Source organism: Micromonospora pallida, assembly GCF_900090325.1.
GTDB classification, from domain to species: Bacteria; Actinomycetota; Actinomycetes; order Mycobacteriales; family Micromonosporaceae; genus Micromonospora; species Micromonospora pallida.
This window is the reverse complement of record NZ_FMHW01000002.1, coordinates 1,843,276-1,956,605: the sequence shown is the minus strand read 5'-3', so window position 1 is coordinate 1,956,605 and position 113,330 is coordinate 1,843,276. Positions and strand designations below refer to the sequence as shown.

Annotated in this window: 113 protein-coding genes, 1 tRNA gene, 2 pseudogenes and 2 riboswitches; of the genes and pseudogenes, 49 read left to right on the top strand and 67 right to left on the bottom strand. The window is 73.0% G+C overall.

The window, feature by feature from the left end; all coding sequences use genetic code 11:
• The first annotated feature begins 167 nt into the window (after nt 1–167).
• From GA0074692_RS08540 to GA0074692_RS08525, 4 genes are all read left to right on the top strand, one after another.
• Nucleotides 168–899: a histidine phosphatase family protein gene (locus tag GA0074692_RS08540; protein WP_091641403.1), complete on the top strand. Its 732-nt coding sequence runs from the start codon at nt 168–170 to the stop codon at nt 897–899.
• The gene (locus GA0074692_RS08535; RefSeq protein ID WP_091641401.1) at nt 883–1,752 is read left to right on the top strand and encodes an NAD(P)H-hydrate dehydratase; all 870 of its coding nucleotides are present in this window, start codon (nt 883–885) and stop codon (nt 1,750–1,752) included. Before GA0074692_RS08540 ends, GA0074692_RS08535 begins: the two co-directional genes overlap by 17 nt.
• 144 nt (nt 1,753–1,896) lie before the next feature.
• Nucleotides 1,897–3,369, top strand: a complete 1,473-nt coding sequence (locus GA0074692_RS08530) for a S8 family peptidase (RefSeq protein WP_091641398.1) — start codon at nt 1,897–1,899, stop codon at nt 3,367–3,369.
• A 121-nt stretch (nt 3,370–3,490) separates the two neighbouring features.
• On the top strand, nt 3,491–3,991 hold the full coding sequence (locus GA0074692_RS08525) for a hemerythrin domain-containing protein (RefSeq protein WP_091641395.1): 501 nt from the start codon (nt 3,491–3,493) through the stop codon (nt 3,989–3,991).
• A gap of 6 nt (nt 3,992–3,997) precedes the next feature.
• On the opposite strand, the gene GA0074692_RS08520 is transcribed toward GA0074692_RS08525, so the two are convergent.
• A complete protein-coding gene (locus tag GA0074692_RS08520; RefSeq protein WP_091652987.1) occupies nt 3,998–4,873 on the bottom strand; it encodes a metallophosphoesterase family protein in 876 nt (291 codons plus the stop codon).
• A 152-nt stretch (nt 4,874–5,025) separates the two neighbouring features.
• Nucleotides 5,026–5,115: riboswitch (ZMP/ZTP riboswitch) on the top strand.
• A gap of 17 nt (nt 5,116–5,132) precedes the next feature.
• On the opposite strand from GA0074692_RS08520, the gene GA0074692_RS08515 reads away from it, so the two are divergent.
• A complete protein-coding gene (locus tag GA0074692_RS08515; protein WP_091641392.1) occupies nt 5,133–6,575 on the top strand; it encodes a glycine hydroxymethyltransferase in 1,443 nt (480 codons plus the stop codon).
• 48 nt (nt 6,576–6,623) lie between these two features.
• Here the strand turns inward: GA0074692_RS08515 and GA0074692_RS08510 are convergent, their stop codons facing one another.
• Nucleotides 6,624–6,878, bottom strand: coding sequence for a hypothetical protein (locus tag GA0074692_RS08510; RefSeq protein ID WP_091641389.1), 255 nt, complete (start codon nt 6,876–6,878; stop codon nt 6,624–6,626).
• Between the two features lie 36 nt (nt 6,879–6,914).
• On the bottom strand, nt 6,915–8,039 hold the full coding sequence (locus tag GA0074692_RS08505) for an alpha-hydroxy acid oxidase (RefSeq protein WP_091641384.1): 1,125 nt from the start codon (nt 8,037–8,039) through the stop codon (nt 6,915–6,917).
• Between the two features lie 181 nt (nt 8,040–8,220).
• On the opposite strand from GA0074692_RS08505, the gene GA0074692_RS08500 reads away from it, so the two are divergent.
• The gene (locus tag GA0074692_RS08500) at nt 8,221–8,994 is read left to right on the top strand and encodes a TIGR03089 family protein (RefSeq protein WP_342672832.1); all 774 of its coding nucleotides are present in this window, start codon (nt 8,221–8,223) and stop codon (nt 8,992–8,994) included.
• Nucleotides 8,995–9,037: 43 nt separating this feature from the next.
• On the opposite strand, the gene GA0074692_RS08495 is transcribed toward GA0074692_RS08500, so the two are convergent.
• Entirely contained in the window at nt 9,038–9,817 is a 780-nt protein-coding gene (locus tag GA0074692_RS08495; RefSeq protein ID WP_091641380.1) for an endonuclease/exonuclease/phosphatase family protein, read from the bottom strand.
• 177 nt (nt 9,818–9,994) lie between these two features.
• On the opposite strand from GA0074692_RS08495, the gene GA0074692_RS08490 reads away from it, so the two are divergent.
• Entirely contained in the window at nt 9,995–10,768 is a 774-nt protein-coding gene (locus GA0074692_RS08490; protein ID WP_091641375.1) for a sulfite exporter TauE/SafE family protein, read from the top strand.
• Between the two features lie 48 nt (nt 10,769–10,816).
• Entirely contained in the window at nt 10,817–11,599 is a 783-nt protein-coding gene (locus GA0074692_RS08485) for a GNAT family N-acetyltransferase (RefSeq protein WP_245730235.1), read from the top strand.
• Here the strand turns inward: GA0074692_RS08485 and GA0074692_RS08480 are convergent.
• Both GA0074692_RS08480 and GA0074692_RS08475 read right to left on the bottom strand, forming a co-directional pair.
• Complete coding sequence (locus GA0074692_RS08480) at nt 11,582–12,088, bottom strand: peptide deformylase (protein ID WP_091641372.1); 507 nt, start codon at nt 12,086–12,088, stop codon at nt 11,582–11,584. The genes GA0074692_RS08485 and GA0074692_RS08480 overlap by 18 nt on opposite strands.
• Before the next feature lie 9 nt (nt 12,089–12,097).
• Nucleotides 12,098–12,889: a TetR/AcrR family transcriptional regulator gene (locus GA0074692_RS08475; RefSeq protein WP_091641369.1), complete on the bottom strand. Its 792-nt coding sequence runs from the start codon at nt 12,887–12,889 to the stop codon at nt 12,098–12,100.
• A 130-nt stretch (nt 12,890–13,019) separates the two neighbouring features.
• On the opposite strand from GA0074692_RS08475, the gene pip reads away from it, so the two are divergent.
• The gene (gene pip, locus GA0074692_RS08470; RefSeq protein WP_091641367.1) at nt 13,020–13,976 is read left to right on the top strand and encodes a prolyl aminopeptidase; all 957 of its coding nucleotides are present in this window, start codon (nt 13,020–13,022) and stop codon (nt 13,974–13,976) included.
• Between the two features lie 139 nt (nt 13,977–14,115).
• On the opposite strand, the gene GA0074692_RS08465 is transcribed toward pip, so the two are convergent.
• A complete protein-coding gene (locus GA0074692_RS08465; protein ID WP_176738355.1) occupies nt 14,116–15,330 on the bottom strand; it encodes a chorismate-binding protein in 1,215 nt (404 codons plus the stop codon).
• Nucleotides 15,331–15,429: 99 nt separating this feature from the next.
• On the opposite strand from GA0074692_RS08465, the gene GA0074692_RS08460 reads away from it, so the two are divergent.
• Nucleotides 15,430–15,630 carry a DUF5999 family protein gene (locus GA0074692_RS08460; RefSeq protein ID WP_091641361.1) on the top strand — a complete coding sequence of 67 codons (201 nt, stop codon included), beginning with the start codon at nt 15,430–15,432 and terminating at the stop codon, nt 15,628–15,630.
• A 162-nt stretch (nt 15,631–15,792) separates the two neighbouring features.
• Here the strand turns inward: GA0074692_RS08460 and gcvP are convergent, their stop codons facing one another.
• From gcvP to GA0074692_RS08375, 17 genes and pseudogenes are all read right to left on the bottom strand, one after another.
• Nucleotides 15,793–18,615 (bottom strand): aminomethyl-transferring glycine dehydrogenase, encoded by a 2,823-nt coding sequence (gcvP, locus tag GA0074692_RS08455; protein WP_091641358.1) that lies wholly within the window; start codon nt 18,613–18,615, stop codon nt 15,793–15,795.
• Nucleotides 18,616–18,688: 73 nt separating this feature from the next.
• Nucleotides 18,689–18,789, bottom strand: a riboswitch (glycine riboswitch).
• A gap of 83 nt (nt 18,790–18,872) precedes the next feature.
• Nucleotides 18,873–19,721, bottom strand: a complete 849-nt coding sequence (locus tag GA0074692_RS08450; RefSeq protein ID WP_091641355.1) for an NAD-dependent protein deacetylase — start codon at nt 19,719–19,721, stop codon at nt 18,873–18,875.
• Nucleotides 19,722–19,865: 144 nt separating this feature from the next.
• On the bottom strand, nt 19,866–20,570 hold the full coding sequence (locus GA0074692_RS08445; protein ID WP_091641352.1) for a DivIVA domain-containing protein: 705 nt from the start codon (nt 20,568–20,570) through the stop codon (nt 19,866–19,868).
• Nucleotides 20,567–21,742, bottom strand: a complete 1,176-nt coding sequence (locus GA0074692_RS08440) for a globin domain-containing protein (protein ID WP_091641349.1) — start codon at nt 21,740–21,742, stop codon at nt 20,567–20,569. The genes GA0074692_RS08445 and GA0074692_RS08440 overlap by 4 nt, the downstream gene beginning before the upstream one ends.
• 2 nt (nt 21,743–21,744) lie before the next feature.
• A complete protein-coding gene (locus tag GA0074692_RS08435; protein ID WP_091641345.1) occupies nt 21,745–22,140 on the bottom strand; it encodes a group I truncated hemoglobin in 396 nt (131 codons plus the stop codon).
• A 192-nt stretch (nt 22,141–22,332) separates the two neighbouring features.
• Nucleotides 22,333–22,917: a MerR family transcriptional regulator gene (locus tag GA0074692_RS08430; protein ID WP_091641342.1), complete on the bottom strand. Its 585-nt coding sequence runs from the start codon at nt 22,915–22,917 to the stop codon at nt 22,333–22,335.
• Nucleotides 22,918–23,119: 202 nt separating this feature from the next.
• A complete protein-coding gene (locus GA0074692_RS08425; RefSeq protein ID WP_091641338.1) occupies nt 23,120–23,584 on the bottom strand; it encodes a bifunctional nuclease family protein in 465 nt (154 codons plus the stop codon).
• 172 nt (nt 23,585–23,756) lie between these two features.
• Nucleotides 23,757–24,464, bottom strand: coding sequence for a transcriptional regulator FtsR (gene ftsR / locus GA0074692_RS08420; protein ID WP_176738680.1), 708 nt, complete (start codon nt 24,462–24,464; stop codon nt 23,757–23,759).
• Between the two features lie 50 nt (nt 24,465–24,514).
• Nucleotides 24,515–24,967 (bottom strand): oxoglutarate dehydrogenase inhibitor Odhl, encoded by a 453-nt coding sequence (odhI, locus tag GA0074692_RS08415; RefSeq protein WP_088983909.1) that lies wholly within the window; start codon nt 24,965–24,967, stop codon nt 24,515–24,517.
• A 216-nt stretch (nt 24,968–25,183) separates the two neighbouring features.
• On the bottom strand, nt 25,184–25,564 hold the full coding sequence (gene gcvH / locus GA0074692_RS08410; protein ID WP_091641329.1) for a glycine cleavage system protein GcvH: 381 nt from the start codon (nt 25,562–25,564) through the stop codon (nt 25,184–25,186).
• A gap of 68 nt (nt 25,565–25,632) precedes the next feature.
• The gene (locus GA0074692_RS08405; RefSeq protein ID WP_091652974.1) at nt 25,633–26,652 is read right to left on the bottom strand and encodes a DUF881 domain-containing protein; all 1,020 of its coding nucleotides are present in this window, start codon (nt 26,650–26,652) and stop codon (nt 25,633–25,635) included.
• 10 nt (nt 26,653–26,662) lie between these two features.
• Nucleotides 26,663–26,995 (bottom strand): small basic family protein, encoded by a 333-nt coding sequence (locus GA0074692_RS08400; RefSeq protein ID WP_088983906.1) that lies wholly within the window; start codon nt 26,993–26,995, stop codon nt 26,663–26,665.
• Nucleotides 26,992–27,935 (bottom strand): annotated as a pseudogene (locus GA0074692_RS08395) (DUF881 domain-containing protein). Before GA0074692_RS08395 ends, GA0074692_RS08400 begins: the two are co-directional and overlap by 4 nt.
• A complete protein-coding gene (gene clsA / locus GA0074692_RS08390; RefSeq protein WP_091652971.1) occupies nt 27,932–28,525 on the bottom strand; it encodes a cardiolipin synthase ClsA in 594 nt (197 codons plus the stop codon). The pseudogene GA0074692_RS08395 and the gene clsA overlap by 4 nt, the downstream one beginning before the upstream one ends.
• A 383-nt stretch (nt 28,526–28,908) precedes the next feature.
• A complete protein-coding gene (locus GA0074692_RS08385) occupies nt 28,909–29,382 on the bottom strand; it encodes a MarR family transcriptional regulator (protein WP_091641326.1) in 474 nt (157 codons plus the stop codon).
• A gap of 47 nt (nt 29,383–29,429) precedes the next feature.
• Entirely contained in the window at nt 29,430–30,614 is a 1,185-nt protein-coding gene (locus tag GA0074692_RS08380; RefSeq protein ID WP_091641323.1) for a PP2C family protein-serine/threonine phosphatase, read from the bottom strand.
• Nucleotides 30,615–30,689: 75 nt separating this feature from the next.
• Complete coding sequence (locus GA0074692_RS08375; protein WP_091641319.1) at nt 30,690–31,436, bottom strand: SAM-dependent methyltransferase; 747 nt, start codon at nt 31,434–31,436, stop codon at nt 30,690–30,692.
• A gap of 180 nt (nt 31,437–31,616) precedes the next feature.
• On the opposite strand from GA0074692_RS08375, the gene GA0074692_RS08370 reads away from it, so the two are divergent.
• The 3 genes from GA0074692_RS08370 to GA0074692_RS08360 all read left to right on the top strand — a co-directional run bounded on the left by GA0074692_RS08370 (nt 31,617) and on the right by GA0074692_RS08360 (nt 33,251).
• The gene (locus tag GA0074692_RS08370) at nt 31,617–32,498 is read left to right on the top strand and encodes a universal stress protein (protein WP_091641316.1); all 882 of its coding nucleotides are present in this window, start codon (nt 31,617–31,619) and stop codon (nt 32,496–32,498) included.
• Nucleotides 32,499–32,580: 82 nt separating this feature from the next.
• Entirely contained in the window at nt 32,581–32,790 is a 210-nt protein-coding gene (locus GA0074692_RS08365) for a phosphatidylethanolamine-binding protein (RefSeq protein ID WP_091641310.1), read from the top strand.
• Nucleotides 32,787–33,251: a hypothetical protein gene (locus GA0074692_RS08360; protein ID WP_091641306.1), complete on the top strand. Its 465-nt coding sequence runs from the start codon at nt 32,787–32,789 to the stop codon at nt 33,249–33,251. Before GA0074692_RS08365 ends, GA0074692_RS08360 begins: the two co-directional genes overlap by 4 nt.
• Here the strand turns inward: GA0074692_RS08360 and GA0074692_RS08355 are convergent.
• A complete protein-coding gene (locus GA0074692_RS08355; RefSeq protein ID WP_091641301.1) occupies nt 33,248–33,451 on the bottom strand; it encodes a hypothetical protein in 204 nt (67 codons plus the stop codon). The two genes, GA0074692_RS08360 and GA0074692_RS08355, sit on opposite strands and share 4 nt — an antisense overlap.
• Nucleotides 33,452–33,714: 263 nt before the next feature.
• Between GA0074692_RS08355 and GA0074692_RS08350 the strand changes: the two genes are divergently transcribed.
• Entirely contained in the window at nt 33,715–34,371 is a 657-nt protein-coding gene (locus tag GA0074692_RS08350) for a hypothetical protein (protein ID WP_091641298.1), read from the top strand.
• A 13-nt stretch (nt 34,372–34,384) separates the two neighbouring features.
• On the opposite strand, the gene GA0074692_RS08345 is transcribed toward GA0074692_RS08350, so the two are convergent.
• The 9 genes and pseudogenes from GA0074692_RS08345 to fdh all read right to left on the bottom strand — a co-directional run.
• Entirely contained in the window at nt 34,385–34,570 is a 186-nt protein-coding gene (locus GA0074692_RS08345; RefSeq protein WP_091641294.1) for a hypothetical protein, read from the bottom strand.
• Between the two features lie 51 nt (nt 34,571–34,621).
• Nucleotides 34,622–35,995: a hemolysin family protein gene (locus GA0074692_RS08340; RefSeq protein ID WP_176738353.1), complete on the bottom strand. Its 1,374-nt coding sequence runs from the start codon at nt 35,993–35,995 to the stop codon at nt 34,622–34,624.
• Between the two features lie 19 nt (nt 35,996–36,014).
• Nucleotides 36,015–36,212 (bottom strand): hypothetical protein, encoded by a 198-nt coding sequence (locus GA0074692_RS08335; RefSeq protein ID WP_091641291.1) that lies wholly within the window; start codon nt 36,210–36,212, stop codon nt 36,015–36,017.
• 63 nt (nt 36,213–36,275) lie between these two features.
• Nucleotides 36,276–38,036 (bottom strand): selenocysteine-specific translation elongation factor, encoded by a 1,761-nt coding sequence (selB, locus tag GA0074692_RS08330; RefSeq protein WP_091641287.1) that lies wholly within the window; start codon nt 38,034–38,036, stop codon nt 36,276–36,278.
• Nucleotide 38,037: 1 nt separating this feature from the next.
• Entirely contained in the window at nt 38,038–39,330 is a 1,293-nt protein-coding gene (selA, locus tag GA0074692_RS08325; RefSeq protein WP_091641283.1) for an L-seryl-tRNA(Sec) selenium transferase, read from the bottom strand.
• Between the two features lie 25 nt (nt 39,331–39,355).
• A tRNA-Sec gene (locus tag GA0074692_RS08320) sits at nt 39,356–39,451 on the bottom strand.
• 63 nt (nt 39,452–39,514) lie between these two features.
• Complete coding sequence (nrfD, locus tag GA0074692_RS08315; RefSeq protein ID WP_425413381.1) at nt 39,515–40,456, bottom strand: NrfD/PsrC family molybdoenzyme membrane anchor subunit; 942 nt, start codon at nt 40,454–40,456, stop codon at nt 39,515–39,517.
• Nucleotides 40,457–40,674: 218 nt separating this feature from the next.
• Nucleotides 40,675–41,586 carry a 4Fe-4S dicluster domain-containing protein gene (locus GA0074692_RS08310; RefSeq protein WP_218106757.1) on the bottom strand — a complete coding sequence of 304 codons (912 nt, stop codon included), beginning with the start codon at nt 41,584–41,586 and terminating at the stop codon, nt 40,675–40,677.
• A 17-nt stretch (nt 41,587–41,603) separates the two neighbouring features.
• Nucleotides 41,604–44,858: pseudogene (fdh, locus tag GA0074692_RS08305) on the bottom strand (formate dehydrogenase); the annotation flags it as partial.
• 258 nt (nt 44,859–45,116) lie between these two features.
• On the opposite strand from fdh, the gene GA0074692_RS08295 reads away from it, so the two are divergent.
• On the top strand, nt 45,117–45,458 hold the full coding sequence (locus GA0074692_RS08295) for a hypothetical protein (protein ID WP_091641274.1): 342 nt from the start codon (nt 45,117–45,119) through the stop codon (nt 45,456–45,458).
• Nucleotides 45,455–46,114: a nucleotidyl transferase AbiEii/AbiGii toxin family protein gene (locus GA0074692_RS08290; protein WP_245730233.1), complete on the top strand. Its 660-nt coding sequence runs from the start codon at nt 45,455–45,457 to the stop codon at nt 46,112–46,114. Before GA0074692_RS08295 ends, GA0074692_RS08290 begins: the two co-directional genes overlap by 4 nt.
• Nucleotides 46,115–46,184: 70 nt before the next feature.
• On the opposite strand, the gene GA0074692_RS08285 is transcribed toward GA0074692_RS08290, so the two are convergent.
• From GA0074692_RS08285 to GA0074692_RS08275, 3 genes are all read right to left on the bottom strand, one after another.
• Nucleotides 46,185–47,081, bottom strand: a complete 897-nt coding sequence (locus tag GA0074692_RS08285; RefSeq protein WP_091652952.1) for an SDR family oxidoreductase — start codon at nt 47,079–47,081, stop codon at nt 46,185–46,187.
• 136 nt (nt 47,082–47,217) lie between these two features.
• Nucleotides 47,218–47,649, bottom strand: a complete 432-nt coding sequence (locus GA0074692_RS08280; protein ID WP_141725198.1) for an HflX-like GTP-binding protein — start codon at nt 47,647–47,649, stop codon at nt 47,218–47,220.
• A gap of 50 nt (nt 47,650–47,699) precedes the next feature.
• Complete coding sequence (locus tag GA0074692_RS08275; protein WP_091641261.1) at nt 47,700–48,848, bottom strand: geranylgeranyl reductase family protein; 1,149 nt, start codon at nt 48,846–48,848, stop codon at nt 47,700–47,702.
• A gap of 134 nt (nt 48,849–48,982) precedes the next feature.
• On the opposite strand from GA0074692_RS08275, the gene GA0074692_RS08270 reads away from it, so the two are divergent.
• Both GA0074692_RS08270 and GA0074692_RS08265 read left to right on the top strand, forming a co-directional pair.
• Nucleotides 48,983–49,219, top strand: a complete 237-nt coding sequence (locus tag GA0074692_RS08270; protein ID WP_091641251.1) for a hypothetical protein — start codon at nt 48,983–48,985, stop codon at nt 49,217–49,219.
• Nucleotides 49,220–49,327: 108 nt separating this feature from the next.
• Nucleotides 49,328–50,749, top strand: a complete 1,422-nt coding sequence (locus tag GA0074692_RS08265) for an MFS transporter (protein WP_245730232.1) — start codon at nt 49,328–49,330, stop codon at nt 50,747–50,749.
• Between the two features lie 79 nt (nt 50,750–50,828).
• Here the strand turns inward: GA0074692_RS08265 and GA0074692_RS08260 are convergent, their stop codons facing one another.
• Nucleotides 50,829–51,425: a hypothetical protein gene (locus tag GA0074692_RS08260; RefSeq protein WP_091641037.1), complete on the bottom strand. Its 597-nt coding sequence runs from the start codon at nt 51,423–51,425 to the stop codon at nt 50,829–50,831.
• A 918-nt stretch (nt 51,426–52,343) separates the two neighbouring features.
• Here GA0074692_RS08260 and GA0074692_RS08255 point away from each other — a divergent pair.
• A complete protein-coding gene (locus tag GA0074692_RS08255; RefSeq protein ID WP_091641247.1) occupies nt 52,344–53,972 on the top strand; it encodes an alkaline phosphatase D family protein in 1,629 nt (542 codons plus the stop codon).
• A gap of 68 nt (nt 53,973–54,040) precedes the next feature.
• On the opposite strand, the gene GA0074692_RS08250 is transcribed toward GA0074692_RS08255, so the two are convergent.
• From GA0074692_RS08250 to GA0074692_RS08215, 8 genes are all read right to left on the bottom strand, one after another.
• Nucleotides 54,041–54,781: a hypothetical protein gene (locus tag GA0074692_RS08250; protein WP_091641242.1), complete on the bottom strand. Its 741-nt coding sequence runs from the start codon at nt 54,779–54,781 to the stop codon at nt 54,041–54,043.
• A 269-nt stretch (nt 54,782–55,050) separates the two neighbouring features.
• Nucleotides 55,051–56,175: a DUF3626 domain-containing protein gene (locus GA0074692_RS08245; protein WP_245730231.1), complete on the bottom strand. Its 1,125-nt coding sequence runs from the start codon at nt 56,173–56,175 to the stop codon at nt 55,051–55,053.
• Between the two features lie 291 nt (nt 56,176–56,466).
• Nucleotides 56,467–57,096, bottom strand: coding sequence for an MBL fold metallo-hydrolase (locus GA0074692_RS08240; protein WP_091641236.1), 630 nt, complete (start codon nt 57,094–57,096; stop codon nt 56,467–56,469).
• Complete coding sequence (locus tag GA0074692_RS08235; RefSeq protein ID WP_091641233.1) at nt 57,096–58,181, bottom strand: S-(hydroxymethyl)mycothiol dehydrogenase; 1,086 nt, start codon at nt 58,179–58,181, stop codon at nt 57,096–57,098. Before GA0074692_RS08235 ends, GA0074692_RS08240 begins: the two co-directional genes overlap by 1 nt.
• A 162-nt stretch (nt 58,182–58,343) precedes the next feature.
• Entirely contained in the window at nt 58,344–59,177 is an 834-nt protein-coding gene (locus tag GA0074692_RS08230) for an alpha/beta fold hydrolase (protein ID WP_091641229.1), read from the bottom strand.
• On the bottom strand, nt 59,174–60,028 hold the full coding sequence (locus tag GA0074692_RS08225; protein ID WP_091641224.1) for an SDR family NAD(P)-dependent oxidoreductase: 855 nt from the start codon (nt 60,026–60,028) through the stop codon (nt 59,174–59,176). Before GA0074692_RS08225 ends, GA0074692_RS08230 begins: the two co-directional genes overlap by 4 nt.
• Nucleotides 60,021–61,508 carry a flavin-containing monooxygenase gene (locus GA0074692_RS08220; RefSeq protein ID WP_091641221.1) on the bottom strand — a complete coding sequence of 496 codons (1,488 nt, stop codon included), beginning with the start codon at nt 61,506–61,508 and terminating at the stop codon, nt 60,021–60,023. Before GA0074692_RS08220 ends, GA0074692_RS08225 begins: the two co-directional genes overlap by 8 nt.
• 115 nt (nt 61,509–61,623) lie before the next feature.
• Nucleotides 61,624–62,229: an MBL fold metallo-hydrolase gene (locus GA0074692_RS08215; protein ID WP_091641217.1), complete on the bottom strand. Its 606-nt coding sequence runs from the start codon at nt 62,227–62,229 to the stop codon at nt 61,624–61,626.
• A 111-nt stretch (nt 62,230–62,340) separates the two neighbouring features.
• Between GA0074692_RS08215 and GA0074692_RS08210 the strand changes: the two genes are divergently transcribed.
• On the top strand, nt 62,341–62,769 hold the full coding sequence (locus tag GA0074692_RS08210; protein WP_091641213.1) for an archease: 429 nt from the start codon (nt 62,341–62,343) through the stop codon (nt 62,767–62,769).
• Between the two features lie 58 nt (nt 62,770–62,827).
• Here the strand turns inward: GA0074692_RS08210 and GA0074692_RS08205 are convergent, their stop codons facing one another.
• A complete protein-coding gene (locus GA0074692_RS08205) occupies nt 62,828–64,246 on the bottom strand; it encodes an RtcB family protein (protein WP_091641211.1) in 1,419 nt (472 codons plus the stop codon).
• 27 nt (nt 64,247–64,273) lie between these two features.
• Nucleotides 64,274–67,201: an ATP-binding protein gene (locus tag GA0074692_RS08200; protein WP_091641206.1), complete on the bottom strand. Its 2,928-nt coding sequence runs from the start codon at nt 67,199–67,201 to the stop codon at nt 64,274–64,276.
• Nucleotides 67,202–67,564: 363 nt separating this feature from the next.
• Between GA0074692_RS08200 and GA0074692_RS08195 the strand changes: the two genes are divergently transcribed.
• From GA0074692_RS08195 to GA0074692_RS08170, 6 genes are all read left to right on the top strand, one after another.
• Nucleotides 67,565–68,323, top strand: a complete 759-nt coding sequence (locus GA0074692_RS08195) for a ferritin-like domain-containing protein (protein ID WP_091641202.1) — start codon at nt 67,565–67,567, stop codon at nt 68,321–68,323.
• Between the two features lie 304 nt (nt 68,324–68,627).
• Nucleotides 68,628–70,472 (top strand): RiPP maturation radical SAM C-methyltransferase, encoded by a 1,845-nt coding sequence (locus GA0074692_RS08190; RefSeq protein ID WP_091641197.1) that lies wholly within the window; start codon nt 68,628–68,630, stop codon nt 70,470–70,472.
• A 2-nt stretch (nt 70,473–70,474) separates the two neighbouring features.
• Complete coding sequence (locus tag GA0074692_RS08185; RefSeq protein WP_091641194.1) at nt 70,475–71,050, top strand: DUF5825 family protein; 576 nt, start codon at nt 70,475–70,477, stop codon at nt 71,048–71,050.
• Nucleotides 71,051–71,146: 96 nt separating this feature from the next.
• The gene (locus GA0074692_RS08180) at nt 71,147–72,346 is read left to right on the top strand and encodes a cytochrome P450 (RefSeq protein WP_091641191.1); all 1,200 of its coding nucleotides are present in this window, start codon (nt 71,147–71,149) and stop codon (nt 72,344–72,346) included.
• A gap of 35 nt (nt 72,347–72,381) precedes the next feature.
• Nucleotides 72,382–73,125 carry an MFS transporter gene (locus GA0074692_RS08175; RefSeq protein WP_141725197.1) on the top strand — a complete coding sequence of 248 codons (744 nt, stop codon included), beginning with the start codon at nt 72,382–72,384 and terminating at the stop codon, nt 73,123–73,125.
• The gene (locus GA0074692_RS08170; RefSeq protein WP_091641181.1) at nt 73,053–73,694 is read left to right on the top strand and encodes an MFS transporter; all 642 of its coding nucleotides are present in this window, start codon (nt 73,053–73,055) and stop codon (nt 73,692–73,694) included. The genes GA0074692_RS08175 and GA0074692_RS08170 overlap by 73 nt, the downstream gene beginning before the upstream one ends.
• 101 nt (nt 73,695–73,795) lie before the next feature.
• On the opposite strand, the gene GA0074692_RS08165 is transcribed toward GA0074692_RS08170, so the two are convergent.
• From GA0074692_RS08165 to GA0074692_RS08155, 3 genes are read right to left on the bottom strand one after another with little or no spacing between them, the layout of a single operon-like run.
• Complete coding sequence (locus GA0074692_RS08165; protein ID WP_091641177.1) at nt 73,796–75,082, bottom strand: aminotransferase family protein; 1,287 nt, start codon at nt 75,080–75,082, stop codon at nt 73,796–73,798.
• 56 nt (nt 75,083–75,138) lie between these two features.
• Nucleotides 75,139–76,125, bottom strand: a complete 987-nt coding sequence (locus tag GA0074692_RS36430; protein WP_091641174.1) for a transketolase C-terminal domain-containing protein — start codon at nt 76,123–76,125, stop codon at nt 75,139–75,141.
• Nucleotides 76,122–77,075 (bottom strand): thiamine pyrophosphate-dependent dehydrogenase E1 component subunit alpha, encoded by a 954-nt coding sequence (locus GA0074692_RS08155; protein WP_091641171.1) that lies wholly within the window; start codon nt 77,073–77,075, stop codon nt 76,122–76,124. The genes GA0074692_RS36430 and GA0074692_RS08155 overlap by 4 nt, the downstream gene beginning before the upstream one ends.
• Nucleotides 77,076–77,233: 158 nt before the next feature.
• Here GA0074692_RS08155 and GA0074692_RS08150 point away from each other — a divergent pair, with 158 nt between their 5' ends.
• From GA0074692_RS08150 to GA0074692_RS08140, 3 genes are all read left to right on the top strand, one after another.
• Nucleotides 77,234–78,418 (top strand): RNA-guided endonuclease InsQ/TnpB family protein, encoded by a 1,185-nt coding sequence (locus tag GA0074692_RS08150; RefSeq protein ID WP_218106594.1) that lies wholly within the window; start codon nt 77,234–77,236, stop codon nt 78,416–78,418.
• 413 nt (nt 78,419–78,831) lie between these two features.
• Nucleotides 78,832–79,446, top strand: coding sequence for an STAS domain-containing protein (locus tag GA0074692_RS08145; protein WP_091641167.1), 615 nt, complete (start codon nt 78,832–78,834; stop codon nt 79,444–79,446).
• A gap of 48 nt (nt 79,447–79,494) precedes the next feature.
• Entirely contained in the window at nt 79,495–79,794 is a 300-nt protein-coding gene (locus tag GA0074692_RS08140) for a BON domain-containing protein (protein WP_091641164.1), read from the top strand.
• Nucleotides 79,795–79,860: 66 nt separating this feature from the next.
• On the opposite strand, the gene GA0074692_RS08135 is transcribed toward GA0074692_RS08140, so the two are convergent.
• Entirely contained in the window at nt 79,861–81,138 is a 1,278-nt protein-coding gene (locus GA0074692_RS08135; RefSeq protein WP_091652942.1) for a D-alanyl-D-alanine carboxypeptidase family protein, read from the bottom strand.
• Between the two features lie 222 nt (nt 81,139–81,360).
• Between GA0074692_RS08135 and kynU the strand changes: the two genes are divergently transcribed.
• From kynU to GA0074692_RS08110, 5 genes are all read left to right on the top strand, one after another.
• Nucleotides 81,361–82,623, top strand: a complete 1,263-nt coding sequence (kynU, locus tag GA0074692_RS08130) for a kynureninase (protein ID WP_091641161.1) — start codon at nt 81,361–81,363, stop codon at nt 82,621–82,623.
• A gap of 250 nt (nt 82,624–82,873) precedes the next feature.
• The gene (gene lanKC / locus GA0074692_RS08125) at nt 82,874–85,522 is read left to right on the top strand and encodes a class III lanthionine synthetase LanKC (RefSeq protein WP_091641157.1); all 2,649 of its coding nucleotides are present in this window, start codon (nt 82,874–82,876) and stop codon (nt 85,520–85,522) included.
• The gene (locus GA0074692_RS08120) at nt 85,519–85,635 is read left to right on the top strand and encodes a SapB/AmfS family lanthipeptide (protein WP_091641152.1); all 117 of its coding nucleotides are present in this window, start codon (nt 85,519–85,521) and stop codon (nt 85,633–85,635) included. Before lanKC ends, GA0074692_RS08120 begins: the two co-directional genes overlap by 4 nt.
• Nucleotides 85,636–85,704: 69 nt before the next feature.
• Nucleotides 85,705–87,429, top strand: a complete 1,725-nt coding sequence (locus GA0074692_RS08115) for an ATP-binding cassette domain-containing protein (protein ID WP_091641149.1) — start codon at nt 85,705–85,707, stop codon at nt 87,427–87,429.
• Nucleotides 87,426–89,231: an ATP-binding cassette domain-containing protein gene (locus GA0074692_RS08110; RefSeq protein WP_218106593.1), complete on the top strand. Its 1,806-nt coding sequence runs from the start codon at nt 87,426–87,428 to the stop codon at nt 89,229–89,231. The genes GA0074692_RS08115 and GA0074692_RS08110 overlap by 4 nt, the downstream gene beginning before the upstream one ends.
• 128 nt (nt 89,232–89,359) lie before the next feature.
• Here the strand turns inward: GA0074692_RS08110 and GA0074692_RS35800 are convergent, their stop codons facing one another.
• Both GA0074692_RS35800 and GA0074692_RS08105 read right to left on the bottom strand, forming a co-directional pair.
• Nucleotides 89,360–89,593: a response regulator transcription factor gene (locus GA0074692_RS35800; protein WP_245730230.1), complete on the bottom strand. Its 234-nt coding sequence runs from the start codon at nt 89,591–89,593 to the stop codon at nt 89,360–89,362.
• Nucleotides 89,542–89,943, bottom strand: coding sequence for a response regulator transcription factor (locus GA0074692_RS08105; protein ID WP_245730229.1), 402 nt, complete (start codon nt 89,941–89,943; stop codon nt 89,542–89,544). Before GA0074692_RS08105 ends, GA0074692_RS35800 begins: the two co-directional genes overlap by 52 nt.
• A 391-nt stretch (nt 89,944–90,334) precedes the next feature.
• Here GA0074692_RS08105 and GA0074692_RS08100 point away from each other — a divergent pair, with 391 nt between their 5' ends.
• On the top strand, nt 90,335–91,504 hold the full coding sequence (locus tag GA0074692_RS08100; RefSeq protein ID WP_245730228.1) for a S8 family peptidase: 1,170 nt from the start codon (nt 90,335–90,337) through the stop codon (nt 91,502–91,504).
• A gap of 56 nt (nt 91,505–91,560) precedes the next feature.
• Here GA0074692_RS08100 and GA0074692_RS08095 read toward each other — a convergent pair whose 3' ends face one another.
• From GA0074692_RS08095 to GA0074692_RS08060, 8 genes are all read right to left on the bottom strand, one after another.
• Entirely contained in the window at nt 91,561–92,178 is a 618-nt protein-coding gene (locus GA0074692_RS08095) for a response regulator transcription factor (protein WP_091641141.1), read from the bottom strand.
• Nucleotides 92,179–92,374: 196 nt separating this feature from the next.
• Nucleotides 92,375–93,322, bottom strand: coding sequence for a hypothetical protein (locus tag GA0074692_RS08090; protein ID WP_091641138.1), 948 nt, complete (start codon nt 93,320–93,322; stop codon nt 92,375–92,377).
• A gap of 287 nt (nt 93,323–93,609) precedes the next feature.
• Nucleotides 93,610–94,344: a Clp protease N-terminal domain-containing protein gene (locus tag GA0074692_RS08085; protein ID WP_091641134.1), complete on the bottom strand. Its 735-nt coding sequence runs from the start codon at nt 94,342–94,344 to the stop codon at nt 93,610–93,612.
• A 75-nt stretch (nt 94,345–94,419) separates the two neighbouring features.
• Nucleotides 94,420–95,511, bottom strand: coding sequence for an ABC transporter ATP-binding protein (locus GA0074692_RS08080; protein WP_091641131.1), 1,092 nt, complete (start codon nt 95,509–95,511; stop codon nt 94,420–94,422).
• On the bottom strand, nt 95,493–96,311 hold the full coding sequence (locus tag GA0074692_RS08075) for an ABC transporter permease (RefSeq protein ID WP_091641127.1): 819 nt from the start codon (nt 96,309–96,311) through the stop codon (nt 95,493–95,495). The genes GA0074692_RS08080 and GA0074692_RS08075 overlap by 19 nt, the downstream gene beginning before the upstream one ends.
• 5 nt (nt 96,312–96,316) lie before the next feature.
• The gene (gene modA, locus GA0074692_RS08070) at nt 96,317–97,072 is read right to left on the bottom strand and encodes a molybdate ABC transporter substrate-binding protein (protein ID WP_091641124.1); all 756 of its coding nucleotides are present in this window, start codon (nt 97,070–97,072) and stop codon (nt 96,317–96,319) included.
• A complete protein-coding gene (locus GA0074692_RS08065; protein ID WP_091641122.1) occupies nt 97,069–97,485 on the bottom strand; it encodes a TOBE domain-containing protein in 417 nt (138 codons plus the stop codon). The genes modA and GA0074692_RS08065 overlap by 4 nt, the downstream gene beginning before the upstream one ends.
• Before the next feature lie 103 nt (nt 97,486–97,588).
• The gene (locus GA0074692_RS08060; protein ID WP_091641120.1) at nt 97,589–98,095 is read right to left on the bottom strand and encodes a hypothetical protein; all 507 of its coding nucleotides are present in this window, start codon (nt 98,093–98,095) and stop codon (nt 97,589–97,591) included.
• 253 nt (nt 98,096–98,348) lie between these two features.
• On the opposite strand from GA0074692_RS08060, the gene GA0074692_RS08055 reads away from it, so the two are divergent.
• From GA0074692_RS08055 to GA0074692_RS08020, 7 genes are all read left to right on the top strand, one after another.
• Nucleotides 98,349–99,008 carry a hypothetical protein gene (locus tag GA0074692_RS08055; RefSeq protein WP_141725195.1) on the top strand — a complete coding sequence of 220 codons (660 nt, stop codon included), beginning with the start codon at nt 98,349–98,351 and terminating at the stop codon, nt 99,006–99,008.
• A gap of 178 nt (nt 99,009–99,186) precedes the next feature.
• Complete coding sequence (locus GA0074692_RS08050; protein ID WP_245730227.1) at nt 99,187–99,804, top strand: class F sortase; 618 nt, start codon at nt 99,187–99,189, stop codon at nt 99,802–99,804.
• Nucleotides 99,805–99,949: 145 nt separating this feature from the next.
• Nucleotides 99,950–100,186, top strand: a complete 237-nt coding sequence (locus tag GA0074692_RS08045) for a hypothetical protein (RefSeq protein WP_091641107.1) — start codon at nt 99,950–99,952, stop codon at nt 100,184–100,186.
• Complete coding sequence (locus tag GA0074692_RS08040; RefSeq protein ID WP_091641103.1) at nt 100,179–100,760, top strand: RNA polymerase sigma factor; 582 nt, start codon at nt 100,179–100,181, stop codon at nt 100,758–100,760. The genes GA0074692_RS08045 and GA0074692_RS08040 overlap by 8 nt, the downstream gene beginning before the upstream one ends.
• A gap of 17 nt (nt 100,761–100,777) precedes the next feature.
• The gene (locus GA0074692_RS08035) at nt 100,778–101,119 is read left to right on the top strand and encodes a hypothetical protein (RefSeq protein WP_091641099.1); all 342 of its coding nucleotides are present in this window, start codon (nt 100,778–100,780) and stop codon (nt 101,117–101,119) included.
• A gap of 714 nt (nt 101,120–101,833) precedes the next feature.
• Nucleotides 101,834–102,289, top strand: coding sequence for a DUF4265 domain-containing protein (locus GA0074692_RS08025; RefSeq protein WP_218106592.1), 456 nt, complete (start codon nt 101,834–101,836; stop codon nt 102,287–102,289).
• Between the two features lie 130 nt (nt 102,290–102,419).
• Complete coding sequence (locus GA0074692_RS08020; RefSeq protein ID WP_091641089.1) at nt 102,420–103,235, top strand: nucleotidyltransferase domain-containing protein; 816 nt, start codon at nt 102,420–102,422, stop codon at nt 103,233–103,235.
• A gap of 50 nt (nt 103,236–103,285) precedes the next feature.
• Here GA0074692_RS08020 and GA0074692_RS08015 read toward each other — a convergent pair whose 3' ends face one another.
• Nucleotides 103,286–103,960: a cytidylate kinase family protein gene (locus GA0074692_RS08015; RefSeq protein ID WP_091641085.1), complete on the bottom strand. Its 675-nt coding sequence runs from the start codon at nt 103,958–103,960 to the stop codon at nt 103,286–103,288.
• A gap of 302 nt (nt 103,961–104,262) precedes the next feature.
• Here GA0074692_RS08015 and GA0074692_RS08010 point away from each other — a divergent pair, with 302 nt between their 5' ends.
• Both GA0074692_RS08010 and GA0074692_RS08005 read left to right on the top strand, forming a co-directional pair.
• Nucleotides 104,263–104,997, top strand: a complete 735-nt coding sequence (locus GA0074692_RS08010) for a phosphotransferase enzyme family protein (RefSeq protein ID WP_091641080.1) — start codon at nt 104,263–104,265, stop codon at nt 104,995–104,997.
• A gap of 63 nt (nt 104,998–105,060) precedes the next feature.
• On the top strand, nt 105,061–105,639 hold the full coding sequence (locus tag GA0074692_RS08005; protein ID WP_091652935.1) for a DinB family protein: 579 nt from the start codon (nt 105,061–105,063) through the stop codon (nt 105,637–105,639).
• A 203-nt stretch (nt 105,640–105,842) separates the two neighbouring features.
• Here GA0074692_RS08005 and GA0074692_RS08000 read toward each other — a convergent pair whose 3' ends face one another.
• The 3 genes from GA0074692_RS08000 to GA0074692_RS07990 all read right to left on the bottom strand — a co-directional run bounded on the left by GA0074692_RS08000 (nt 105,843) and on the right by GA0074692_RS07990 (nt 107,226).
• Entirely contained in the window at nt 105,843–106,031 is a 189-nt protein-coding gene (locus tag GA0074692_RS08000; RefSeq protein WP_091641077.1) for a dihydrofolate reductase family protein, read from the bottom strand.
• Between the two features lie 41 nt (nt 106,032–106,072).
• Nucleotides 106,073–106,558, bottom strand: coding sequence for an NUDIX domain-containing protein (locus tag GA0074692_RS07995; protein ID WP_091641072.1), 486 nt, complete (start codon nt 106,556–106,558; stop codon nt 106,073–106,075).
• Between the two features lie 143 nt (nt 106,559–106,701).
• A complete protein-coding gene (locus GA0074692_RS07990; protein WP_091652932.1) occupies nt 106,702–107,226 on the bottom strand; it encodes a DUF1877 family protein in 525 nt (174 codons plus the stop codon).
• Between the two features lie 289 nt (nt 107,227–107,515).
• Here GA0074692_RS07990 and GA0074692_RS07985 point away from each other — a divergent pair, with 289 nt between their 5' ends.
• The 5 genes from GA0074692_RS07985 (at nt 107,516) to GA0074692_RS07965 (ending at nt 111,712) form a co-directional block, all read left to right on the top strand.
• A complete protein-coding gene (locus GA0074692_RS07985) occupies nt 107,516–108,706 on the top strand; it encodes a helix-turn-helix domain-containing protein (protein ID WP_091641068.1) in 1,191 nt (396 codons plus the stop codon).
• An 83-nt stretch (nt 108,707–108,789) separates the two neighbouring features.
• Nucleotides 108,790–109,011 carry a hypothetical protein gene (locus GA0074692_RS07980; protein WP_091641064.1) on the top strand — a complete coding sequence of 74 codons (222 nt, stop codon included), beginning with the start codon at nt 108,790–108,792 and terminating at the stop codon, nt 109,009–109,011.
• A 46-nt stretch (nt 109,012–109,057) separates the two neighbouring features.
• On the top strand, nt 109,058–110,206 hold the full coding sequence (locus GA0074692_RS07975) for a helix-turn-helix domain-containing protein (RefSeq protein ID WP_091652929.1): 1,149 nt from the start codon (nt 109,058–109,060) through the stop codon (nt 110,204–110,206).
• On the top strand, nt 110,203–110,412 hold the full coding sequence (locus tag GA0074692_RS07970) for a hypothetical protein (protein WP_091641059.1): 210 nt from the start codon (nt 110,203–110,205) through the stop codon (nt 110,410–110,412). Before GA0074692_RS07975 ends, GA0074692_RS07970 begins: the two co-directional genes overlap by 4 nt.
• A 73-nt stretch (nt 110,413–110,485) precedes the next feature.
• Complete coding sequence (locus GA0074692_RS07965) at nt 110,486–111,712, top strand: DUF2786 domain-containing protein (protein ID WP_091652926.1); 1,227 nt, start codon at nt 110,486–110,488, stop codon at nt 111,710–111,712.
• 24 nt (nt 111,713–111,736) lie between these two features.
• Here GA0074692_RS07965 and GA0074692_RS07960 read toward each other — a convergent pair whose 3' ends face one another.
• A complete protein-coding gene (locus GA0074692_RS07960) occupies nt 111,737–113,326 on the bottom strand; it encodes an MDR family MFS transporter (protein ID WP_091641055.1) in 1,590 nt (529 codons plus the stop codon).
• Nucleotides 113,327–113,330: the final 4 nt, after the last annotated feature.

Genomic DNA, 113,330 nt, shown 5'->3' with positions numbered 1-113,330 from the left:
AAACGGCCGGCCCGCGCTTACCCGCCGGCCGGCCGTTCACGCGTCGGCCGGATCGGCGACGGGTCCGGCCCGGCCACGGGCTTCGATCCGGGGACGGCGGTGGGTCCGGGGCCGGCGGCGGGCTTCGGTCCGGTTACCGGAATGGACCGCCGGGTACGGATGCGCGCATGGCGGAACTGGACCGGTTGTGGATCATCCGGCACGGGGAGAGCACCGGCAACGTCGCGGCGGCCCGGGCCGAGGCAGCCGGGGTCGACCTGGTCGACATCACCGAACGGGACGCGGACGTGCCGCTCTCGGCCACCGGGCGCGAGCAGGCCGAGGCGACCGGGCGCTGGCTGGCCGCCCGACCCGGCCCCGAGCGCCCCGACGTCGTGGTGGTGTCGCCGTACCGGCGCGCCGCGCAGACCGCCGAACTGGCCCTGGCCGGACTGGACGTGCACCTGCACCGGGACGAGCGGCTGCGGGACCGGGAGCTGGGCGTGCTCGACCTGCTCACCTCGCACGGGGTGGTGAACCGGTTCCCCGACGAGGCCGCCCGTCGGGCCCGTCTGGGCAAGTTCTACTACCGGCCGCCCGGGGGCGAGTCCTGGGCGGACGTGGCGCTGCGGCTGCGCGCCCTCCTCGGTGACCTACGCCGTGACCACGCTGACCGGCGGGTGGCCCTGTTCGGCCACGAGGCACTGGTGTTCCTGCTGCGGTACCTCATCGAGCCGATCTCCGAACCGGAACTGGTCGAGCTGACCCGACGGCACCGGCTGGGCAACTGTTCGGTCACCGGATGGCGGCGCGGCCCGGACGGACGGCTCGAACTGGCCGTCTTCAACGACGTCACCCACCTCGCCGAGCAGGGTGCCGTACCGACCCGGGAGGAGGGCGTCGATGCCGAACCGGTCTGAGCCGGCGGTGATCACCCCGGCGCTGCTGCGGGACTGGGCGCTGCCCGTGCCGGTGGGCGGGAAGGAGACCCGGGGCACGGTCCTGGTGGTCGGCGGGTCCCGGGTGACCCCCGGGGCGGTGCTGCTGGCCGGGGTGGCGGCCCTGCGGGCCGGCGCCGGCGTGCTGCAACTGGCCGCCGCCGAGTCCACCGCGGCGGCGCTGAGCATCCAGGTCCCCGAGGCACTGGTGGTGGGACTGCCGGAGACCCCCGACGGCGCGGTCGCCGGGGCGGACGCGGAACGGCTGGACGAACTGGTCGCCGAGGCCGACGTGGTCGCCGTGGGCCCCGGGCTGCACGGCATCGACGAGACCCGGGCGCTGCTGCACCGGGTGCTGGCCGCGACGGGGGCACGGACCTGCCTGGTGCTCGACGCGTACGCCCTGGGCGCGCTCAGTCACGAGCCGGAGTTGCTCGCCGATGCCGCCCGGCCCGTGGTGCTCACCCCGAACCTCACCGAGGCCCGCCACCTGCTCGGCCGCGACCCCGGCGACGACCTCGACGCCGAGGCCGCCGGACTGGCCGACCGTTACCGGGCGGTGGTGTCGCTGTACGGACACATCGCCAGCCCGGACGGACGGCGGTGGCGGGAGGAGAGCGGCGACGCCGGGCTGGGCACCTCCGGCAGCGGTGACGTCCGGGCCGGGCTGCTGGCGGGGCTGATGTCCCGGGGCGCGGGACCGGAACAGGCCGCCTGCTGGGCGGCGTACGCGCACGCGGTCAGCGGGCAGCGGCTGGTGCCCCGGTACGGCCGGATCGGCTTCCTGGCCCGCGAGCTGCTCGGCGAGATACCCCAGGTGCTGGCCACCGTCTGACAGGTCGCCTCTGACCGAACGGATGTGTGTAACGCCACATCCGCTCCCTACGCTGGTCAACCGAGGGCGGGCACCCTGCCCGCCCCCGCCGGGGCGCGTCCCCACCCGGAGCGCGACCGGCGGGAACAGCCCCTGGGAGTGTGTGTGAAGTTCATCCGTCGCAAGACACTTGCCGCGGCCTCGACCGTGGCGCTCGGTGTCGGCCTCGCCGTCACCGGCGGGCTGGCTCCGGCGTCCGCAGCCGGTCCGGAGACGACGTTCCTGGTGCTCGCACCGCAGGGCGCGTCGACGGACCGGGCGGTGGCCCGCGCGACCGCCGCGCAGGGCACCGTGGTCGCCACGTACGACCAGATCGGTGTGCTGGTGGTCCGCTCGACCAACCCCGACTTCGCCACGCAGGTGGCCGGTGCCGGGGTCGAGTCGGTCGCCTCCACCGCCGGCCTGGGCACCGCGCTGGACGAGGGCGAGACGGTGGAGCTGACCGACCTCGCCGCGGCGTCCGCCACCGCCAACCCTGCCGGTGAGCCGCTCTTCGGCCAGCAGTGGGACATGCCGATGATCAACGTGCCGCAGGCGCACGCGGTCAACGCCGGCAGCCCGAACGTGGTCGTCGGGGTGCTGGACAGCGGCATCTCCAGCAGCCACCCCGACCTGGCCAGCCAGATCGCCAAGGACAAGAGCGCGAGCTGCCTCGGCGGCGTCGCGGACACCACCGAGGCGTCCTGGAACCCGACCACCTCCGACCACGGCACCCACGTGGCCGGGACCATCGCCGCCGCCGTCAACGGCGTCGGCGTCACCGGCGTCGCCCCGGGCGTCAAGGTGGCCGCCGTCAAGGTCGTCAACAACGACGGCTACATCTTCCCCGAGGCGGCGGTCTGCGGCTTCCTCTGGGCCGCCGAGCACGGCATGCAGCTGACCAACAACAGCTACTACATCGACCCGTGGGAGCTGAACTGCCGCAACGACGCCCGCCAGCGTCCGGTGTGGCAGGCCGTGCAGCGGGCCATCCGGTACTCGCAGAGCAAGGGCGTGCTGCACGTGGCGTCCGCCGGCAACTCCAACTACGACCTCCAGCACAAGAACATCGACGACGGCAGCCCGAACAACGGGACGCCGGAGGTGCGCGAGGTCAACAGCGCCTGTCTCGTCCTGCCGGGCGAGGCGCCGGGCGTGGTGACCGTCTCGGCGGTCGGCCCGACCGGGGCGAAGAGCTACTACTCCTCGTACGGCCTGGGTGTGGTCGACGTGACCGCGCCGGGTGGCGACACCCGGTTCCGCACCGAGGGCGCCCGCTCCACCACCACCGACGCGATCCTGTCCACCACGTTCAACGTGGTGACCCGGACCAACGGCTGGGGCTACAAGCAGGGCACCTCGATGTCGGGCCCGCACGCGACCGGAGTGGCCGCCCTGGCCGCGTCGGCGCACCCGGGGATGAACCCGGGTCAGCTCTCGGCGTTCCTGGAGCGGACCGCCGCGCCGGTGTCCTGCCCGGCCGGGGTCTACAACCCCGTGCCGCTGCTGGGCAGCGTCTACGACGCGACCTGCTCCGGCGGGGCCCGTAACGGCTTCTACGGCGCGGGCATGGTCGACGCGTACGCGGTCGTCCGCTAGTCGCCCCACGGTGTGGGCCCGGCACGGTTCGTGCCGGGCCCACACCCGTTCGGGTGAGGTTCGTTTTGCCTGGCCCGCCCCGGGTAGCAGGCGATCACCAGCCCACCCGAGGAGGTCAACGGTGTCCACTGATGCCATCGTGCTGCTGAAGGAAGACCACCAGGAGATCCGCCGCCTGTTCCGGGAGTTTCAGGACGCCCAGGAGGGGCCGCCGAAGCGGCGGCAGGAACTGGTGAACCGGATTCTGGAGCTGCTGACCGTACACACCTACCTCGAGAACGAGGTGATGTACCCGGAGATCCGCCGCCTCCTGCCCGACCTCGAGGACGACATCCTGGAGTCGTACGAGGAACACCACGTCGCCGACGTCCTCTGCGTCGAGTTGGCGGCCATGGACGCCGACGACGAACGCTTCGTCGCCAAGACGACCGTGCTGATCGAGAACGTGACGCACCACGTCGAGGAGGAGGAACAGGAGTGGTTCCCGAAGGTCCGCGAGGCGCTCGGCCGTAAGCAGTTGCAGGAGATCGGGGAGCGCATGCTGGCCCTGCGCCCGGACGCCCCGCGTACGCCGACCGCGCCGAAGGCGCTCAAGAAGGCGCTCGACGCGATGACCGCCTGAGCCCGGTCAGCGGAGCGGCTGGCTCGCCGGCCACTCCGGTACCTCGCCGGTCGGGGCGGGGAGGATCTGCCGCAGTCGCGGCGGATTCGGCCGGCGCTTCCACTCGCGGGGGTAGCCGACCGAGACCTCCTCGAACCGTACCCCGTCGTACACCGTGCTGCGGGGGACGTGCAGGTGGCCGTAGACGACCGCGGCGGCCCGGTAGCGCAGGTGCCAGTCGGCAGTCGCGGTCGTCCCGCACCACTGCGCGAAGATCGGGTACCGCAGGATCCGGGTCGGCTCCCGGACCAGCGGGTAGTGGTTGACCAGCACGGTCGGCATCTCGTCGAGCGCGTCGAGCCGGGCCTGGGTCTGCGCCAGCCGGGCCGCGCACCACGCCTGCCGGCTCGGGTACGGGTCGGGGTGGAGCATGTACTCGTCGGTGCAGACGATGCCGGTGCGGTGCGCCTCGGCCAGCGCCGCCTCCCGGTCCATCCCGTCGGGCAGGAACGTGTAGTCGTAACCGAGGAAGAGCGGCACGATCCGGACCGGGCCGCCCGGGCCGCGCCAGATCTCGTACGGGTCCTCCGGGGTGACCACGTCGAGCTTGCGACACAGGTCGACCACGTGCCGGTACCGCTCCTCGCCCCGCAGGGTGACCGGGTCGGTGGGCGGGGTCCAGAGTTCGTGGTTGCCCGGCACCCAGATCACCTTGGCGAACCGTTCGCGCAGTTGCCCGAGCGTCCGCTCGATGTGCGCGACCGTCTCGCCGACGTCCCCGGCGACAAGCAGCCAGTCCTGCGGCGACTCCGGCCGCAGTTCCTCGACGATCCGGCGGTTGTCCGCGTACCCGACGTGCAGATCACTGATCGCGACCAGGCTGCCGCCGTCCTCCCCCAGCATGGCCATGATCTTACGGACCCGGCCGCCGGGGTGGCGTCCCCGCACGGGGCGCACGGCGTTCCCGCAGCAAGGCCCGGCGGTGGTCGGCTCGCGGGCCGGTCCAGTGGCGGCGGAGGCACACCGGAGGCGGATGGGCCGACCCGGTAGGATCGCCGGTGGGCCGTGACTGGCGCGTGGGGATGGAGCACCATCGGGAAGCGGCCCCGTCATGAGGACGCACGCCGAGCGCCTGGGCCTTCCGCACCGTACTGGAGGTCGCATGCCGTCGTCGCCGAACGCCGAGTCCACCGCTTTCCGCAGCGCCCTTGAGGCGATCCGCGCCGTCGAGCCCCGGGTGGCCGACGCGATCGGCGCCGAACTGGCCGACCAGCGGGAGTCGCTGAAGCTCATCGCCAGTGAGAACTACGCCTCCCCGGCCACCCTGCTGGCGATGGGCAACTGGTTCAGCGACAAGTACGCCGAGGGCACCGTGGGCCGCCGGTTCTACGCCGGCTGCCAGAACGTCGACACGGTCGAGGCGCTCGCCGCCGAGCACGCCCGGGAGCTGTTCGGGGCCGCGCACGCGTACGCGCAGCCGCACTCGGGCATCGACGCCAACCTGGTCGCGTTCTGGGCGATCCTGGCCGACCGGGTCGAGGCGCCGGCGCTGAAGCGGGCACAGGCCCGGCACGTCAACGACCTGACCGAGGCCGACTGGTTCGCGCTCCGCCGCGAGCTGGGCAACCAGCGGATGCTCGGCATGTCGCTGGACGCCGGCGGGCACCTCACCCACGGGTTCCGGCCGAACATCTCCGGCAAGATGTTCGACCAGCGCAGCTACGGCACCGACCCGACCACCGGCCTGATCGACTACGACAAGGTCGCCGAGGCAGCCCGGGAGTTCAAGCCGCTGATCCTGGTCGGTGGCTACTCCGCGTACCCCCGGAAGGTCAACTTCCGCATCCTGCGGGAGATCGCCGACGAGGTGGGCGCCACCTTCATGGTGGACATGGCGCACTTCGCCGGGCTGGTCGCCGGCAAGGTCTTCACCGGCGACTTCGACCCGGTGCCGCACGCGCACATCGTCACCACCACCACCCACAAGTCGCTGCGGGGCCCGCGCGGCGGCATGGTGCTCTGCGGCCCGGAGCTGGCCGACCAGGTGGACCGGGGCTGCCCGATGGTGCTCGGCGGTCCGCTGCCGCACGTGATGGCCGCCAAGGCGGTCGCCCTGGCCGAGGCCCGCCGCCCGGACTTCGCCGACTACGCCCAGCGCATCGTCGCCAACGCGCAGGCCCTCGCCGAGGGGCTGCTGCGGCGCGGGGCCACCCTGGTCACCGGGGGCACCGACAACCACCTGGTGCTCATCGACGTGACCGGCTACGGGCTCACCGGCCGGCAGGCCGAGCAGGCCCTGCTGGACTCCGGCATCGTGACCAACCGCAACGCCGTGCCGCAGGACCCGAACGGGGCCTGGTACACCTCCGGCATCCGGATCGGCACGCCGGCGCTGACCACCCGGGGCCTCGGCACCGCCCAGATGGACGAGACCGCCGAGCTGATCCACACCGTGCTGAGCCAGACCCGCCCCGGGGCGAACGCCGACGGCACCCCGTCGAAGGCGAAGTACGTCCTCGAGCCGGCGCTCGCCGAGCGCGTCGCCAAGCAGGCCAGCGACCTGGTCGCCGGCTTCCCGCTCTACCCCACCGTCGACCTCGGCTGACGGCGGGCGGTGCCGGGCCGGTCGGGCCCGGCACCGCCCGGCCCGGACTCAGATCGTGATCGGCCGCTTGAGGTGGTAGCGGTGCACCTCCGTGGTGCCCTGGATGTTGTTGACGTCCTCGGCGGCGGAGACCAGTTCCCACCCTTCCCGGCCCACTCGGTTGAGGTGGGCGATGGCGGTGTCGCCGTAGGGGGTGACGTCCCGGCGGTTGCCGTCCGGGCCGTACCAGGTGAACGTGACCTCGAAGCTGCGTCCCTGCCCTTGGTAACGGCGGACCAGCAATGCGTACTCCCAGGCGACCATCGTGCCATTATCGCCGTCCACACCGGATCACCACCATCACCGGTCTCCGCCGGTAAGCACGCGCAGGTCGCGGGCCTCGGTCGGGTCGGCGCAGCCGGCCAGAGCCAGCGCGTCGCGCAGCTCCTCGGCGAGCATCGACAGGGCCCGTTCCGCGCCGGCCCGCCCGTCGACGGCGAGCGCCCAGAGCATCGGCCGGCCGACCAGCACGCCGGTCGCGCCGAGCGCCAGGGCGCGCAGCACGTCGGTGCCGCTGCGCACGCCGCTGTCGAGCAGCACCTCAGCACGCCCATCGACCGCCGCCAGCACCTCGGGCAGCATGGTGACGGTGGCGGGCGCGCCGTCGAACTGCCGGCCACCGTGGTTGGAGACCACCACCGCGTCCGCGCCGACCGAGACGGCGAGGGCCGCGTCGCGCGGGTCGAGGACCCCCTTGACCAGCAGCGGCAGCCGGGTCTCCGACCGCAGCCACGCCAAATCCGACCAGGTCAGGGCGGGAGCGAACGCCGCGCCGCTGTCCGCCGCCACCGCCGACACACCGGGAGTGCCCTGGTGGGCGAGGTCGTCCCGACCGCCGGGCAGGTTCGCGGCCACCACCCCGGCGGGCAGGCGGAACGCGTTGCGCAGGTCGCGCAGGCGACGGCCGAGCACCGGCACGTCCACGGTCACCATCAGCGCCGAGCAGCCCGCCTCCTCGGCGCGGGCCAGCAGGTCGACGACCAGGGCCCGGTCGCGCAGCCAGTACAACTGGAACCAGACGTCCGCGCCGGTCGCGGCGACCTCCTCGACCGGGCAGCTACCGAGCGTGCTGGCCACGTAGGGCACGCCCGCGCCCCGGGCCGCCGTGGCCAGGGCCCGCTCCCCGTCGGGGTGCACCAGCCGCTGGTACGCCATCGGCGCCACCGCCGCCGGCAGCGCGGCCGGCCGACCGGCGAGCATGGTGTCCAGTCGGGGCACGCCCGCGCCGCGCAGCACCCGGGGCAGCACGGCGACCCGGTCCAGGGCCGCGCGGTTGGCGGCGAGGGTGGTCTCCGCGCCGCTGCCGCCGGAGACGAAGTCCCACACGTCGGCGGGGAGGACGGCCCGGGCGGCCCCGGCGAAGTCGGCCAGGCACACCACCCGGTCGTCGGCAGGCCGTCCGGCGGTGCTCTCCGGGGTCGACATCGCACCTCCACAGTCGGCGGCCGGTGCGGTCCGCCACCCGACAGCGCCCCGGACGATGGCTCAGCAAACTTACCGCGCCGCTGGCAGTCGTCAATCGATCGGCTCGGCCTGGCCGCCGGTCACCCACGGCGGGGCGGATAGGGTGACAGCGGTCCGTGCCGCAACTGCTCCGGAGGGTCGCATGACCATGCCCACCGCCATCGACGTGCCCGACCTGCTCGCCGGGGCCACGGTCGACGGGGCCGACCAGCCGCTGCTGACGTACTACGACGACGCGACCGGCGAGCGGACCGCGCTCAGCGCGGTGCAACTGGGTGGCTGGGCCGCACGGACGGCCGGGCTGCTGCGTGCGGGGTGCGGGCTGGGTCCCGGAAGCCGGGCGGCCGTGCTGCTGCCGCCGCACTGGCAGACCGCCGCCGTGCTGCTCGGATGCTGGGCGGCCGGGGTGGCGGTGTCGTTCCGGGGACGGGCCACCGCGGGTCTGGCCGCGCTGGGGCCAGGCGTGGACGAGCCGCTGGACGCCAGTTTCGTCGCCCGGCACCGGGTCGACGACTGGCTGGACAACCCGCCCGAGGCCACCCACCGGTTCGTCCTCGGCCTCGGCCCGGCGGGGGCACCGACGGCGGAGCCGCCCACCGGGTACCTCGACTTCCTCACCGAGGCGCGCCGGTATCCCGACAGCCTTCCGCCGTACGCGGTGGTCCGGCAGTCGGACCCGGCGAGTGTCGACGGGACCAGCTACCGGCAGTGGGGGGAACTGGCGCGGGAGCTCGCCGATCTGCGTGGCCTGCGCCGTGGCGACCGGGTGCTGGTCGACGTGGCCGAGCACGACGAGCCGGTGACCTGGCTGCTCGCCCCGCTGGCGGTCGGCGCGTCCCTGGTGGTCTGCGCCAACCTCGACCCGGACCGGGTCGACGACCGGATCGCGGCCGAACAGGTCACCCGGCTCCTCTGAGCGTCCGGGCGCGACTGCGGCAGCCGCACGCCGCGTCGAGGGCTCAACCGAGGTCGACGACGAGCGGACGGTGGTCGGAGATGGTGGAGACCGGGGTGGTGACGGCGGTGACCGGCGGCAGCCGGTGTGCGTCGTACCGGTCGACGAGGATGTGGTCGAGCTGCACCCGGGGATGCACGGCCGGATAGGTGGGCTGCCGGCCGAGGGGCTGCCAGCCGGAGACGAGGCGGGCTGCGGTGGTGGGCAGGTTCAGGTCGCCGAGCAGGATCCGGGGCGCGGGGAGCGTGCGGAGCGCGCGGACGACCCGGCGTAGTTGGTGGGCGTTCCAGCCCGGGGCGAACGACAGGTGGGTGGCGGCGGCGGTCAGCGGGCCGTACGGGGTGTCCAGGACCGCGGCCAGGACGACGCGGGGTTCGTCGCGCAGGAAGAGCAGCCCACCGCCAGGGCCGGGTACGTAGACCGGGGAGCGCATCGGGGCGGGACGGAGTCGGGTGACCTGCCAGGTGTGCACGGGGTAGCGGCTGATCAGGCCGACGCCGTAGCAGGGTTCGCCGTGGCCGTCGTCGTCGTGGGTGAGTGGGCGGAACCGTTCGCCGGGGGTGCCGACGACGGCGGCGGCGAAGCGGTGTTCCGGGGCGCCGAGGGCGCGGGCGGCGATGGCGGTGAGGTCGAGGTTCCCGCTACGGCTCTGGTCGCGGTCGACTTCCTGAAGGGCGAGGATGTCGGCGTCGAGGGCGGTGACGGCGGCGGTGAGGCGGTCCGGGTCGACGAGGCCGTCGGCCGGGGATCGGCCATGCAGCAGGTTGAAGGTGGCCAGGCGCACCTTATGCACGATACGTGGTGATAGGAGGGTTGCCGGATGGTGAGGGTGCTGCTGTGTTCGATGGTGCTCTTCGTGGCGATCGGCGCGGCGGGATTGTGGCTGCGTCGCCGTCGTGGCCGGTGAGGCTGCCCACAGGAGGTCTCGTCGGGCGGGTAGGGGTGGGAAGAATGGCGGCCCGTGGATGCACTGTCGTTGACGTCCCTGCTCACTGCGGCTGCCCTGGCGGGCTGGGTGGATGCCGTGGTGGGTGGCGGTGGGCTGCTGTTGTTGCCGGCGCTGTTGGTGGCCGCCCCGGGGGTGCCGGTGGCGACGGCGTTGGGGACGAACAAGCTGGCGGCGATCGCGGGAACGTCGACGGCGGCGGTGACCTACGCGCGACACACGAAGATCGACTGGTCGGTGGCGGGTCCAGCGGCCGGGTTGGCGGTGGTCTGCGCCGGGGTGGGCGCGGCGCTGGCCGGGGCGGTGCCGGCGGGCGCGTACCGACCGGTGGTGCTGGCGGTGCTGATGGCGGTGGCGGTGTTCGTCGCGCTGCGGCCCCAGCTTGGGGTGGTGGCGTTGCCGGAGCGGCGCACCCCGAAGCGGGTGGTCGCGGCGGTGCTGGTGGCCGGTGGCGGGATCGCGTTGTACGACGGGTTGATCGGTCCGGGCACGGGGACCTTCCTGGTGGTGGCATTCACGCTGCTGGTGGGGGCGGACTTCGTGCACGGCTCGGCGATGGCCAAGATCGTCAACGCCGGCACGAACCTGGGCGCGCTGGTGGTCTTCGGGTTGGCCGGGCACGTCTGGTGGTGGCTGGGGCTGGCCATGGCGGTGTGCAACATCGCGGGCGCGGCCGTGGGCGCGCGGATGGCGTTGCGGCGCGGGGCCGGGTTCGTACGGATCGTGCTGCTGGTGGTGGTGCTGGCATTGGTCGCGAAGCTCGGTTACGACCAGTGGCTGGCCCGCTGACCTGACGGCGGGACGGTCCCGGCGTCGGTGGTGTGTGACCATCTGCGGGTGTGGGTGGAACGCGACCGGGCGGTGTTGGCGAAGCTGTTGCGCCGGGATCCACTGCGGCACGTCTACCAACTGGGTGACCTCGACGACTTCTTCTGGCCGTACACGACGTGGTTCCGGCGCGGTGACCAGGTGGTGCTGCTGTACGGGGCGACGAGTCCACCGACGCTGCTGGCGTTCGGCCGACCGGAACGGGTGGCCGAGTTGGGCGCGCTGCTGACGGAGCTGGCGCCGTCGTTGCCGGAGCGCGTGTACGCGCACCTCTCCCCCGGCCTGGTGGACGCGTTGGCGGGCCGGTACCGGGTGGACGGCGCGGTGGCACATCGCCGGCTCGCGTTGACCGACGTCGGGCGGTTGGCCGGGGTGCGGGCGGACGGCACCGTGCTGACCGAGACCGATCTACCGGAGCTGGTGGAGCTGTACGCGGCGGCGTATCCGGACAACTGGTTCGATCCCCGGATGCTGGAGACCGGTCAGTACGTGGGCGTCCGGGTGGCCGGTCAGCTGGCGGCGGTGGCCGGTGTGCACGTGTGGTCGCCGGTGTACCGGGTGGCGGCGCTGGGGAACGTCGCCACCCGGCCGGAGTTCCGGGGTCGGGGTTTCGGGTCGGCGGTGGTGGCCGCGCTCTGCACGCGGCTACGCGACAGTGTCGACCACGTGGCGCTGAACGTGCGGGCGGACAACGTGACGGCGTTACGGCTCTACGAACGGCTCGGGTTCACCCCGGTGGACGAGTACGGGGAGTTCCCGTTGACCGCGTGGGGGTCAGCGGCGGCGGGGTGAGTCGTACCGGCCGGCGCGGATCTCGCGGAGCGCCCGACGGCGGGTATCGCCGCGCAGGGTGTCGACGTAGAGGGTGCCGCCGAGGTGGTCGGTCTCGTGTTGCAGGGCGCGGGCGAGGAACCCGCTGCCGGTGATGGTGCGTGGTTCGCCGTGCTGGTCGAAGCCGTGGGCGGTGGCGTGCAGGGCACGGGGGGTCGGGAAGTACAGGCCGGGAATGGAGAGGCAGCCCTCGTCGTCGTCCTGGAGTTCGGTGGACAGCTCCAGGGTGGGGTTGACCAGGTGGCCGCGGTGGCCGTCGGCGTCGTAGACGAACACCCGGGCGCTGACGCCGATCTGGGGGGCGGCCACACCGGCCCGGCCGGGGGCACCGAGGAGGGTGTCCATCAGGTCGGTGACCAGGGCGCGTAGCTCGGCGTCGAAGCTGGTGACGGTTTCGCAGGGGGTTCGCAGGACGGGATCGCCGATGATCCGGATGGGGCGCATGGTCATGGCGGAAGGTTATCTGCCGGCTGCGGGGGGTGCGGCGTCCGGTCGGCCGGCGACGAGGACGGCGATGCCGTCGAGGATCCGGTCGAGACCGAAGGCGAACGCCTGGGTGGGGTCGGTGGTGCCGCCGTACTCCTCCCCGGCGGTGGTGCCGACCCGGGCGGCGGTCGGGTAGCGGCGCGGGTCGAGGGCCGTCTCCAGGTAGGGGGCGTGCGCGTACCACCACTGTTCGTCGGTCATGCCGGTACGGCCGGCGGCCTGGGCGGCCTCCACGGCCCCGCGTACGGCGCCGTGGACGTACCCGTTGACGAGGGTGACGACGGCGTCCATCTCGAGGTCGGTCAGGCCGATGCCCTCGACGGCGCGGAGTTCTGCCTCGTACTTGGCGATGGTGTGCGGGCCGAGCGGGGGGCGGGTGGTGGCGACCTGGAGCAGCCAGGGGTGCCGCAGGTAGCGGTTCCAGTTGGTGTGGGCGACGTGGGCGAGGCGGGCGCGCCAGTCACCGTCGGGCAGGACGGGCGGGTCGCTGGTCTCGCCGTAGACGGTGTCGACCATGACGTCGAGCAGCTCGCCCTTGCCGGGCACGTGGGTGTAGAGGCTCATGGTGCCGACGCCGAGGTGCTCGGCGACGCGGCGCATGGACAGGGCGGACAGCCCCTCGGTGTCGGCGAGGTCGATGGCGGCGTGGACGATCCGGTCGACGGTGAGGTCGGGTCGGCCGCGTCGGGTGGGTCGCTCGCGGGTGCGCCAGAGAAGGGCGAGGCTGCGGGCGGGGTCGCCGGTGCCGCTGTACTCGGTGGTCATCACCGGCCACCCTACGGTAGGGCGCTCGGTGGGCCGGTGCGGTGGGCGGGGCGGAAATCCGGTCGCGGGTACGGTTCGGATCGGTCAGCATGGCCGGTTCCGATCACACCAGGAGGCAGGAGGACAACCCATGTCGTATCCCGAGATGCGGGCACAGGCGGAGGGCATGCTGGACGTCGGCGACGGACACCGGGTGTTCTGGCAGGTCGGCGGGAACCCGGACGGAAAGCCGGTGGTGGTGGTGCACGGCGGTCCGGGGTCGGGGTGCGCGCCGGGCTGGGCCCGGCACCTCGACCCGGCGCGGTACCGGATCGTCTTTCTCGACCAGCGGGGGTGTGGGCGGAGCACGCCCAGCGCGGGTGACGTGTCGGTGGACCTGTCGACGAACACCACCGATCACCTGGTGGCCGACCTGGAGCGGCTGCGGGCGCACCTGGGGGTGTCGCGGTGGCTGGTGTTCGGGGCATCGTGGGGCAGCACGCTGGGGTTGGTGTACGCGCAGCGGCACCCGGACCGGGTGTCGGAGGTGGTGCTGTTCAGCGTGACGCTGGGTACCCGCCGGGACATCGACTGGATCACCCGGGACATGGGACGGGTGTTCCCGGAGGAGTGGGCGCGGTTCCGGGACGGGGTGCCGGCGGCGGACCGGGACGGGTGTCTGGCGGACGCGTACGCGCGCCTGCTGGCCGATTCGGACCCGGTGGTCCGGGAGCGAGCGGCGCGGGACTGGTGCGCGTGGGAGGACACGCATGTGGGCACCGTGCCGGGTCATCGGCCGGATCCCCGGTACGCCGATCCGGTGTTCCGGATGGTGTTCGCGCGGCTGGTCACCCACTACTGGCGGCACGGCTGTTTCCTGACCGAGGAGGAGGTGCTGCGGGGTGCGGACCGGCTGGCCGGTGTTCCGGGGGTGCTGGTGCATGGCCGGTTGGACATCAGCAGCCCGCTGGACGGGCCGTGGCGGTTGGCGCAGGCGTGGCCGGGGGCCCGGCTGGTGGTGGTGGAGACGGCCGGGCACGGCGCCTCCTCGGGGCCGGGGATGGCCGAGGCGGTGACCGCCGCGCTGGACGGGTTCGCCGCGACCTGAGCCCGCCGGTGGGGCCGGGTTGGCGCGGGTCGGGGTCTGGGCGGGGTTGCCCAGGGTGGCGCGGAGCGGGGCGGCAGGGGTTGGCCAGGGCCGCGCGGGGCGGACGTCAGGGGTTGGCCAGGGCCGCGCGGGGCGGACGTCAGGGGTTGGCCAGGGCCGCGCGGAGCGGGGCGGCCTTGGCGACGGCCTCGGCGACCTCGGCCTCCGGGTCGCTGTCCCAGGTGATCCCGCCCCCGGCCCACAGGTGCAGCCGGTGGGGATCGGCCGCGGCGGTGCGGATGGTCAGGCCCAGGTCGACGTGGCCGGGGCCGACCCAGCCGAGGGCGCCCATGCCCGCCCCCCGACCGACGGGTTCGCAGGCGGCGATCTGGGTGAGGGCGGCGAGTTTCGGGGCGCCGGTGACGGAGCCGCCGGGGCAGACGGCGCGGAGCAGGTCGGCGAGGCCGAGGCCGTCGGCGAGGGCGGCGGAAACGGTGGATTCGGCCTGCCACAGGTCGCACCAGCGGCGTACCGCGAACAACTCGTCGACCTGGACGCTGCCGGTGCGGGCCAGGCGAGCCAGGTCGTTGCGTTCCAGGTCGACGATCATCACGTGTTCGGCGCGTTCCTTCGCGGACTCGAGCAGCTCGCGGCGCCCCTGGGCGGTGGCGGGGCGGGTGCCCTTGATGGGGCGGGTGAGGACGCGGCCGGCGGTGACCTCGACCAGGGTCTCCGGGGAGGCGCAGCCGAGGGCCCAGCCGTCGCCGTGCAGGATTCCTCCGTAGCGGGCGCCGGGCAGGCCGGACAGGCGGGCCAGGGGCGGCAGGGGGTCACCGGTGTAGGGGGCGGCGGCGTGGCCCACGACGTTGACCTGGTAGACGTCGCCGCGGGCGATGGCGGCGCGGACGATGTCGACGGCGGCGGCGTGCTGGTCGGGGGTCCAACTGGGCGCCCACGCGCCGAGCCACCACGGGCCACGCGGTGGTGGCGGGCCGGTGGGCTGGTCGGTGTGGCCGTGGACGACCACGGCGACGTCGGGCAGCGCCGGGGCGGGGGTGGGTGGGCCGGGCGGCGCGCCGGCCATGAGGGCGCCGGCGGCGGCGGAGACGTACAGCGAGGCACCGCAGACACCGGTGGGGTCGTGCTCGGCGGGGCGGGTCAGGTCGGTCACGGGCAGTCCGTGGGCGGTGAGGAAGTCCTGGACGACGGCCGCGGGGTCGCCACCGTCGGTGGGGCGCCACTCGAGGCGGGCGCGCTCGACGAGGGCGTGCCGGCAGCGGGGTGGGGCGGCCGGCGGGGCGCCCACCCGATGCGGGAGCGTTATCACGCTGTCCGGACCATGGGGGATCATCTGTTCAGAGGATTTCCGGGGCACTTTGTCCACTGCTGCTCGATGTCGTGCGCTTCTGCTTGGTACTGTGCGTCACTGGTCATGTGAACCATGACACAGTGCCCCCAAGGTCCGGAGAACCCGATGTGTCAACATCAGCCCACCTGCCCCTCCGCTGAGGCGACCGACCGGGAAGCCGCCCGGATCATCGCCTGCTTCCGCGAGCAGGGCTGGAGCCTGCTCTGCAACGGTGTGATCGTCTTCGAGGACACCGGGGAGCTGCTCCCCGACGGCCGTACCATCGCTCCGCACCGCGGTCCCGCCCGCCACGCACTCGTCGCCTGACGGCCACGCCGCCCCGACCGTCCGACGGCCGCCCTGCTCCAGCCTAGACCTCGGCAATCCCGGGCCAGGCTTGTCCCAGGCGAGCAGGGCCGACGTCAGGGGGCCGCGAACGCGAACCGCGCCGGCCGGGGCGGCGTCACCACCGCCCCGGCGCGACCCGACTCACTCGGCGAACGCCTCCGGCGCCGGGCACGAACACACCAGGTTCCGGTCACCGTACGCGCCGTCGACCCGCCGCACCGGCGGCCAGTACTTCCCGGCCCGGTCCACCCCGACCGGGTACGCGGCCACCGACCTCGGGTACGGGTGCGGCCACTCGTCGGCCGACACCGTCGCCGCGGTGTGCGGGGCGTTCGACAGCGGGTTGTCCCCCGCCGGCCACTCCCCCGAGCCCACCCGGTCGATCTCCGCCCGAATGGCGATCATCGCGTCGCAGAACCGGTCCAGTTCGGCCAGGTCCTCGCTCTCGGTCGGCTCCACCATCAGCGTCCCGGCGACTGGGAACGACATCGTCGGCGCGTGGAACCCGTAGTCGATCAACCGCTTGGCCACGTCGTCCACGCTGACCCCGGTCGCCTTCGTCAGCGGCCGCAGGTCCAGGATGCACTCGTGCGCCACCAGGCCCTTGTTGCCGGCGTACAGCACCGGGTAGTGGGCGCGCAGCCGGGCCGCCACGTAGTTCGCGGCCAGCACCGCCACCCCGGTCGCCCGGGTCAGCCCCTCGGCGCCCATCATCCGCAGGTACGCCCACGGGATCGGCAGGATCCCCGCCGACCCGTACCGGGCCGCCGACACCGCCGGCCGGTCGGCGTCGTGCCCGCCGACCGGGTCACCGGGCAGGAACGGCGCCAGGTGCGCCCGCACCGCCACCGGCCCCACCCCCGGGCCGCCCCCGCCGTGCGGGATGCAGAACGTCTTGTGCAGGTTCAGGTGCGACACGTCCGCCCCGAACCGGCCCGGCTTGGCGTAGCCGACCAGGGCGTTGAGGTTCGCCCCGTCGACGTACACCTGACCGCCGGCGTCGTGGACCTTCGCGCAGAGCTGGGCGATGCCGGTCTCGTATACCCCGTGCGTCGACGGGTACGTCACCATGATCGCCGCGAGCGCGTCCCGGTGCTTGTCGATCTTCGCGTCGAGATCGACCAGGTCCACGTTGCCGTCGGCGTCACAGCCGACCACCACCACGCGCATCCCGGCCATCACCGCGCTCGCCGCGTTCGTGCCGTGCGCCGACGACGGGATCAGGCACACGTTCCGGTGCTCCTCGCCCCGGCTGCGGTGGTACGAGCGGATCGCCAGCAGCCCCGCCAGCTCCCCCTGCGAACCGGCGTTGGGCTGCACACTGACCGCGTCGTAGCCGGTGACCTCCGCCAGCCACCCCTCCAGCTGGGCGACCAGCTCGCGGTACCCGGCGGTCTGCACGGCCGGCGCGAACGGGTGCAGATGGGCGAACTCCGGCCAGGTCACCGGCTCCATCTCGGTGGTCGCGTTCAGCTTCATCGTGCACGACCCCAGCGGGATCATGCCCCGGTCCAGGGCGTAGTCGAAGTCGGCGAGACGGCGCAGGTAGCGCAGCATCGCCGTCTCCGAGTGGTGGCTGCGGAACACCTCGTGGGTGAGGATGTCGCCGGTCCGCGCCAGGGCGGCCGGCAGGGCCGCGTCCACCGCGCCGGTCACCGGCGTCACCCCGAACGCCGCCCACACCGCATCGAGGTGCGCGACGGTAGTCGTCTCGTCGCAGGAGATGCCCACCCGGTCGGCGTCGACCAGGCGCAGGTTCACCCCCCGCGTCTCGGCCTCGGCGACCACCTGAGCGGCCCGCCCCGGCACGTGCGCGCAGACCGTGTCGAAGAACGCCACGTCCGCGACGGTCACCCCGCCGGCGCGCAGCCCGGCCGCCAGCCGCGCCGCCATGTCGTGGGTACGCGCCGCGATCTTCCGCAGCCCGTCCGGGCCGTGGTAGACGGCGTACATGCCGGCCATCACTGCCAGCAGCACCTGCGCGGTGCAGATGTTGCTGGTCGCCTTCTCCCGGCGGATGTGCTGCTCACGGGTCTGCAACGCCAACCGGTACGCCCGGTTGCCGTCGGCGTCCTTCGACACCCCGACCAGTCGGCCCGGCAGCATCCGCTCCAGCCCCGCCCGGACCGCCAGGTAGCCGGCGTGCGGCCCACCGAAGCCCATCGGGACCCCGAACCGCTGGGTGGTGCCGGCGGCGATGTCCGCGCCGATCTCGCCCGGCGGACGCAGCAGCGTCAGGGCCAGCAGGTCCGCCGCCACCGTCACCAGGGCACCGGCGGTGTGCGCCGCCGCCACCACGTCGGCGTGGTCCCGTACCGCCCCGGATGCCCCCGGGTACTGCAGGTGCAGGCCGAAGAACTCCGCCGGCAGTTCGTCCCGCTCGACGTCGACCACCCGCACCTCGATGCCGAGCGGCTCGGCCCGGCCGGCGATCACCGCGATGGTCTGCGGCAGGGTGTCCGCGTCGACCACGTACACGTTGCTCTTGGTCTTCGTGGCCCGGCGGGCCAGGGTCATCGCCTCCGCCGCGGCGGTGCCCTCGTCGAGCATCGAGGCGTTCGCGGTGGCCAGGCCGGTCAGGTCGGTGACCATGGTCTGGAAGTTCAGCAGCGCCTCCAGCCGGCCCTGGCTGATCTCCGGCTGGTACGGGGTGTATGCCGTGTACCAGGACGGGTTCTCCAGCACGTTCCGGCGAATCACCGCCGGGGTGTGCGTGCCGTGGTAACCGAGCCCGATCATCGACACGGCGACGGTGTTGCCCGCGGCGAGGGCACGCAGCTCGGCGATCGCCTCCCGCTCGCTGGCCGGCGCCGGCAGGTCCAGCGTGCCGTGCCAGCGGATCACCTCGGGGATCGCCGCGTCCATCAGCTCCTCGACGGAGCCGTACCCCACGGTCTCCAACATCCGGCGCTCATCGTCCGGATCGGGGCCGATGTGGCGGTCGGCGAACTGCTCTACGGTCATGGGGTGCGCTCCCGGGGGCCAGGTCGACGGATCGGCCTCCCCCTCTGTCGCACCCGTACGGCGCTCCACAGTGCCTGCCCACGAGGTCCTTTTGCCTGAGAGGTTCCGGGGAGGATTTGCCCCTTCGGCGCCGCTTGGGACGGTGTCCCGCGCGGTCTCTCCCCCGTGGGTGGTACGGCAAGGTCCACGCTACCAGCGTCGGCGTCCTCCCGGCGGTGGCGTACCCCGCCGGGCGGATCACGACACCGAGCGACGAATCAGGACAGCACGTCGACCGGTACGGCCGCCACGCGCTCGACCAGGGTCGACAGGAACCGTCCCAGCGGCGCGTCGACGGTCAGCGCCGCGTACCCGTCGCCCCGGGTGGGCCCCTGGTTGACGATCAGCACCGGAACGTCCCGTTTCGCCGCACGCAGCACGAATCGACGCCCCGACATCACCGTCAACGACGATCCGAGCACCAGCAGCAGTCGGGCCCGCTCCACCAGGTCGAAGCAGCGGGCCACCCGGGGCGCGGGCACCGTCTCGCCGAAGAACACCACATCCGGTTTGAGCATGCCGGTGCCGCAGAATCCGCAGTCCACCATCCGGAACCCGGCCACCGCCTCGGCGGGGAGATCCACGTCACCGTCCGGGTTGACCGCGGTGACCGTCACGTCGAAGCCCGGGTTCGCCTCGCGCAGCCGCCGGTCCAGTTCCTCCCGCGAGGTGAGGTTGCCGCAGTCCAGGCAGACCACCTCGTCGAGCCGACCGTGCAGCTCCACCACGTGCGGGCTGCCCGCCGCGGTGTGCAACCCGTCGACGTTCTGGGTGATCACCGCGTCCACCAGGCCGGCGTGTTGCAAGTGGGCTACCGCCCGGTGCCCGTCGTTCGGCGCGGCCCGGGCCACCAGCCGCCACCCCAGATGGCTACGCGCCCAGTAGCGACGCCGTGCGGCGACGTCCCCGGTGAACGTCTGGTACGTCATCGGGGTGTGCCGGCGCGCCACACCACTGGGCCCCCGGTAGTCGGGGATACCCGACTCGGTGGACAGACCCGCGCCGCTGAGCACCACCACACCACCGGCGGCCACCAGTTCCGCCACCGCGTCGACCTGCTCCGTCACCCGTCCATGCTGCCTCAGCCAGCCCGTCGGCGACGACCCGGCAGGGCGCCGACAACCGGTGGGGGCGGCTGGCCCGACACCCCTGGCAGGTCCGACTGGCCGACGACCGGTGGGGGCGGTCCGTGCGGACCGGCCCCACCGGGGTCACCGCTGCGGCGGATACTGCCGCGGCAGGGCCGCAGTGGCCCCGTTGGCGGCCACCGCCGGTCCGGCACCGGCCGGGCCGGCCAGGCGGTCCATCGTTCGTGCCAGTTGGGCACAGCCGTCGTCGAGCTGACGGGCCGCCGACTGCATGTGCGAGATCATCATCTCGCCGTAGATGCGGAACGCCTCCCGGGTGGCCACCGAGTCGTCGAACTCCGACCCGGCCGAGCGGCGGTAGTCCTGCACCGCCCGCTCCGCCTCCTGCCGAGCCTCCTCCGCCGCCGCCTGCATGTAGCTCTCGTACTGCATGCGCGCGTACTCGGCGACCCGCCGGGCGTAGTCGTGCGCCTGGGCGATGATCTGCTCTGCCTCGCGCTGCGCGGCGGAGAGCAGGTTCACCTCCTTGGCCGCCGGCATCGCCGCCGCCGACCCGGCGCTCGGGATCACCCCGTGCCGGTGCAGCTCCACCCGGTCGTTGAGCCGCTCGTTCTCCTCGCGCAGGCGCGTGATCTGCGTGACCATCAGGTCCAGCTCGTCGGCGACCTGCATCCGGAACCGGTCCACGTCGTGGTGGTCGTAACCGCGGCGGGTGAACGACGCTGTCGAGAACTCCCACCGCCGCACCCGGTCCGCGGTCAACCGCACCTGCGGCCCACCCGCGGCCACCGTCACACCCTCGTACCTGCTGATCGGGGTCGTGCTCACCGGGTACCTCCGGAATCCTCCTGCGACGACGAGTCCATTGCCGTGCGCCACGCCGGGCCGTACCAGTGCTTGCCCAGCCCCTCGTGGTGCACCTGACCGGCGTGGTAGCCGGCCCGGGACAGCGTCTGCGCCGTATGTCCCACCATCTCGTCCGAACCACACACGTACACGTGCCGGGACCGCCAGTCACCGTCGGCCATCGCCCGGTCGACCGGGTGGACCAACTCCCCGGGCCGACGCGGATCCATCCCCAGCACGTACGTCACCGTCAACCACGGATGCGTCGCCGCCAGCTTGTCGATGGCGTCGCTGTCGTAGAACTCCATCCGTGACCGCGCTCCCACGTACAGGTCGACCCGCCGGTGGGAGCCCTCCGCGGCCACCTGCTCCACCAGCGCCTTCACCGGCGCCCAGCCGGTGCCGGAGGCGAGCAGCAGCAGGTCAGCTCCACCTGCCGGCCAGAGCGTCAACTGGTCCCCCACCGGGGCCGCCAGGTTGAGGTGGTCGCCCACCGCGCATCCGAACACCAGCCGCGAACTCACCGCCCCACCCGGAGCGGCCCGCACGTGCAACTCGATCGTGCCGTCCGGGCGGGGCGCGTTCGCCGGGGAGTAGTACCGCCATGCCCGCACCGCCGGGTGCGACACCCCGATCGACTGGCCCGGCGTGAACGGCAACAGGTACTGCGGACGCAGGGTCAGCACCGCCACATCGAAGCCCCGCCGCTCATGCCCGACGATCTCCCCGACCCACCACGGCGGGTTGACCTGCTCCGCCGCCTGCGCCGCCTCGATCATCACCTGGGACACCAGGCCGTAGGCGCCCGCCCAGTCCCGGGCCAGCTCCTCGGTCCACTGGTCGGCGAGGAAGTGCCGCAGCGTGGTCAGCAACGCGTCACCGACCGCCGGATAGTGCTCCGGGCGCACCGCGAACTTCCGGTGGTCGGCGCCGAGGTCCCGCAGGAACCCGGTCAGCCGGTCCACCTGGTCGACGTTCGACACGATGTGTCCCAGCGCGGTGACCAACCGGTCCCGCTGGCCGGCCATGTTCGTCGGGAACATCTGCCGGGTCTCGGGGTGGGACAGGAACAGCGCCGAGTAGAAGTAGAGCGGAACCTGGTCGCCGTGCGCGGCGACCAGGTTCCAACTCTGCTTGAGCCGTGCGACGTCCACGTTCAGACGCCCGAACGGGATCCGCTGGCCACCACCTGGTCCTGCACCTGACCCAACACCACCCGCACGTGCTCCTGCACGTCCACCGGCACGCCCAACTGCGTCAACACGGCCATCAGGTGCCCGCCGACCAGTTCGTAGTGCGCCTGCGGGATGCCCAACGGCTGGTGGGCCTCGGCGAGCCCCCGGCCGGTGTACTCGTTGGGGCCGCCGAGCACCACGGTCAGCATCAATGCCAGATGCCGCCGCTGCGCGACCATGTCGAGACCGGTGAAGTAGCCGGCCAGTTCCGGGTCGACGAGCACCCGGTCGTAAAAGAGTTCGACGGCGGCCTTCACGGCCGCCGCGCCACCGATGCGTTCATAGTGCGAGGGGATGGACTGCTCGGTAACCGTCACGGTCAATCCTTCCAAGAAGGGAGGGGTACCGCGCGACGAACGCGCGGGCCAACGGGCGGGTCACCCGGCATGACCGTTCGGGTCGCACCGGCTGACCGTCTGACGGACGATAGCGTGTCCGCCCGGACGACCTGCGCCCGGCCTGTCGGCTCCCGTGCGCCGTCCATCACGGACGGTCGCTCCCTCGGCTTCTCAGCCCGCCCGACGCCGGGCCCGCCGGGCCGCCAACTCGTCGCCCACCACGGGCGACGCCGGCTCCTCGACACCCGGCACCGCCGGCTCTGCCGGTAGGTGCGACAGCGACCCCTGAATCTCCTTGAACGCGCCGCCGATGGCGATGCCGAACACCCCCTGGCCGCCCTGCAACAGGTCGACCACCTCCTCCGGGGAACGGCACTCGTACACCGTCGTACCGTCGGAGATCAACGTGATGCCCGCCAGGTCACCGACCCCCCGCGACCGCAACGCCTCGATCGCCTTGCGAATGTTCTGAAGGGACACCCCGGCGTCCAGCAACCGCTTCACGACCTTCAACACCACCAGGTCGCGGAAGGAGTAGAGCCGCTGGGTCCCCGAACCCGAGGCGTCCCGGACGCTCGGCACCACCAACGCGGTGCGGGCCCAGTAGTCCAACTGCCGATAACTGATGCCCACCGCCGCGCACGCCGTCACGCCCCGGTAGCCCACCGAGTCGTCACCCTCCGTCGCCAGCGTCGGCGACACCTCACCGAGGCCCTGCGGCGCCGTACCCGGATCAGAATCTCGTGGCCCGTGCATCCCGACAACCTCCCCGCCCGTGCGGTGACACGTCGTTTGGGACGTGCACCCCTCGACACGGCAACCTTATAGCGGGGTTCAGGAGTTACCGGGCAGACAGCGTCGCGACACGCCGAACGATCACCCAAGTATCACGCACCGTGACGATCCACAATCCACGGGCGACCGTTCGGAGCCCGACGTGTCCGGCGCGACGACCGGGTCAGCCGGCGAAGTCCTCCGGGCGGACCTGATCGAGGAACTCCCGGAACTTCTCCACCTCGTCCTCCTGCTCGTCGGGAATCACGATCCCCGCCTCGCTGAGGACCTGCTCGGCACAACGAATCGGCGCACCGACCCGCAACGCCAACGCGATCGAATCGCTCGGCCGGGCGGACACCCGCAGCCCGTCCCCGATCAGCAGGTCGGCGTAGAAGACGTTCTCCTTCAACTCGGTGATCTCCACCGCCCGCAGCGGCGCCTTCAACGCCGCCAACACGTCCCGCAGCAGGTCGTGCGTCAACGGCCGGGCCGTCTTCACACCCTGCTGCTCGTAGGCGATCGCCGTCGCCTCGACCGCGCCGATCCAGATCGGCAGATAGCGGTCCCCCTCGACCTCCCTGAGCAGGACGATCGGCTGGTTGGTGGGCAATTCCACCCGAACTCCGACCACGCTCAGCTCGCGCACCGCCGCCTCCGTGTCGTTGTCACCTACGCCGCACCGCGCCCTTCCCTGCACGGTACACGGACCCCGAGACGACCGTCCCGCGCGCACCGCGCCCGCCGCACCCGCCCCGGCGAGGGATTACCCCAGGAAGCCTACGACACGCTCCCTGGAGCAGATCTCCACCGCCGTCCCCTCACCGACCCAGCGTCGACCGCAGCCCGACCCGGACCAACGCCGCGTGCAGCTGCTGCGACAGCGCCACCAGCTCCCGGGCGGTCTCCGCCGCCCGGGCCCGGGCCGCCGGGTCGTTCTGCCGCGCCAACGGCAGCAGCAACTGCGCGAACAACCCCGCCTCCCGGTCTGCCGCCGTCCGGAAGGCCCGCAGATGCCGGGGCTCCAGCCCGTACGCGGCCAGCCCCGCCACCGCCCGCGCGATGATCAGGGCGTCCCCGTCGTACCAGCCGGGCGGGCTCGACACCACCACCCCGAGCCGCTCGAGCTCGCCCAGGGTGGACTCCTCGATGCCGCTGCGGGCCACCAGGTCCGTGCGGCTCAGCCGTACGGAGGCCGACTCGACCGGATCCGGCTCGGTCGGCGCGCGACCGGGCACCTCACCGCCCGGCCCCACCGCGACCAACGTCGGCCGTGGCCGGCCCGCGCCGTCCGGCGAGGCGTCCCACTCGGCCAGCTGCTCACGGATCACCCGCAACGGCAGGTACTGATCCCGCTGGGCGGTCAGCACGAACCGCAGCCGGGCCACGTCGTCCCAGCTGTACTTCCGGTAACCCGCCGGTGTGCGCTGCGGTTCCACCAGGCCTTCGGCCTCGAGGAACCGCAGCTTCGAAATCGTGGTGTCCGGAAACTCCACCCGCAACTGGGCCAGCACCTCGCCGATGCTCATCAGCGGTTGGGACCGGGCCGCACCGGGCGGCATGGAGACCGCAGGCTCGTTCACCCCCGGCCGGCCTCCTCCTCCGGGCGCGGACCGGCGATGAACACGACCCGGAACTTACCGATCTGCACCTCGTCACCGTTGCTCAGCGTCGCCGCCTCCACCCGCTCCCGGTTGACGTACGTGCCGTTCAGGCTGCCCACGTCCCGCACCGTGAACGTGCCGCTGTCGCGGTGGAACTCGGCGTGCCGCCGCGACACGGTCACGTCGTCGAGGAAAATGTCACTGTCCGGGTGCCGGCCACTTGTCGTCACGTCGTGGTCCAGCAGGAACCGAGCACCGGCATTCGGTCCGCGACGGACCACCAGCAACGCCATACCCGGCGGCAGTGAACCGGACATCCGGCTCGGCACCACGTCGGTGTCCGGACCCTCGAGAACTTCGTCGAGCGAACCGAGATTGAGCGTCGACGTGACGTCGAGCGGGGGGAACTCGTCGTCTGGGCGCGTCATGGGACCACCTCACGGATCTGTTCGGTCGGCGTCGGGTAAATACCGGTCTTGGCCGCCGGGCTCAGGAACACCCGGCGGCTGGCTCCCCGGGCCCGGGAAGGCAATTCTCCACGACGCTCAACTATTTGGTTTCTCGGTCGACTGGGCGAGCCTAGCCAGCGCCGAAATGCAGGGCAACCGGACGCGCGGAGACACCGCGTGATCCGGTCGGAGGACTCAGCCCCCGATGACGTCGGCGTACCCGGCCGCGGTCAACAGACCCGCCACCACGCCCGGATCGTCCGGCCGGATCTCCAGCAGCCAACCCGCACCGTACGGGTCGGTGTTGATCACCTCGGGCGTGTCACCGAGCGCCTCGTTGCGCGCCGTCACCGTCCCGCTCACCGGCGCGTAGATCTCCGACACGCTCTTGGTCGACTCGATCTCGCCCAGCGGCTCACCGGCCGCCACCACCGCACCCTCGTCCGGCAACTGGACGTAGACGATGTCGCCCAACGCGTCCTGCGCGTAGTGGGTGATGCCGACCCGGACCGGGCCGCTACCGTCACCCGCCACCCACTCGTGCTCGGCGGTGTATCGCAGGTCCTCAGGAATCACCAGGCGCGTCCTTCGTCCTCGTACTGACCAATCGGCGCGCCGGGAGGCGACCCGGCGCCGCCCACCGGTCAGGAGACCGGACGGGCGTGTTCCAACGTGATCGGTTCGTGCAGCGCCGAAACCTCGGCGACCTCACGATCCTCGAAGCTCACGTTACCGCCGTCACCCTTGATCGATGCGGCCACCCCGCCGGGAATGTTCAAGGCGGTTCGCATCGTCGCCGGATCACCGATCACCGTGATCGAATACGGCCCGGTCATCCGCCGGCCGTCGACGACCAGGCCACCACCCTCGCCGTCCAGGAAATACGTCGAGGCGATAATCCGCACCGGCGACCCGACCGAGCCGGAAACCTGCATCGCCTCCGCGCCGGCGCCCCGCAGTTCCTGCACCGCGTCGAGGATCCGGCTCGCCGGGATCGGCTTGCCCCCGCCGGCGCTGATCCGGATCGTCAGCCCCGGTCCGGTCGCCGGCAGTGTGCCCGCCAGGATGCCCAGCTCGTCGGCGCGCCGCGCGGCCTCCTCCAGCGCCGCCTCGCGGCCCTGTGCGCCCGACGCCAACTGCCGCTGGCTGCCCTCCAGCTCGGCGATGTCCTGCCGCAGCCGGCTCTCCCGGGCGTCCAGGTCGGACAGGATCCGGACCAGGTCCTCCTGCCGGGTCGCCGACAGGGTCGGATCGGTCGACGTGGTCTTCAACTGCACCACCAGGGTGAACCCCAGCAACGCCAGCAACACCGCGATCATCACCGAGGCCGAACTCATCCGCTTCGCCGGCGTGGAGGTCGGCTCGCTGGCCGGCTCGGTGGTCGACTCGCTGGCCGACTCGACAGGCCGCGAGGTCGTCGGCGCGGTGATCCGCTCGGGACCAGCCACCGACGGCCGGCCCAGGTCGACCGTGACGTCGTCGCCGCCGGGCCCGTCGTCGTCGGAGCCGATGTCGTCCCGCCGCGGTGGGATGCGCAGCGGCGCGGTCTCGTCCGGGTCGGGGGAGTCGGGACGCGGGTCCGGCTCCTTCGCTGGCCCAGTGGGCCGGGACGGCCCGGTCGGTTCGGGCCAGCCGCTTCCGGTGCCCGTCTGCTCGTCGCTCATCGCCACCAACCTACGCCCGGAACAGGTGCCGGCGGATCGCCGCCACGTTCCCGAAGATCCGCACGCCCAGCACGACCACCACGCCCGTGGAGAGCTGCCCGCCCACCCCGAGCTGGTCACCGAGGTAGACGATCAGGCCGGCGACCAGCACGTTGGAGATGAACGACACGACGAACTGCTTGTCGTCGAAGATCCGGTCCAGTTTCGCCCGTACCCCGCCGAAGACCGCGTCCAGCGCCGCGACCACGGCGATCGGGAGGTACGGCTGCAGCCCGGCGGGAACCGTGGGGTCCAGATACACCCCGAGCACCACACCGGCGATCAACGCCAGCACCGCGATCATCGGTCACCTCCGGAAGGGCTGGGAGAGGACGTTCCCGGCCCGGACGGCCGAGGAACGCGGGAAGAGTCCGCCGACGGGGACGGGGACTCCGTCACCGGCGGCCTGGCGTACCGCAACTGCGAGTCGGTGGCCGCCTCCGGCAACGTCAGGTCCTCGGCGTCCCGCGACCCGAACGACAAACCGGTCTCGTCGGCGACCCGCCGCAGCAGCGCCGCGGCCGCGCTCGCCTCGAACCGGCGTCGCATCCCGTCCGGTCCGATCGCCGACACCTGGTACGGGCCGGTCACCGGCCGGAAGTCGACCAGGATCGCCTCACCGGCCGACCGGATCGTCGAGGTGGAGGTCAACCGCTGGTCGTTGACCGCGATCGCCTCCGCGCCCGCCGCCCACAACGCGTTCGCCACCAACTGAAGATCCCGGTAGAGCACCCGACCCGGACCGGGACCACCGGCGCCGGTGACCACGTCCTGGTTACCGGGGGCGTCGGCGAGCTGCACCACCACCCCGTCCCCCGGACCCGACCCAGTCCGGTCGTGGCCTCCAGGTCCCGCAGTCGGGCCGCCGCGCTACTGGACAGCGCCGCGTCCCGCTGCCGGGCAACCTCGTCCCGCAACTGCTCGGCGCGGAGGGTCAACCGATCGGTCTCCTCCTGCCGCTCCCGGATCTGGGTCACCAGTCCGGACCGGGCCTGGCTGCGGTCGGGTTCCTCCGCCACGGTCTGCCGGTACGCCACCGCGAACAGGAAGCCCAGCGCCACCAGCACCACCCCGGTGACCGCCCGGCCCGCGCGCGCCCGGGACGGTGACGGCGGGTTCGTCCGCCGTCGGGCCGCCGCGTCGGCGTAGCCCTGGTCGAGCGGGTTACGGAACAGCTCGGTGAGGAAGTCCGGCGTGAAGACCCGCTCGCCGCGACCGCCGCCGTCACGCGGGGTACCGGTCATCCCGCCGCCCCCTCGCGACGTTCGCGCACCAGCTGACCGGCCTGCACCACGTAGAACACCCCGGCCACCCAGTAGAGCACCAGCCCCCACCAGGCCAGCCCCCAGCCGATCGCCGCGGCGGCCGTCGCCACGGCCGGGGTGGTCGCCGCCAGCAGCAGGATCGGGAAGGCCGCCAGCAGCACGAACGTGGCCGTCTTGCCCACGTAGTGCACCGGCGGCGGCCCGTACCCGTACCGGCGCAGCACCACCAGGGCACCGAACAGCAGCAGCTCCCGGCCGAGCAGGGCGGCGGTGAACTGCCACGGCACCACCGCACGGGCGGTGAAGGCGAGCAGGGTGGCGAGGATGTAGAGACGGTCGGCGAACGGGTCGAGCAACTCCCCCAGCCGGCTCACCTGACGCAGTCGACGGGCCACCCACCCGTCGACCCAGTCGGTGGTGCCGCCGACGGCCAGCACCACGACCGCGGCGACGTCGGCCTCGACGACGAGGAACAGGTAGAGGAAGAGCGGCACGCCGAGCAGCCGGACGAAGCTGATCAGGTTGGGCAGGGTCCACACCCGCGAGCCCGCGTCCGTCGGCGGGTCGATGGACGGCTGGGCGTGTTCTGCCCCAGCCTGCCGACCCGACACCGGACCTCCCTCCGCGACACGGTCCGACGCCCGACCGGTGGTCGGGGCGCGGCGGAGGGACGTGGCGCGCTGCTCGGCCGGCGTTCGCCGGCACCCTCTGGCCCCGGGTGGGGCGTGACACGAACCCGGGCCCGTGGTCGTGGCGATCATGGACGTCGAGTTGCGGTGCCACTATATCCGGCCCCCGTCCGGTGTTCCTGGTGCCCGTCGCTCGCCGGGCGTGGCCGTGGGGCGCGGGTGTGGTCGGGCTCCCCGCGCCGCCGGGCGTGGCCGGGGGCACCGATAAGGTGGGACTCCCGGCGGTCACCGGGCCCTGGGACAAGCGGGTGTGAGAGGCCTGGTCAGGCCGTCCGGGCGGCGGAGTCGCGTTGCGCGGGAACCGGCTCGCCGAGCGCCGCGGCCTGCCCGAACGCCAGCAGCGCCAGCAGCAGCTCGTGCTGCGACCGGCTCGGCATCCGGTCCAGCACCACCTGCACCGCGCGGTGCCGCCGCTCCTTGATCTCCCGCAGCAGGTCCTCGGCCGCGGGGGTGGGCATCAGGTGGACCTCACGTCGGTCCCGGGGATCGGCCGCCCGGCGCACCAACCCGGTCGCCTCCAACCGGTCGCAGAGCCGACTCGCCGACGACGGTACGACGTCCAACAGCTCCGCCAACCGATTGACGTTGGTGCCCGGCCGTTCCGTGATGATCGACAGCACGCGGAGCTGGGTCGGCGGCACCGACACGCTGTGCCGGGAGGCGGCCGACTCCAGCACAGCGACGAGAGCCCCGGCCGCAGCCTCGACCGCCGCGGCCAGATCCGGAGGTCGCTCCACCCGATGTCCCCTGCGATTGTCCCGTCCGGGTCACCCCGCACGTACGGCTACTGCTCCGACCCGTCCCGGCGCGGGGTCCCCCGCCAGTCGAGGCACACGACCACCGCATCATCGCGCAGATCGGCGTCAGCGTGGTAGGCGTGCAGTTCGCGCATTACCGTACCAACCGCCTCGGCTGCCGGTTGCAGCCGTGTCGACCGCATCGCCCGAGCCATCACGCGTTGGCCGTACGGCTCCGAGCCGGTCGGGTCGGCCGCGTAGACCCCGTCGCTGACCGCGAACAGCCGGTCTCCCGGTTGCAGGTCGAACTCCTGCACGTCGTAGCGGGTGTCGGGGAACATGCCCAGGGGCAGTTGCTGTTCGAGGGGGATCCGCTCCACCGCCCCGGCCCGGGCCCGCAGCAGGTGCGGCGAGCCGGCGTCCACCGCCCGTACCCGCCCGGACGACACGTCCACCTCCAGCAGCAGCGTGGCCACGTGCCGGTTGCCCCGGTGCTGGTAGAAGATCGTGTCGGAGGCCAGCTCGGCCTGCTCCACGAGGCTGCCACCGGAGCGGCGGGCGTTGCGCATCGCGTTGACGGTGACCGAGGTCAGCAGGGCGGCCGACAGGCCGCTGCCCGTGCCGTTGAGCACCGTCACGGTCAGCCGGTCGGCATCGAGGGACCAGTCGAAGTGGTCCCCGCCGACGGAGTACGCCGGTTCGAGCTGCCCGGCCAGCAGGAACGCCGGGTGGCTGAGGCTGCATCCGGGCAGCAGGTCCCACTGCATCTCGGCGGCCAGGGTCAGCCGCTCCCGCCGCCGTGCCCGGCGGTACCGGTCGGTCTCCCGGTCGGCGGCGCGCAACGCCACCGCCAGGTCCCCGGCGACCTCCCCGGCCCAGCCGAGCAGTTCCGCGTCCGGTGGCGCGTCCCACTCCACCAGCAGCACCCCGAGTCGCTCACCCCACGCCGTCAGCGGCAGCCACAGTCGACAGTGCCCGTTCGCGGCGTCGTCGAGCACCGGCTCCTGACTGCGGAAACACCGCTGCGCGCCGCCCCGGTCGAGCAGCGGCCCGGCGTCGGGCAGCGTCGGGTCGAGCACCGGCCACAGGCCGGTGATCCGGTAGTCGGCGATGAAGACGTCCGTCCGCAGCGCGCCGGTCGACGTACGGATGACCCGGTCGGCGACCTCCACCAACCGGTCCGGTGGGGCCTGGCGTAACGCGCGCGACACCGATGGGGGCGCCTGCGGCATGGATTCCTCCGAGAAACTGTTGCCCTACGGCAAGCAAGCATACGGAGGGCGTCCCGGGCACCTCGCCCGCGGTCGTCACCCGGCCGGTTTGACCGCGACTGCCCCGTAGAACGCGTCGGGCACCACCTCGGGGGCGCCCTCGGGACGCCACCGCGCCACCGGCACGATGCCGTCGGCGGTCGGCTGCCACCGCCCGAGCAGCCCGGCGAACGACTCCGGCGCCCGCATCCGGAACGCCGGCCCCATCATCGCCAGGGCCTCCGGGTAGGCGGCGAGTTCCTCGGTGTCGAAGTCGATGGCGAGCCGGCTGCCCGGGGCGACCGCCGCGTACAGGTCGTCGAGGGTGCGGGCCAGGGTGGCGTCGTCGAGGAACGCGGCCAGCCCGAGGAAGACCAGCCCCACCGGCCGCTCGCCCCAGCCGGGCAGGAACCGCTGCCGCAGCGCCGGGTCGATGCCCGCCGGGTCGGTGGCGTCGCCGAAGCCGTAGCCCACCCGGTCGTGGCCGGCGAGCATCCGCTGGCCGATCTCGACGGCCACCGGGTCGACGTCGGTGTAGAGGACGGTGGCCTCCGGCACCGCCTCGTGGACGTTGCCCCGGGTCGGCACACCGGCCCCGAAGACCAGGAACGAGTCCACCCCGGCGTCGGCGATGTGCCGCACCGACCGGCCGAGGAAGGCCCGCAGCGACCGGAACACCGGCGCGCACGGCCCGTACGCCTGCTCGAAGGCGTGCGCGGCGGCCACGTCGACCGGGAAGTGGTCGCTCCCGCCGAGCCAGAAATCGATCATCCGGGCAGTACTCGGCACGCTCGGCTCGGCCATCGTTTCGTCCCCCTCCGCTGTGGTCGGCGACAGCGTACCGACCGGCGTCCTGGCCGGTATCGCCCCGGCGCGGCCCCCCGCTCGCGATACTGGGCCGGAGCCGGTGGGTCGGTCACGGCTCCCCCGCAGGCACCCTGGTCGGGCCGCTGCGGCAGGACGCTCGCGGAGGGAGAGGCGGTCGTGAACTCGGCGCACGACGCGGCGGTGGTGGTCGGGGTGGACGGCTCGCCGGCGGCACTGCGCGCCGTGCGACTGGCCGCCGTGGAGGCAGCCCGGCGCCACCGGCCGCTGCGCGTGGTGCACGCCTTCGTCTGGCCGCTGCTGCACATCAGCGGCGCGCCACCGGCCGGCGGGCCACCCGGCAGCGGGTTACGTCAGCAGGCCCGCCGGTTCGTCGACGAGGCCGTCGCACAGGCCCGGGCCGCCGTACCGGACCTGCCGGTCACCGGGGAGATCATCGACGGTGGCCCCGCCGCCGTGCTGCTCGGCGAGTCCGTCACCGCCACCATGGTCGTCCTCGGTGACCGGGGTCTGGGCGGGTTCACCTCGCTGCTGGTCGGGTCGGTGGCGATCCAGGTCGCCGGGTACGCCGACTGCCCCGTGCTGGTCGTCCGGGGCACCGAACGGACCACCGGGCCGGTGGTCGTCGGGGTGGACGGTTCCGAGCTGTCCCGGCTGGCCGTGACGGTCGCCGCCGAGCAGGCGGCGTGGCGGGACACCGGGCTGCTGGCGGTGCACGCCTACCGGCATCCGGCGTCCACCGGCCCCGGCGACATGCAGCCGCTGGTCCACGACGAGGCGGTCCTGCGGGGCGAGGAGGAGCGGCTGCTCGCCGAGTCCCTGGCCGGGCTGGGCGAGCGGTATCCGCATGTGCCGGTGACCCCGCAGGTGCTCCACGCCCGGCCCGGTCCGGCGCTGACCGACGCGTCCCGGCAGGCGCAGCTGCTGGTGGTGGGGGCACGGGGCCGCGGTGAGCTGAGCGGCCTGCTGCTCGGTTCGGTGAGTCAGTCGGTGCTGCATCACGCCGACTGCCCGGTGGTCGTGGTCCGGGCACCCGGCTGAACCGGCCGGGCGGCATGGCCGGGGGCGCGGCGGGTACACCGCGTACGCCAACGGCCACGACGACACGCAGGGAGGCGGGGGCATGCCGGGACCACGACCGGGCAGCAACGCGTACGACAAGGAACGGGCCCGACTGCGCAAGCTGGTCGAGGATTCCGGGCGGGCCGCCGACGACGAGGCCAACGAGGTCGCCAACCGGATCCTGCAGGAGGACCGGGGACAGCGGGGCGTGGTACGCGGCGAACGGACCTTCGGCCCGAAGGCCGAACGGGAGCCGGGTGACCCGAGATGACCGCCATGGTTGACGGGATGATCGCGGGCGCGGCCGGCACGGCCGCGCTCAACACGGTCAGCTACCTGGACATGGTGGTGCGGGGGCGGCCGGCCAGCAGCACCCCGGACGACACCGTCGACCGGCTGGCCGGGGTCGCGCACGTCGACCTCGGGGCGGACGGCCGGGCACCCAACCGCCGCGCCGGCCTGGGCGCGCTGCTCGGGTACGGGCTGGGCGTCGGCGCCGGCGCGGCGTTTGCGATGCTCGCCCGGCGACGTCGGATCGCGCCGACGGTGGCGGTGACGCTGCTCGGCGCGGGCGTGATGGCGCTGTCCGACGGGACGATGACTGCCCTGGGGGTGACCGACCCGCGCCGGTGGAGCCGCACGGACTGGCTGAGCGACCTGGTGCCGCACCTGGCGTACGGGGTGGCGGCCGCCGCCACCTGGTACCGGCTGCGGCCGCCCCGCCGGGGTTAGCGCCGGCGGTCGCTGTCGTCCTCGGCCACCGACTCACCGGACGGCCCGTACGGCGAGGTCTGCCCGCGTGGCACCGGGCGGCCCCGGTCGCCGGTGCGGGACCCGCCGAGCGGATGGCCGTTCGCACCGGGTCCCTTGGCGTCCTGCACCGCGTCGTTACGGGCGTTGCGCCGCAGCTCCGGCTGTTGTGGATTCGACACGGATGTCTCCTTCCGTCGGTGGTGCGCGGCGGGGTACGCCGCCGGCCACCGGTTACCCGGGCCCGGCGGGCCCATGCGGCCCGGCGCGACCAGCCGGCCCAGAACGGCCCGGCGAGTCCAGCCGGCCCAGGGCGGCCCGGCGCGACCAGCCGGCCCAGGGCGGCCCAGCGACACCAGCCGGCCCAGGGCGGCCCAGCGACACCAGCTGGCCCTGAACCCAGCCTGGCGGGGGTGATCGGCCGCGCTCCGGGTAGACCCCACCGGTGAGCGACGAACGCGCGGTGGCGCGAGCCCTGCTGCGCTGCCAGCCCCACACCTACGCCGAAGAGGCCGGGATCCGCCTGGCCGACCGGCCCGCCGCCCTGTACCAACTGCTGGTGCTGGCCACCCTGCTGAGTACCCGGATCCGCGCGCGGGTGGCGGTGGCCGCCGCCGGGGAACTGTTCGCCGCCGGGTGGCGGACCCCGCAGCGGATGGAGGCCGCCGCCTGGCAGGACCGGGTCGACGCGTTGGGACGCGGCCACTACCGCCGCTACGACGAGCGGACCGCCACGATGCTCGGCACCGGGGCCCGGCTGTGCCTGGACCGGTGGCGGGGGGACCTGCGGCGGCTGCACACCGCCGCGCACGGTGACCTGGCCGGGCTGCGGCGGCTGCTCACCGCGTTCCCGGGAATCGGCCCCACCGGCGCGGACATCTTCCTGCGCGAGGTGCAGACGGTGTGGCCGGACATCCGACCGTTCGCCGACCGACGGGCCCTGGCCGGCGCGGCCCGGCTGGGCCTGCCTCAGTCGGCGGCGGACCTTGCGGCGCTGGTCGGGCCGGCCGACGTCGGCCGGCTCACCTCGGCGCTGGTGCGGGTCGCCCTCGGCGAGGAGTCCGCCGCCGAGGTGACCCGGACGGCCACCGGCGGCCGCTGACTCGCCGCGCGGCTCACTTGGCCGCGGAGCCGCCAGGTCTGGTCAGGTGCCACACCAGCAGCGCGGCCGCCAGCGCCATGACGATCACCCCGTTCGAGACCCGACCCTCCGCGCCCGGGTCCCGCCCGGCGCTGCCGAAGTAGAGCACCACCAGGCCGGTCAGCACGGTGACGAACGTGCGTAGTCCTCGGTCCTTCACCCCATCGACATTAAGCCCCAAAATCCCGCAAAAGGGGTGTATCGGTGATGGTCACCCATCCGGGTGGCGGGTCGGCCCACGGGGTGACGCCGGCTTCCGCCGCGCCCGGCGGGTCACCGCCCGGGACGCGTCGGTGTCGCCCGGGCAGCCCGCCGCCACGTCCGCCGGCCGCACCCGCACCGCACGGATCGCCCGGTCGACCACCCGCACCACCTCCAGCGTCAGTCCCGGCAGGCACACCGTCTCCCCCGGCCCGCGTGGCACCTGCCCCAGACCAGCCAGGACCAGACCCGCCACCGTCGTGTACTGCCCGGACAGCGCCAGCCCCACCCGCACCCCCACGTCCGGCAGGTCATGCAGCGGGAAGTCGCCCGGCAGCAGCAGCGCCCCGTCCGGCTCCCGCACCACCGCCCGGACGTCCCGGTCCGTCTCGTCGTACAGCTCGCCGACGACCTCCTCCAGCAGGTCCTCCATGGTGACGATTCCGTCGACACCGCCCCGCTCGTCGACGACCAGCGCCAACCGCTCCCGCTCCACCCGCAGCCGCCGCATCGCCTCCGACACCGCCACCGAGCCGGGCAGCAGCAGCGCCGGTCGGGCCCGACCGGCCACCGTCGACGCGCCCGCCCCCACCAGGTCGCGGATGTGCACCACCCCGGCCACGTCGTCCAGGCCGCCGTCACCGGTCACCGGGGCCCGCGACCGGCCGGTCTCCGCCAGCCGGCGCATCCCCTCCGCCGGCGACAGGTGCCCCGGCAACGCCGTCACGTCCCGCCGGGCCACCAGCACCTCCCGCACGGTACGACCGGCGATGTCGAACGCGCCGGTGAGGATCTCCCGCTGCTGCGCCGACAGCCCCCGCTGGCCGGCCAGCAGTTCCCGCAGCTCCTCCTCGGTCACCTCCTCCCGTCCGGCCTGCGGGTTCCCGCCGGCGACCCGCACCAGCGCGTCGGTGGTCACGCTCAACAACCACACCGCCGGGCGCGCCACCCACGCCACCGCCGCCAACGGAGCCGCGCCACGCAACCCCCACCGCTCCGCCCGCTGCATCGCCAGCCGCTTCGGCGCCAGCTCGCCGACCACCAGCGTGACGAACGTCAACACCACGGTCACCACGATCACCGCCGCCGGCCCGGCCGCCTCCCCCAGAAACCCCAGGGGCCCCACCAGGGGACGCGCCAACGACACCGCCGTCGCCGCCGACGCCAGGAAACCCGCCAGGGTGATGCCCAACTGGACGGTCGCCAGGTACCGGTTGGGATCCCGGGCCAGCCGGACCAGCCGGGCTCCCCGGCCGCCGCTCTGCGCCAGTCGCCGTAGCTGGCCCTCCCGCAACGACACCAGCGCCATCTCGCTGCCCGCCAACGCGGCGTTGACCAGCACCAGCACCACCACCAGCGCCACCTGTCCCAGCAGACCCCCCACCCGCAACCTCCGCAGCCGGTCAGTCCCGCTCCAGGTCACCCAGCTCGATCGAGTGCGTCATCAACCAGCGGGCCAACGCCGGCATCCCGAACAGCCACACCGGTGCGGACTCCGTCGTCCCGTTCGTCGCGACGATCGCGAAGCGCAGGTCAGGAGCCTGGTACGCCTCGATCCGCCACCGGTGCAGCCGGTCCCGCCAGACCGCGGAAGGGTCCATGCGCCCACCGTAACCACCACGCCCGCCACCGGACCCGGCGAACCGGCCAACCGACCGGACGGATCAGCGCGACAGCACCGTCCGCGTGTCCCCCGGCAACCGGCGGGTCACCCCCCGGGCGTCCAGCAACTCCAGCAGCGGCACCGCCACCCGACGGGTGGTGTCCAACGCCTGCCGGGCCGCGCTGAGCGTGAACGGCTGCGGCAACCCGGCCAGCACCCGCGCCGCCTGCTCCACCGCCCCTGGCAGCAACACCACGGAGCCCGCCAACCGCAGCAGCGCCCCCGCCCGCACCGCCGCGCCGATCTCCCGGGGCCCCAACCCCAACTCCACGAGCCGGTCGGCCTCCGGCGCCCGGAACGGCCGCGACCGCAACTCCACCCCCAGCCGGTCCACCGCCCGCGCCACCCGCTCCGGCAGGGCCGACACCGGACCCGCCCCGACCCGGCCCGCGTGCACCCGCAGCGGAGCCCGCACCAGCGCCTCCACCAACGACCGCTCCGGCAACCCCAACCGGCGGCGTAGCACCTCCACCGGCACACCCGACTCCAGCGGATGCTCCGCCGCGTACCGGGACACCTCCGCGGCCAGCCGCGCGCCCAGCCGGGCCCAGTGCTCCGGGTCGGCCAGCCAGTCGCCGGCAACCGGCGCGACCGTCACCGGCGGCACCCCCATCCGGGCCAGGTCCCCGGCCCGCACCAGCCCCCGACGCCGTACCTCCCCCGCCGGATCGGCCCGACCGTCCAGAGCGACCAGCACCCCCGCCCGGGCCGCCGCCGCGCCCCGGCGGGCCAACGGCGGCGGCGCCACGTCCAGCACCGTCACCCCACCGGCCACCAGCCGCCGCCCCGGATCCCGCAGCACCGCCCGGTCCCCCACCAGCAGCGGCAACGGCCGGGCCAACCGCAGCCGGGCGGTGTCGGCGCCCAACGGCCGCACCCGCACCGGCACCGCCGCCGACCCGACGTGCAGCATCACCGACGCCGGCAGGTCCGCCACCGGCGCACCGGAGATCCGCACGTCCACCAGCTCGGTACGGCCGAACCGGTCCGGCGTCACCAGCGCGTCGCCCCGGGCCATCCGCTCCCGGGCCACCCCGCGCAGGTTCACCGCCACCCGCGACACCGCCGACACCTCGTCCCGGGCCACCCCCAGGCGGTGCAGACCCCGCACCCGCACCCGGCTGCCGTCGGCGGCCACCGCCAGCTCGTCGCCGACCCGCAGCCGTCCCGCCCGCAGCGTGCCGGTGACCACGGTGCCGCTGCCCCGCACGGTGAAACACCGGTCCACCCACAGCCGCACCGGCGCGTCGACCACCGGCGTCGGCAGCCGCGCCCCCAACCGGTCCAACGCCGCCCGCAGCTCCGGCAGGCCCGCCCCGGTCACCGCGCTGACCGGCACCACCTCCACCGCCCCCAACGACGTGCCGGCCACCTCCGCCCGGGCCCGCGCCGCCACCGGCCCCGGATCGGCCAGGTCCGCCCGGGTCACCGCCACCAGCCCGTACGCCACCCCGAGGGCGTCCAACGCGGCCAGGTGCTCCGCCGACTGCGGCATCCACCCCTCGTCCGCCGCCACCACCAGCAGCGCCGCCGGGACCGGCCCCACCCCGGCCAGCATGTTCGGCACGAACCGCTCGTGCCCCGGCACGTCCACGAACGCCACGGTCGTCCCCGACGGCAACGCCGTCCACGCGAAACCCAGGTCGATGGTCATGCCCCGGCGCCGCTCCTCGGCCCAGCGGTCCGGTTCCATCCCCGTCAACGCCCGCACCAGCGTCGACTTGCCGTGGTCGACATGCCCGGCGGTCGCCACCACCCACATGTCAGCCGGCCACCCGGGTCACCGCGTCCCGGAGCGTGTCGTCCGTCGCCTCCGGCACGCACCGCAGGTCCAGCAGCAGCCGCCCCCGTACCACCCGACCCAGCACCGGCGGGTCACCCACCCGCAGCGGCTCCGCGAACCGCTCCGGCAGCGCCACCGCCCACGACGGCAGCTCCACCCCCGGCGCACCGCCCCCGCCGACCACCGACCCGCACTCCTCCACCTCGGCCGGGCACCCGTCGGCCACCAGCCGGTCCCGCAGCCGGCCCGCCCGCGCCCGCAGCCGCGCCGGGTCCGCCCGCAGCGCCTGCCGGGTCGGGGTCGCCGGGTCCCGCAGCGTCGCCGCCAGCGCCGCCAACGTCAGCTTGTCCACCCGCAACGCCCGCGCCAGCGGATGCCGCCGCAGCCGCTCCACCACCTCGGCCGAGCCCAGCAACAACCCCGCCTGCGGGCCGCCGAGCAGCTTGTCCCCGCTGGCCGTGACCAGCGCCGCCCCCGCCCGCAACGCGCTCGCCGCGTCCGGCTCCGCCGGCAGCACCGGATCCGGTGCCAACAACCCCGACCCGATGTCCACCACCACCGGCACCCCCAAGGGCGCCAGATCCGCCACCGGCACCGACGCGGTGAATCCCGACACCACAAAGTTCGACGGGTGCACCTTCAACACGAAACCCGTCTGCGGGCCCACCGCCGCCGCGTAGTCCGCCACCGACGTCCGGTTGGTGGTGCCCACCTCCCGCAGCCGCGCCCCCGTGCTCACCAGCAGATCCGGCAACCGGAACCCATCGCCAATCTCTACCAGCTCACCCCGGCTGACCACGATCTCCCGGCCGGCCGCCAACGCCGTGGCGGCCAGGACCAGCGCCGCCGCCCCGTTGTTCACCACGTGCACCGCGCCGGCCGCCGGCACCGCCGCCGCCAACGTCTCCAGCGCGTCCCGGCCCCGCCGCGCCCGCCGGCCCGTCCGCAGGTCCAGCTCCACGTCCGTGTGCCCGGCCGCGGCCACCACCGCTTCGACCGCCGGGGCACCCAGCGCCGCCCGGCCCAGGTTCGTGTGCAGCACCACCCCGGTCGCGTTCACCACCTGCCGTGGCAGCCCGGCCGGCAACGACGCCACCGCCGCCGCCGGCACCTCCGCCGGGTCGATCTCCCCGGCCCGGGCCCGCCGCTGCGCACCGACCACCGCCGCCTTGACCCGCTCCCGGCCCCACACGTCGACCGCCGCGGCCACCCGGGGATCCGCCAGCACCACATCCGTACGCGGCACCCGACGCCGCGGATCAACCGCCCCCACACCCACCACCCGACCCGTGAGAAGCTGGCGGAGACGGACGGGAATCGAACCCGCCTGACCCGGATCCCGGGCCACACCGGTTTTGAAGACCGGGAGGGGCACCAGCCACCTGAACGCCTCCACCCGGCACTAAACCACAACGCCCGGCCGACCACGCGGCCGAGGCTCCGGTCGTGCGCGGCGCCTATCCGTCGGCCGTCCGCCGGTCCAGCCGCTCCCGCTGCGGCACCACCGTGTACTTCGGGTCCCGGGCCGACGCCACCCCACCGTGGAAGATCCCGAACCGGGTCGCCACCGACCCCGCCAGCAACGCCGCCCCCGCCACCGCCGACACCACCCGACTCCGCCGGCCCACCAGCGCACCCACCGCCCCGGCCGCCGTCAACAACCGAGCCGCCCGCAGCAACCGGCCCGCCCGACCCACCCGGTACGGCTCGCTCAGCAGCCCCAGCCGCGTCTCCACCCGGTGCACGGCGGCCAACTCCACCGCCGCACCCGCCACCGCCAGCCGCCGCGCCGGCCCCGCCTGCCGCACCGGGGCGGCCAGCAGGCCCACCCCCGCGCCGCTGGCCAGCGCGCTGCCCGCGAAGACCACCGGCAGCTCCGGGTACGCCTCGTGCCACGACGGCACCGCCGTGTCCGCCAACAGCACCCCGGTGTACGTCGCCAACGCCGGTGCGGTCACCGCCGCGACCCATCCGGCGCCCCGCCCCACCGGCGGCAACACCCGACGCGCCAGCCCCGGCACACCCCGCTCCGGCAGCCACGGCGCGGCCTCCGCCACCGCCGCCACCCCGGCCGCCGGCCCGAACACCGTCAGGATCCACGTCCCCACCGACATCGGCGAGGTCAGCTTCGCCACCCGCAGCATGTGGTGGAACCGCGCCGGCCGACCCAGGTCGTGGACCAGGAAGACCGCGCTCGCCCCCACCGCGCCCAACGCGGCCAGCCGGCCCGCCCGCCGCAACGCCGGCCGACCCGTCACCTGGCCGCCCACCGCCAGCAACGACGACCCCGCCGCCAACCCACCGGTGAACAGGTACGCCGGAATGTCCCACTTCCATACCGGCGGCTTCACGATCGGCCGACCGTAGTACGAGGTGAACTCCACCGGCGGCACCGCCAGCTCCTCACCACCCCGCCGTCCCCGACGCCCCGCCCTCGACGCCCGGTCGCCTCCTGCCCCGGCGCCTGCCCGCGCGCCGCCAGCGCCCTCCGCAGTCGCCAGCCGCTTCCCGGCGGCATCCTCGCCAGCCGCCAACCGCTGCCCGTCGCCGGTGTCCGCAGCCGCCAACCGCTCCCGGAACCGCCGGAACAGTTCTCCGACCGGCCGCCCGTCCCCGGTCACGACCGGCCACCGGCGAACGCCGCCACCACCGCCGCCGCCATCGCCAACGCCGCCACCCCCGCCCGTCGCCACATCCGGGGCAGGTCCCGCGTCGTCACCACCGGGTCCGGCGGCAGACCGTACACCTCCGGCTCGTCCAGCAACAGGAAGAACGCACCGTCCCCGCCCACCCCGTCGTCCGGGTCGTGCCCGTACAACCGGGCCTCCGGCACTCCCCGCTCGTGCAGCACCGCCACCCGCTCCGCCGCCCGCTCCCGCAGCTCCGCCAACGGCCCGTACTGGATCGACTCCGTCGGACACGCTTGCGCACACGCCGGCGTCGAGCCCGCGCCGATCCGGTCGTAACACAACGTGCACTTCCACGCCCGGCCGTCACCCTGACGCTGATCGATCACCCCGTACGGACACGCCGGGACGCAGTACCCGCAGCCGTTGCAGATGTCCTCCTGCACCACCACCGTCCCGAACTCCGTCCGGAACAACGACCCGGTCGGGCACACGTCCAGACAGGCCGCGTGGGTGCAGTGCTTACACACGTCCGACATCATCAGCCAGCGCAGATCCGACCGCCCGCTCACGTCACCGGTCCGCCCCGGCGGCTGCGACCCGGGCATCCCCAGGAACTGCGGACCCGCCGCCGGTCCCGGCCCGACCCGGCGCGGCTGCTCCACGAACGCCACGTGCCGCCACGAGTTCGCCGTCAACGCCCCGGTGTTGTCGTACGACATGCCCAGCAGGTCCAGGCCCGACCCGGGCACCCCGTTCCACTCCTTGCAGGCCACCTCGCACGCCTTACACCCGATACACACGCTGGTGTCGGTGAAGAACCCCATCCGGGGCGGAGCGTCCGACCAACCCGCGTCCGGCGCCGGATCCAGCGGCCCGAAGAGGCTGTTGGCGTCCACGATCACTCTCCCTGTCCGGGACCGGACGAGGCATCGGGCGCGCCCTGTCGACCACCCGCGCCCGGCGTCAACCCCGCCCGCCGCTGGTACTCCGCCAGCAGGTCCCGCAGCGCCGTGCCCCTCGGCCGGCGGCCCGCCCGCACGTCACACGTACCGACCTTGCTCTCCTGGATCAGCACGTTCGGGTCCAACGTGATCCCGAACAGGTCGTTCGCCGAATCACCCGTCACCAGGCCCTCCGTGCCGAAGTGGTACGGCAACCACACCTGGTGCACCACCCGGTCCGCCACCCGCAACGGGATCAACCGATCCGTCACCAGCACCCGCGCCTCGATCACCGCCCGCCCCGAGACCAGGTGCGCCCACCCCAGGTGGGTCAGCTCCCGCTCGGCCGCCAACTCCGGCGACACCTCCACGAACATCTCCGGCTGCAACTCCGCCAACGGCCGCACCGTCCGGCTCATCCCACCCGCCGTGTGGTGCTCCGTCAACCGGCTGACCGTGAACACGTACGGGAACACCTCGGCGTGGGCCTGCGGCGGGGACGGGTTCACCGAGTTCACCGGGTGCTCGTACACCTTCCGCGTCGGGTTCGTCTGCTGCCCGTACAACGGGTTCCGCACCGGCGACTCCGCCGGCTCGTAGTGCGTCGGCAACGGCCCGTCCAGCACCCCCGTCGGCGCGTACAACCAGCCCTTGCCGTCACCCTGCATCACGAACGCGTCGTCGCCGGCCAGGCCCGCCAGCCCGGTCGCCCCCTCCGGCGGCCGGTACGACGGCGGCTTCGTCCGCTCGAAGTCCGGCACGTCGTAACCCGTCCACTCCCCGGCGTCGGCGTCCCACCAGACGTACTTCTTCCGCTCACTCCACGGCCGGCCGTCCGGATCCGCCGACGCCCGGTTGTAGAGCGTCCGCCGGTTCGCCGGCCACGCCCAACCCCACTCGGCCGCCACCCAGTCCTGCTCGTGTCGCGACCGCCGCCGCGCCGCCTGGTTCACCCCGTCGGCGAACACCCCGCTGTAGATCCAGCACCCGATCGCCGTCGACCCGTCGTCGGCCGCCTCCACGAACGACGACAACAACCGACCCGACCCCACCTCGAAGCCGTTGATCTCCCGCAGCACCGCCTCCGCGCTCGGCTCCGCGTCCGGACCGTGCGTCGGGTAGTCCCAGGTCAGATCCAGCAGCGCCCGGTCCCGGGGCAGCGTCGAGCCGGCCAGCTTCTCCCGTAGCCGCCGCCCCAGGTGATAGAAGAACCACAACTCCGACCGGCAGTCGCCCGGCGGGTCCACCGCCTTCTCCCGCCACTGCAACAACCGCTGCGTCTGGGTGAAGGTGCCCTCCTTCTCCACGTGTGAGGCGGCCGGCAGGAAGAACACCTCCGTCCGGCACTCCTCCGGCACGATCTCGCCGGTCTCCACCTCCGGAGAGTTCCGCCAGAACGTCGCACTCTCGATCATGAACAGGTCGCGGACCACCAGCCAGTCCAGGTTCGCCATGCCCAACCGCTGTGCGCGGCCGTGCGCCGAGCCCACCGCCGGGTTCTGACCCAACAGGAAGTAACCCTTCACCTTCCCGTCGATCATGTTCAACACCTGCTGGTACGTCCCGTGGTCCCCGGTCAGCCGGGGCAGGTACCCGTAACAGAAGTCGTTCTCCGGCGTCGCCGCGTCCCCCCAGTACGCCTTCAACAGACTCGCCGCGTACGCCCGCGCGTTACCCCAGAACCCCTTCTGCCGGGGATGCGCGATGCTGCCCACCCAGTCGTCGAACGTCACGTGCGCGTCGTACCGGGGCATCGGCAGGTAACCCGGCAGCAGGTTGAACAGCGTCGGGATGTCCGTCGACCCCTGGATGCTCGCGTGCCCCCGCAGCGCCAGGATCCCCCCACCGGGACGCCCCACGTTGCCCAGCAACAACTGGATGATCGCCCCGGTCCGGATGTACTGCACCCCCACGCTGTGCTGCGTCCACCCCACCGAATAGATCAGACAGCCGGTCCGCTCCCGACCCGAGTTCTCCGTCCACGCCCGGGCCAACTCGAGGAACTTCTCCTGCGGGATGCCGCAGACCCGCTCCACCATCTCCGGGGTGTACCGGGCGAAGTGCCGCTTGAGGATCTGGTACACGCAGCGCGGATGCCGCAACGTGTCGTCCCGTCGGACCTCGCCGGGCACCGGCGCGCCGTGCGACTCGTGCGCCAGGCCGGCCGCGCTGTCCCGATCCCGCGCGGTCAGGCCGCTGCCGGAGTCGCGCTCGTGCCCGGCGTACTGCCAGCTGTCCTCCACGTAGCTGTTGGTCTCCGGGTCGAACCCGGAGAAGAGCCCGTCGCCGTCCTCGGTGTCGACGAAGTCCTCGCTGACGATCGTCGCCGCGTTGGTGTACGCCAGCACGTACTCCCGGAAGTCCAACTCGTTCTCCAGGATGTACCGCACCACCCCACCAAGCAGGGCGATGTCGGTGCCCGCCCGGATCGGCAGGTACGTGTCGGCGACCGCGCTGGTCCGGGTGAACCGGGGATCGACGTGGAACACCTTGGCGCCGCGCCGCTTCGCCTCCATCACCCACTGGAAGCCCACCGGATGGGCCTCGGCCATGTTCGAGCCCTGGATGACGATGACGTCAGCGTTGGCGACGTTCTGTTGGAAGTCCGTCGCACCACCGCGACCGAAGCTGGTCCCCAGACCGGGGACGGTGGCGGAGTGTCAAATCCGCGCCTGGTTCTCGATCTGCAACGCGCCCAACGCGGTGAACAACTTCCGGATGAGGTAGTTCTCCTCGTTGTCCAGCGTCGCCCCGCCCAGACTGGAGATGCCCAGCGTCCGGTTCAGCGGACGCCCCTCGGCGTCGACGTCCTCCCAGGTGGCGTCCCGCGCGGCGAGGATCCGGTCAGCGATCATGTCCAGCGCGGTGTCGAGGTCCAGGTCCTCCCACTCGGTGGCGTACGGCCGCCGGTACCGGACCGTGGTCTGCCGCAGCGGGCTGGTCACCAGGGACTTGCTGGCCGAACCCTTCGGGCAGAGCCGCCCCCGGGAGATCGGGCTGTCCGGGTCCCCCTCGATCTGGGTGACCTGCCCGTCGGTGACGAAGACCCGCTGCCCGCAGCCCACCGCGCAGTACGGACACACCGACCGGGCGACCCGGTCGGCAGTCTCGGTGCGTGGGGTGAGCGCCCGCGACCGGGCGGACTGCGCCGCAGGTCCCCGGCCGAGCGGATCCGTGCCGGTGAGCTGCCGGTAGACCGGCCAACCCTCGAGGAAAGTCCGCAGTCCCACCGCCGGCACCTCCCTCCGCGCCTCTCCCCGTCGACCTTAGGCCAGCCCGCGGCTGTAGTGGTTGCAGGGGACCCTTCCTACCGCTTTTTGATGAGGAAGGGTCCCCTGCAACCACCACAGCCGGTCGCGACCCGAGTCGGTGGATCTTCTCCCGGTGGGTGACCACCCACTCCCTTGGGCATCCTAGGAAGATAGGCTTTATTGGGGCGCGGCCGGAGGACGGCCCGGCGTGCCCGCCTGGGGAGTTACCCTGACTGCATGCAGGGCCTTTCCCCCACCGCGGCCGGCGTGGCGTTCCTGGCCCGCCCGGGACGCCCGGCGGTGGTCGCGCGCACCCTCGCCGAGCTGACCGGCCCGCAGTACGGTCTGGTCGAACTGCCGATACGGCTGATGTGGAGCACCGAGCGCACCTTCGACCTCGGTGACCCGGACGACCTGCTCTGGATGTACGAGAACGTCCTGCGCGAGACCACCCGCTGCGAGGACCTCCGGCAACTGATCAACGGACGGACCCTGCGCCTGGTCTGGCGGCGGCTGAACCTCCCCCGGGGGGTACGGCAGGCGTGGGAGAGCCGGCACCGCTGTCTGCGTACCGCGTGAGCACCACCCACCTCAACGAGTTCTACCGCGAGGTCGCCCGGGTGGCCCTCGCCGCGGCCGGTCCGCACCGGTTCGTGCTCGGCGGCGGCGTCGCCTGGGCGGCCCACGGCCTGGTCACCCGCCCCACCGAGGACGTCGACCTGTTCGCCGACGTCGAGGGCGCGGCGGCCGCGGCGGCGGTGGAGGTACGGACCGCCCTGGAACGGGCCGGTTTCGAGGTCGCCGACGCCGACCCGGACAGTGAGCTGGCCGACCTGTTCGCCGGCTTCGACCAGGACCTGAAGGACTTCGTGGTGACCCGGGGCGACCGGCAGCTCCGGCTGACCCTGGCCCGCCTCGACAGGTACCGCAGCCCGGTGGTGATGGACCTGGGACCGGTGATGGACGTCCGCGACCTGGTGGCGAGCAAGACGGCGGCCCTGGTCAACCGCCGGGAGGTACGCGACTACATCGACGTGGCCGCCGCGCTGGACCACTACCCGGTGCCGGAACTGCTGGCGTTGGCCCGGCAGCTCGACCCGGCGTTGGACCCGGCGGACGTGGCCGCCGCCGGCCGCTACCTGGACCGACTGCCCGAGCGCCGGTTCGCCCGGTACGGTCTGGACGCCGAGCAGGTCCGCCGGCTGCGGGAACGGCTCGCCGGCTGGCCGCGCTGAGTTCGCCCAGCCACCCGACGGACGCCGGTCCGCCGGGTGGCGACTCCGGTGCCGGCCGGGCCACCGGTCGTCAGCTGATCGGCTTGCCGCCGGTGACGCCGAGCACCTCGCCGGTGATGAAGCTCGACTCCTGGGAGGCGAAGAAGACGTACGCCGGGGCCAGCTCGGCGGGCTGGCCGGCCCGGCCGAGCGGAGTGTCCTCGCCGAACGACTCGACCTTCTTCTCCGGCATGGTCGCCGGGATCAGCGGGGTCCACACCGGGCCGGGGGCCACCGCGTTCACCCGGATCCCCTGGTCGGCGAGGTCCTCGGCGAGCGCCTTGGTGAAGTTGGCGATACCCGCCTTGGTCGTCGCGTAGTCCAGCAGTTGGGGCGACGGCTGGTACGCCTGGATCGAGGACGTGTTGATGATCGCCCCGCCCTCCGGCAGGTGCGGGACGGCGGCCTTGCAGAGCCAGAACATCGCGTACAGGTTGGTCTTGAGCACCCGGTCGAACTGTTCGCTGCTGATCCCGGCGATGCCCTTGTCCTGGGCCATCTGGTAGGCGGCGTTGTTCACCAGGATGTCGAGCCCACCGAGGTCGCTCAGGGTCCGGTCAACCAACGACTGGCAGTTGCTCTCGTCGGCGATGTCACCCCGGACCGCGACGCCGCGACGCCCGGCCTCCTCGACCAGCCGGACGGTGTCCCGGGCGTCCGCGTCCTCCTCCTCGCCCAGGTAGGAGATCAGCACGTCGGCGCCCTCCCGAGCGAAGGCGATGGCGACCGCCCGGCCGATACCCGAGTCACCGCCGGTGATCAGCGCCCGCTTGCCCTCGAGCCGGCCACTGCCCCGGTACGACTCCTCACCGTGGTCGGGCCGGGGCCGCATTCCCCGCGTCGTGCCTGGCGGGGACTGCTGCTGTTGCGGCTGGTCCTGCGCATACTGCTGGGTCGGGTCCTGCTGGGTGTACTGGTCCTCGCTCACCACTTGTCTCCTCGTACGCGTCACCGGCGGGTCGTCCCTGCCGTACCCGACGGCGACGCGCGGAAACGAGACGGATGTCCCGATAGGACGGGCGCAAGCGGTACCCGGCGGTGGACCGGTGCTGGCTCAGCTCGGGTCAGCAGCTGGACGACCGACGGTGGGTGGTTCTCCGGCGAGCGCGCGGCTGGGATCGGGTCAGGGCGGCCAGGCTCTGCACCGGCTGGTCGAGGTCGGCCCGGGTGAGGACCGGACGCTCGAGCCGGGTCGACAGCCATCGGCGCTGGTAGTCGTTCAGGTCGTTGACGAACACGACGGCGTCGACGTCCCGGCTCGAACAGGTGGTGGCGATCTCCGCCAGCTTTCCCCGGCCGACGAGGAACCGCCGCGAGAGTGGGGCCGTCATCAACCGGACGCCGCCGTCGGAGACGCCTCTGCGTTGCGCGAACCGCTCCAGGACCTGCCCGCCCAGCGCCGTCACCCGCGCCTCCACGGCCTCGAGGTGAGCCTGGTAGTCACGGTCCTTGGCGGAGAACAAACCCACCAGGACCACAGTGCGGACGGCGGTCACGTGCACAGCGTCCCAGCCGGGCGACCGCACGCCCACCGGAATTCGGCGTGCTACCCGACACGCACCGGTGACCGGGCCGCCGGGAGCCGGTCCAGCAGGGCCAGCGCGGCCCGCACCGGGGCCCGGTTCAGCGTCTCGTCGAAGCTGGTCCGGCCCTGGCAGAAGCGGACGAACATCCGCCAGCCCGGCGGGGTGGCCAGCAGGGCGTGGAACACCTCGGGACGGCGGGAGAAGACGTCCAGCAGCCGGTGCCCAGCGCGCATCGACGGCACCAGCTCGGCGTGCACGGCGCGGGCGTACCCGTCGAGGTCACCGGCGGCCACCGCCGCGCCGGCCAGGGCACCGGAGCGCAGCGCGTAGCTGATTCCCTCCCGGCTCCACGGTTCGAGCAGGCCGGCGGCGTCCCCGGCGACCAGCACGCGGCCCCGGCACAGCGGCGAGTCGTCGGCACGGCAGCGGGTGAGGTGTCCGGAGTCGTGCGCCGGCTCCAGGCCGGTCAACCCCAGCCGGTCGACGAAGGCCCGCAGGTAGGCGCGGGTCCGCTCCCCCTCACCCCGCGCGGCGATCACGCCGACGGTGAGCCGGTCGCCCTTCGGGAAGACCCAGGCGTACGAGCCGGGAATCGGTCCCCAGTCCAGCAGCACCCGTCCCCGCCAGCGCGCCTGCTCGTCTTCCGGCACTGGCAGTTCCAGTTCCAACCCCAGGTCGACCTGCTGGTGGCGGACGCCGACGTGGCGGGCGGTGACGCCGGAGGAGCCGTCGGCCCCGACGACGACCCGGGCGGTGACGGTGTCCCCGTCGGCCAGGCGGATGCGCACCTGGTCGGCGTCCTGCTCCACGGCCCGGACCGGGGCACGCTCGCGCAGTTCGGCGCCGGCCCCGACGGCGGCGTCCCGCAGTCGCCGGTCGAACTCCTCCCGGCGGACCATCGTCACCAGCGGCGCGGCGTGCCGGCGGGTGAACTCCCGACGGCCGTCGCGGGTGAAGGTGATCCGGTCGACACGGTCGTCGGCGGGCACCTCGATCCGCCCGGCGACGGCGGCAAGCGAGGTGCCGATCAGTCCCCCGCCGCAGGTCTTGTAGCGGGGGTGGGCGGCCCGCTCCAGCACGAGGGTCCGGGCACCGGCCCGGGCGGCGGCGTACGCGGCGGAGAGACCGGCCGGGCCGGCCCCGATGACAGCACAGTCCCAGACCCTCACGTCAGGCAGCCTAGGCCACTCCTGCCCCACTGGACGCGGCGGAGCGTCCGGCCGGGCGGGCATCATTGCCGCCACCGAGGGTAAGCGGCCCTGCGCACACCCGCGCACGGAGACGGCCGTCGAAGGAGGACGTCATGCAGCAGGTTCCGCTCTCGGAGTTGGAGGAACGGGTCTACGAGGCGGTCTACGCGCTGGAGGCGCGCGGGCAGGTGCCGTACCCGGGGGTGATCGCCGAGGAGTCCGGGCTGACCGAGGAGGAGATCGCCGCGCCCCTGCGGATGCTGTCGGAGAAGAACCTGCTGCACCGGGAGGACTCCCCGATGGCCGGGCTGGACTTCGGTCCGCGCTGGTGCGCCCGGCAGATGGCGTGACCGGTCGGGTGGTGCCGGTTGTTGGTGCTGCCGGCCTGCCGGAGCCGGCCGTTTGCCGGCTGCGGTGCCGGGTAGCGGTCCGAGGTGCATGATCCGACGGCATCCGGCGTGAGCCGGTCCGGGACGGCGGAACGCGGCAGCGACCGGCGTCGCTGGCAGGCCCTCGCCGTCGGGCTGGTCGCGGCCTTCATGACCCTGCTCGACGTCAGCATCGTCAACGTCGCCGTACCGTCGATCGACCGGGCGCTCGGGGCGAGCCCCGCTGACCTCCAGTGGGTCCTCTCCGGGTACGCGCTGACCTTCGGGCTGGTCCTGGTGCCCGCCGGCCGGCTGGGGGACGCCCGGGGTCGGCGCACCGCGTTCGTCGTCGGGATCGCCCTGTTCACGCTGACCAGCGCCCTGGCCGGGCTCGCCGCCTCACCCACCTGGCTGATCGCCGCCCGGCTCCTCCAGGGCGCTGCCGCCGGTCTGGTCAACCCTCAGGTCACCGGGCTGATCCAGGAGCTGTTCCACGGTCCCGAGCGGGGGCGGCCGTTCGGTCTGCTCGGCGCGACGATCGGGATCTCCACCGCGATCGGTCCGCTGCTGGGCGGGCTGCTCATCGCGATCGGGGGCGAGGAGCACGGCTGGCGGTGGGTCTTCTTCGTCAACGTGCCGGTCGGTGTCGCCGCAGTGGTGCTGGGGTGGCGGTTGCTGCCCGCTCCGGCACGTCGGAAACGCGCCGGACCCCGACGGCTGGACCCGGTGGGCGTGCTGCTGCTCGGCGTCGGAGTCGTCCTGGTGCTGCTGCCGCTGGTGCAGCGGGAACAGTGGCACGGCGCGGGTCGCTGGCTGCTCGTGGCCGCCGGGCTGGGGACGCTGACCGCGTTCGGCTTCTGGGAGCACTGGTACGCCCGGCGCGGCGAGCCCCTTTTCGACCTGGGATTGTTCCGACGGCGGTCGTACCTGCTCGGGTCGGTGATCGCGCTGGTCTACTTCGGCGGATTCACCGCGTTGTTCTTCGTCTTCACGCTCTTCCTGCAGAACGGGCTGGGCTACTCCGCGCTGCTGGCCGGTCTGGCCATCACCCCGTTCGCGTTGGGATCGGCCGCCGCGTCCGCGTTCGGCGGCCGGGTGGTCAACCGGTACGGACGGCCGCTGGTCGCCGTCGGCCTGGTCACCGTCGTCGTGGGGCTGGGCACGGTGGTGCTCGTCCTCCGGTTGACTCCGGATGCGCCGGTGCCCCTGGTGATGGCCCTGCCGCTGCTCGTCGCCGGCCTGGGCAGTGGGTTGGTGATCACGCCGAATCAGACCCTCACCCTCGCCGAGGTGCCGGTACCACAGGCGGGCAGCGCGGCCGGCATGCTCCAGACCGGGCAGCGGCTCGGCTCGGCGGCCGGCATCGCCGCGGTCGGTTCCGTCTTCTTCTCAGCGTTGTCGAGCAGCCGTGGGCAGTGGTCGCTGGCGTTCCGGGACGCGCTGCTGCTCGCGATCGGCGTCATCGCCCTGGCCCTCGTCGCGGCCCTGTTCGACATCCGCCGACGCCCCTGACCCCGCACCGACCTGGGTACGCGTGTGGGCCGGCACCCCGGGGTTCGGGGTGCCGGCCCATCAGCGTTGTTGCCGTGTGTCAGCTGTTCCAGTGCTGGGCGACGAGGTCAGCGGCCTGGGTTTCCCACTGGGCGTAGTGGTCCGGGTACGCCGACACCTGCACCGTCTGGGCGGCCTGGGTGAGCGGCATGTCCTCCCAGCCGTCCACACCCTTCAGGCCGTTGAGGAACGCGGTGGTCGAGTATTCGGGGTCGGTGATCTGCTCCACCGTGCCCCACCCACTCGAGGGACGCTGCTGGAACAGGCCCTGCGAGTCGTGGTCGTTGCGGTCACCCAGGTGGCCCAGGTTCTCCAGCTTCGACTCCTGCAGGCTCGTGGCGATGGCCACCACGGCGGCCCGCTCGTTCATGCCGGTCTTCTTCGTGGCCTTGATGATCGCCTTCGCGTTGTCGGTCTGCTCGGTGTTGAGCGGGATCCGCGACTGCGCGCCCTGCACACCATGCGGGATCAGCTTGCTGGTGTCCGGCTTGTCGGCCTGCACCACAGCGGCGGCCGGGGTGGCGGCGTGGGCGGCAGTGGTGTCGAGGACGGTGCCGACCGGACCGCCGATGACACCACCGGCGAAGGCCAGACCAGCAACACCGAGAACAGTCTTACGCAGCAGCTTCGTAGCCATGAGGGTTACTCCATTCGGGGGTCGGCACACCCCGCCAGGGGGCAGGGGGTGTGCGAGCACCGTCCGGCGCCCAAAAGAAAAGAGGGGAAAGATCAAAGGGGGGGTGCGGCGGGGAGCGGGGCTCACCACGCCGGGTCCAGATGTAACGACCGCCAGCCCGCCGGCATTCCACCCGACCACCACCCGAGGGGGTGGGGGGTGCGGGGCCTGCTACCTCGGTCGTCCGGAGGATGTAACGACCCCCGGCCCGCCGGCATTCCACCCGACCACCCGGGGCGGGGGCGGGCTTGCCGGGCCTACCAGTCGGCGTCGGCGTCGGCGTCGGTCGTCGGCGAATGCCATGATCAACCCGGCATACGGCATGTGGGGGCTTCCGGACGATCGGACACCCCAACATGCCGCAAAACCCGAGTCGGTCAGCAAGCCGAGACGGCCGCGCTCGCTTGCCTCCTCGGCCGTCCGGAGGGTGTAACGACCCCCGCCCGGCCGGCATTCCGGGGTTGCGCAGCCCCGTCGGGCAGCTCCCCCGGGTCTGAGCGACTCCATCACGCCGCAACGGCGGCCTACGGCGTCTCCATTACGCCGAAACAGCGGTCTCGGGCGTCCTGGACAGCGCCACATCGCCGAAACGATGGCGGACACCGGCGATCCGGAGCCGCCGGGGCGGACCCGGACACGCGATGCCAGACAGCCTCCCCGGGACCTGACCGACGCCATATCGCCCAAACGACGGTCTCGGGCGTCCGTGACAGCGCCACATCGCCGAAACGGAGTCGATCACGGCCCGGGGACGGGTGGGGGCGCGGGGCGGGTGGGCAGCCCGTGCCAGACCACACAAACAGGAACCGCCGTCAGAAAATAGACGAACTTCGACTCCAGGGGCAGCGGAGTCGTGGGGTGACCAGTAGGACATAGAGCATGATGAACCCCCTCGACCGTCGTACGCTCCTCCGCGTCGCCGGTGCCGGCACCGGGACCGCCGTCCTCGCCGGGGCGGTGCTGGCCGCGACCCTCCCCGCCCACGCGGCCGCCGGCGCCTTCCGGCACGGGGTCGCCTCCGGTGACCCGCTGCCCGACGGCATCCTGCTCTGGACCCGGCTGACCCCGACCGACGACGCCCTGCCCGGTTCGGGCAAGGGGCCGGACGTGCAGGTGTCCTGGCAGGTCGCCACCGACCCGGACTTCCGGACGGTCGCCGCCGAGGGGACGACACCGACCGGGCCGGGGCAGGACCACACGGTCAAGGTGGAGGTGACCGGCCTGGCTCCGGCGACCACGTACTGGTACCGCTTCGGGTACGCCGGCACCTGGTCGACCGTCGGCCGGACGATGACCGCACCGCCGGTGGACGCGGCCGTGGACCGGCTACGGCTGGGGGTGGTCTCCTGCGCCAACTGGGAGGCCGGGTGGTTCTCCGCGTACCGGCACCTGGCCGCGCGCGGCGACCTGCACCTCGTCGTCCACCTCGGCGACTACCTGTACGAGTACGGCACCGGCCAGTTCGACGCGGGCGGTCAGGTGGTCCGGGCGGTGCAGCCGGCGCACGAGACGCTCAGCCTCGCCGACTACCGGATCCGGCACGCCCACTACAAGACCGATCCGGATCTCCAGGCGCTGCACGCCGCACTGCCCTGGGTGATCACCTGGGACGACCACGAGGTCGCCAACGACCAGTGGTCGGGCGGGGCGGAGAACCACACCCCGGGCACGGAGGGCGACTACGCGGCCCGGCTGGCCGCCGCGCGGCAGGCGTACTTCGAGTGGATGCCGGTGCGGGCCGGCGCGAACGGGACCATCCACCGCCGGCTGCGGTTCGGGCAGCTCGCCGAGCTGTCCATGCTGGACCTGCGGTCGTACCGGTCGCGGCAGGCCTCCGGCACGGCGGTGGACGACCCGGCCCGCACGATCACCGGGGACGCCCAGATGTCCTGGCTCACGGCGGGCCTGGCCGGGTCGACGGCCCGATGGAAGCTGGTCGGCAATCCGGTGATGATGGCGCGGCTCGACCTGGGCGCGCTGCCGGCCTGGCTGCTCGGCCCGCTGCGGGAGCTGCTCGGCATTCCGGAGAACGGCGCGGTGCTCAACCCGGACCAGTGGGACGGCTACAACGCCGACCGCAACGAGCTGGTCGACCACCTGCGGGCGACCCGGACCCGGGACGTCGTCTTCCTCACCGGCGACATCCACATGTCGTGGGCGAACGAGGTGACCACCCGGTCGACCATCATCTCCGGGCCGACCGCCGTCGAGTTCGTGGTCCCCTCGGTGACCAGCGACAACCTGAACGACTTCCTGGGTCTGCCGCCGAACAACACGCTGAGCACGTTCGGGGCGTCGCTGATCCGCTCGACCAACCCGCACGTGCGGTGGACGGAGCTGGACGGCCACGGTTACGGCGTACTGGAGGTGACCCCGCAGCACTGCCGGATGGACTGGTACCACCTGACCGAGCGGACCAGCCCCACCAGCGGCAGCGCGTGGGTGGCCGGCTGGTCGGTGGCGACCGGGTCGGCGCGGCTGCGCCAGGAGTACGGCCCGCTGCCCTGACGCCCCCGAAACGCGTCCGGCCGGGCCCCGATGGTGTCGGGGCCCGGCCGGACCGGGGGTGGCTGGGGTCACCACACCTGCTGGACGATCTCCGCGGCCTGCTCCTCCCACTGCGCGTACGCGAACGGGTAGGCCGAGACCTGCACGTTCTGCGCGGCCACGGTCAGCGGGGCGCCCTGCCAACCGGGGACGTTCTTGAGCGCCCGGAAGAACGCGCTCGATGCGTAGTCGGGGTTGGTGACCTGCTCGGACGTGCCCCAACCGCTCGACGGGCGCTGCTGGAACAGGCCCTCGGAGTCGTGGTCGTTGACCGCGCCGAGGTGGCCCAGGTTGTAGAGCTTGGACTCCTGCAGCGCGGTGGCCACGCCGATCACGGCACCCCGTTCACCGACGCCGGTCTTCTTGGCCGCCTTGACGATGGCCTTGGCGTTGGCCAGTTGCGCGTCGTCGAGCGGGACGCGGGACTGGGCGCCCTGCGTGCCGTACGGGACGAGCCGGTCGGTGGTGGGCTGCTCGGTCCGGGTGTCCGAGTCCGTCCCGGTGTCCGAGGGGGGCGCCTCGGCAGAATCGGCCTGAGCACTGTCGGCCCCGGTGGTGTCGGCCTTGTCATTCGGGGCGCGGTTCTTGCCGGTGGCCAGGTCGATCGCGGCCACCGCGTCGGGGTGCGGCTCGCCGGCGAGCGGGTTGGCGTGCACGGCCGGGCTGGCCGCCAGGGCACCCAGCGCGGCCACCCCGGCGACGCTGAGGGCGGTCCTGCGGTACGAGGTCTTCGCGATGGCGGGGAGCCATCGAGTGAAGTGCGACTTCACGATGGTTGCCCTTTCGATCGGTGGACGGGGGTCGCTGCTGTACCGGCCGGGGTTTTGACTCCGAAGGTACGGGGTACACAACCAGGTTGCCCTGTCGGGCATTCCGGAAATGTCGCCGGCCCGGCGGGGTGCGCGGCCGATCACAGTCGCAGCAGAGCGGCTCACAGCCGGCAAAACCGACAACCTCCCCGACACCGGGCCAGACCGGTCAGTGGGCCTCGCCGTACCGGACAAGCCAGACCGGCCAGTAGGCCTACGAGCCGGACCGGTCAGAACGCCTCGCCGTACCGGACGAGGACGTGCCAGAGCTGCTTGAGATGCTGGCGGGTGTCCGCCGCCGGGCCCCGGTCGGCCCACCGGGCGGGTTCGGTGACCAGCGAGGCGGCGGCCCGCCCGATCAGCGCGGCGTCGATGCGCGCGCCCGGCCGGCCGAACTCGGCCAGCACCCGGGCGGCCAGCGGTGGGATCGCCGGCCCCCGGAACTCCGGGTCGACCCGGTCGACGGGCAGGGCGAAGCCGTGGTGCCAGTACAGGGGGAACCCGTAGCGGCGGGCGAGATCCGCCAGCACCGCCCCGCATGCGGTGCCCCGGAAGGACGGGTCGGCCACCAGCGCCTCCACGTCGCGGCCCAACCGGACGCCGCCGTGGACCTGCGCCTCGACGTAGTCGTCGAGGGACCGGGTCGGCTCGCCCGCCGTCCAACCGGCCCCGTGCCGGCGGGCGAGCAGGGTCCGGACCAGGGTGGCAGCGTCCAGCCCGGGGACGCCGAGACAGGTTCCCACCTCCTGGGTGGCGCGGAGCATCGCGGCGAGCATCGGCTCGAAGACGTCCGTGGTGCCCACCACCGTCGGGCCGAGGTGGCTGTCCCCGAAGCAGAGGGTGGCCCGGGCCAGCACCGTGGGACGCAGCCGCAGGTGGCAGGAGCCGAAGCGGGGACAGGTGCCCTCGGGATGCCCGAGCAGGTCGAGGCCGCCGTACACCGGCCGCTCGGCGAGGCGTACCCCGGCGGCCTGGTACGCGCCACCGAAGAGCACCTCCTCCCAGCGGTCCCGCTCGCCGCCCGGGTACGCGAACAGCCCACCGTTGGAGATGCCGGTCTCGAACTGGCTGCGGTAGACGCCCTCCTCGGCCAGTGCGACGGCCACGGTCCGACCGTCGGCCAGCAGCCGGTCGGGGTGGAAGTTCAGGGTCAGTCGACCGCCGGTGGCGATCGCACCGGTCACCTGGGCCGGGTCGTGGAGGACGCCGCAGCCGGCCAGCGTGGCGGTGATCGACGCGAGCGCGGCGAGCCGGCCGCGGCGGGCGACCGCACGGACGTGCGCCAGTGCCGCGCGTTGCGCACGGGTCAGCGCCGGACCGGTGGGTGCCTCGGCCATCTGGGAGGACGCATCCATGCCGGGGAGTATGCGCGACGACCGGCCCGTGCCGCCCGCCGGTTTCTCGGTGCCGCCGCCGGTCCTGCCGTGGTGGGCTGGCGGGGTGACACCGCAGCCGGTCGGGCCGGGTGACGCGGGCAGCAGTGCAGCCGGTCGGGCCTGGTGACACGGGTGGCAGCGCGGCCGGTCGGGTGACCGCGTGGCAGCCCGACGGCTCGGGTCGGGCGATGCGGATGACAGCTGGGTGGGGTGGTGGCCGGGGCCGGGCCACCCTCTCCGGGTGACCGGGCCCCTGCCACCGACATGGGGTCAGTGGCCCCGGGCGATCCACTCGTCCAGGTGCGGGGCCTCGGTGCCGATGCTGGTGCTGTCGCCGTGCCCGGTGTGCACGGCCGTCTCCGGCGGCAGGGTCAGCAACCGCTCCCGGATGGACTCGATGATCGTGCCGAAGTCGCTGTACGAGCGACCGGTCGCACCCGGTCCGCCGGCGAACAGGGTGTCGCCGGTGAAGACCGCGGTGAGCTGGGGTGCGTGGAAGCTGCACGCGCCCGGGCTGTGTCCGGGGGTGTGCAGCACGTGCAGGGCGGTGCCGGCGACCTCGATCGTGTCGCCGTCGCGCAGCTCGCCGCCGGGCGGCACGTCCGGGTGGACCATGTCCCAGAGCACCCGGTCGGCGGGGTGCAGCAGCACCGGCGCGCCGGTGGCCCGGCTCAGCTCCGGAGCCACCCGGACGTGGTCGTCGTGGGCGTGCGTGGCGAGGATCGCCCGGACCCGCCGCCCGGCGACGGTCCGCAGGATCGCCTCGACGTCGTGCGGGGCGTCGAGGACGACGCACTCGCTGTCGTCACCGATGACCCAGACGTTGTTGTCCACGTCGAAGGTCTGGCCGTCGAGGGAGAAGGTGCCGCTGGTGACGGCGTGGTCCACCCGCGCCGGCATCAGAAGACCACCACTGAGCGGAGCACGTCGCCCGCGTGCATCCGACCGAAGGCGTCCTCGACCTGGTCCAGGCCGATCTCCTCGGTGACGAAGGCGTCGAGGTCGAGCCGCCCCTGTAGGTAGAGCTCGGTCAGCAGCGGGAAGTCCCGGCTGGGCAGGCAGTCGCCGTACCAGCTCGACTTGAGCGCCCCGCCCCGGCCGAAGACGTCCAGCAGCGGCAGGTCGACGGTCATCTCGGGAGTGGGCACCCCGACCAGCACGACCGTGCCGGCGAGGTCGCGGGCGTAGAAGGCCTGCTTCCAGGTCTCCGGGCGGCCGACGGCGTCGATCACCACGTCCGCGCCGAAGCCACCGGTCGCGGCCCGGATCGCCTCGACGGCGTCCTCGGCGGTGGCGTCGACGGTGTGCGTGGCGCCGAACTTGCGGGCCCAGTCGAGCTTACGGGGGTCCCGGTCGACCGCGATGATCGTGGTCGCGCCGGCCAGCGTGGCCCCGGCGATCGCGGCGTCCCCGACGCCGCCGCAGCCGATCACCGCCACCGAGTCGCCCCGGCCGACACCACCGGTGTTCATGGCCGCGCCGAGCCCGGCCATGACGCCGCAGCCGAGCAGGCCCACGGCGGCGGGCCGGGCCGCCGGGTCGACCTTGGTGCACTGCCCGGCGTGGACCAGCGTCTTCTCGGCGAACGCGCCGATACCCAGCGCCGGGCTGAGTTCCGTGCCGTCGGTCAGGGTCATCTTCTGGGCGGCGTTGTGGGTGTTGAAGCAGTACCACGGCCGGCCTCGGCGACAGGCGCGGCAGTCACCGCAGACCGCCCGCCAGTTGAGCACCACGAAGTCACCCGGGGCGACCCCGGTGACCCCCTCCCCCACCTGTTCGACGATGCCGGCGGCCTCGTGGCCGAGCAGGAACGGATAGTCGTCGCTGATGCCGCCCTCCCGGTAGTGCAGGTCGGTGTGGCACACCCCGCAGGACTGCACGCGGACGATGGCCTCGCCCGGCCCCGGATCCGGCAGCACGATCGTGGCGACCTCGACCGGTGCTCCCTTGCGCCGGGAGATCACTCCCCGGACTTCCTGGCTCACGCTTTCCCCCTCGTTCTCCGCCGCGCCGCCGCGCCACGGGTCCGTCGATCATGTTCACCTCGCAACCTACTCCGGTCGCACCGCCCTGGTCCCAGCAGCGGGGACAGTCTCCCGGCCGGCGGAGTCTGGGCACCGGCCGGCCGTGGGGCGTCCCGCCGTCGGTCAGCCCGGAGTGGCCCAGAAGTCGGTGACCAGTTGGCTGAACTTCTCGGCGTGCTCCACCTGCGGCAGGTGGCCGCAGCCGGCGAAGAGGTGGGTACGGGCGTGCGGCAGCCGGGTACGGGCCGCCGCGAGGTGGCTGGCCGGGAGGATCAGATCGTGGTCGCCCCAGGTGACCAGGACAGGCACCGGCAGCGCGGCCACCGCGTCGAGCAGGGCGGTCCGCCACTGCGGGTGGACGCCGCGCAGGCCGCCGAGGTCGCGCAGGGTCTCCAGCATCACCCGGGCCGCGTGCGGTTCGCGGGCCAGGGCGAGGGCGTGCGCGATCCGGGCCTCGGTGACGAGCGCGGGGTCGTGGAACACCGACCGGGTGGTCCGGCGGGCGGCGAACCGGCTGGGTCGCAGCAGGATCCGCGCGAGCGGCCGGATCGCCAGGATCCGCAGCGCGGGGGTCACCTCCCGGCCGAAGCCGGCGCTGTTGACCAGCACCAGGCTCGCCACCCGGGCCGGGTGACGGACGGCGAGTTGCATGGCGACGGCCCCGCCGAGGGAGTTGCCGGCGACATGCGCCGGGGCGGTGATCCCGACCTCGTCGCAGAACCGGGCCACCGCGTCGGCGAGCGCGGGCAGGGTGTGCGGAACGTCCAGTGGCGCGCTACGGCCGGAGCCGGGCAGGTCGAGGGAGTACACCCGGAACCGGTCACGCAGCAGGTCGTGCTGTTCGGTCCAGTCCTCCAGGCTGCGGCCGAGGCCGTGCAGCAGGAGCACCGGCGGTCCGTCCCCGTCGACCCGGTAGCGGACCCGGCGGCCGTTGACGGTGAGCCAGGTGGCGGTCACATCCCCTCCTGTGGGGAGACGGCGGGCCGGCGCCGGGCGCCGAGGGCGAGCAGCCGGCCGTACGAGCCGGGCAGCAGCCGGGCGACCAGGTCGGGCAGGGTGGCCGACCAGCCGATCAGCACCCTGCCCCGGCGGCGACGTACGCCGTCGAGGATGGTGTCGGCGGCGCGGGCCGGGTCGATGGTGAGCAGCTTCTCGAACTTACGGCGGCTGGTCTCGTACTCGTCGGGGTCGACGCCGCTGCCCACCCGGGCGCTCTGGGCAATGCGGGTGCGGATGCCGCCCGGGTGTACGCAGGTGACCCCGACACCGTCGGCGGCGAGTTCGTGCCGCAGCGCCTCGGTGAACCCCCGGACGGCGAACTTGCTGGCCGCGTAGGCGGCCTGGCCCGGCGGGGCGATCAGGCCGAAGAGGCTGGAGACGTTGACCAGGTGCGAGCCGGGTTCGGCCTTGAGCGCGGGGAGCAACGCGTGGGTCACCTGCACCACGGCGCGGAAGTTGATGTCGACGACCCAGCCGAACTCCTCGAGGGTGACCTGGTCGAACCGGCCACCCAGGGCGACCCCGGCGTTGTTGACCACCAGCCGGATACGTGGGTGCGCGGCGCGTACCGCCTCGACGACCCGCGCGGTGGCCTCGGCGTCGGCCAGGTCGACGAGGTGGCTGTCGACCCGCCGGCCGGGGTGCGCGGCCCGCAGCGCGGCGACGACCGCGTCGAGTCGCTCGGCGTCCCGGTCGAGCAGGACCAGGTGGCTGCCCCGGCGGGCCAGGCCGTGGGCCAGCGCCTCGCCGATGCCGCTGGCCGCGCCGGTGAGCACGGCGGTGCCGTCGGGGTAGACGAGGTCACGCACGGGACGCTCCGTTCGCGGGGAGAGGAGAGGCGGCCCGGGAGAACCGTACGCCGTCGTCGACCGGGCCGTGTCGCATCGTCAGCGCGTCCCGGGGATAGTTCTGGCGCAGCCGCCAGGGCGCGGTCGGGCCCTGCTTGGGCAGCGCGTCGACGCTGCGCAGCACGTAGCCGGCGCGCAGGTCGATGATCGGGGCCAGCCGGTCGGTGTCCGGGGCGAGCGGGGTGCAGATCTGGTGGCCGTGCCGGTCCAGGTGGCGCAGCAGCCGGCAGACGTACCCGGCGACGAGGTCGGCCCGCAGGGTCCACGAGGCGTTCGTGTAGCCGAGGGTCATCGCGAGGTTCGGCACGCCGGAGAGCATCATGCCCTTGTAGGCGACGGTGCGGGCCGGGTCGACCCGGTCGCCGTCGACGGTCAGCTCGATGCCCCCGAGGGCGAGCAGGTTCAGGCCGGTGGCGGTGACGATCACGTCGGCGGGCAGGTCCCGCCCGGAGGTCAGCCGGATGCCCGTCTCGGTGAAGGTCTCGACGGTGTCGGTGACCACCTCGGCCCGCCCCTGCCGGACGGCGGCGAACAGGTCGCCGTCGGGGACCACGCAGAGCCGCTGGTCCCAGGGGTCGTACCGGGGTGAGAAGTGCCGGTCGACGTCGTAGTCGGCGGGTAGCTGCCGGCGCACGCCGCGCCGCAGCAGGGACCGGGCCAGCCGGGGAGCGCGGCGGCTGAACTGGAACATCGCCATGGTGACCAGGACGTTCTTCCCGCGCACCAGCGTGTGGGCAAGGTGGGCGGGCAGCCGGCGGCGCAGCGCGTCGGCGAGCCGGTCCCGGGACGGCAGGGAGACCACGTAACCGGGTGAGCGTTGCAGCATGGTGACGTGGGCGGCCCGGTCGGCCAGCGCCGGCACGAGGGTGACCGCGGTCGCGCCGCTGCCGATCACCACCACCCGACGCCCGGTGTGGTCGAGGTCGTCGGGCCAGTGCTGGGGGTGCACGATCCGGCCGGCGAACCGGTCGGCCCCCGGGAAGCGCGGGCTCCAGCCCTCGTCGTAGCGGTAGTAGCCGGTGCAGACGTAGAGAAAGCCGCAGGTGAACGTCACCGTCTCGGCGGTGTCGGTCCGCTGCGCGCGGACCGTCCAGCGGGCGTCGGCGCTCGACCACTCGGCGGCCACCACCCGGTGCCGGAACCGGATCAGCGCGTCGACGCCGTACTCCTCGGCGGTCTCCCGGACGTAGCGGCGGATCGACGCACCGTCGGCGATGGCCTTCGGGGCGGCCCAGGGACGGAACGAGTAGCCGAGGGTGAACATGTCGGAGTCGGACCGGACGCCCGGATAGCGGAAGAGGTCCCAGGTGCCGCCGATGGCGTCCCGACCCTCGAGGATCGCCATGGTCCTGGCGGGGAAGGCACGACGCAGGTGGCAGGCGGCGCCGATCCCGGAGAGACCGGCACCGACGATGAGCACGTCGACGTGGTCCACTGCCATGCCCGCTCCGTTCTCACGCCGCGTGACCGCCGACCCACGGACCGGCACTACCGGACAGTAGTCAGCGGGGGCGGGCCGGGTCAACGCCGGGCCAGCGGGCCCGGTCACCGCACGGTCAGGCGGTCTCGCCGGGTGCGAGGTAGCGGTAGCGTCCGCCCAGGGCCTCGCCGAACCAACCGTTGACGCTGGCCATGCCGCGCTCGTTGAGCTGGGCGTCGTGGATCGGGAAGACCCGCGCCGGGTCCACCGCGCGGGCGAAGTCGATCGCCTCGGTCAGTTTCAGCCAGGACGCCTGCGCCGGCACGAGCAGGGTCTCCACCGGGGCGTCCGGCCGGTGCAGCGAGTCGCCGGGGTGGTAGAGGCGGTCGTCGACGAGGTAGCCGAGGTTGGCGCAGTCGGGTTGTCCGTCGTGGATGGTGGCGTGCCGGCCGCCGACGGCGCGCACGGTGAAGCCGGCGGCGGTGAAACGTTCCCCGGCACGGACCCGGGTCACCGGCAGCGCGGCGAGGCCGTCCAGTCGGGCCTCCGCCGGCAGGTACACCGGGACGCCCAGCCCGAGCAGGCGCAACACGTCGACGTGGTCGGTGTGCTCGTGGGTGACCAGGACGGCGTCCGCGCCGGCCAGGGCTCGCGGTTCGCTCCAGGTGCCCGGGTCGAGGACCAGCACCCGCCCCTCGTGCTCGATACGGACGCAGGCGTGGGTGAACTTGATGATCCGCACCCGCGCACCGTACGCGGCTCCGCCCGGAGCCGGCGTACCGGCGGGTGCCGGCCTCTCCGGCGGTACGGGCGAGTGGGCCACGCGGGGCGGGCGAGCGGGCATGATCGGGGCATGGACCGACGACCGGCGCGGGGACACCGGCGGGTGCCGCACACCGCCGACGTCCGGGTGGAGGCGTGGGCGCCGAGCCGGGCGGAGTGCCTGGCCGAGGCGGTGACCGCCGTGGTGGCGAGTTTCGCCGACACCGGCGGGCTCACGCCGACCGGGACAGCCGGGTTCGACGTGCCGGCGGGCCGCGACGAGGACCTGCTGGTGGCCGTCCTCGACGAGGTGGTCTTCCGGTTGGAGACCGAGGGGACGCTGCCGGTGGCGACCGAGGTGACCGGCACCTCCGACGGTGGCCTGCGGGTGCGGTGGCGCACGACCGGCACGGACGCGGTGGAGGCGGTCGGCGCGGTGCCGAAGGCGGTGGCCCTGCACGGCCTGCGGTTCGGCCGGGACGCGACGGGCTGGTCCTGCGCGGTGACCCTGGACGTCTGACCTGCCGGGTGGCCCGGCCCGCGCCCGCCGGCCGGTTGCCGGGGTGGCGGCGGGCGACTCAGCCCTTGACCACGCCGAGCGGCACCAGCCGGGCCACCCGACGGCACAGTCCAGCGCCCTCGGCCGCGGCGACCACCGCCGTGACGTCCTTGTACGCCTCCGGCATCTCCTCGGCCAGCCCCCGCCAGGACGCGCCCCGCACCGCGACGCCCCGGGCCGCCAACTCGTGGCGCAGGTCCTGTCCCCGGACGGTCCGGGTGGCCTCCTTCCGGCTGCGGACCCGACCCGCGCCGTGGCAGGTGGAGGCGAACGCCGGTGCGCCGGCCACCCCGGTCAGCACGTACGAGGAGGTCCCCATCGAGCCGGGGATCAGCACCGGCTGCCCCACCGGGCGCAGGTCGGCGGGGAGGTCGGGGTGCCCCGGGGGAAACGCCCGGGTGGCCCCCTTCCGGTGCACGCAGACCCGGCGGGTCGCCCCGTCGACCGGATGAGTCTCGATCTTGGCGAGGTTGTGCGACACGTCGTAGACCAGGTCGAGGCGGGCGCCGGCGACCCGGGCGAAGACGCGGCGGGCGGCCTCGGCGAGCAGTTGCCGGTTCGCCCGGGCGTAGTTGGCGGCGGCGGCCATCGCGCCCAGGTACGCCCGACCCGCCGGGGAGTCGACCGGGGCGCAGGCCAACTGCCGGTCCGGCACCTCGATGCCGTAGCGGGGCATGACCCGTTCCATCGCCCGGACGTGGTCGGTGCAGACCTGGTGACCCAGCCCCCGTGAGCCGCTGTGCACCATCACGCAGACCTGTCCGGCCCGCAGCCCGAAGGCCGTGGCCACCGGCTCGTCGTACACCTCGTCGACGGCCTGCACCTCGAGGAAGTGGTTGCCGGAGCCGAGGCTGCCCACCTGCCCCTGTCCCCGCTGCACCGCCCGGTCGCTGACCTGGGCCGGGTCGGCGTCGTCGACCGCGCCGCCGTCCTCGCAGCGGTCCAGGTCGGCCCCGACGCCGTGGCCCCGCTCGACGGCGTACCGGGAACCGCCGCGCAGCACGGCGTCCAGTTCGGCGCGGTCGGCGAGGTGCCACACCGCGCCCCGGCCCATGCCCCGGGGGATCGCCGTGTCCAGGCCGTCCAGCAGGGCGTCCCGCAGCCGGGGAAAGTCGTCGCGGGAGAGGTCGGCGGCGAGCAGCCGTACCCCGCAGGAGATGTCGAAGCCCACCCCGCCCGGGGAGACCACTCCGCCGGCGGCCACGTCGGTGGCGGCGACGCCCCCGATCGGGAAGCCGTAGCCCCAGTGCACGTCGGGCATGGCGTAGGCGGCGCCGACGATGCCGGGCAGGGTGGCGACGTTCGCCACCTGCTCCAGCGACCGGTCCTCGCCCAGGTCGGGCAGGAGCGCCCGCGCGGCGAAGACCACCCCGGGCACCCGCATCGCACCGTGCTGGTCGATCCGGAACCGGTACGGCGACTCCTCCACCAGTTCCACGCCCCGGGCTACCCCTCCGGACGCGGGCTACACCTGTGCGGCGCCCGGTGGGGCTCCGGTCGGGGCGAGCCGACCCACCGCGATCCGGTCCGGCTGACCGGTCTTGGCGATCAGGCTCGCCACGTGCTTCTCCACCGTGCGGGCGGACAGGTGCAACCGGTCGGCGATCTCCCGGTTGCTGAGCCGACCGGCCAGCAGGAGAAGCACCTCGTACTCCCGGGGGGTGACTCCGGTGGCGCGCAGCCCGACGGGGATGTCCTCGGCCCCGGCCCGACGCTGGAGAGGGCGGTCGCCGGCGCGGCGCAGCAGGCTCCGACAGGCGGCGGCGACGGCCGGCACGCCGGTGCGGTGGAAGTGCTCCTCGGCGGTGCGCAGCCACTCGACCGGCTCACCCCAGCCGTCGGTCAGGGCGGCCTCGCCGACCAGGCGGAGGCCGACGTGCCGGGCCACCGGGTACGGCGCGGCGGCCCGCACCGCCTCGCGCACCGCCTCCGTCGCCTCGTCCCCGCGCCCGGCCCGGCCGTGCCACACCGCCCGGGCGAAGAGCCGGAACTGCTGGTTCCACCGCAGCCGGCCGGTCGGGTCCGGTCCAGCGGACGGGGCCGTGTCAGCTCCGCTCACCGCCGTCAGCAGCAGGTCCAGGCCGTGCCGGCCGGCGAGCGGGCAGACCGTCGGATGGTCCCGGTCGGTCCGGGCGGCGCGCTGCGACTCGTGCAGCGCCCGGGGCCGGTCCTCGCGCAGCAGGGCGGCGAAGACCCGGGCCAGCCCGTGGATCCAGGGGGCGTACCGGGCGGCGTCGCCGCCGTGCCGGCGGAACCCGAGCAACGCGTCGGTCATCGCGCGGTGGCGGCCCTGGTGCGCGGCGGCGGTGGCGCGGAGCAGCAGGGCGTACCGGGCGGCGCGCGGCAGCCGGCGGCGGGTGCCGGCGGCGAGCATCCGCTCGGTGAGCAGGTCGGCGGCGGCGAACCGCCCCTGGAGGAGGGCATGCAGGGCAAGTCGCGTCTCCGCCTCGTGGCGGGCGTGCACGGCACCGGCGCGGGCCGCGCTCCGGTGGGCCCGTTCCAGCCGGTCGAGGTCGCCGGTGCGCAACGCGTCGTCGTCACCGAGCCGCACCAGGGAATGCATCTCCCAGAGCGGGACGTGCTGCCGCACCGCGACCGACCAGGCCTGGTTCAGGTGGGCGGTGGCCTCGGCCGGGTCCCGGGGGCGGGCCAGTTCGCCGAGCAGCAGGCCGGCCCGCCAGGCGACGGCCGGCAGTCCGGCGGTGCGCCCCACCCGCTCGGCCCGGCGGGCGGCGGCCTCGACGCCGACGGTCTCCTCCGACCGGTCGGACCGGTTCGCGAGGTGGGCGGCCACGACGTCGACCGGGGCGGCGTCCCGCTCGGCGGCCTCGGGCCCGAGCAGCGTACGGGCCAGTTCGACGTGACGCCGGGCGTCACCGGTCAGACCGGCGGTGGTCGCCGCCCAGGCGAGCGCGGTGTGCAGGCGTGCCCGGCGCCCCGGTTCGAGCCGGTCGGCGAGCTCGTCCAGCGCGGCGGCGTGACCGAGTGCGCGGTCGACAGCCCCGGCCTCGGTCAGCGCGTGGACCAGGGTCTCCAGCACGGCGCCCCGGCGGGCCGCGTCGGCGTCGGCGAGCAGCTCGACGGCCCGTTCGAGCAGGTCGACCGCTTCCTCGGCGGCGCCCCGGTCGACGGCACGGCGACCCGCCTCGGCGAGGAGCCGGCCTGCGGTGGCCGGTTCGCCGGCCCGGAGCCACAGGTCGGCGGCGGTCCGGCAGTGCGGACCAGGTAGGTCCGGGTGGGCGGTCGCCACCGCCTCAGCGACCCGTCGGGCGAGGCCACGTCGCTCGGCCGGATCGAGCCGGGCGAGCAGCGCCGCACCGAGCACCGGGTGGGCGAAGCGGTACCGGTCCGCTGTCGGGCCGTCCGGTCGGACGAACCGGGCGACCGTCGCGTCGGCCAGGTCATCGTGGAGTTCCCGGTCCGGCCGGCCGATGGCCTGGCGCAGCACGACGAGCGGGAAGGCCGGGCCCAGGGTCGCCCCCAGCAGCAGCAGTTCCCGTCGACGCGGGTCGAGGTGGTCGACCGGGCGGGTCAGGATCGGCAGGGCCGCCGGCGCGTCGGCGCGTTCGCGCGCCATCCGCCACCCGGCGGGGGTGGGCCGCAGCAGGCCGACGTCGACCAGTTCACCGAGGGCGTCCTCGGCGATGCCCGGATTGCCGCCGCTGCCCGCCCAGAGCAGGTCGATCGCGGGCTGCGGCAGTTCGTCGGGGTGGGTGTCCAGGTGGGCGCCGGCCAGCTGGCGTAGGTCGTCCGGACCGAGCCGGCCGAGTTCGACGAGGCGGCAGACGCCCCGCCGGGCCGCCGCGCGGACCAGGTCCAGTGCCGGCCCGGGCTCGGCGCGGAGGGTGCCGAGCAGGGTGGTCGGCTGCCGGTCGACGTTGTCGACGAGGTAGTCCAGCACGGCCAGGGTCGCGTCGTCGGCGCCGTGCAGGTCCTCCAGGACGAGGAGGCAGTCCCGGCCGCCACCGGCCAGCCCGGTGAGCCGGAGCACCCCCTCGGCGAGCACCAGCAGGTCGTGGTCGGGTGGCTCCCGGGGCTGGTCGGCGACGGGCGGAGCGCCCCAGTCCGGCACCAGCCGGGCCAACGCGGGCCGGTACGGTCCCAGCGCGGTGAGGTCGGCCGGCGGCAGGTCACCGGCCACCGAGAGCAGTGCCGCGCGCAGCGGTCGCAACGGGATGGCCTGACCGACCACGGCGGACCGGCCGTGCAGCACTCTCGTCGCGCCGGCCACGGCGAGGTCCCGGACCGCGGCGACCAACCGGGACTTGCCGATTCCCGGTTCGCCGACCAGGAACACCGCGCGGCCACCGCCGTCGCGGGTGGCGGTCAGGGTCCTGGCCAGGGTGCGCAGCTCGTCGGTGCGGCCCACCAGTCGCGTCACCCCCACCGGCATGGATAGAAAAATATCAATCATTTTGGCGTGGGTCCACGGGCATGCGCGGCTTGCGCCCACCCAGTCGACCACCCACCCACCGTGTCCACACACTGACCTTGCGTGGTCGCCACCCAGTTTGTTCACCCTGCCGGACGCACCGGACGGAGCACCACCGGGACGCCGACCAGCAGGGGTTCCGGTGCCCTGCCGTCCGGTCACCCGACCGCGGTACCCGGCCGGACACCCGCTCGGCGGGAGGGGCCGGAATATGGGTGGCCGGCTACCCTGCCCCCGCCCCCGACTTGCGATGAAGCTCTCCGGCAGGACGTCGCAACCGGCCGCCGGTCCGCACGATCCGGCCGGCACCGCACGGAGGCGCTCATGACCCTGCTACGACCGGACGACCTCGACGCCGACGAGGTGGCGTACCGGATCTTCCAGGTCACCCGGGACCGGACCCCCTGGCGGATCGAGGACGTGCTCCAGGAGGGACAGTTCAGCAACGACCCGGAACGCGCCGAGCGCGCCTGGCGGGTGGCCTCCGCCGGCTACTACGCCGAACAGGCCGGGCTGGTGGCCGCCGCGACGCTCGCCGTCGAGACCGAGGACGCGCCGCTGCGGTTCAGTCTGGCCCTCGCCACCGCCGACGAGGCCCGGCACGCCGACGCCTTCTACCGGTACGCCAAGCTGGTCGGCGGTGAGCCGGCCGACGCCCAGGAGACGATGCAGCCCCTCGACGACGGGCTGACCAGCCTGCCGTACATGGGTCGGGCGCTGGTGCACACCATGCTGGAAGGGCTGGCGGCCGACGAGTTCATCCTGCTCGGCGAGGTCTTCGCCGGCGACCCGCTGGGACGGCTGTACCACCACGTCCGCCGCGACGAGATCCGACACATCGCGATCGGCCTGAACTTCCTGGCCCGGGAGACCCGCACCCCCCGGGGACGCGAGGAGTGGGCGGAACACGCCCAGGAGTGGCACGACATCGGCATCGGACTGACCGGCCTGAACGAGGTCGCGGTCGCCCTGGCCACCCACACCGGCCGGGAGCCCGCGAGCGTTCAGGCCTGGTTCCACCGGCGGCACCGGGCCCGGCTCGCCGCCGCCGGCATCCACATCGATTTCCAGGAAGGGAGGTGATCCGAATGAAGATCACCGTCGTCAAGGTGAAGGCGTCGACCCACGGCGTCTCCCAGCACTGCGTTCTCGCGCGGCGGGACGGGGCCCGTCCGGCCCCCACCGCCCGCTGATGTTGCTGTCGTCCCAGGGAGAGGAGGTGATTCCGATGAAGATCACTGTCGTCAAGGTGAAGGCGCCGACCCACGGCGTCTGCAAGTACCTGGTGCCGCTGAACCGGCCCCAGACCCAGAAGTGACCGAGTGGCCCGGGTGGAAGCCGGCCCACCCGGGCCCACCCGGACCGGCCCGAGAAAGGAGACGATGACGTGTCCGTTTGCCTCGTCGCGATGCCGTGGCAGTCCCTGGAGTCACCCTCGCTGCCGCTCGGCCTGCTCCGCGCCGCGGTGACCCGGGCCGGCCTGCCCACCCCGGAGACGTACCACGCGAACCTCCGCTGGGCGGAGTTCCTGATGACCCGCACCGGCGAGGAGCTGGGCCCCCGGGAGTACACGGCGGTCGCCGAGGAGGGCCTCTTCGACGGGCTGGGCGACTGGGTCTTCACCGGCGCCCTGCACGACGATCCCGACTTCGGGGTGGAGACGCTGCGGGCGTACGCGGCGGAACGGGGCCTGGACGTCGGACCGGTGAGCCGGATGCGGGAGCACGCCGACGACTTCGTCGAGCTGGTGACCGACGAGGTGCTGGCGCGACACCCCCGGGTGGTCGGTTTCAGCACCACCTTCATGCAGAACGTGCCGAGCCTGGCCGTGGCGCAGCGGATCAAGGCCCGCCGACCGGACGTGACGATCATCTTCGGCGGCGGCAACTGCGACGGGCCGATGGGCGTGGCGCTGCACCGCAACTACCCCTTCGTCGACCTCGTGCTGCGGGGCGAGGGAGAGAAGACGTTTCCGGCGCTGCTGCGCGTCCTCGCCGACGGCGCCACGCCGGACACCCTGCGCACCGTGCCCGGACTGTGCTGGCGCGACGACGCCGGGGTGGCGCACCAGAACCCGCAAGCGTCGCCGCTGCCGATGGCGCAGGTGCCCGTCCCCGACTTCGACGACTGGTTCACCCGGATGGAGGTCTCCCCGGTCAACGCCCACATCGAGCCGAAGCTCGTGCTGGAGACCGCCCGGGGCTGCTGGTGGGGTGAGAAGCACCACTGCACCTTCTGCGGACTCAACGGCACGCTGATGGCCTTCCGGGCCAAGGACCCGGATGCGGTGATCCAGGAGATCGGCGAGCTGACCCGCCGGCACCACACCCTCGACCTGATCATGGTCGACAACATCATCGCGAACAGCTTCTTCACCACCGTGCTGCCCCGGCTGACCGAACTCGACTGGGACCTGCGGCTGCACTACGAGGTGAAGTCCAACCTGAAGCCGGCCGAGATCGAGACCTTCCGGGCCGCCCGGGTCAGTCACGTCCAGCCCGGTATCGAGAGCCTGGTGTCTCCGGTCCTCAAGATCATGGACAAGGGCGTGGCCGGGACACGCAACGTCCGCACCCTGCGCGACTGCGAGTCCGCCGGCCTTACCGTCACCTGGAACTGGCTCTACGGCTTCCCGGAGGAGCGCGTCGAGGACTACGAGCCGGTGCTGCGCCAGATCCCGGCGCTGATGCACCTGCAACCGCCGGCCGGGGCGTCCCGGATCCTGCTGGAGCGGTTCAGCCCCTACTTCGAGAATCCCGCGCTGGGCTTCCCGAACCGACGCACCGCGCAGGCGTACCGGCACGTGTACGCCCTGCCCGAGGCGGACGTGCACGACATGGTCTACCTCTTCGACACCGACCCGGCCGGCATCTCCGAGGGCGAGGCGAAGCGCCTGCGGGACCTGCTGGACGCGTGGAACGCCGGATATCCGGACAGCACGCTGGTCCGGATCGAGGAACCGGACGCGACTGTCTTCGAGGACCGCCGGGTGGGGTGGCCGGTCACCGACCACCGGGTCACCGACCCGCTGCACCGGGCGGTGTACCGGGCGGCCGAGCCCGGCCGGACCCTGCCCGCGCTGCACCGGGAGGTCACCACCGCCGGCTTCGCCGTCGACCAGGCGGAGGTGCGCGAGATCCTGTCCGGATTCGCCGCGCAGGGCCTGGTCTTCGTCGAGAACGGACAGTGGATCGGCCTCGCCACCAACGCCATTCCGATCAAGGTGGGATGACCATGCCGACGACGAACCCGCCCGACACCGACGCGGTCACGGCCCTGGACCTCCCGCCGATCACGCCGGAGCTCACCTACCGCACGGTGGACGCGGACACCGTGCTCCACTTCGGCCGCTCCCCGGCCGAGGACCTGGAGCTGCTGCGCTACCTGCGCGACGTCACCAGCCACGCGGTACGGCTGCGCTGGCGGCTCGCCGGCCTGCCGTGCTTCCCGCTGCACACCCACGTGCACCTGGTGGCCCCCTCCGGCGGGGTGGACGCGGACAGCGCCGCCCACGCCACGGCGTGGACCGCCGGATACCGGTACGGCAGTTTCTTCTACCGGCGCGGTCCCGGCTTCGTCTCGATCAAGGACGTCCGGCCGGAGAGCGAGGACGCCCGGCTCACCATCGACGAGGGCGCCGACCACTTCCTCGCCATGGCCGAGGCGCGCACCCTGGCCGAGCTGGCCCCGGACGCCCAGGACCTGGTCGACACCGTTGCCGAGGCGGGGCTGCTGCTCCGGGCCGGGCAACGGCTGTTGGTCCTGCCCTACCGGCTGCGCCACTGGCCGGTGCCGTACCTGGCCATCTGACCGCCCGCCGCGTCCCGCCGACCCGCGTCCGGCACCTGACGGACCGGGCGTGACGGCGTTGACCCGGATGCCACGCGAACCGGAAGGAGCAGCCCGGTGCGTCCCACCGACCAGACGCCCGACTATCCGTTCCTCGACTACGCCGAGCTGGGCCTCAGTCCCCAGCTCGACGCGGCGCGGCGCGGCGGCACGCTGATCCGGGTCCGGCTGCCGTACGCCGGCGAGGCGTGGCTGGCCACCGGCTACCGCGACGTCCGCAAGGTGATGACGGACCCCCGGTTCAGCCGGGCGGCGGCGATGGCGCCGGACGTGCCCCGGCAGACCCCGGACCCGCCCTTCGTCAGCACCATCATGGACGTCGACCGGCCGGAACACGGACGGCTGCGCCGGCTGGTGGCGGTGGCGTTCACCGAACGGCGCATCGACGGGCTACGGCCGTACGTGCGCGAGGTGGCCCACGGACTGATCGACGACATGCTCCGGCAGGGGCCGCCGACGGACCTGACGCAGGCCCTCGCGCTGCCGCTGCCGATGACCGTGATCTGTCGGACGCTGGGTGTGCCGCTCGCCGACCAGACCGAGTTCCGCCGGTGGACCGAGTCCCTGCTCGCGCTGCGGAAGATCACGGCGGAGGAGTTCCGGGCGGTGGTCGACGCGCTGGAGGCCTACCTGCGGGACCTCATCCGGCAGCGCCGTGAGCAGCCGACCGACGATCTGCTCAGCGCCCTGGTCTCGGCCCGCGACGATGGCAGTCGCCTGACGGAGCAGGAGTTGCTCGCCTTCGGGGTGACCCTGCTGGCCGCCGGGTTCGAGACCACCGCCAGCCACATCGCCAGCTCGACGTACCTGCTGCTGACCCGTCCCGGGCTCTGGGAGGACCTGGTCACCGAGCCGGACCGGATGGCCACCACGGTCGAGGAGCTACTGCGGTTCGTGCCCCTCAACGGCGGCACCGGGCTGTCCCGGGTAGCGCTCGAGGACGTCGAGTTCGACGGGGTGACCGTCCGCGCGGGCGAGGCGGTCTTCGTCTCCACCATCTCGGGCAACCGGGACGAGGAGGCGTTCCCGGAGGCCGACACCTTCCGGCTGGACCGGGACCCAGAACCCCACCTGGCCTTCGGTTGGGGACCGCACCGCTGCCTGGGCGCCCGACTCGCCACGATGGAGCTACACGAGGCGCTGGCCGCCCTGCGGGAACGGGTGCCGACCCTCAGGTTGGCCGTGCCGCCCGGTAGCGTGTCCTGGAAGGCCGGCACCGTCCTGCGTGGACCCCGCGAGCTGCCGGTCACCTGGTGACCGGGTCCACCACCTCGGGAGGTCCGGTGTGCCCCGTGTCAACGGCCCCCTCCCCCGACCGGTCCGCGCTTCGTCCGCTGGTGGTGGCGCAGCTCATCAGCCTCACCGGCACCCACGTCACCGCGCTGGCGCTACCCACCCTGGCCGTGCTGCTGCTGGACGCCGGGCCGGTCGCGGCGGCACTGATCTTCGCCCTGGAGTACGGCGCCCGGGGGTTCACCGCACCGCTGGTCGGCGTCCTCATCGACAACGTCCGCTCACCCCGCCGACTGCTGATCGCCAACGACCTGCTGCACGCGCTCGTGGTCGCCTCGGTGCCGGCGATGTACCTGCTCGACGTGCTCAGCCTGCCGTACCTGGTGGTGGTCGCGGCGTGCTCCGGCATCCTGGCCGGGGTCACCGACATCTCGATCAACGCGGTGCTGCCCCGGCTCGTGCCGGCGGACCGGCTGGTCGGCGCGAACGCCGCCCTCGCCGGGGCCCGGGCGACCGGCCAGATCGCCGGGCCGGCCATCGGCGGACTGCTCGTGCAGGCGCTCGGTGCGGCGCTGGCCATCGCCGTCGACACGGTCAGCTATCTCGTCTCGGCCGTCGCCTTCAGCCGGCTACGCGGGGCAGGTCGCCAGGCCCCGAACGGCCAGCGGTCACCGCCCCGGTGCCCCGCCGGGAGGCGCTGCGCCGGTCGGCGAGGGACCTGCGGGCCTCGTTGCGGGAGGGTCTGGGCACCTTCCGGGAGGTCCCGCTGCTGGGCCGGCTCGCCCTCGCCACCGCCGCGCTGAACATCGGCGGGGCCGGCCTCGGCGCCCTGTACACCCTGTACGCGTACCGGACGCTGGAGCTGAGTCCGTTCGAGGTCGGGGCCTTGTGGGGGGTGAACAGCGCGGCGGCGCTGACCGCCGTGGCCACCGCCCGTCGGGTGGTCGGCCGGCTCGGCCTGCACCGGTCGATCGCCCTGTTCGCTCCGGTCGCGGCCGGCTCGCTGCTGCTCATCCCGGCCGCGTCGCTGGCCGCCCCGCTGCTGCTCTTCGTCGTCTACGAGTTGATCTTCGGGTACTGCGCCACGGTCTGGTCGGTGGCGTCGGCCACCCTCCAGCAGCGGCTGGTGCCGACCGAGCGGCTCGGACGGGTCATCGCGTTCAGCCGGACGGTGTCCATCCTGGCCGTACCGGTGGGGGCGCTGGTCGGTGGCGTGACCGCCGGCCTCTGGGGGCTGCCGGGAACCCTCACCGGCTTCGCCCTGCTCGCCCTCGCCGGCACGGCCACGGTCACCGGCCGGATCCGGCACCGGACCGACACGGACGACCCCGCCGCCAGCCCGGCCGGGGAGCCGGCGGGCGACCGGGCCTGATCGACTCCGTACCGCCGAAACGGGGGCCTCCGGTTTTCTGGACAGCCCCACTTCGCCGAAACGGAGTCGATCATGGTGGCCCGGGCCGTCACCGGTACGCGTCAGTTGTCGACCTTGTGGGCGCGCAGCGCGGCCCGGAGGCGGTCGACCAGTTCCGCGCACTCGGCGCGGGACAGCGTCAACGGCGGCATCAGCGGCAGGAACCCCGCCGCGTAGCTGGTCAGCAGGCCGTGGTCGCGGCAGGTCAGCCGGAACCGGTTCACCTCCCGGACCGACCAGGGGGAGCCGTCGTCGTGGACGAGTCCCAGCGCGAGCATCATCCCCTCACCGTCGACCGAACCCGCCCCCGGCTCGCCGGCCAGGCCGGTGAGCAGTTCGACCAGGTGCCGGCCGGTCTCCCGGACCTCCGCCAGGAACCCGTCGGCGCTGAGCACGTCCAGGACGGCGAGCCCGGCGGCCATCCCGAGCGGGTGCCCGTCGGTGGTGGAGCCGTTCGGGAAGCCCAGCCGCAGGGGCGGGTCGGCGAGCGCGTCGAAGATCGGCGTGGCCACCACGAGCGCGGCCAGCGGGAAGTACCCGGCGCTCAGTCCCTTGCCGAGCACCACCATGTCGGGGGCGACCGGCAGACGTTCGCTCACCGTCATGGTCCCGGTCCGGCCGGCGCCGGTGGTCACCTCGTCCACGATGACGTGGATGTCCCGCGCCCGGCACTCGGTGACCAACGACTCCAGGAACGGCAAAGAGACCGCGCCGATGGCGCTGCCGAGCACCGGCTCCACCAGGACGGCGGTGACCTGCTCCACGCCGATCTCCTCGACCAGCGCGAGGACCTCCGGCAGCGTCGGCGCCGTGACGTGGCGGACGTACCCGTCCAGCGGGGCGGACCACTCGTGCAGGATCGGCTCACCGGTCAACGCGGTGGCCAGCGGACCGGTGCCGTGGTAGCCGTTGTGCACGGCGATGACGTGCCGCCGGTCGGGCTGCCCGGTCATCCGACGGTGGAAGCGGGAGAGCATCGCCGCGGCCTCGGTCATCTGACTGCCGGTGTTGCCGAACCGGACGTGCCGCAGCGGCGCCGGCATCAGGGCGGCCAGGCGGGCGGCGTACTCGACGGCCACCACCGGGGGATGCTCGTACCGCATCACGGTGCCCGAGGGGAGCGTGTCCAGTTGCCGGCGCATCGCCTCCTTCACCGGGTCGCAGGAATGGCCCAGCGTCAGGTTCCACATGGACGAACGGGCGTCCAGGTAGCGACGCCCGGCCGCGTCGGTGACGTGGTTGCCCGATCCCGACACCAGGAACTGGCCCGGGTCCGCGTCCCGGAAGAAGTCCGTCATCGGCGACAGGCCGTGCCACACCGCGTAGTCCGCGGGAAATTCCGAAGTCATCTGATTCCCTCCCAGTTGGTGCCGCCCCCGGTGGGGCGCCGTACGGTCGACGCCGGTCAGTGCGAGCCGGCGACGGGCGTCCGCCCGGCCTCCGGGTACCGCCGCCGGACGAGGGCGAGGGCCGCCTCCGTCACGTCGTCGACCGTGGGCAGCAGGGGCGCCAGCAGCACCGGGCTCGCGGGCGCGGGCACCGGCGCGCCGCACACGAACGCCAGGCGGTCCGGCTCGACCGCCCCCACCTGGACCAGGTGCAGGCCGAGGTCACACAGGAGGGAGGACGCGCGCGGCTCCTCGTCCACCAGCACCACCGGACCGGTCACCAGCTCGGCGGTGCCGTCGCGGTCCAACGGGGCGGCGGTACGCAGGTCGACCACCTGGCAGCGCAGTCCGTGGTCGGCGAGCCGGCGGGCGGCGCGCAGGCAGAGGGCCACGGTGTTGCCGATGCCCACCAGGGTCAGGTCCCGGCCGGCCAGGGCCCGGCCGGCCACCCCGAACGGCAGCGGGGCCGGGGTGGCCTCCGGTTCGGGCAGGTCCGCCCAGTCCGGCGTGTAGAGCCGGGGCGACTCGAGCACCACCACCGGGTCGGGATGCCGCAGCGCGGTGGCGAGCAGCCCGGCCGCCGCGTTCGGTGAACTCGGCACAGCGACCACCAGGCCGGGGATCTGGCTGAGCATCGAGTGGGCGCTGTGCTCGTGCTGGGCGCCGAGGTGCTCGTCGCCCCGGGTCAGCCCCCGGATCACCAGCGGCACGGAGAACTGCCCGTCGGACATGTACCGCCACTTGGTGGCCTGGTTGACCAGGGGGTCGAAGGCGGTGAAGAGGAAGGCGACCCGGGCGATGCTCACCAGGACCCGTCGCCCGACCAGCGCCATGCCGACGGCCATCCCGACCATCGCGTTCTCCGCGATCGGCAGCCGGACCATCCGGTCGGCCCCGAACAGCTCGATCAGGTCAGGCTGTTGGTAGGTGCAGAACATGTGCAGGTCGGGCTGCTCGGTCAGCGCCGCCCGTACGGCCGAGCCCACCGGATGCCGCCGGGTCACCGGGTCACCGCCACCGGCTCGGTGGTGACGTTGCCGCCGGCCGTGGCCGGGTCCGGCAGTGGGGCAGCCAGGGCGGCGGTGAAGACCTCGTCGATCTCCTGGACCGTCTCGGCGTACCGCGCGGTTCGCCAGTCGTCGCCCAGGCCGGCTCGGGCGGCGGCGATGTCGAGCGGGTCGTGTGCCCGCCAGTAGGCGACCTCGTCCGCCGGCCGGTACTCGGCGGGCCGGGCCCCGCCAACCTGCGCGTGGTAGTGACGCAGGTAGGTGTGGGCCACCAGCACCTGGGGACGGCGGTCACGTCGGCACCGGGCCAGCAGCTCCCCGGCGGCCCGGTGGACCGCCTCGACGTCGTTGCCGTCGACCTCGAGGTGGTCGATGCCGAGTCCCGCCACGAGTTCCGTCGTGGTCCGATGCCGGACCAGTTCGCTGCGGGTCTGGTCCTGCCAGCCGTTGTCCTCGCAGACCAGGACGAGGGGCAGGCCGAGGGTGGCCGCGATGGTGAGGGTCTCGAAGCTGACGCCGGTGCCGAGCGCGCCGTCGCCGCAGAAGACGACGGTGGCCCGCCCCTCGGCGGTGGTCTTCTCCGCCAGGGCCACGCCGGCGGCGATGGAAAGCTGGCTGCCGACGATCGAACTGGCGCCGAGGAAGTGCCGGTTCCGGTCGGCCAGGTGCATGGAGCCGCCCTTGCCCCCGCAGAGGCCGCCGGAGCGGCCGAGGATCTCCCGGACGATCCCGTCGAGGGGAAGGCCGGCCGCCACGGCGTGCCCGTGGCAGCGGTAGAAGCTGACCACCCACTCGTCCGGCCGGCGGGCCGCGAGCACACCGACCGCGACCGCCTCCTGGCCGGTGTACGGGTGCACGAACCCCACGACCTCGCCCCGGTTGGCGGACTCGATGATCCGCTCCTCGAGGACCCGGATCCGCAGCATCGTCCGATACGCCGCTGTCATCAACAGCTTCCTTCCGTGGATACTCCGGCGTTCAGGCCGGGGAGGAAACGGAACTCCTGCGGGGCAGGACAGGGACAGTCGGTCCGCCGCCAGGGTGGACCGGCGTTCGCCCGCGTGTCACCGTGAGCGCCACCGCTTACTTCGCTAGCGTGTGGACGGTGGGCAGGGTGGTGAAGCGGGCGTACAAGTTCCGCTTCTACCCGACCCCTGAGCAGGCCGGTCTGCTGAACCGGACGTTCGGGTGTGTCCGTAAGGTCTACAATCTGGCCTTGGCCGCTCGTATCGAGGCGTGGCAGCAGCGGCAGGAGCGGGTCAGCTACAGCGATACCTCGGCGATGTTGACCGCGTGGAAGAAGACCGAGGAGTTGGCGTTCCTCAACGAGGTGTCCAGCGTGCCGTTGCAGCAGACGCTGCGGCACCTGCAGGCCGGGTTCGTCGCATTCTGGGACAAGCGTGCCCACTACCCGCGGTTCAAGTCCAAGCGCCGGTCCCGGGCGTCGGCGGAGTTCACCTCCAGGGCGTTCCGCTACCGCGACGGTCGGCTGACCTTGGCGAAGCTCGCCGAGCCGTTGGACATCGTCTGGTCCAGGCCGCTCCCTGATGGTGTATCCCCATCCACGGTGACGGTGTCCCGTGACAGCGCGGGCCGCTGGTTCGTGTCCCTGCTGTGCGAGGACACCATCACCCTCGCACCCGCCACGACTGTGGCGGTTGGTGTCGACGCCGGCCTGGACTCGTTGCTGACCCTGTCGACCGGGGAGAAGATCCCCAACCCGCGGCACGAACGCGCCGACCGCGCCCACCTCGCCAAGGCTCAGCGGGCGCTGGCTCGTAAAGAGAAGGGCTCGGCAAACCGCGCCAAGGCCCGAGTGAAGGTCGCCCGGATCTACGCCCGCATCGCCGACCGGCGGCGTGACCACCTGCACAAGCTGACCACTCGACTCGTGCGCGACAACCAAACGCTCGTGATCGAGGACCTGGCCGTCCGCAACATGGTCAAGAATCACTCGCTCGCCAGGGCCATCTCCGACGCGGCCTGGCGGCAGTTCCGCGACCTGCTGACGTACAAGTGCGCCTGGTACGGCCGGGACCTGGTCGTGATCGACCGCTGGTACCCATCCTCCAAGACCTGCTCCGCGTGCGGAGTTGTCGCGGAGACCATGCCGTTGAGCGTGCGGACGTGGACGTGCCGGTGCGGCACCACCCACGACCGCGACGTGAACGCGGCCCGCAACATCCTGGCCGCCGGGCTGGCGGTGACAGCCTGTGGAGCAGGTGTAAGACCTCAACGGGACACTCCCGAACGGGGCAGTCGGCGACGAAGCAGGAAACCCTCGGGGTGACCCAGGGAATCCCCGCCCTTTAGGGCGGGAGGATGTCAACTGCACAACGTCCCCCCGCCTTTTTGCCGGACCGTCGGGTTTTCCCTGCGTGGTGGAGCATCCTCGGCGTTGATCTGCAATCCTGCCACGGCAGTGACACATGTCAATAGAGACGAGCGGCCGGCCCCGCCCGGCGACGGGTGGATCGTCACGAGACTGTCATGGATCCGCGCGGTGGCCGCCAAGCGCCGGCGGCAGGCTGGAAGCCCAGCGGCGCCACCGGCGTGGGTGGCGACAGCGCGGGGACCGTCACCCGGCACGCCACCGGCAGAACCGTCACCCGGACGGGCCGACGGCCTCCGCTCCACGGCCGGGAACGCCGGTCAGCCGGCAACCCGTCGGTACCCCGACCCCCGACCCGGAGGAGAAGCAGGTTGACCGTCGTGCCCGAGGACCGGTTGATGACCCTGATCTGCGACAGCTGTGGCGAGTCCGCCACCGGACTTGCCTGCGTGCTGCCCGACGCCGAGGTCGTCTGGACGCTGGTGACCGACCTCGGCTGGAGCGGCTCACCCTTCGCCTCCGGGCCGCACCGCTGCCCGCACTGCAGCCTGCTGCCTGAAGGGGACGAGCGGGCGGCCTGCGACGCCCACGGGCCGGGCGGTGTCCTGGGCATCGACCACGTCGAGGACGTCACGGTCGTCACGTCGACCGGTGACGTCGACCTGGACACCGGCGACACCCTCCGCGCCGCTCTGCGTCACGCCGCCGACATGGGCGGCGACGTGGTGGTGGACCTCAGCCGGGTGCACCTGATCGACTCCGCCGGCCTGGGCCTGCTGGTCCGGGCACAGCGGGAGGCCCGCGAGCGGCAGGCCACGCTCTGTCTCGCCGCTCCGTCGGCGTTCGTCCGCGCCGTCCTGCGGACCATGCGACTGGACACCGTCATCCCGACCTTCGCCAGCCGGGAGGAGGCCGTGGCGCACTTGGCCGGCAGCAGACCGGCCGCCCCCACCGGGCGGACAGCGGCACCGTGCGGGCAGCCCTGACCCCGTCCCCGCCGACACCACGTCCACCCCACCCGGCAAGGAGTCGCCGTGATCCCGCCCTGGCCGCCACCCGACGAGAACCCCGGCCCGTTCGAGTCGTCCCCGACGCCGCCGACCGACGACGAGATCCGGATCGCCGCCGGGGTGGCCCGACGGCTTGACGGCAACCAGCTCACCCGCCGCCAGCGGATCACCGTCGAGGTGCAGAACCGGGTGGTGATCCTCGACGGCACCGTGGACACCCCCGACGTCCGGCTCACCGCCGGGGAACTGGCCTGGGGCATGCCCGGCGTGGCCGACGTGTGCAACGCCCTCCGGGTCGCCAACCGGCAGCGACCACGGCGCTGACCGGGCCACCGTGCTGAGCGGGCCACGACGCTCACCGGACCACGGCGTCGACCGGCCCCGGGAAGGTCAGCCGTCGGCGGGCGTCTGGTCACCACCGCGTCGGCGGCGCAGCAGCACGACGGTCAGGGCCGTCCCGACCAGGAGCAGGCCGCCACCCGCCGCGCCCGGCCACCGGGAGCCACCCGACCCCGCCGTGTGGGGGACGGCGACCACGGTCGCGGCGGTGGCCGGGACGCCGGTCGGCGTGCTGCCGGGCATCGGCTCGCCCGGTTCGACCAGCCGGCCGACAGTGGCGTCCCGGGGCAGCGAGAAACCCCAGTCGAGCAGCGCGGCCCCCTGCTGCCAGCCGCGCAGCGGCCAGGACTCGGCGCCGAGCAGCGTCACGACCAGCCGGCGACCGTCCCGCTCGGCCGCGCCGACGTAGGTGTGCCGGGCCAGGTCGGTGAAGCCGGTCTTGCCGCCGAGCGCCCCGGGGTACTGGCCCACCAGCGAGTTCTCGTTCTTGATCGGGAAACCCCGCGCGCGACTCCCCTGCGCCGGGACCTGGGCGAGGTCGGTGAGCGCGTACCGCCGGAACGCCGGATCGGCGAAGCAGGCCCGGGCGATCAGCGCCAGGTCGTACGCGCTGGTGAACTGACCGGGACCGTCCAGGCCGGACGGGGTCACCGCGTGGGTCTGGTACGCCCCGAGCCGACGGGCCTGCTCGTTCATCGCCCGGACCCCGCCGGCCGCGCCCTCGGCGCCACCGCCCAGCCGGGCGAGCACGTTGGCGGCGTCGTTACCGGACACGAGCAGCAGCCCGAGCCAGAGCAACTCCACCGAGTACCGGCCGTCCTCGACCAACCCGACGGCGGAGCTACCCGGCTCGAAGTCCATGTCGGCGTCCGTCACGGTGACCATCTGACGCGGGTCGAGGGCGGGCAGCATCGTGGCCGCGAGCAGCAGCTTCTGCACGCTGGCCGGGGTGCCCGGTTCGTGCGGGCCGCACCCACCGAGCACCGCACCGGTGTCCAGGTCCGCCACCAGCCAGGAGGTGGCGGTCAGCGCCGGTGGCGCCGGCGTCCCGGGCGGTACGACCAGCCCGGCCGTGGCCAGTGCCGCTCCGCCCACGGCCCGCTCGGCCGGCCCGACCGGTGGCGGTACGGGCCGGGGCGGGCTGGACACCCCCGGAGCGGGCGGTGTCGGACAGGGCACCTCGGCGGCGGACGGCTCCGGGGCGACGGCCCCGACCGGAATTCGCCCGGCGACGTCGCGGACGGCGGCCGTTCGCGCGGGGACCGAGCCGGTGGCCGGCACGGGAACCACCGAGGCGACGCCGAGGGCGAGAGCCCCGGCGACGGCCATCACGCCCCGCCGTACCGACACGGTCACAGCCCCGCACGTTACCGGCGCGGCGCTGGCCGGCGGGCGGTAATCCGCCGGCTGCCCCGCAACCGGGTCGCCGGGGACCGGCGCGCCTGTCGATCACCTCCCGCGGCCCGGTCGTGGGAGGCGGCGACCTCGACGGACGCGCCGGTCGATGGTTAAGTTGGCCCCGCTCATGGGCGCGGACGAAAGGAGCGGACGATGCGCGGTGACCTTTCCCGTCGGGCGGCCGAGGAACGGGACGTCGCCGACCCCCTGGCCGGGCTGCGCGACCGCTTCGTGATCGCCGACCCGGAGTTGATCTACCTCGACGGCAACTCGCTGGGCCGGCTGCCGGCGGCGACGCCGGACGCACTGGCGAGGCTGGTCCGGCAGGACTGGGGTACGGAGCTGGTCCGCTCCTGGTCGACCTGGATCGACTGGGGCCGGCGGCTCGGGGACCGGCTGGCCGCGCACGTGCTCGGCGCGCGCCCCGGTGAGGTGGTGGTCTCCGACTCCACCTCGGTCAACCTCTACAAGCTGGCCGCCGCCGCGCTGGACGCCAATCCCGGCCGGCGCACCATCCTGGTCGACGCGGAGGAGTTCCCCACCGACCGGTACCTGCTCCAGGGGCTCGCCGCCCAGCGGGGGCTCACCGTGCGGACCCTCGCCTCGGATCTGGACGAGGGGCTCACCCCGACCGACGTGCGACAGGCCCTGGACGACCAGGTGGCGCTGGTGGTGCTCTCGGCGGTCGCGTACCGCTCGGGCACCCTGCTCGACCTGGCCGCGGTGAACGCGGCGGCCCGCGAGGTCGGGGCGTACGTGTTGTGGGACCTGTCGCACGCCGCCGGGTCGGTGCCGGTGGAGCTGACCGCCTCCGGCGCGGACCTCGCCGTCGGCTGCACCTACAAGTACCTCAACGGCGGGCCGGGCGCCCCGGCCTTCCTCTACGTCCGACAGGAGTTGCAGGCCCGGCTGCGTCAGCCGATCTGGGGTTGGTTCGGCCAACGCGACCAGTTCCGGATGGGACCGGAGTACGACCCCGCCCCGGACATCGACCGGTTCCTGGTCGGCACCCCGCCGATCCTGTCGCTGGCCGCCCTCGACCCGGCGCTGGACGTGCTCGCCGAGGCCGGCATCGACCGGCTGCGCGCCAAGGGCGTCGGCCTCGGCGAGCTGATGGTCGACCTCGCGGACGCCTGGCTCACCCCGCTCGGTTTCACGCTGGCCTCGCCGCGCGACCCGCACCGTCGGGGCAGCCACATCTGCCTGGCCCACCCGGACGCGCTGCGGATCTCCCGTGCCCTGATCAGCGAGGCCAGGGTGGTGGGCGACTTCCGGGTGCCCGACCGCCTGCGGCTCGGCCCCGCTCCCCTGTACACCCGCTACGTCGATGTCTGGGACGGCCTGGCGCGGCTGCGCGACCTGGTGGCGCGCGGCGTCCACGAACAGCTTCCAGTGGAGACCCTGCGGGTCACCTGACCTGCGCGGACACCCTCGCCACCCGAGCCGCCCCGGCGTTCGCGCCGGGCGGCTCGGTCTGTCTCCACGCCGTTCGACGGGCGGTTTCTGGATGCCCGCACGGCTGCGGGCTGACTTTTGTCATGAGTACCCGTGCGCAGCGCATTCGCCGTCGTGACTAAGCGCACTGGAGCCGACACTGTCCCGTCCACGAGACTCGATGCATCGCCGGGAACGAGGACCGGCCCGGGACATGGAAGGAGGTCAGACGGTGGACGAGCGTTACGACAGCTTCTGCGTGACGGACCGGTTGTTCTACGACTCCCTCGGCAATGCCACCGACGGGCACACCTTCGTCACCGGGCGTCCCGCCCCGGCCGGCTGGGCGACCGACGAGACCAGCGACTGGATGAACTACGCCCCGGAGGGCGGCTCGCTGCCCCAGCAGGGCTGGAAGATCCACGTCTCGGCCGGTGTCGACAACGCCGAGCGTGTGCTCGACGCGGTCTGGTCGTACTGCGTACCGCGCGGTCTGGCGTTCAAGTTCCTCCGCAGCCCGCGCATCGTGCTGCTGCGCAACTCCAAGTACGCCCACCGCGCCGGGAGCGGCAAGTTCGTCACCATCTACCCGCGCGACGAGGCGGAACTGGAACTGACCTGCAAGGAGCTGGACGAGCTGCTCGTCGGCGAGGCCGGCCCGTACATCCTCAGCGACCTGCGCTACGCCGCCGGGCCGGTGTACGTCCGCTACGGCGGCTTCGCCGCCCGCTACTGCGTCACCCCGGACGGGCAGACCGTGCCGGCGATCGCCGACGACAGCGGCACGCTGGTGCCGGACCGGCGCGATCCGGTCTTCCACGTGCCGTCCTGGGTGACCCTGCCCGACTTCCTCGCCCCGCACCTGGCGGCCCGGAACGCGACCAGCACGAACGAGGTGCCGTACCGGATCGAGAAGGTCATCCACTTCTCCAACGGTGGCGGCATCTACGTGGGGCGGGACACCCGCGACGACGCAGAGGTGGTGCTGAAGGAGGCCCGTCCCCTGGCCGGCCTGGACTCCGACGGCGTCGACGCGGTCACCCGGTTGGAGCGGGAGGCGGCGATGCTGCGCCGGCTCGCCGACCTGCCGCAGGTGCCCCGGCTGCACGACGAGTTCACCCTCGGTGACCATCGGTTCCTGGCGCTGGAGTTCATCGAGGGACGCTCGCTGAACAACGTGCTGGCCAACCGGCACCCGATGGTCGTCGCCGAGGTCACCGAGGAGGACCTGGCCGCGTACACCCGGTGGGCGCGGGACGTCTACACCCAGGTCGAGACGGCGGTGCGGGCCATCCACGACCGGGGCGTGGTCTACGGGGACCTGCACATGTCCAACATCATGGTGCGGCCGGACGACCGGATCACGCTGGTCGACTTCGAGGTCGCCGTTGCTGGGGACGACAACCACCGGCCGGGCCTGCGTAACCAGGGCTTCGCCGCGCCCCGCCACATCCGGGGCCAGGCCGCCGACCGGTACGCCCTGGCCTGCCTCCGCCTGGCGCTGTTCCTCCCGTTGACCCAACTGATCCGGCTCTCCCCGGCGAAGGCCGCGCACCTGGCCGACGTCATCGCGGAGAACTTCCCGGTCCCCCGGTCCTTCCTCGACCCGGCGGTCGCCGAGATCACCGCCGCTACGGAGAACGGCGGGTCCGCCACGACGGGTGGATCCGGTACGGGCTCCGCACCGACCGCCCTGTCAGGGCCGGACTTCGCCGCCGACGACTGGCCGACCGTCCGGGACAGCCTCGCCAGGGCGATCCTCGCCAGCGCCACCCCCGACCGTGACGACCGGCTCTTCCCGGGTGACATCGAGCAGTTCCGCAGCGGCGGGCTCAACCTCGCCCACGGCGCGGCCGGGGTGCTGTACGCCCTGGCACAGACCGGGGCGGACCGCCGGCCGGAACACGAGGAGTGGCTTGTCCGACGGGCGACGAACCCGCTCCCGGGGACCCGGCTGGGCTTCTACGACGGGCTACACGGGGTCGCGTACGCGCTGGAGCGGCTGGACCGCCGGCAGGACGCGCTGGACGTGATCGAGATCTGTCTCCGGGAGTCCTGGGACCGGCTGGACCACAGCCTGCTCAGCGGTCTGTCGGGAGTGGCGCTCAACCTGGCCGACCTGGCCGGACGCACCGGGGAGTCGGCGCTGCGCGACGCCGCGTGGCGGGCCGCCGAACGGGTGGTCGACCGGCTCGCCGACGACCCCGGGCCGGACATCAGCGGGGGTTCACACCCGTACGCCGGGTTGCTGCGCGGCCGGAGCGGACCGGCGCTGATGCTGGTGCGCCTGTACGAGCTGACCGGGGACGCGACGCTGCTGGAGCACGCCGCCACGGCACTGCGTCAGGACCTGCGTCGGTGCGTGGTGCGCCCGAACGGCGCTCTCGAGGTCAACGAGGGCTGGCGGACCATGCCCTACCTCGGGCAGGGCGGCGTCGGTGTGGGACTGGCCCTCGACCAGTACCTCGCCCACCGCCCCGACGACGGGTTCGCCCGGGCGAGCGCTGCGGCCTACCAGGCGGCCCGATCCCCGATGTACGCCCAGACCGGCCTCTTCGCCGGCCGGGCCGGGATCATCGCCTACCTCGCGGCCACCGTCCGGACGCCCGAGCAGCGGTCGGACCTCGACGCGCAGCTTCGGCGGCTGGCGTGGCACGCGATGCCGTACGGCGGCGGGACGGCCTTCCCCGGCGAGAAGCTGCTGCGGCTCTCGATGGACCTCGGCACCGGCACCGCCGGTGTGCTCTTCGCACTGGGCGCGGCGCGGCACCACGAACCGCTGACGCTGCCCTTCCTCGCGCCGCTGGCCGGCGCACCCGAACTCCCCCACCACGGGGCGAGCCTGACGACCGACACCACGGGAGGAGGTGATTTGACATGACGCTTCTGGACCTGCAGGCCCTGGAGACGGGCGGCGGCGGCCACGGCGGCGCCAGCGGGCTGAGCCTGCTCCTCTGCGAGGGCAGCTCGCTGTCGGTCACGTCCTGCGACTGATCGACTCACCAAGCGAGCCCCGGGCGGGTAGACGTACCCGCCCGGGGCGCACGCGTGTCTGGAGGACGAATGGGGACGCGGTCACCCGGGGACCAACTGGTCCGCCGGTCGGTGCGGCACGGCGGCGGGTGGACGATCACCCTGGCCGGGGTCGCCCTGCTCGGCGCGGCCGCCGAACTGCTCCTGCCCGCTGCCCTCGGGTTCGCGGTGGACGCCGCCCTCGGCGACGGGTCCCGCTGGTGGCCGCTGCTCGCCGGCGCGCTGGTGGCGCTGCTGATCGTCGCCGACACGCTCGGCGACCTGGCCACCGGGTACGGCGCGGCCCGGGCCACCGGCCGACTCCGCGACCACCTGCTGCGCCACCTGTTCCGCCTGGACGTCCGGCAGGCTCGTCGGCACCCGGTGGGTGACCTGGTCACCCGGTTGGTCGGTCAGGCCGCCGACGCCGGGCAGGCCGGCAACGCGGTGGTCCTCGGCGCGGTGGCGGTGATCCCCCCGCTGGGCAGCGTGGTCGCGCTCACCCTGCTGGCGCCGGTGCTCGGCCTGACCCTGCTCGCCGGGCTGCTCCTGCTGGCCGTGCTGCTGCGCGCCTTCGTCACCGACGCCTCCACGGTGACCACCGCCTACCAGCGAATCCTCGGCACGATCGCCGGCCGGCTGCTCGAGTCGCTGGGCGGGGCGCGCACCGTCGCCGCCGCCGCCACCGTCGACCGGGAACGGGAACGGATCCTCGAACCGCTGCCCGAACTCGGCGCACACGGCCGGCGCGGCTGGGAGCTGCTGGCCCGCGCGGGCGCCCGGACCGCCGCCGTGGCACCGCTACTGACCCTGGCCGTGATCGCCGTCGGCGGGTACGGGCTGACCGCCGGCTGGCTCACGACCGGCGAACTGGTCGCCGCGGTGCGGTACGCGGCCCTCGGCGCGGGACTCGGCGCGGCGGTGGCCGCCCTCAACCGACTGGTCCGGGTCCGCGCCGGCGCACGCCGCCTCGCCGAACCGCTGGACCTGCCGGCCGCCCCGGCCGGTGACCGGCCCCTGCCCGAGGGGCGGGGCGAGTTGACGTTGCGCGGCGTCACCGTCCACACCGACGATGGGCAGCCGATCCTCGCCGGGGTCGACCTGACCGTGCCGGCCGGTGGCACGGTCGCCGTGGTCGGCGTATCCGGATCGGGCAAGTCCACCCTCGCGGCGGTGGCCGGCCGGCTGTACGACCCGGACGCCGGTGAGGTGCTGCTCGACGGGGTGCCGCTGCACCGGCTCGACCCGGCGGCGCTGCGCCGCGCGGTGGGGTACGCCTTCGAGCGGCCGGTCCTGGTCGGCGCGACCGTGCACGAGGCGGTCGGGCTGGCGCTGCCCGCCGCTGCGGCGGCCCCGTCACCGGACGCCCTGGCCACTCCCCCGGTGCTCGCGGCGACCCGCGCGGCGGCGGTGGACGACTGTGTAAGCCGCCTCCCGGAGGGCTTCCGCACCCCGCTGGACCGGGCGCCGCTCTCCGGCGGCGAGGCGCAACGGCTGGGACTGGCCCGCGCGTTGGCCGCCGAACGGCTGCTCGTCCTCGACGACGCGACGTCCAGCCTGGACACCGCCACCGAGCACCGGGTTTCCCGGGCGGTCGCCGGACGGGCCGGTGAGCGTACCCGGCTGGTGGTCACCCACCGGACGGCGACGGCGGCGGCGGCCGACCTGGTGGCCTGGCTCGACGGTGGGCGGTTGCGGGCGCTCGCCCCGCACCGTCACCTCTGGTCGGACCCGGCCTACCGGGCGGTCTTCCAGGCCGGGGACGGCGCGCCGTGACCGGCTCTCCCACCGAGGACGGGCCGGACCAACGGCCCGCCGGGGTGCTCGCGGAGACCGGCCGGACGCTGCGCGCCCGGCGGCGGGAACTCGGCCGGCTCGCCGGTTGGTCGACCGCCGAGGCGCTGCCGGCCCTGCTCTCCGGTTACCTGGTCGCCCGCGCGGTGGACCAGGGTTTCCTGGCCAACCGGTTCGGCACCGGCCTGGCCTGGCTCGGTGCCCTGGCGCTGGCGGTGCTGGTGGGCGCGGCGGCCACCGGCGGGGTGTACCGGGCGCTCGGAGCGGTGGTCGAGCCGTTCCGCGACGAGTTGGCCGACCGGGTGGTGCGGGGCGCGCTGCGCGCGGCGACCACCAGCGGCACCGGGCCGGGGAGCGCGGCGGTGGCCCGCCTGACCCAGCAGGTGGAGGTGGTCCGGGATTCCTTCGGCGGGTTGCTGATGGTGGTGCGCGGCTTCCTCTTCGCCGCTGTCTCGGCGTTGCTCGGGCTGGTCGCGTTGGCCCCGCTGGTCGCGGCTCTGGTCGCCGCGCCGCTGTTGGCCGGGCTGGCGGTGTTCGTCGCCGGACTGCCGGCGATGGTCGTCCACCAGCGCCGGTACGTGCGGACCGGCGAGGCGCTCGGCGAGGCGGCGGGGACCGCGTTGGCCGGTCACCGGGACGTGCTCGCCTGCGGCGCGCAGGACCGGGTCGTCGCCGGGGTCGCGACGCGGATCGCCGCGCAGGCCGACGCCGAGCGGACGGTCGCCCGGATGACCGCGCTGCGCAGCCTCAGTATCGGCCTGGGTGGCTGGACGCCGCTGGCGGTGCTGGTGCTCGCCGCGCCGTGGCTGGTGGCGCGGGGGGTGACCGCCGGGGCGGTGCTCGGCGCGCTGGTCTACGTCTCGACCGGGCTGCAACCGGCCCTGCGCGCCCTGGTGCAGGGGGTGGGCGGTGGTGGGCTGCGGTACGTGGTGACGTTGGAGCGGATCCTGCGGACCAGCCCGCCGGACGCTCGGGTCCCACGCCCGGCACCAGCCGACGCGGGGCCGCGAGCCGCCTCCGCCAGCCACCCGGCGCTGCGGGTTCGCCGACTGACCTTCCGGTACGGCCCACGCGCCCGGCCCGTGCTCACGGACTTCTCGCTGACCCTCGCCCCCGGCGAGCACCTCGCGGTGGTGGGGCCGAGCGGGGCGGGCAAGTCCACCCTGGCCGCCCTGGTGTCCGGGCTGGTCCGACCGGAGTCCGGCGCGGTGGAGATCTCCGGTACGCCGGTCGGCGCGGTCACCGCCGGTCGGCTCGCCGGGCTGCGGGTGCTGGTGCCGCAGGAGGCGTACGTGTTCAGCGGCACCCTCGCGGCCAATCTGCGCTACCTGCGCCCCGACGCGGACGACGCGGCCCTCATGGCGGCGCTCGAGGCGTTGGGGGGCCGGACACTGGCGGACCGGCTGGGTGGGCTGTCCGCGACGGTGGTGCCGACGGCCCTCTCCGCCGGGGAACGGCAGATGATCGCGGCGGTACGGGCCTGGCTGGCGCCCGCCCCGCTGGCCATCCTGGACGAGGCGACCTGCCACCTGGATCCGGCCACCGAGACGGTGGTGGAACGGGCCTTCGCCCACCGGGCCGGCACGTTGATCGTGATCGCGCACCGGATAACGTCCGCGCTACGGGCCGATCGGGTGCTGGTCCTGGACGGCGGCCCGCCGGTGCTCGGCGACCACCGGGAGGTGCTCGCCCGCTCCGCCACCTACCGGGAACTGGTCGGCTACTGGGACGGGGCGCCCGCGTCCCCGCCGGCCGGCTCACCGGCCCGGACCGGGCCGGCCTGAGACGACACCCGGCCTCACCCGCACCGACCGGGCGGACCGGAGAGCGCAGCGCCCAGGTCACCGGCACGGGGCCCGGGCAGGCCGGGAACGCCACCGGCCGGTTCCAGGCCCCAGGCGGTGCGGGCTGGTCAGATCCAGCCGGCGTCACGGGCGACGCGGACCGCCTCCACCCGGGTGCGCGCGCCCGCCTTCCGGGTGATCCGGCCGAGGTGGTTGCGCACCGTCCCCGGGGAGAGGCCCAGCGAAACGGCGACCTCCGCGACCGTCGCCCCGGCCGCGGTGAGTGCCAGGATCTCGGTCTCCCGCCCGGTCAACGGGCTGGTGGCGGTGAGCGCGGCGAGCACCAGCTCCGCGTCGACCACCGTCTCCCCCGGGCGAGCCGACGCACGCCGTCGACCACCCGGCGGGGGGAGACGTCGTTGGCGAGAACGCCGACCGTCCGCCCGCCGACGAGTACGTGGTGCAGTCCCCGGACCCGACGCCGGTCGGCCAGGACCAGCATCGGGCACGGTCCGACGGTGCCGGCCCCGCCGCTGTCGATCAGGTCGAGGTCGACCACCGCCACGTCGGGCAGCTTCGTCCAGAGCATCGAATGGACCTCGTCGCCGCGATCCACCTCGGCCACCACGCTGATGTCCTGCTCGGCGGCGAGCACCAGCGCCAATGCGCCGCGGATCAGGGTGCCGTCGAGGGCGAGCAACGTACGGATCACGCATTTCCTCCCGAATTGGACACCAACCGGAAAGCACGGAGGTCAACGATCCATCACCCGATGTGATGCCGACACGGCACAGCGCACCAACGCCGGCGTATGCGGAACACCGGTGGACTCCCCCGAACGGATCACCACCTATCCCGAATGGACAATACAGAATCAGACGTTCGGCCGGTAGCGTCGACCAGTCGGATGAGTTCCACAATGACCGATCGGACCCGAAAGTCGGTTGCGCGGACGTTGCAACGCGGCGGAGAACGGTCGACACCCCCAGTGACCAAGTCAACGAAGGATGATCCATTGACCGGGGACGACAGCCTGTCCTAGCGTGCTCACACCAGGAGATCATCGCCATCCTTCGATGACAGCTGGGCGTATGGGAGGCAATGTGAAACCCAAGCTCCTCATGGCGTCGCTGGCCGTGGCAGGGTGCACCCTGCTCGCCGCACCGGCGGCGGTCACCGCGGCACCCCCGACCGGACCGCTCGCCCCGTTGGTGGCGGTCCAGGCCACCCCCGGCGTCCAGGCCGTCCCGGGCGCCTACATCGTCCGGCTGCGACCGGACGCCGACCCCCGGGGCCTCGCCCGCGCGCTGGCCGCCAGCCCCCGGTTCGTGTACGACAGCGCGGTCACCGGTTTCGCCGCCGACCTCACTCCGGGCCAGGTGCAGACGCTGCGCCGCAACCCGGCCGTCCTCGCCGTCGAGCAGGACACGGTGGTCACCGACGCCACCGAGGGCAACCCGCCCTCCTGGGGCATCGACCGGGTCGACCAGCGCACCCTGCCCCTGTCGGGCAGCTACACCTCTGCGGCCACCGGCGCCGGCGTGCACGCGTACGTGCTGGACACCGGCATCGACGTGAGCCACCCCGACTTCGAGGGCCGCGCCAGCTTCGACTACAACTCCGTCGACCGGCGCAACATCGACTGCGACGGGCACGGCACGCACGTGGCGGGCACGATCGGCAGCAAGACCTACGGCGTCGCCAAGCAGGTCCGGCTGCACGCGGTGAAGATCCTGAACTGTCAGGGCGGCAGCACCGCCTCGGCGATGCTCGCCGGGGTGGACTGGGTCACCGCGAACGCGGTCAAGCCGGCCGTGGCCAACACCTCCTGGAACTGGCCGTACAGCCAGACCATGGCCGACGCGCTCACCGCGATGATCGACTCCGGGGTGTTCCTGGCCACCTCCGCCGGTAACACCGGTGCCGACTCCTGCGACCGGCTGCCCCGGGCGCTGACCGCCGCGGTGGCGGTCGCCGCCTCCACCAGCACCGACGAGCGCGCCAGCTACTCGTCCACCGGGGCCTGCGTCGACCTCTACGCGCCGGGCTCGTCGATCCTGTCGACCCAGCCGAAGAACAGCACCGCCGTATTCAACGGCACCTCGATGGCGACGCCGCACGTCGCCGGGGTGGCCGCGCTCTACAAGAGCGTCAACGGCGACGTCGCGCAGGGCACCCTGCACGACTGGCTGCTGACCACCGCGACCAGCGGCGTCGTCCAGGGCAACCTGGCCGGCACCCCGAACCGGATGCTGTACACCAACGGCCTGTAGTGGGTCTCCCGGCGGGGACGGCCGGCGCGCCGCCGCCGTCCCCGCCGCCGGTACGGTCAGAGCCACCCTTCCCGCTGGGCGCGACGAATCGCCTCCATCCGGTTGCGGGATCCGGTCTTGCGCAGGATCACCGACAGGTGGTTGCGCACCGTCCCGTGCGCCAGGAACAGCCGTCGCGCGATCTCCTTGAGCGGCAGCCCTTCGGCGGCGGCGCGCAGCACGTCCAGCTCACGGGAGGTGAACGGGCTCCTCGACGGGCTCAGCACCGCGCTCGCCGCCGTCGGGTCGATCACCCGTTCCCCGGCGGCGAGCGACCGGATCATCCGGACGAACTCCTCCAACGGCCCGTCCTTCCCGATGAACCCCCGCGCACCGGCGGACACCGCCGCTTCCAGTACGGCTGGACTCCACCGGTAGCTCATCGCCAGCACCGCAGCGTGGGGCTCGTGACCGCCGATCTCCTCGATCGTCCGGACCGTGCCGGGTGACTCGGGCGACTCCGGCACCAGGTCCAGCACGACGACGTCGGGCTGGTTACGGCGTACCACCGCCGGCGCCTCACGGACGTCCGCAACCTCCGCGACGACCTCCATGTCCTCCTCCTTGGACAGCACGGCGCAGAGCGCACCGCGCAACAGTCCCATCTCCTCAACCACCACAACGCGAATCACCACGTACTCTCCGATCTCGGGTACGCGTCGCGACGGCCACCCGGCCGGCTCCCCGATGGGAGGGCGGGGCCGATACGCACGCGGAAGTATTCAGCCCTCGGGTTCCGACGCGTCCGCTCTGGACAGGTGGAAAGCCCACGCACCCCGTCGTCGCCCGGGCGGTTCCACCAGCTCGGGGCGGACAACGGGAAGGCCGCACTCAGCCGGGGCGGGCGGCCGGAGCGGGAGAGCGCCCCCGGGCCGGGGCCGTCGGGACGTCCGTACGGGCTTGACCGGTCCACCGGACCGGGCCGGCCGGCGTCGGCGGCAGGGCTACCGCGGTCCGGGTGCCGCTGCCGGCGGCGGCCCGCTCGTCGTCGGGTGCGACGGGTATCCCGGAAGCGTCGCCAGGAACCGACTCGGCGGACCCGATCGGCCCGGCGGGCACCGGAGGCGGACAGACGGGAACGGCCGGGTGTCGCCCAGCGGACCGGACCCATCGGGCACCGGAGACGGACAGCGGGATCGTGTCTCCAAAGTGGACTGTCGGAGACGTGGTCACCAGACCCGGCGCCAGCACCCCGTCCGGCTCCTCGTACGGCACGGGCGTCGGCACCGGCGGGGCCGAGCCCGGCGGGAGCGCCGGGCCGGTGGTGCCATCGGGCCGGGCGAGGATGGACGTGATAAGCCTGCCGGCCAGGTCGGCGACCTGGCCGAGCAGAGACCGTAGCGGACCCGCATCCAGGCTGACCGGTGAGGTGGGTACGACCGGCCGCGCCGGCCCGGCGGCGGGTACCGCCGGAGGACCCAGCGGATCGGAACGTGGCGGCAGGATCCGTGGCACGACGCCGGGCCGGAGCGGCGCGGGCGGCGGTCGCGTCCCGATGCTCCGAGGCGGCGCCTTCCGCAGGACCGGCCGAACATCGTCCGGGCGGTCCGCATCGAGGGTGGGACGGCTCCGGCCGGCGGGGGCCGGACGCAGCGTCGACAGCGGGACACCGGTCGGCGCGGCGGCCTCGCGGCGCGCGGCGGTGGACACTCCGCCCGGTTCGAGCTGCCCTAGGCGGACCACCAGGTCAGCGGGGCGTACCGCCGGCCCGCGCGTCTCCGCGCGGGCCGGCGCGTCGAAGAGGCCCACGGCCAGCATGGCGGCGCCGACGCCGCTCACGACGAGGACCGTCGCACGGACGAGGCGGCCCGGCCCCGCCGGCCCGAACAGGGCGACGCACCCCGGGTTCGGGGCCGAGGGAGGACTGATCGCGGCACGGCGCAAGGGGGACGACCCTTCCGGGGGGAACGTCCGCACATCCTAGCTCCGTGATCGGGTGGTAGCACACAGCGACTATCCGCGTGACGGATACCCGACGACTACCTCCCGCGCGCCGCCGGGTGCGGGTAATGAGCCACCCGCGACACCGGGCGCGGGCGCCCTCGGACGCCCGCGCCCGGGACAGGTCAGCCCGCAGTACGGGCCTGGACGGCGGCGTCGATGGCCGCCGCGATGGCGGCCTCCGTCGCCGGCTTCGTGATGCCGAGGCCGGTGAGCACGCCGTCGCCGTCCTCCTGTTCGAGAAGAGCGAGCAGGATGTGCTCGGTGCCGATGTAGTTGTGGCCCAGCCGCAGCGCCTCCCGGAAGGTCAGTTCCAGCACCTTCTTGCCCTCGGCGTTGTAGGGGATCAGACCCGGCACGTCCGGCACGGCCGCCGGCAACGTCGCGGTCACCGCCTCGCGGAGCGCCTCCAGGGTGACCCCCTGCCCGACGATCACCCTGGCCGCGATGGCCTCCGGCTCGACGAGCAGCCCCAGGGTCAGGTGTTCCGTGCCGATCTGCGGGTTACCCGCAGCACGGGCCTCGTCCTGCGAGGCCACCACCACGTGGCGGGCCCGCGGCGTGAAGCGGTTGAATCCCTCACTCGGGTCCATCGGTGCCTCGCCCCCCTTCGCGACGAAGCGCTTCTGGGCGGCCTGCTTGCTGACTCCGATGCTCCGGCCGATCTCGGTCCAGGAGGCTCCGGAGCGTCGGGCCTGGTCGACGAAGTGGCCGATCAGGTGGTCGGCGACCTCGCCGAGGTGGTCGGCGGCGACCACCGCGCTGCTGAGTTGGTCGAGCGCGTCACTGTGCACGCGCTTGATCGCCTCGATCAGGTCGTCGAGGCGTACCGGGTTGCTCTGCGGAACGGAATCCATCATGCGTCAACCATAGGTTGACGATCGCCCAGAGTCAACCACAGGTTGACGCTACTCCCCGTCAGGGTTCCACTCCGCTCAGACCTCCGCCACCGGGTAGGCGCGCACCTGCGCGGGCGCCACGGCGGCCCAGACCGGTTGGCCCGGCACGAGTCGCAACCGGGCGGCTGTGGCCGGGGTGACGTCGGCGGCCACCGGGAGCGGACCGTCCAGGCGTACCCGCAGGTTGTCGCCGTGCCGCTCGACCCCGGCGACGCTGGCCGCCCAGGTGTTGGCCGGACCGTCCGGTGGCCGGCGGGGATGCAGCGCGACCGCCGACGGCGGGAAGGCGACGAACGCCTCCCCGCGGACCCGGTCGGCGGCCTCCAGCGTCAGGTCGTCGCGGAGCCGGACCCGGTGGCCGGCGGCGTCGCCACGGTCCAGGTTGAGCCCGACCAGCCGGGCCACGTAGTCGGTACGGGGACGGGCGGTGACGGTGGCCGCGTCGCCCTCCTGCACCACCCGCCCCGCCTCGACGACGACGAGCCGGTCGGCGAGCACCAGGGCGTCCAGCGGGTCGTGGGTGACCAGCAGCGCCGCACCCGGATGCGCGGCCAGGTGCCGGTGGAGTTCGGTGCGGGTGTCCAGGCGGGTCCGGGCGTCGAGCGCGGCGAGCGGCTCGTCGAGCAGGACCAGCGCCGGACGGACCGCCAGCGCCCGGGCCAGCGCCACCCGCTGCGCCTGGCCGCCGGAGAGCTGCCGGGGCCGGCGGACGGCGTGCTCGGCCAGGCCTACCCGGGTGAGCCACTCCCGGGCCAGCGTACGGGCGGCCCGCCGGTCGAGCCCCTGCCGGCGGGGCCCGAACGCCACGTTCTCTACCGCGCTCAGGTGCGGGAAGAGCAGGTAGTCCTGGAAGACCACGCCGACCCGGCGACGCTCCGGCGGGGTCCACGACCGGGCAGCTGGGCGGTCGAGGTCCCGGCCGTCGAGAGTGACGTGCCCGGCGGTGAGCGGTTGCAGCCCGGCCAGGGCACGCAGGGCGGTGGTTTTGCCGGCCCCGTTCGGGCCGAGCAGGGCGACCACCTCCCCGGCGGCGACCCGCAGCCGGACGTCCAGCCGGAAGGTGGCCCGCTCGACGACGAGATGCGCGTCCAACCCGCCCACGGCGGCGGTCACGGGCCAGCCGTCCATCGGTCGCGCAGCGCGGCGAGGATGGTGACCGAGACGGCCAGCAGCACAAGACTCAGCACCAGGGCCGCCTCCAGGTCGTTCTCCAGCGCCAGGTACACCGCGAGCGGCATGGTCTGCGTGGTGCCGGGAAAGTTGCCGGCGAAGGTGATCGTCGCGCCGAACTCACCGAGGGCGCGGGCCCAGCAGAGCACCGCCCCGGCGGTCACCCCCGGCGCCACCAGAGGCAGCGTGACGTGGGTGAAGGTGGTCCAGCGTCCGGCGCCGAGGGTCGCGGCGGCCTCCTCGTAGCGGCGGTCCGCGCCCCGCAGGGCACCCTCCACCGCGATGATCAGGAAGGGCATGGCCACGAAGGACTCGGCGAGCACCACACCGGCCGTGGTGAACGGCAACGAGATCCCGAACGTCGCGTCGAGCCAGCCACCGAGCAGGCCGCGCCGGCCGAACACCAGCAGCAGCGCCACGCCGCCGACCACCGGCGGCAGGACCAACGGGACGGTGACCAGGGCGCGGACCACCCGCCGGCCGGGAAACGCGACCCGGGCGAGCACCCAGGCCAGCGGCACCCCGAGCAGGAGACAGAGCAGGGTGGCCAGGGTCGCCGAGACCAGGGAGAGCCGCAGCGCGGTGAGCACGTCCGGGTCGGCGAGCCGGCGGGGCAGATCCGTCCAGGGTGCGCGGACCAGCAGCCCGACCAGCGGCAGGAGCAGGAAGAGCAACCCGAGCAGGGCCGGCACGAGCAGGGTGATCGGCACCCGCCGGTCCGACCCGCGGACGGTCGCCGCGGCGGCACGGAACCCCATCGACGCTACGGGGACTGGAAGCCGGCGTCGGTGAGCGTCGCCCGTCCCCGCTCGGAGAGCACGTGCTCGACGAAGGCCCGGGCGCCGTCGGGGTTCGGGGCGTCCCGCAGTACGACCAGCGGGTAGTCGTTGACCGCGTGGGCCGACTCGGGGAACTCGATGCCCTGCACGTCGGTCGTGCTCCGGGCGTCGGTGCGGTACACCAGGGCGGCGTCCACCTCACCGAGGGTGACCTTGGCCAGCGCGCCCCGGACGTCCTGTTCCAGGGTGACCGGGGTGAGCGCGACCTTGGCGGTGTCGAGCGCGGTGCGCGCCGCCTCGCCGCAGGGCACCTGCTCGGCGCAGAGCGCGACCTTCACTCCGGGCTTCGTCAGGTCGGCCAGCCCGGCGACCCCGGCCGGGTTGCCCTTCGGCACCGCGATGACCAACTGATTACGGGTGAAGGTGACCGGCGTGCCGTCGCCGTTGCCCACGTCGGTGACGGTACGCATCGGGGCGGGCGCGGCCGAGGCGAACACGTCCGCCGGGGCGCCCTGGTTGATCTGGGTGGCCAGGGCGGAGCTGCCGGCGAAGGTCAGGCGTACCTCGGTGCCCGGCCGGTCGGCCTCGAACTCCCTGGCGATGGTGGTGAACACGTCGGTCAGGGACGCCGCCGCGAAGACGGTGACGGTCTGCTCTTCTCCTTCGGCCGAGCTGCTGCCTCCGCACCCAGTCAGCACGGCCAACGCGACCATGCCGGCCAGCACGCTGCGCACCCTCACGATGTTGCCCTCCCCCGCGTCACCGACAGACGCTCCACCACCACCGTGGTCGACTTGATCACGGCCACCGCCACCGCGCCGACCCGCAGGTCCAGCTCGTCGACGGCCTCCCGGCTCATCAGCGACACGATCCGGAACGGACCGGCCTGGATGTCGACCTGCGCCATCACCGCGTCCTTGACCACGGCGGTGACGATGCCCCGCAGCCGGTTGCGCGCGGAGGAGAACCCCGTCCCCTCGTCCGGTTCGGCAGCCTGGGCCCGGACGAACGCGGCCAACTCGACCCCGTCGATCACCCGGTGGTCGTGCGCGTCCCGCCCGGCCGGCAGGCGACCTCCGTCGACCCAGCGGCGTACGGTGTCGGCGCTCACGCCGAGCAGCTCGGCGGCCTCCCCGATCCGGTAACTGTTCACCCGGGCACTCTAACGCCCGCATCTGCCAGCCAATAGGCCTGATTCACCTCGCGGAAGCCGGCGATTCCCGGTGATCTGCGTCGCAGATACGAGAGGTTAAGTGTCAACTCCGGCCGACGATCGGCACGACTGTCTCCCCACCGAGGGGCAGCCCGTCGGCACCGAGCGGTGTCACGAGGACCGTGCCCACGCCGGCCGGCGGCGCCGGCACCAGGACCGTTCCGGCGTGGACCGTCCCGTTCCTGGTCTCACCGGCCGCTCGCACCGTGAGCGTCCGGGCACCGGCCACCGGAACCCGGACGACCAGGCCACCGAGGACCTCACTGGCGGAGTACTGGTCACCGCCGCCCCGGGCACCGACCCCCGCCTCGCGTCGACCGGCGCGGAGCGCGTCGACGTACCAGCCGGAGTCGCCGGTCCACAGTCGTAGGCGGCGATCGTCCGGTAGGGACACCGTGTCGGCGAGCTGGTAGCCGTCGGGTGGCTGCCAGGAGGTCACCGCCGGGGGGTCGGACGGATCAGGGACAGCCAGGACGACCGCTACGAGAGCCACGGCCACAGCGAGGCAACCGAACAGGCCACGGACGAGCAACCGGATGTCGACCCTCATCGCGCGATGGTCGCACCGGAGCGCCCACCGCCACACCCCCTGGAGCCGCGCAGGTGGCAGGGGGACCTCGGCCACCACCGAAGCCAGGTGGGCAGAACAGCCCTTACTTTCCCAAGCAGGGATGAACCGACCAATTATGGCAACTATGGCGCGACTTGTTACGAAACCCCGAGAAGTCCTCTTTTTCCGTATGAATCGGTCTAGCGTTTCGTCATGGCTCGTCCTCCTGAGCCGACCAGAAGGAGTGAGGAATATGTCTATGAAGTTGTTCACAAGGCTCGGCGGCGGGGTGGTGCTGGGCAGCGCCGCCCTCCTGCTCGCCGCGCCCGCCGCCGCTCTCGCCGCGAGCGACGGGGGGCACGATCCCAGGGGCTCGACCCAGGGGCCGGTGTCGAAGAAGTCGGACGACACGCCGAAGACGTTCGACGTGCAGGACAAGAGCGGTAACGGGGTCACCTGCGCGTCCAACGAGCAGGTCAACGAGCAGAACATCGCTCAGGTCATCAGAAACAACGTCATCGTGAACAGCGTCGTCACCTTCAACCTGGGCGCCGCGAATGCGGCGTCGAACAGCATCCAGCAGTCCGGCAACGTCGACAACATCGTCGTCTGCATCCGTGACATCGACGTGGACGTGGAGGTCAAGAGGAATCTGCTCACCGACATCCTCAGGATGACCGAGGCCGGCACCAGCGCGGCTGCTTCGTCAGCGGGCGCGTCTGCCAGCGCGCAGGTGGGTCCGGAGGGAGCCTGGGTGCTGCCGAGCACGGCCGCCGTCGCGGCCGGTGACGGTGGCGCGCTCGACACCAACACCGGTGCTCTGACGGCGGCCGGTGCCAGCATGATGGGCGTGGGCGCGATCGGTGGCCTCGCGCTGCTGCGTCGCCGGTCCGCCAATGGCACGGTCGCCTAGGGCGGCCAGGAGCGCCAGCGGCCGCCACGGTTTTCCGTGGCGTGCCGCTGGCCTCGTCCTGGTCACCCTAGTCACGCTCACCGGAGCAGGACTGGTCACGGTCGCGGCCACGGCTCCTGATCCGGTCGGTCCGCCGCAACCTGATGCCGCCGCCGCGCCGGAGTCCCTACCGTCAGCGGTGCTGGACGAACCCACCACACCGGAGTCGACGCCGGGCGAAGCCATCGCGTCGCCGGCCGCCGGGGCGGGCCACAGCGCGGCCGGTGCTTCGGACCGCCGCGACGACGATCTCAAGGCCACCGCGATCCGCCCGTTGCCCCTACCAACGTCGGTCGGGATGCCGCGATCGCAGCCGACCCGCATCAAAATCCCGCGGATCGGCGTCGACGCGCCGACCGTTCCGCTCGGGCTGGACCGGAACCAACAGATCGCGGTCCCACCGCTGAACCAGCCCAAGACGGCCGGGTGGTACAAGCTGGGACCAAGTCCCGGCGAGGTCGGGACCTCGGTGGTCGTGGGCCACGTCGACTCACGCGCCTCGGGTCGGGCGGTCTTCTACCGGCTGGGCGCGCTGAAACCGGGAGACACCATCGAGGTGCCCCGTAAGGACGGCACGAAGGCCCGCTTCATCGTCGACGGGGTGGCCCGCTACCCGAAGAAGAAGCTCCCGTTGGAACAGGTCTACGGCCACACCGACAAGGCGCAGCTCCGCGTGATCACCTGTGGCGGCGGCTACGACAAGAAAGCGAAGACGTACAAGGACAACATCGTGGTGTACGCGACGCTGGCGCCCTGACCACCGGCGTGCGCGGTGTCGGTGACATGCCGGCCCGAACCCGGTTTCCGGAAAAAACTTCGGCACGGCCGTTCACGGAAGGCTCCTTCCGCGACTCTTCACTACGACGACGCGCAACGGTCGCGGACGAGCGGAGTGAGGTGCGGTGGACAGTGTGACCTGGGGGTGGATCGGTCTGGCGGTCGTCGCCAAGGCCAGCACGGTGTTGGCACTGTGGATCCGGCTCCAGTGGCGGGTCCGCCAGGAGCAGGCGCGCGGGGAGACACTGGTGGCGCTGGTCGCGGCGCTACCCGCCGGTGGGCAGGTCCGCGACCTGCGGCCCGACGGCTCCTGCTGCACCCTGACGGTGCCGTCCCGGAAGGACGGCGAACGTCGTGGTTGAGCGCCCCGGGGGATCGACCAGGCCCACCGACCACCGGGCCGCGCCGACCGTCCCACCACCGCGACGCCGGGACGTCCTGTCGCCGGAGACCGTCGCGGCCTTCAGCGACTTCTACCGGAAGGAGGTGGGCAGGCTGGTGGCGTTCCTGGTGTGGCAGGGCGCGTCGGTTGCGGACGCGGCGGACGTCGCCCAGGAGACCATGCGCCGCGCCCTGGAGCAGTGGAACACCATCCGCAGTCCGGGGCCGTGGACCCGCCGGGTCGCCTCCCGGGAGTACGCCCGACGGATGGCCTACCTGGTGGAACTGCCCGCCGACGACCTGGCGGACCGCACTCCCCTGTTACGAGCTTCCGCATCCGAGATCGCCGCATGGGAGGCCCGCCAGGAGGAACTTCGACTGCTCGGTCACCTGCCCTCCCGGCAGCGGCAGGTGATGGCCTGGACGTTGGAGGGCTACCAGCCGGCCGAGATCGCCGAGCAGTTGCGGATGACGCCCGAGGCGGTCCGAAGCAGCCTGCTGAAAGCACGGCGGACGCTGGCCGCGCTGCTGCGTGAGGAGCCGGACCGGCGATGACCGGTGGGGGAGGAAAAATGCACCAGGAACCGGTGGACCGCCGCGCGGCGGTCCACCCCGAACTCCGTACGGCCGAACCGGATGTTGCGGCGTTGGTCGACGTCGAGGCCGGGCTGCACGACATCCTGCTTCCCACCCGGTACGACGAACTGGCCGGCGACCTGGCCGACCTGGTCGACCCCGAAGCCGGCCTGGCCGCCCTGGTCGGCACCGACCCTCCCACTGTTCCCTCACACGTACCGTCCAGGCACCAAGCCCGTCGCGACCCAAGGAGCCTGGGTCGCCACCGTGCCCGATCACGGCCGGGCTGCGGTGACGGACCACCGACCAAGGGCATCTACGGAGGTGCCGAGCGGTGAAGCCCGAACTCTTCTGGTAGCGGTGGGCGGACAGTCCGAAGTGGCGGCCTGCCGGCTGGGCGCAGCCTGCTGGTCTCCGACAGTGGGGCGTTACGGAAAGGCGTGAGGACCTCCCTGGGTCAGGTGCGGCTGTCTGGTAGCTCCACACCTGCTCGGGAGGTCCTCAACCTTTCAAACTTCCCGGCACGTCACCAACGTCCGTGAACAGAACACCTGAATCAACGCCCAATCCCTTGCGATGTTCTTGCGGCTGGAGAATACGAGCGGGCCGGTAGGTCTCAAATTCTGGTGGTCGGACCCTCCCGTGCAATCGATGGCCGCGCTGGCAGGCGCAGCGGCCACCAGCGAGCTGGCGACGAGCATGGCTGCAGTTCCGACCGCGATGCCGGCTGACCGCGCCTTGATCATAGTCATTTAACTCCAATTGACCATTCTTGCCCTAATGCTGCAACGCGCGCGTATCGACCTTCACCACCATGTCTCACCAAACAGAAGATCACAATAGGTGTCCTCTGCTTCTCCGTGAGTGATCACCGCGTTGCCGGGTGGTGTTGGCGGCATCGTCGTGGCTGGAGGTAGGACCGCGACCAGGCGCAACACCGCCACAAGCACGTAACAATAGGAACGGTCGGTTTCGGAGGGACTCTGTTGAAAAGAGGTGAGGGCGGCGTGACGTCGGTAGCGCCTGGCAGGCCGGAGCCGGCTGGTGAGGGCTTGGTCAAGGTCCGATTCCGGTTCGCGCCGCGCGATGGTTGGCTTCCCTACGACACTGAGGGGCTGTGGGCAGAGTTGGTCGATCCGGACAGGGCACGGGTGGCGAATGTGCCGTTCCTGCAAGACGGCATCGCACAGGGTGACGTCGTACGCTTCACGACCGACGACGGTGTGCGGTGGGCAGTGGGGCGGGTCGAGGCGTCGGGCAACTGCACGATTCGTGTGCTGCCGGTGCCCGATGGTCCGCTGGGCCGTAGCGCCCAGGCGGTTCACGAGCAGTTCGCGCGCTTCGGCCTGGGCGGGGAGGCGTTCAGTAGGGAGTTGCCGCTGGTGGCGTTGCACGTGCCGGCCGATGCCGACCTGGCTGCCATCAAGGGTCTACTGAAGTCGGGAGAGGAGCGGGGCTGGTGGGCGTTCGAGGAGGCGTGCATCACCGACGCGTGGCGTGATGCGTAAGCATAGGCCGCACTCGACCCTGCGTTCGTCGAAGGGCTTGTCGCACTTCACCCCGGTGGGTGACCGCTACAGCTGCGGACGCTCGGTAATCCGGTCGCGGATGGTGATCTGACTCCACAGACTCCGAGTCATGGACCGCTTGCTTGAGATCGCGAATCGACTGACCCGCGTCGACGGCGTCGTCGGGGTCTGTCTGGGAGGCAGCCGGGCGAGGGGAACGCACCGTCCCGACTCCGACTTCGACCTGGGCCTGTACTACCGGCGACCGCTGGACACTGCTGCTCTGCGTCCGCTCGCCGTCGAACTGACCGGCGGGTCGGTGGAGGTGACCGAACCGGGCGGCTGGGGACCCTGGGTGGACGGCGGAGGCTGGCTGACGATCGCGGGCCACCGCGTCGACTGGATCTACCGCGATCTGGACCGGGTGCATCACATCTGGCAGGAGTGCCAGGCGGGAACGTTCGAGATCGGTGCGCAGGCCGGCCACCCCCTGGGGGTGTACTCCCACGCCTATGTCGGCGAGATAGCCGTTGGCCGCATCCTCGCTGACCCCAGCGGTGAGCTTCGGGCCCTACAGGAGCAGACTCGCCGTTACCCCGAGCCGCTGCGCGAGGCGCTCATCGCCAGCGCGCAGTGGGAGGCGCCGTTCATCCTGGGCTGCGCCCGCAAGGGAGTGACTCACGGTGATGCCTTTTACGTCGCTGGCTGTCTCTTCCGCGCGGTTGGGCTTCTCGTGCAGGCCCTTCACGCTCACGCCAGGTGCTGGCTGTTCAACGAGAAGGACGCGGTACGGGCCGCCGGCGCACTGGCGGTGGCTCCTGTGGACTTCGCCGAGCGGGCTCATGCGCTGTTCGCCATGCTCGGCACGACTCCGGAGGCGCTCGCTGCCGCACTGGACGAGGCTGACCGACTGGCTGCCGAGGTATGCCAGGCACTCGCCCGGTGACTGTGACCGCACGTGCTGCGGTGCCGTCCGACACGACGAATTGAGTGCGGTCAGTGTGTTTGGGTCTCCCAGGCCGGCTGCTGGGGCTCGTCGTTGTGCACGATGATGTCGAGGTGATCGGTCGGGCGGACCGTGGCGAAGTAGAACTGTTGGGCGGGGATGTAACGCTCGTGCCAGCGCCGTTCGACGTCGGTCCGGGATAACATTCGGCGCTCTCGGATCACGGCACGATCGACGGTCTTCTCGAGCGCGGTAGACACGAAGATGCGCAGGTCCCACCGGTCGATCAGTTCCGGACGCATGAGGAAGACGCCGTCGAAGACCAGCACGGCGTCGGCGGGGGCAGTCGTGACCGGCGGGGACAGTGCGGTGTCCGCGGTGCGGTCGTAGACCGCGTGTTGGAAGCGTCGATCTCCGTCCGGGCCGAGCGGATCGAGCAGAACCCGGTTCAGCGCGTCGTAGTCGTGGGTGTCGAAGTAGCAGCCTTCGGCCGAGTACTCGCCGCGCGGATAGCGCTGCGCCCGAGGGAAGAGGAAATCGTCGATCGTCGCGCGGATGACATCGCGGCCCTGTTCGCGCAAGACGACGGCCAACTCGTCGGCGAGCGTGGTCTTGCCGGCGGCAGGCGGTCCGTCGATGGCAACCCGCGTCGGGTGTACGACTGCGACGGACCCGACTGCCTCCACCAGGCGGCCGAGCAACTCGTCGCGGGTGCCCTGGTCCATGTCCTGCCCCGTCCTACCCGCTCGGCCGACACCCGCGAGGAACCCGATGACCATCTCCTGGACCCGCGTTCCTTCTGGAGGTCTGCGCCGGACCGCGCTCAGTTGATCCTCGGCATTGACCGAACAATTATCAGCTGTCTCGCGTCGACCGGCATGCCCGGATCAAGGGGCAGTAGGACGCGGTCCGGACGACGCCCTCACCTGCCGCCGCCCGCGCGTCGTTCAGCGTCATCGAGGGCTATCGAGTCAACGTCCGGTCATGCCGGGAACAGTGATGTTCGGAACGCCGTAAGGTATGGCCAGTGGGGTGGGAGGCGCTCGGGCGATGGGGTGACGACGTCGCGCGCGTCGAACCGCTCGCGGGTGGAGTCGCCAACGACGTGTGGAGTGTGCGCGTCGACGGGCGCCTCGCGGTCGGTCGTCTGGGCACCAGGAGTGACGCTGATCTTGCGTGGGAGACAGGACTCCTCCAACACCTCGACCGTGAAGGTCTGACCGTGCCGGTCCCGATCCCGACTACGGACGGCCGGCTGTTCGCCGATGGTCTGGTGGTGATGACCTACCTGGATGGCGGACCGCCCGAGACGCAGGCCGACTGGCGTCGCGTGGCCGACACGCTCCGCGAGCTGCATCGGCTGACCCGGGGCTGGCCGCAGCGCCCAGGCTGGCGATCTTCGACCGACCTCCTGCACGCCGAAACCGGTACGAAGATCGACCTCGGCGCGATGCCCCCTGAGGGCGTTGCGCGATGCCGAGCAGCGTGGGCGCGGCTCACCGGACGTCAGACATGCGTCGTCCACGGCAACCCCAACAACCCCGGCAACGTCCGCATGACCGCGAATCAGGTCGCGCTGATCGACTGGGACGAGTCGCACGTCGACGTCCCCGACCTCGACCTCGTGCTGCCCGACAACGCCGCCGGCCTCGACGACGGCGCGCTCGACATCGCCGGGCAAGCGTCGGCCGCGTGGGAAGCCGCCGTCTGCTGGGACGACGAGTACGCCGTCAGGCGGCTCGCCGAAGTGCGAGCGGTCTGAGAACGCGTTCGAGGAGTGGGGTTACTGACGGTCGACTGCACACGCGGTGAGATCCTGGGCGGCATGACAGACCTCGACGCCAAGGCGAATCTCCATCGGTACCTGCGGGAGGCGCGCGAGGCGCTGCTCGGGAAGCTCGACGGACTGTCGGAGTACGACGTACGGCGCCCGCTCGTGCCGACCGGGACGAACCTGCTCGGGCTGGTCAAGCACGTGGCCTCGGTGACCGCCGGGTATTTCGGCGAGGTGTTCGACCGCCCCTTTCCCGAACCCCTCGCAGGCCTGGACGAAGACGCCGAGCCGAACACGGACATGTGGGCCGCAGCTGACGAGTCCCGCGACGACATCATCGGCCTGTGGCACCGAGTCTGGGCACACGCGGACGCCACGATCGAGACGCTCCCGATCGACGCGCCCGGCTCGGTGCGGTGGTGGCAACACACGCCGGTGACGCTGCACCTCATCCTCGTGCATGTGCTCGCCGAGCTGAACCGGCACGCCGGGCACGCCGACATCGTGCGCGAACTGGTCGACGGCCAGGTCGGCTGGCGGCGGCCCGGCGACAACATGGTCGGAGGAGACGAGGCGTGGTGGGCCGCCTACCGCGAGAGGCTGGAATCCACCGCACGCGAGTTCGCCTGAGGACGCGGTCTTCGCGTAGCCCGCAGGTGCCGTCCAACTCGTCCGAGCAACCGTTTGCCTCAGGCCAGCGGCCGTCGCAGCCCGAAGCCATGGCCCTGGTCTCGCGCGGCCCTGACCACCTCCACCACTTCATCACCAACAAAGTCGACTCTTTCCTCCTTTTTCTCGAGAACCGATCGCGTTGAGGTCGCAACGATGACCTTCTAGCCGAGATCCACGTAATCCTGGTGCTGTCCTTGGTCGTAACAGCGGCGACCCATTACGACGATGTCGACATCGTCAAGGAACTCATCAAACGGCAGTTGATGGTCCGTATCGAGTGTCGGGCTCGCCCCGGGAACTATCCAGTCGTAGCCGCCCTGGTCGTCGGCGATGTAGCCGTCAAGACTCATGGCCAATCACAAGCTGATTTGCCCCGTTGATGCGCTCATGCCTACGAGCGCAGCGGGGAGCAGCGATGAACCTCCGGACCGCTCGGCGATGCGGCTGTCCGCGCTTCGTCGCGACGAGGCAGCCGGTCAGGCTCACGCAGAGAACGAACCAATGCCGCCATGTCGTCATGCACGAGGGGAAGGCCGCTCAGCTCGCTGATCCCGACCCATGCGATGTCGTCATGCTCGTCAGGTGCACGGTTGGTCGGGGAGCCAACCCAGTCTCCAATTTGCCAGACGCCCACGTGAACGGCGTCCTCACCACTGCCGGCATGCCAGTCGCCCAACCGTGAAGAGGACTCCGCCACAATGTGCACACCAAGTTCCTCGCGCATCTCACGCGCGAGGGCTTGCAGTTCCGACTCACCCGCCTCGACATGCCCCCCGGGCAGATCCCAGAGATCTGGGTATGCCCGGCGGGTCGGTCTGCGGTGCACTAGCAGGACTGCGCCGTTTTCCACGAGTGCGCCTGTGACGACGACATGCATGACGGGATTAGAGCACAGGGATAGGACAAGCTCGCTCCAGCCAAAGGGGACGCGCAGACGTCCGGATCTGCCGGGAGCGGTGTGCGCGAGACGAGGAGCTCCGTCACTACCACTCGGGATGCTCCGGCGGGCCGCGCTGCCGCTCAGTCAAGCCAGCAGATCACCGCGTCGCCGTCCTTGGCGGCCGCAGCGAAGAAGCTTCGGACGTCTGGCAGATAGTGGGCCACCCACGCCATCTCGCCGGGTCTTTCCCAGGTTCCAGGGTAGATCTCGGCCCGGTTCAACTCCTGTGGGTCGACGCCGCGGATGAGGTCGTCTTCAGTGAGCGCTGCCAGTCGCGAGGCCGCTGCCGCTACCTGGCCCGGTGTCAGATAGGAAGGCGGCCCGTAGCCCCAGTCGTCTTCGAGGCTTTCCAGGAAATCGAACATCTCCTCGCTGTCGGGCTCGACGTCTGGCAGCTCCACGAATTCCTCCGCTCCCAGGACCAGCGGAATCTCGAAGCCAAGCCGGTCGAGCAGGAAATCGAGTCCGTTCCATGCCTTGTCGGTGGCGGTCCAGCGTTCTGAGCTGTCGTCCCGTTCCGTCATGGCGAGTTCGTAGGCCCAGCCGAGATCGGTCCTGGCCCGCTCCAGTTCGTCCGGGGAAACGCGCAGCCAGTTGCCGTTCATGCTCACGGCGCCAGCCTAAATGCCGGGTACGACAGTTTCCCCGACAGCGGGCGGAAGGTCTCCGGCAACCCGGCGGCACACTGTTCTCCGTGATCCGAGCGCCAGCCGCTCTCGGCTGGCTACACCAGCGTGAGCGACCCTTGAGAGGGCACTGGTCGGGCCAGCGCCATCACAGAAACATCGGCTGGTGACAACCAGAGTCCATCGGGTAGCTGTCGGTGTACTGTCCGACGTGGCGGTCAGCCGGGTTGACAGTCGGCCCGGTCCGCTAGCTGGGAGGCCGCGAGTCATGCCGAAGAAGGCCGACACCATCGGGTCGCGGATTCGGTACTGGCGGTTGCGCCGTAGCGGCATGACCCAAGCTGTCCTTGCCGGACTCGCCGGGGTCAGCCAGTCCTATGTCTCACAGGTCGAGTCCGGCCGAAAGACCATTGACCGACGCTCCACACTCGTCGCCATCGCCGCCGCGCTGCAAGTTACCGTGGCCGATCTGCTCGGACAGGGCGCGGAGCCCGGCGACCCGGCTCGGGACAGTGCCGCCGAGTGCGTGCCGGCGATCTGGTCTGCCCTCATCGAGATCGAGGACGGCGAGCGTAGGCCGTCGACCCGTTCCAGTCGTGCACTCGATGCCGACATCACTCGCACCGACCAGCTTCGCGCGCTCTCCAACTACCCGGCGATGGCCCGCATGCTTCCCGGCCTGCTACTCGAATCGGCCGCTGCTGGCGGCACCGTCCTCGCCCGGGTGGCCTACCAGGCGTCGACGTGCCTTCGGCATCTCGGGTACCGGCACCTGGCGCTGAACGCCGCCCGGGTCGCCGTGACGGCCGCAGAGGACGTCGAGGAGCCGGCCTGGCTGGGCGCGTCCCGGTTCGCGTACGTGCAGAGCCTGCCGATCGAGTCCGCGTCGCTCGCCGCCCGCGCCGCCGACCGGTCGCTGACAGAGCTTCACGCCGGGGCCGGAGACGAGCGGGTCCGGCAGATGCTCGGCCAACTCCACCTGTCCGCCGCTTTGACCTCGACCGTGGGCGGTCGCCCGGACGTCGGCCGTGACCACCTGACCGAGGCGGCCCGCGCGGCGGCAAGCCTCGGCGATCCACCGGACGGAGCGGGCTTCAACGGGTGCGGGTTCGGGCCGACGAACGTGCAACTGTGGGAGATGTCGATCGCGGCGGAACTGGGTGAGTCCGGCCGGGTCATCGAGTTGTCCCGGGCCGTACGACCACAAGTGCTCGCCGCGTCGATCCGCCAGCAGTCGTACTGGCTCGACCTCGGCCGCGCACTGGCTGACGGCGGCCGACGGGACGCCGAGGCGTTGGCCGCGTTCGTGCAGGCGGAGCGAGCCGCGCCCGCACCGTTCGCGCTGAATCCCCTGGCCCACGACGCGGTCCTGGCGATAGCGCACCGGGCAAAGCGCCGCGCGATCCCTGACGATCTGCGGTTGCTGGCCGGCCGGATGGGCATCAACCTGGCCACATAACCATAGGTAATCACTTCATCACCTAGAGCCCCTAGCGTTCGGCCCAGAGGGAGGCGGTTGCCTTCTATCGGCCGGGCGCGTCGGTGACGATCTTCTGCGAGCAGGTCGCCGCGCCCCTACCAGCGGAGGTGGGAGTGAGCGGTCAGGACGGCGTCGCAAGACGAAGTAGGGGTGAGCAGGTCGAAGAGGCCGAGCGGGAGGCGGCGCGGCGACGCCTGCTGGCTCAGGCCGAGGCGGAGCGGATACCGGTCGAGGAGACCACGCGGGCGGTCCCCGACCGGCGGTGGCGTCGTGAGCAGGGCTGAGCTGCCGATCGGGCGTCGGGTCGCGCAGTGGCGGGTGCGGCGGCGGATGTCGCAGCAGGTCTTCGCCGACCGGCTCGGCAAGTCGAAGAGCTGGGTGGACAAGGTCGAACGGGGTGTCCGCGCGTTGGACCGGTTCTCGGTGATCGAGGAGATCGCCGACGTGCTCCGCATCGATCTGGTGGTGTTGCTGCGCCGGGACGCCCCACCATCAGCGGCCATGGCCGGGGTGGCGGACGGGGTGGACGGGGTGGACGGGGTCCGGGCGGCGCTGGTCCGCCACGACGTGTTCCGATCGGACGTGGACGGTCGGCCGGTGCCGTCGCCGGACGAGGTGGCGCACGGGGTGGGGCACGCCTGGCTGGCGTACCAGCACGCCCGCTACCCGCAGTTGGTGCGGATGCTGCCCGACCTGCTCGACACCGCCGGACGCTGCCACACCCGACACCCGGACGAGGGTGCGGAGTTGCTGGTGCAGGCGTACCGGATCAGCTCGTCGGTCCTGGTGAAGCTCGGCGACGCGGACCTCGCCTGGCTGGCCGCCGATCGGGCGGTGGCCGCGGCGGCCGACGACCCGCTGCGGGCGGCGACGGCCGCGGTGTCGCTCGGGCAGGCGCTCCGCGCGCTCGGCCGGGAACGGCTGGCGATGACCGCGACCGTCACCGCCGCCCACCGGATCGCACCCGCGCCGCAGAAGGCATCGCCCGGCGAACTCGCGGTGTGCGGAACGCTGCTGCTCCAAGGCGCCCTCGCCGCCGCCGGCTGCGGCGACGCCCCCAGCGTCACCGAACTCGTCGACCAGGCTGCCGACCTCGCCGATCTGGTCGGCGACGGACCGGAGCACCACCAGACCAGCTTCGGACCCACCGTGGTCGAGCTGGTCCGGGTGGTGGTGGCGGCCGAGGTCGGGGACGTGGGAGACGCCCTACGTCGGCACGCGGCGGTCACGAGACGGGACGCGTGGCGGCGGCTACCCGCCGAGCACCGGGCCGCGTACCTGGTCGACACCGCCCGCGCGTACCTCGAGGTCGGCGACCTGCGCGGGGCCGGACGCCTATTGGTCGACGCGGACCGCGCCGCGCCGGCCGAGGTCCGGTGCCGGCCGACGGCCCGTACGGTGCTCGGCGAGGTCTACCGGGACGGCCCGGACGCGCCCGGCGTCGCCCGCCTGGCAACAGCGATCGGCCTGACCCGGTGACCGGCCCATCCCTCTCCCCCGCCCAGATCCGCAACCGGCTCACCCTCGCCGCCCGTTGGATCCTCCGCGACCACCGACCGGACCCCGACGGCCGCTGCCCGGTGTGCCGGGTCCCGGACTGCCCGGCGGCGACCGCCGCCCGCGACTACCTCGCCGCCCCGGGGTCGTCGGACCCGCCCGGAGGTGCGGCCGGTGGACGACAGTAGCGTGTCCGGGGACGGCCGGACTCGGCCGCACCCGATCGAGACATGGCCCGTGACCGGCCAGAAGGAGCCTGCGGTGTCGGACGTCGACGCGCTGATCAGCGAGGCGCTCGTGGCCGCGCGCGGCAGCGACGTACGGCTCGCCGAGCGGCAGCTCGACCGGCTGGTGGTCGGCGAGCCGGCGGCCGTCGAGGCGGCCCTGTTCGGGCGGGCGGTCCGGGCGGTGGGGCGGCTCTGGCCCCGGGGCTGGCAGCCGGTCGACGTGGCCCGGATCGTCACCCGGCGCGCGGGTGTCCGGCCGGCGCGGCTGCTGGCCGACGTGCTCGCCGCCGACCGGCGCGGCCACGCCACCGCGCCAACCTGGTGGGACGAGCAGCTCGCCGCCCTGGACGCCCGGGTGTGGTGGGCCGACGACGCCCGGCACCTGGCCGACTGGATGGCCCGGGAACGACTGGACCGGGTGACCGCGCTGCGCGAGGCGGTCGAGGTGCTGGCGGTGCTCGACGGGCTGCCACCGGTCGCGGTGCTGCGGCCCCCGCCCGGCGCGAACCCCGGTACGGCCCCGCCGGGCCCCAGTGGGTCGCGGATGCTGGACCGGGTCCGTGCCCTGCTGGCCAAGGCGGAGTCGACCGGCTATCCCGCCGAGGCGGAGGCGCTGACCGCCAAGGCGCAGGAGCTGATGGCCCGGCACAGCATCGACCGGGTGCTGCTCGACGCCGGGCCAGTCGACCGGCCGGCCGGCGTCCGGCTCGGCACGGATGCGCCGTATGCGGGGGCGAAGGCGCTGCTGGTACAGGAGGTGGCAGCGGCGAACCGGTGCGAGGCGGTGTGGTCCGACGACCTCGGGTTCAGCACGGTGCTGGGCTATCCGGCCGACCTCGAGGCGGTGGAGCTTCTCTACACCTCGCTGCTGGTGCAGGCGACTGCGGCGATGCTGCGCGGCCGGGGTGAACGACGCCGTACGAGCAGCCGGCGCACCCGTGAGTACGACGACGCGTTCCTGCACGCGTACGCGCTGCGGATCGGCGAACGGCTGCGGGAGGCCACCGACCGGACCAGCCGGGAGGCGGCCTCGGCCGAGGGCGGCGACCGGCTGTTGCCGGTGCTGGCCAGCCGTTCCGAGGCGGTCCGGCAGCGGGTGGAGACGCTCTTTCCCGGCGTCACCCAGGGGCGGATGACCATCCGGGACGCGGAGGGTTGGTCGTCCGGCACCGCCGCCGCGGACCGGGCGGTGCTGGACGCGGGCGCCCCGCCCCGGCGACTGCGCGACGGCCGGCGGTCCGGAGCGCGGCCAACCCGCTGACCGCGCTCCGGACCGGGTGTCCGGTCAGTGCTTGAGCGTGAGCCCCGCCGCTTCCTCCTGGACGAGCCGCTCGTCACCGCTGAGCGTGTGCAGCGGCTTCTCCTTGATGAACAGCACGGCGACCAGCGCGAGCAGCGCGATCGGCGCACCGATCAGGAACAGCTCGGCGGTGGCGGTCCCGTACACGTCCTGCACGATCTCGCGGACCGGGCCGGGCAGCAGGGACATGTCCGGCACCTCGTGGGTCCCGCCGCTGGCACCGCCGGCGGCGAGCGGGCCGAGCTTCTCGGTCATCAGCGAGGTGATCCGGTTGGCCAGGACAGCGCCGAGGGCGCTCACCCCGATCGCCCCGCCCATGCTCCGGAAGAAGGTCAGCATGGAGGTGGCGGCGCCGAGCTCGTGCGCGGGCACGTCGTTCTGCGCGGCCAGCACCAGGTTCTGCATGAGCATGCCGACGCCGATGCCCAGCACCGCCATGTAGACCGACAGCAGCAGCATGTTGGTCTCGGCGTTGATGGTGCCGAGCAAAAGCATGCCGACGGTCATCGTGAGGCCACCAGCCACCAGGTACGCCTTCCACCGGCCGTACTTGGTGATGAGCTGCCCGGCGACCGTCGACGACACCAGCAGGCCGAAGATCATCGGCAGGCTCATCAGGCCGGCGACCGTCGGGGACTTACCCAGCGAGATCTGGAAGTACTGCGACAGGAAGACCGTGCCGCCGAACATCGCCACCCCGACCAGCACGCTGGCGACGGTGGTGAGCGCGACGGTCCGGTTCCGGAACAGGTCCAGCGGGATGATCGGCTCGGCGGCGCGGGACTCCACCCACACCGCCGCCGCGAGCAGCGCGACCCCGCCGAGCACCATCAGGGCGCTCCAGCCGGACGCCCAGTCGAACTTGTGCCCGGCCAGCGAGGACCAGACCAGCAGGGTGGAGACGCCGGTGGTGATCAGGAAGGCGCCGGCCCAGTCGATGCGGACCTCGCGGCGGACGACCGGCAGGTGCAGGGTCCGCTGGAGCAGGACGATCGACAGGATCGAGAACGGCACGCCGATCAGGAAGCACCAGCGCCAGCCCAGCCAGGAGGTGTCCACCAGCACACCGCCGATCAGCGGGCCGGCGATCGTGCCGACCCCGAAGACCGCGCCGAAGATACCGGCGTAGCGACCCATCTCCCGGGGCGGGATCATCGCGGCCATCACGATGGTGGCCAGCGCCGTCATGCCGCCGGCGCCGACGCCCTGCACGATCCGGCTGACGATCAGGAGCTCCACGTTCGGGGTGAGTCCGGCGAGCAGCGAGCCCACCACGAACAGCCCCAACGAGAGCTGGATCAACAGCTTGCGGCTGTACAGGTCGGCCATCTTGCCCCAGAGCGGCACGGTAGCCGTCATGGCGAGCAGCTCGGTGGTGACGATCCAGGTGTAGACGGTCTGGCTGCCGTGCAGATCCGCGATGATCCGGGGCAGCGCGTTGGCCACGACCGTGGAGGCGAGGATCGACACGAAGAGGCCGACCATCAGACCGGAGAGGGCTTGGAGCACCTCACGACGGGACATGCGCCCGGCGACGGCGTCGGCGACACCGGCTGGCGGCGCGGGAGCGGTCATGGAG

Bases quoted from the DNA above. Each gene is read 5' to 3' on its own strand.
- ftsR (WP_176738680.1), bottom strand. From the start codon at position 24,464: ATGAGCATCGGCGAGGTGCTGGCCCAGTTGCGGGTGGAGTTTCCGGAC.
- GA0074692_RS08185 (WP_091641194.1), top strand. From the start codon at position 70,475: ATGCCGACGACGAACCCGCCCGACACCGACGCGGTCACGGCCCTGGAC.
- GA0074692_RS08400 (WP_088983906.1), bottom strand. From the start codon at position 26,995: ATGATCGCGGTGCTGGCGTTGATCGCCGGTGTGGTGCTCGGGGTGTAT.
- GA0074692_RS08535 (WP_091641401.1), top strand. From the start codon at position 883: ATGCCGAACCGGTCTGAGCCGGCGGTGATCACCCCGGCGCTGCTGCGG.
- GA0074692_RS08405 (WP_091652974.1), bottom strand. From the start codon at position 26,652: ATGAGCGACGAGCAGACGGGCACCGGAAGCGGCTGGCCCGAACCGACC.
- GA0074692_RS08430 (WP_091641342.1), bottom strand. From the start codon at position 22,917: ATGCACGGGCCACGAGATTCTGATCCGGGTACGGCGCCGCAGGGCCTC.
- pip (WP_091641367.1), top strand. From the start codon at position 13,020: ATGTCGTATCCCGAGATGCGGGCACAGGCGGAGGGCATGCTGGACGTC.
- GA0074692_RS08005 (WP_091652935.1), top strand. From the start codon at position 105,061: ATGACAGACCTCGACGCCAAGGCGAATCTCCATCGGTACCTGCGGGAG.
- GA0074692_RS08540 (WP_091641403.1), top strand. From the start codon at position 168: ATGGCGGAACTGGACCGGTTGTGGATCATCCGGCACGGGGAGAGCACC.
- GA0074692_RS08120 (WP_091641152.1), top strand. From the start codon at position 85,519: ATGACGCTTCTGGACCTGCAGGCCCTGGAGACGGGCGGCGGCGGCCAC.
- GA0074692_RS08135 (WP_091652942.1), bottom strand. From the start codon at position 81,138: ATGGCCGTCGCCGGGGCTCTCGCCCTCGGCGTCGCCTCGGTGGTTCCC.
- GA0074692_RS08510 (WP_091641389.1), bottom strand. From the start codon at position 6,878: ATGGTCGCCTGGGAGTACGCATTGCTGGTCCGCCGTTACCAAGGGCAG.
- GA0074692_RS08220 (WP_091641221.1), bottom strand. From the start codon at position 61,508: ATGGCAGTGGACCACGTCGACGTGCTCATCGTCGGTGCCGGTCTCTCC.
- kynU (WP_091641161.1), top strand. From the start codon at position 81,361: ATGCGCGGTGACCTTTCCCGTCGGGCGGCCGAGGAACGGGACGTCGCC.
- GA0074692_RS08060 (WP_091641120.1), bottom strand. From the start codon at position 98,095: ATGAGGGTCGACATCCGGTTGCTCGTCCGTGGCCTGTTCGGTTGCCTC.
- GA0074692_RS07975 (WP_091652929.1), top strand. From the start codon at position 109,058: ATGTCGCAGCAGGTCTTCGCCGACCGGCTCGGCAAGTCGAAGAGCTGG.
- GA0074692_RS08245 (WP_245730231.1), bottom strand. From the start codon at position 56,175: ATGGATGCGTCCTCCCAGATGGCCGAGGCACCCACCGGTCCGGCGCTG.
- GA0074692_RS08080 (WP_091641131.1), bottom strand. From the start codon at position 95,511: ATGGACGGCTGGCCCGTGACCGCCGCCGTGGGCGGGTTGGACGCGCAT.
- GA0074692_RS08055 (WP_141725195.1), top strand. From the start codon at position 98,349: ATGTCTATGAAGTTGTTCACAAGGCTCGGCGGCGGGGTGGTGCTGGGC.
- GA0074692_RS08200 (WP_091641206.1), bottom strand. From the start codon at position 67,201: ATGCCGGTGGGGGTGACGCGACTGGTGGGCCGCACCGACGAGCTGCGC.
- odhI (WP_088983909.1), bottom strand. From the start codon at position 24,967: ATGACGCGCCCAGACGACGAGTTCCCCCCGCTCGACGTCACGTCGACG.
- GA0074692_RS08210 (WP_091641213.1), top strand. From the start codon at position 62,341: ATGGACCGACGACCGGCGCGGGGACACCGGCGGGTGCCGCACACCGCC.
- GA0074692_RS08460 (WP_091641361.1), top strand. From the start codon at position 15,430: ATGTGTCAACATCAGCCCACCTGCCCCTCCGCTGAGGCGACCGACCGG.
- GA0074692_RS08500 (WP_342672832.1), top strand. From the start codon at position 8,221: ATGACCATGCCCACCGCCATCGACGTGCCCGACCTGCTCGCCGGGGCC.
- GA0074692_RS08260 (WP_091641037.1), bottom strand. From the start codon at position 51,425: ATGGCTACGAAGCTGCTGCGTAAGACTGTTCTCGGTGTTGCTGGTCTG.
- GA0074692_RS08115 (WP_091641149.1), top strand. From the start codon at position 85,705: ATGGGGACGCGGTCACCCGGGGACCAACTGGTCCGCCGGTCGGTGCGG.
- GA0074692_RS08365 (WP_091641310.1), top strand. From the start codon at position 32,581: ATGCCGGGACCACGACCGGGCAGCAACGCGTACGACAAGGAACGGGCC.
- selB (WP_091641287.1), bottom strand. From the start codon at position 38,036: ATGTGGGTGGTGGCGACCGCCGGGCATGTCGACCACGGCAAGTCGACG.
- GA0074692_RS08255 (WP_091641247.1), top strand. From the start codon at position 52,344: ATGATGAACCCCCTCGACCGTCGTACGCTCCTCCGCGTCGCCGGTGCC.
- GA0074692_RS08015 (WP_091641085.1), bottom strand. From the start codon at position 103,960: ATGGACCAGGGCACCCGCGACGAGTTGCTCGGCCGCCTGGTGGAGGCA.
- GA0074692_RS08035 (WP_091641099.1), top strand. From the start codon at position 100,778: ATGCACCAGGAACCGGTGGACCGCCGCGCGGCGGTCCACCCCGAACTC.
- gcvP (WP_091641358.1), bottom strand. From the start codon at position 18,615: ATGACCGTAGAGCAGTTCGCCGACCGCCACATCGGCCCCGATCCGGAC.
- GA0074692_RS08075 (WP_091641127.1), bottom strand. From the start codon at position 96,311: ATGGGGTTCCGTGCCGCCGCGGCGACCGTCCGCGGGTCGGACCGGCGG.
- GA0074692_RS07985 (WP_091641068.1), top strand. From the start codon at position 107,516: ATGCCGAAGAAGGCCGACACCATCGGGTCGCGGATTCGGTACTGGCGG.
- GA0074692_RS07960 (WP_091641055.1), bottom strand. From the start codon at position 113,326: ATGACCGCTCCCGCGCCGCCAGCCGGTGTCGCCGACGCCGTCGCCGGG.
- GA0074692_RS08085 (WP_091641134.1), bottom strand. From the start codon at position 94,344: ATGATGGATTCCGTTCCGCAGAGCAACCCGGTACGCCTCGACGACCTG.
- GA0074692_RS08515 (WP_091641392.1), top strand. From the start codon at position 5,133: ATGCCGTCGTCGCCGAACGCCGAGTCCACCGCTTTCCGCAGCGCCCTT.
- GA0074692_RS08505 (WP_091641384.1), bottom strand. From the start codon at position 8,039: ATGTCGACCCCGGAGAGCACCGCCGGACGGCCTGCCGACGACCGGGTG.
- GA0074692_RS08295 (WP_091641274.1), top strand. From the start codon at position 45,117: ATGCAGGGCCTTTCCCCCACCGCGGCCGGCGTGGCGTTCCTGGCCCGC.
- GA0074692_RS08195 (WP_091641202.1), top strand. From the start codon at position 67,565: ATGACCCTGCTACGACCGGACGACCTCGACGCCGACGAGGTGGCGTAC.
- GA0074692_RS08335 (WP_091641291.1), bottom strand. From the start codon at position 36,212: ATGGACCCTTCCGCGGTCTGGCGGGACCGGCTGCACCGGTGGCGGATC.
- GA0074692_RS08000 (WP_091641077.1), bottom strand. From the start codon at position 106,031: ATGAGTCTTGACGGCTACATCGCCGACGACCAGGGCGGCTACGACTGG.
- GA0074692_RS08155 (WP_091641171.1), bottom strand. From the start codon at position 77,075: ATGACAGCGGCGTATCGGACGATGCTGCGGATCCGGGTCCTCGAGGAG.
- GA0074692_RS08480 (WP_091641372.1), bottom strand. From the start codon at position 12,088: ATGACCATGCGCCCCATCCGGATCATCGGCGATCCCGTCCTGCGAACC.
- GA0074692_RS08360 (WP_091641306.1), top strand. From the start codon at position 32,787: ATGACCGCCATGGTTGACGGGATGATCGCGGGCGCGGCCGGCACGGCC.
- GA0074692_RS07995 (WP_091641072.1), bottom strand. From the start codon at position 106,558: ATGCATGTCGTCGTCACAGGCGCACTCGTGGAAAACGGCGCAGTCCTG.
- GA0074692_RS08475 (WP_091641369.1), bottom strand. From the start codon at position 12,889: ATGACCACCGAGTACAGCGGCACCGGCGACCCCGCCCGCAGCCTCGCC.
- GA0074692_RS08020 (WP_091641089.1), top strand. From the start codon at position 102,420: ATGGACCGCTTGCTTGAGATCGCGAATCGACTGACCCGCGTCGACGGC.
- GA0074692_RS08165 (WP_091641177.1), bottom strand. From the start codon at position 75,082: ATGACTTCGGAATTTCCCGCGGACTACGCGGTGTGGCACGGCCTGTCG.
- GA0074692_RS08270 (WP_091641251.1), top strand. From the start codon at position 48,983: ATGCAGCAGGTTCCGCTCTCGGAGTTGGAGGAACGGGTCTACGAGGCG.
- GA0074692_RS08380 (WP_091641323.1), bottom strand. From the start codon at position 30,614: ATGCCGCAGGCGCCCCCATCGGTGTCGCGCGCGTTACGCCAGGCCCCA.
- GA0074692_RS08240 (WP_091641236.1), bottom strand. From the start codon at position 57,096: ATGCCGGCGCGGGTGGACCACGCCGTCACCAGCGGCACCTTCTCCCTC.
- GA0074692_RS07990 (WP_091652932.1), bottom strand. From the start codon at position 107,226: ATGAACGGCAACTGGCTGCGCGTTTCCCCGGACGAACTGGAGCGGGCC.
- GA0074692_RS08375 (WP_091641319.1), bottom strand. From the start codon at position 31,436: ATGGCCGAGCCGAGCGTGCCGAGTACTGCCCGGATGATCGATTTCTGG.
- GA0074692_RS08520 (WP_091652987.1), bottom strand. From the start codon at position 4,873: ATGCTGGGGGAGGACGGCGGCAGCCTGGTCGCGATCAGTGATCTGCAC.